Annotated in this window: 106 protein-coding genes, 3 tRNA genes, 2 pseudogenes and 2 riboswitches (1 of these 113 only partly in view); of the genes and pseudogenes, 80 read left to right on the top strand and 31 right to left on the bottom strand. The window is 62.0% G+C overall.

The genetic code is table 11. The features are described from left to right. The 36 genes from V6L75_RS12025 to V6L75_RS11850 form a co-directional block, all read left to right on the top strand. On the top strand, positions 1–99 hold a 99-nt coding region (locus V6L75_RS12025), incomplete at its 5' end, for an EF-Tu C-terminal domain-related protein (RefSeq protein ID WP_343224728.1). A 65-nt stretch (positions 100–164) separates the two neighbouring features. After that, positions 165–473, top strand: coding sequence for a 30S ribosomal protein S10 (gene rpsJ, locus V6L75_RS12020; RefSeq protein WP_013652482.1), 309 nt, complete (start codon positions 165–167; stop codon positions 471–473). A gap of 23 nt (positions 474–496) precedes the next feature. Then, the gene (rplC, locus tag V6L75_RS12015) at positions 497–1,204 is read left to right on the top strand and encodes a 50S ribosomal protein L3 (protein ID WP_019965871.1); all 708 of its coding nucleotides are present in this window, start codon (positions 497–499) and stop codon (positions 1,202–1,204) included. Next, positions 1,204–1,824, top strand: coding sequence for a 50S ribosomal protein L4 (rplD, locus tag V6L75_RS12010; RefSeq protein ID WP_019965870.1), 621 nt, complete (start codon positions 1,204–1,206; stop codon positions 1,822–1,824). The genes rplC and rplD overlap by 1 nt, the downstream gene beginning before the upstream one ends. Then, positions 1,821–2,114 carry a 50S ribosomal protein L23 gene (locus tag V6L75_RS12005; protein WP_019965869.1) on the top strand — a complete coding sequence of 98 codons (294 nt, stop codon included), beginning with the start codon at positions 1,821–1,823 and terminating at the stop codon, positions 2,112–2,114. Before rplD ends, V6L75_RS12005 begins: the two co-directional genes overlap by 4 nt. A gap of 16 nt (positions 2,115–2,130) precedes the next feature. Further along, a complete protein-coding gene (gene rplB / locus V6L75_RS12000; RefSeq protein WP_019965868.1) occupies positions 2,131–2,964 on the top strand; it encodes a 50S ribosomal protein L2 in 834 nt (277 codons plus the stop codon). A gap of 12 nt (positions 2,965–2,976) precedes the next feature. Then, positions 2,977–3,255 carry a 30S ribosomal protein S19 gene (gene rpsS, locus V6L75_RS11995; protein WP_019965867.1) on the top strand — a complete coding sequence of 93 codons (279 nt, stop codon included), beginning with the start codon at positions 2,977–2,979 and terminating at the stop codon, positions 3,253–3,255. Between the two features lie 2 nt (positions 3,256–3,257). Next, on the top strand, positions 3,258–3,638 hold the full coding sequence (gene rplV, locus V6L75_RS11990; RefSeq protein WP_019965866.1) for a 50S ribosomal protein L22: 381 nt from the start codon (positions 3,258–3,260) through the stop codon (positions 3,636–3,638). After that, on the top strand, positions 3,638–4,366 hold the full coding sequence (rpsC, locus tag V6L75_RS11985; protein ID WP_019965865.1) for a 30S ribosomal protein S3: 729 nt from the start codon (positions 3,638–3,640) through the stop codon (positions 4,364–4,366). The genes rplV and rpsC overlap by 1 nt, the downstream gene beginning before the upstream one ends. A 40-nt stretch (positions 4,367–4,406) precedes the next feature. Continuing rightward, positions 4,407–4,820, top strand: a complete 414-nt coding sequence (gene rplP / locus V6L75_RS11980; RefSeq protein WP_019965864.1) for a 50S ribosomal protein L16 — start codon at positions 4,407–4,409, stop codon at positions 4,818–4,820. Between the two features lie 22 nt (positions 4,821–4,842). After that, entirely contained in the window at positions 4,843–5,043 is a 201-nt protein-coding gene (gene rpmC / locus V6L75_RS11975) for a 50S ribosomal protein L29 (protein ID WP_019965863.1), read from the top strand. A gap of 10 nt (positions 5,044–5,053) precedes the next feature. Then, entirely contained in the window at positions 5,054–5,281 is a 228-nt protein-coding gene (rpsQ, locus tag V6L75_RS11970; protein ID WP_019965862.1) for a 30S ribosomal protein S17, read from the top strand. Positions 5,282–5,350: 69 nt separating this feature from the next. Continuing rightward, complete coding sequence (gene rplN / locus V6L75_RS11965) at positions 5,351–5,719, top strand: 50S ribosomal protein L14 (protein ID WP_013652493.1); 369 nt, start codon at positions 5,351–5,353, stop codon at positions 5,717–5,719. Next, the gene (gene rplX, locus V6L75_RS11960; protein ID WP_334251735.1) at positions 5,719–6,036 is read left to right on the top strand and encodes a 50S ribosomal protein L24; all 318 of its coding nucleotides are present in this window, start codon (positions 5,719–5,721) and stop codon (positions 6,034–6,036) included. Before rplN ends, rplX begins: the two co-directional genes overlap by 1 nt. Continuing rightward, positions 6,029–6,583, top strand: a complete 555-nt coding sequence (rplE, locus tag V6L75_RS11955; RefSeq protein WP_019965860.1) for a 50S ribosomal protein L5 — start codon at positions 6,029–6,031, stop codon at positions 6,581–6,583. Before rplX ends, rplE begins: the two co-directional genes overlap by 8 nt. A 33-nt stretch (positions 6,584–6,616) precedes the next feature. Next, complete coding sequence (rpsN, locus tag V6L75_RS11950) at positions 6,617–6,922, top strand: 30S ribosomal protein S14 (protein WP_055456856.1); 306 nt, start codon at positions 6,617–6,619, stop codon at positions 6,920–6,922. A 12-nt stretch (positions 6,923–6,934) separates the two neighbouring features. Further along, positions 6,935–7,333: a 30S ribosomal protein S8 gene (gene rpsH / locus V6L75_RS11945; RefSeq protein ID WP_334251734.1), complete on the top strand. Its 399-nt coding sequence runs from the start codon at positions 6,935–6,937 to the stop codon at positions 7,331–7,333. Positions 7,334–7,374: 41 nt separating this feature from the next. Continuing rightward, on the top strand, positions 7,375–7,908 hold the full coding sequence (rplF, locus tag V6L75_RS11940) for a 50S ribosomal protein L6 (protein ID WP_334251733.1): 534 nt from the start codon (positions 7,375–7,377) through the stop codon (positions 7,906–7,908). Positions 7,909–7,920: 12 nt separating this feature from the next. Then, positions 7,921–8,283, top strand: a complete 363-nt coding sequence (gene rplR, locus V6L75_RS11935; RefSeq protein ID WP_334251732.1) for a 50S ribosomal protein L18 — start codon at positions 7,921–7,923, stop codon at positions 8,281–8,283. Between the two features lie 38 nt (positions 8,284–8,321). After that, a complete protein-coding gene (rpsE, locus tag V6L75_RS11930; RefSeq protein WP_019965855.1) occupies positions 8,322–8,891 on the top strand; it encodes a 30S ribosomal protein S5 in 570 nt (189 codons plus the stop codon). 41 nt (positions 8,892–8,932) lie between these two features. Further along, positions 8,933–9,127 carry a 50S ribosomal protein L30 gene (rpmD, locus tag V6L75_RS11925; RefSeq protein WP_019965854.1) on the top strand — a complete coding sequence of 65 codons (195 nt, stop codon included), beginning with the start codon at positions 8,933–8,935 and terminating at the stop codon, positions 9,125–9,127. Positions 9,128–9,144: 17 nt separating this feature from the next. Continuing rightward, positions 9,145–9,615, top strand: a complete 471-nt coding sequence (rplO, locus tag V6L75_RS11920; protein WP_334251731.1) for a 50S ribosomal protein L15 — start codon at positions 9,145–9,147, stop codon at positions 9,613–9,615. Between the two features lie 47 nt (positions 9,616–9,662). Beyond that, complete coding sequence (gene secY, locus V6L75_RS11915) at positions 9,663–10,994, top strand: preprotein translocase subunit SecY (protein WP_334251730.1); 1,332 nt, start codon at positions 9,663–9,665, stop codon at positions 10,992–10,994. Beyond that, complete coding sequence (locus V6L75_RS11910; protein ID WP_334251729.1) at positions 10,991–11,596, top strand: adenylate kinase; 606 nt, start codon at positions 10,991–10,993, stop codon at positions 11,594–11,596. Before secY ends, V6L75_RS11910 begins: the two co-directional genes overlap by 4 nt. A 166-nt stretch (positions 11,597–11,762) precedes the next feature. After that, positions 11,763–12,131, top strand: coding sequence for a 30S ribosomal protein S13 (gene rpsM / locus V6L75_RS11905; RefSeq protein ID WP_026355986.1), 369 nt, complete (start codon positions 11,763–11,765; stop codon positions 12,129–12,131). A 67-nt stretch (positions 12,132–12,198) separates the two neighbouring features. Next, entirely contained in the window at positions 12,199–12,588 is a 390-nt protein-coding gene (gene rpsK / locus V6L75_RS11900) for a 30S ribosomal protein S11 (RefSeq protein WP_019965849.1), read from the top strand. Positions 12,589–12,632: 44 nt separating this feature from the next. Further along, complete coding sequence (locus V6L75_RS11895) at positions 12,633–13,697, top strand: DNA-directed RNA polymerase subunit alpha (RefSeq protein WP_019965848.1); 1,065 nt, start codon at positions 12,633–12,635, stop codon at positions 13,695–13,697. A gap of 79 nt (positions 13,698–13,776) precedes the next feature. Beyond that, positions 13,777–14,202: a 50S ribosomal protein L17 gene (gene rplQ / locus V6L75_RS11890; RefSeq protein ID WP_026355984.1), complete on the top strand. Its 426-nt coding sequence runs from the start codon at positions 13,777–13,779 to the stop codon at positions 14,200–14,202. A 288-nt stretch (positions 14,203–14,490) separates the two neighbouring features. Then, positions 14,491–16,557, top strand: coding sequence for a methyl-accepting chemotaxis protein (locus tag V6L75_RS11885; protein ID WP_334251727.1), 2,067 nt, complete (start codon positions 14,491–14,493; stop codon positions 16,555–16,557). 117 nt (positions 16,558–16,674) lie between these two features. Continuing rightward, complete coding sequence (locus V6L75_RS11880; RefSeq protein ID WP_334251726.1) at positions 16,675–18,165, top strand: DegQ family serine endoprotease; 1,491 nt, start codon at positions 16,675–16,677, stop codon at positions 18,163–18,165. Between the two features lie 18 nt (positions 18,166–18,183). Next, entirely contained in the window at positions 18,184–19,506 is a 1,323-nt protein-coding gene (locus V6L75_RS11875; RefSeq protein WP_334251725.1) for a replication-associated recombination protein A, read from the top strand. Between the two features lie 95 nt (positions 19,507–19,601). After that, entirely contained in the window at positions 19,602–21,995 is a 2,394-nt protein-coding gene (locus V6L75_RS11870) for a patatin-like protein (protein WP_334251724.1), read from the top strand. Between the two features lie 4 nt (positions 21,996–21,999). Continuing rightward, positions 22,000–22,383: a fluoride efflux transporter CrcB gene (crcB, locus tag V6L75_RS11865; protein WP_334251723.1), complete on the top strand. Its 384-nt coding sequence runs from the start codon at positions 22,000–22,002 to the stop codon at positions 22,381–22,383. 177 nt (positions 22,384–22,560) lie between these two features. Then, a complete protein-coding gene (locus tag V6L75_RS11860) occupies positions 22,561–23,562 on the top strand; it encodes an RluA family pseudouridine synthase (RefSeq protein WP_026355981.1) in 1,002 nt (333 codons plus the stop codon). 15 nt (positions 23,563–23,577) lie between these two features. Beyond that, positions 23,578–24,258, top strand: a complete 681-nt coding sequence (locus V6L75_RS11855; protein WP_334251722.1) for an HAD-IA family hydrolase — start codon at positions 23,578–23,580, stop codon at positions 24,256–24,258. Then, positions 24,258–25,034 (top strand): ATP12 family chaperone protein, encoded by a 777-nt coding sequence (locus tag V6L75_RS11850; RefSeq protein ID WP_334251721.1) that lies wholly within the window; start codon positions 24,258–24,260, stop codon positions 25,032–25,034. The genes V6L75_RS11855 and V6L75_RS11850 overlap by 1 nt, the downstream gene beginning before the upstream one ends. A gap of 325 nt (positions 25,035–25,359) precedes the next feature. On the opposite strand, the gene V6L75_RS11845 is transcribed toward V6L75_RS11850, so the two are convergent. From V6L75_RS11845 to V6L75_RS11830, 4 genes are read right to left on the bottom strand one after another with little or no spacing between them, the layout of a single operon-like run. Continuing rightward, positions 25,360–26,091, bottom strand: a complete 732-nt coding sequence (locus tag V6L75_RS11845; RefSeq protein ID WP_334251720.1) for a proteasome-type protease — start codon at positions 26,089–26,091, stop codon at positions 25,360–25,362. 41 nt (positions 26,092–26,132) lie between these two features. After that, the gene (locus V6L75_RS11840) at positions 26,133–26,948 is read right to left on the bottom strand and encodes a transglutaminase family protein (RefSeq protein WP_334251719.1); all 816 of its coding nucleotides are present in this window, start codon (positions 26,946–26,948) and stop codon (positions 26,133–26,135) included. 33 nt (positions 26,949–26,981) lie between these two features. Then, positions 26,982–27,926, bottom strand: a complete 945-nt coding sequence (locus tag V6L75_RS11835; RefSeq protein WP_334251718.1) for an alpha-E domain-containing protein — start codon at positions 27,924–27,926, stop codon at positions 26,982–26,984. 5 nt (positions 27,927–27,931) lie between these two features. Then, positions 27,932–29,356 carry a circularly permuted type 2 ATP-grasp protein gene (locus V6L75_RS11830; protein WP_334251717.1) on the bottom strand — a complete coding sequence of 475 codons (1,425 nt, stop codon included), beginning with the start codon at positions 29,354–29,356 and terminating at the stop codon, positions 27,932–27,934. Between the two features lie 205 nt (positions 29,357–29,561). Between V6L75_RS11830 and V6L75_RS11825 the strand changes: the two genes are divergently transcribed. After that, positions 29,562–31,094 carry an acyl-CoA carboxylase subunit beta gene (locus V6L75_RS11825; RefSeq protein WP_334251743.1) on the top strand — a complete coding sequence of 511 codons (1,533 nt, stop codon included), beginning with the start codon at positions 29,562–29,564 and terminating at the stop codon, positions 31,092–31,094. A 110-nt stretch (positions 31,095–31,204) separates the two neighbouring features. Here the strand turns inward: V6L75_RS11825 and V6L75_RS11820 are convergent, their stop codons facing one another. Genes V6L75_RS11820 through cobD form a run of 3 tightly spaced genes read right to left on the bottom strand, consistent with a single transcriptional unit; the run spans position 31,205 to position 33,837 of the window. Beyond that, the gene (locus V6L75_RS11820) at positions 31,205–31,813 is read right to left on the bottom strand and encodes a DUF938 domain-containing protein (protein ID WP_334251716.1); all 609 of its coding nucleotides are present in this window, start codon (positions 31,811–31,813) and stop codon (positions 31,205–31,207) included. A 36-nt stretch (positions 31,814–31,849) separates the two neighbouring features. Then, positions 31,850–32,824, bottom strand: a complete 975-nt coding sequence (gene cbiB / locus V6L75_RS11815) for an adenosylcobinamide-phosphate synthase CbiB (RefSeq protein WP_334251715.1) — start codon at positions 32,822–32,824, stop codon at positions 31,850–31,852. Further along, entirely contained in the window at positions 32,818–33,837 is a 1,020-nt protein-coding gene (gene cobD / locus V6L75_RS11810; protein WP_334251714.1) for a threonine-phosphate decarboxylase CobD, read from the bottom strand. The genes cbiB and cobD overlap by 7 nt, the downstream gene beginning before the upstream one ends. 372 nt (positions 33,838–34,209) lie before the next feature. Between cobD and V6L75_RS11805 the strand changes: the two genes are divergently transcribed. Continuing rightward, complete coding sequence (locus V6L75_RS11805) at positions 34,210–36,486, top strand: sensor domain-containing protein (RefSeq protein WP_334251713.1); 2,277 nt, start codon at positions 34,210–34,212, stop codon at positions 36,484–36,486. Positions 36,487–36,521: 35 nt separating this feature from the next. Here the strand turns inward: V6L75_RS11805 and V6L75_RS11800 are convergent. Further along, positions 36,522–36,595: transfer RNA gene (locus tag V6L75_RS11800), tRNA-Cys, on the bottom strand. A gap of 285 nt (positions 36,596–36,880) precedes the next feature. Here V6L75_RS11800 and V6L75_RS11795 point away from each other — a divergent pair. The 5 genes from V6L75_RS11795 to V6L75_RS11775 all read left to right on the top strand — a co-directional run bounded on the left by V6L75_RS11795 (position 36,881) and on the right by V6L75_RS11775 (position 43,770). Then, the gene (locus V6L75_RS11795) at positions 36,881–37,543 is read left to right on the top strand and encodes a protein-L-isoaspartate O-methyltransferase family protein (protein ID WP_334251712.1); all 663 of its coding nucleotides are present in this window, start codon (positions 36,881–36,883) and stop codon (positions 37,541–37,543) included. 224 nt (positions 37,544–37,767) lie between these two features. Next, positions 37,768–39,132, top strand: coding sequence for a TolC family outer membrane protein (locus V6L75_RS11790; protein ID WP_334251711.1), 1,365 nt, complete (start codon positions 37,768–37,770; stop codon positions 39,130–39,132). A 236-nt stretch (positions 39,133–39,368) separates the two neighbouring features. Further along, positions 39,369–40,109, top strand: coding sequence for a PopZ family protein (locus V6L75_RS11785; protein ID WP_334251710.1), 741 nt, complete (start codon positions 39,369–39,371; stop codon positions 40,107–40,109). A gap of 162 nt (positions 40,110–40,271) precedes the next feature. Continuing rightward, positions 40,272–43,103, top strand: coding sequence for a valine--tRNA ligase (locus V6L75_RS11780; RefSeq protein WP_334251709.1), 2,832 nt, complete (start codon positions 40,272–40,274; stop codon positions 43,101–43,103). 127 nt (positions 43,104–43,230) lie between these two features. Further along, complete coding sequence (locus V6L75_RS11775) at positions 43,231–43,770, top strand: DUF2155 domain-containing protein (protein ID WP_334251708.1); 540 nt, start codon at positions 43,231–43,233, stop codon at positions 43,768–43,770. A 70-nt stretch (positions 43,771–43,840) separates the two neighbouring features. Here V6L75_RS11775 and V6L75_RS11770 read toward each other — a convergent pair whose 3' ends face one another. Next, positions 43,841–44,434: a hypothetical protein gene (locus V6L75_RS11770; RefSeq protein ID WP_334251707.1), complete on the bottom strand. Its 594-nt coding sequence runs from the start codon at positions 44,432–44,434 to the stop codon at positions 43,841–43,843. 703 nt (positions 44,435–45,137) lie between these two features. Here V6L75_RS11770 and hemA point away from each other — a divergent pair. Together hemA and V6L75_RS11760 are read left to right on the top strand one after the other, a co-directional pair. Continuing rightward, positions 45,138–46,355, top strand: a complete 1,218-nt coding sequence (gene hemA, locus V6L75_RS11765; RefSeq protein ID WP_334251742.1) for a 5-aminolevulinate synthase — start codon at positions 45,138–45,140, stop codon at positions 46,353–46,355. Positions 46,356–46,531: 176 nt separating this feature from the next. After that, positions 46,532–47,545 carry an SDR family NAD(P)-dependent oxidoreductase gene (locus V6L75_RS11760; protein WP_334251706.1) on the top strand — a complete coding sequence of 338 codons (1,014 nt, stop codon included), beginning with the start codon at positions 46,532–46,534 and terminating at the stop codon, positions 47,543–47,545. A 30-nt stretch (positions 47,546–47,575) separates the two neighbouring features. Here the strand turns inward: V6L75_RS11760 and V6L75_RS11755 are convergent, their stop codons facing one another. Both V6L75_RS11755 and V6L75_RS11750 read right to left on the bottom strand, forming a co-directional pair. After that, on the bottom strand, positions 47,576–48,202 hold the full coding sequence (locus V6L75_RS11755; RefSeq protein ID WP_334251705.1) for a TetR/AcrR family transcriptional regulator: 627 nt from the start codon (positions 48,200–48,202) through the stop codon (positions 47,576–47,578). Positions 48,203–48,374: 172 nt separating this feature from the next. Beyond that, positions 48,375–48,869: a DMT family transporter gene (locus V6L75_RS11750; protein ID WP_334251704.1), complete on the bottom strand. Its 495-nt coding sequence runs from the start codon at positions 48,867–48,869 to the stop codon at positions 48,375–48,377. 81 nt (positions 48,870–48,950) lie between these two features. On the opposite strand from V6L75_RS11750, the gene V6L75_RS11745 reads away from it, so the two are divergent. The 6 genes from V6L75_RS11745 (at position 48,951) to fhuB (ending at position 57,180) form a co-directional block, all read left to right on the top strand. Continuing rightward, positions 48,951–49,895 (top strand): LysR substrate-binding domain-containing protein, encoded by a 945-nt coding sequence (locus V6L75_RS11745; RefSeq protein WP_334251703.1) that lies wholly within the window; start codon positions 48,951–48,953, stop codon positions 49,893–49,895. A gap of 232 nt (positions 49,896–50,127) precedes the next feature. Continuing rightward, positions 50,128–50,616, top strand: coding sequence for an RNA polymerase sigma factor (locus tag V6L75_RS11740; protein ID WP_334251702.1), 489 nt, complete (start codon positions 50,128–50,130; stop codon positions 50,614–50,616). Between the two features lie 117 nt (positions 50,617–50,733). Then, entirely contained in the window at positions 50,734–51,708 is a 975-nt protein-coding gene (locus V6L75_RS11735; RefSeq protein WP_334251701.1) for a FecR family protein, read from the top strand. Between the two features lie 143 nt (positions 51,709–51,851). Further along, positions 51,852–54,329 carry a TonB-dependent siderophore receptor gene (locus V6L75_RS11730; protein ID WP_334251700.1) on the top strand — a complete coding sequence of 826 codons (2,478 nt, stop codon included), beginning with the start codon at positions 51,852–51,854 and terminating at the stop codon, positions 54,327–54,329. Positions 54,330–54,442: 113 nt separating this feature from the next. Further along, positions 54,443–55,225, top strand: a complete 783-nt coding sequence (locus V6L75_RS11725; RefSeq protein ID WP_334251699.1) for an ABC transporter substrate-binding protein — start codon at positions 54,443–54,445, stop codon at positions 55,223–55,225. Next, a complete protein-coding gene (fhuB, locus tag V6L75_RS11720) occupies positions 55,222–57,180 on the top strand; it encodes a Fe(3+)-hydroxamate ABC transporter permease FhuB (RefSeq protein ID WP_334251698.1) in 1,959 nt (652 codons plus the stop codon). The genes V6L75_RS11725 and fhuB overlap by 4 nt, the downstream gene beginning before the upstream one ends. Positions 57,181–57,259: 79 nt before the next feature. Here fhuB and V6L75_RS11715 read toward each other — a convergent pair. After that, a tRNA-Asn gene (locus V6L75_RS11715) sits at positions 57,260–57,335 on the bottom strand. Between the two features lie 271 nt (positions 57,336–57,606). Then, a riboswitch (cobalamin riboswitch) is annotated at positions 57,607–57,830 on the top strand. A gap of 136 nt (positions 57,831–57,966) precedes the next feature. Here V6L75_RS11715 and cobU point away from each other — a divergent pair. The 5 genes from cobU (at position 57,967) to V6L75_RS11690 (ending at position 65,650) form a co-directional block, all read left to right on the top strand. Continuing rightward, the gene (gene cobU / locus V6L75_RS11710) at positions 57,967–58,539 is read left to right on the top strand and encodes a bifunctional adenosylcobinamide kinase/adenosylcobinamide-phosphate guanylyltransferase (RefSeq protein ID WP_334251697.1); all 573 of its coding nucleotides are present in this window, start codon (positions 57,967–57,969) and stop codon (positions 58,537–58,539) included. After that, on the top strand, positions 58,536–59,660 hold the full coding sequence (cobW, locus tag V6L75_RS11705; RefSeq protein ID WP_334251696.1) for a cobalamin biosynthesis protein CobW: 1,125 nt from the start codon (positions 58,536–58,538) through the stop codon (positions 59,658–59,660). Before cobU ends, cobW begins: the two co-directional genes overlap by 4 nt. Before the next feature lie 106 nt (positions 59,661–59,766). Next, complete coding sequence (gene cobN / locus V6L75_RS11700; protein WP_334251695.1) at positions 59,767–63,522, top strand: cobaltochelatase subunit CobN; 3,756 nt, start codon at positions 59,767–59,769, stop codon at positions 63,520–63,522. Positions 63,523–63,527: 5 nt separating this feature from the next. Next, complete coding sequence (gene cobO / locus V6L75_RS11695) at positions 63,528–64,163, top strand: cob(I)yrinic acid a,c-diamide adenosyltransferase (RefSeq protein WP_334251694.1); 636 nt, start codon at positions 63,528–63,530, stop codon at positions 64,161–64,163. Then, positions 64,163–65,650: a cobyric acid synthase gene (locus tag V6L75_RS11690; protein WP_334251693.1), complete on the top strand. Its 1,488-nt coding sequence runs from the start codon at positions 64,163–64,165 to the stop codon at positions 65,648–65,650. The genes cobO and V6L75_RS11690 overlap by 1 nt, the downstream gene beginning before the upstream one ends. 7 nt (positions 65,651–65,657) lie before the next feature. On the opposite strand, the gene V6L75_RS11685 is transcribed toward V6L75_RS11690, so the two are convergent. Beyond that, entirely contained in the window at positions 65,658–65,966 is a 309-nt protein-coding gene (locus tag V6L75_RS11685) for a hypothetical protein (RefSeq protein WP_334251692.1), read from the bottom strand. Between the two features lie 147 nt (positions 65,967–66,113). Then, complete coding sequence (gene folB, locus V6L75_RS11680; protein WP_019965807.1) at positions 66,114–66,479, bottom strand: dihydroneopterin aldolase; 366 nt, start codon at positions 66,477–66,479, stop codon at positions 66,114–66,116. 264 nt (positions 66,480–66,743) lie between these two features. On the opposite strand from folB, the gene V6L75_RS11675 reads away from it, so the two are divergent. The 4 genes from V6L75_RS11675 (at position 66,744) to V6L75_RS11660 (ending at position 71,765) form a co-directional block, all read left to right on the top strand. Continuing rightward, entirely contained in the window at positions 66,744–67,694 is a 951-nt protein-coding gene (locus V6L75_RS11675) for a sensor domain-containing diguanylate cyclase (protein ID WP_334251691.1), read from the top strand. 184 nt (positions 67,695–67,878) lie between these two features. Continuing rightward, complete coding sequence (locus V6L75_RS11670; RefSeq protein WP_334251690.1) at positions 67,879–69,891, top strand: acetyl/propionyl/methylcrotonyl-CoA carboxylase subunit alpha; 2,013 nt, start codon at positions 67,879–67,881, stop codon at positions 69,889–69,891. Continuing rightward, on the top strand, positions 69,888–70,553 hold the full coding sequence (locus tag V6L75_RS11665) for an HAD hydrolase-like protein (protein WP_334251689.1): 666 nt from the start codon (positions 69,888–69,890) through the stop codon (positions 70,551–70,553). Before V6L75_RS11670 ends, V6L75_RS11665 begins: the two co-directional genes overlap by 4 nt. 60 nt (positions 70,554–70,613) lie before the next feature. Continuing rightward, a riboswitch (FMN riboswitch) is annotated at positions 70,614–70,771 on the top strand. 91 nt (positions 70,772–70,862) lie between these two features. Continuing rightward, the gene (locus V6L75_RS11660; RefSeq protein ID WP_334251688.1) at positions 70,863–71,765 is read left to right on the top strand and encodes a DMT family transporter; all 903 of its coding nucleotides are present in this window, start codon (positions 70,863–70,865) and stop codon (positions 71,763–71,765) included. A 293-nt stretch (positions 71,766–72,058) separates the two neighbouring features. On the opposite strand, the gene V6L75_RS11655 is transcribed toward V6L75_RS11660, so the two are convergent. After that, the gene (locus tag V6L75_RS11655) at positions 72,059–72,496 is read right to left on the bottom strand and encodes a rhodanese-like domain-containing protein (RefSeq protein ID WP_334251687.1); all 438 of its coding nucleotides are present in this window, start codon (positions 72,494–72,496) and stop codon (positions 72,059–72,061) included. Positions 72,497–72,641: 145 nt separating this feature from the next. Here V6L75_RS11655 and V6L75_RS11650 point away from each other — a divergent pair, with 145 nt between their 5' ends. Further along, positions 72,642–73,682 (top strand): helix-turn-helix domain-containing protein, encoded by a 1,041-nt coding sequence (locus tag V6L75_RS11650; RefSeq protein ID WP_334251686.1) that lies wholly within the window; start codon positions 72,642–72,644, stop codon positions 73,680–73,682. On the opposite strand, the gene V6L75_RS11645 is transcribed toward V6L75_RS11650, so the two are convergent. Genes V6L75_RS11645 through V6L75_RS11630 form a run of 4 tightly spaced genes read right to left on the bottom strand, consistent with a single transcriptional unit; the run spans position 73,643 to position 77,166 of the window. Next, positions 73,643–74,371 (bottom strand): ABC transporter ATP-binding protein, encoded by a 729-nt coding sequence (locus tag V6L75_RS11645; protein WP_334251685.1) that lies wholly within the window; start codon positions 74,369–74,371, stop codon positions 73,643–73,645. The genes V6L75_RS11650 and V6L75_RS11645 overlap by 40 nt on opposite strands. Continuing rightward, complete coding sequence (locus V6L75_RS11640; protein ID WP_334251684.1) at positions 74,368–75,204, bottom strand: ABC transporter ATP-binding protein; 837 nt, start codon at positions 75,202–75,204, stop codon at positions 74,368–74,370. The genes V6L75_RS11645 and V6L75_RS11640 overlap by 4 nt, the downstream gene beginning before the upstream one ends. Before the next feature lie 10 nt (positions 75,205–75,214). Next, positions 75,215–76,117, bottom strand: a complete 903-nt coding sequence (locus V6L75_RS11635; protein ID WP_334251683.1) for an ABC transporter permease — start codon at positions 76,115–76,117, stop codon at positions 75,215–75,217. Then, on the bottom strand, positions 76,114–77,166 hold the full coding sequence (locus V6L75_RS11630; RefSeq protein ID WP_425498751.1) for an ABC transporter permease: 1,053 nt from the start codon (positions 77,164–77,166) through the stop codon (positions 76,114–76,116). Before V6L75_RS11630 ends, V6L75_RS11635 begins: the two co-directional genes overlap by 4 nt. 80 nt (positions 77,167–77,246) lie before the next feature. On the opposite strand from V6L75_RS11630, the gene V6L75_RS11625 reads away from it, so the two are divergent. From V6L75_RS11625 to V6L75_RS11615, 3 genes are all read left to right on the top strand, one after another. Continuing rightward, positions 77,247–77,867, top strand: a complete 621-nt coding sequence (locus V6L75_RS11625; protein ID WP_334251682.1) for a helix-turn-helix domain-containing protein — start codon at positions 77,247–77,249, stop codon at positions 77,865–77,867. Positions 77,868–77,916: 49 nt separating this feature from the next. Further along, positions 77,917–79,521 (top strand): ABC transporter substrate-binding protein, encoded by a 1,605-nt coding sequence (locus V6L75_RS11620; RefSeq protein WP_334251681.1) that lies wholly within the window; start codon positions 77,917–77,919, stop codon positions 79,519–79,521. Positions 79,522–79,766: 245 nt separating this feature from the next. Further along, positions 79,767–80,225, top strand: coding sequence for a GAF domain-containing protein (locus V6L75_RS11615; protein WP_334251680.1), 459 nt, complete (start codon positions 79,767–79,769; stop codon positions 80,223–80,225). Positions 80,226–80,302: 77 nt separating this feature from the next. Here V6L75_RS11615 and V6L75_RS11610 read toward each other — a convergent pair whose 3' ends face one another. From V6L75_RS11610 to lipB, 4 genes are all read right to left on the bottom strand, one after another. After that, on the bottom strand, positions 80,303–82,264 hold the full coding sequence (locus V6L75_RS11610) for a methyl-accepting chemotaxis protein (RefSeq protein ID WP_334251679.1): 1,962 nt from the start codon (positions 82,262–82,264) through the stop codon (positions 80,303–80,305). A 424-nt stretch (positions 82,265–82,688) separates the two neighbouring features. Continuing rightward, a complete protein-coding gene (locus V6L75_RS11605) occupies positions 82,689–83,333 on the bottom strand; it encodes a hypothetical protein (RefSeq protein WP_334251678.1) in 645 nt (214 codons plus the stop codon). A 313-nt stretch (positions 83,334–83,646) separates the two neighbouring features. Then, on the bottom strand, positions 83,647–85,662 hold the full coding sequence (locus V6L75_RS11600; protein WP_334251677.1) for a bifunctional metallophosphatase/5'-nucleotidase: 2,016 nt from the start codon (positions 85,660–85,662) through the stop codon (positions 83,647–83,649). A gap of 155 nt (positions 85,663–85,817) precedes the next feature. Further along, a complete protein-coding gene (lipB, locus tag V6L75_RS11595) occupies positions 85,818–86,546 on the bottom strand; it encodes a lipoyl(octanoyl) transferase LipB (protein WP_334251676.1) in 729 nt (242 codons plus the stop codon). Positions 86,547–86,702: 156 nt separating this feature from the next. On the opposite strand from lipB, the gene V6L75_RS11590 reads away from it, so the two are divergent. The 11 genes from V6L75_RS11590 (at position 86,703) to V6L75_RS11540 (ending at position 95,476) form a co-directional block, all read left to right on the top strand. Continuing rightward, positions 86,703–86,969 (top strand): FliM/FliN family flagellar motor switch protein, encoded by a 267-nt coding sequence (locus V6L75_RS11590; RefSeq protein ID WP_334251675.1) that lies wholly within the window; start codon positions 86,703–86,705, stop codon positions 86,967–86,969. Between the two features lie 212 nt (positions 86,970–87,181). Continuing rightward, positions 87,182–87,266: transfer RNA gene (locus V6L75_RS11585), tRNA-Leu, on the top strand. Between the two features lie 148 nt (positions 87,267–87,414). Next, on the top strand, positions 87,415–88,689 hold the full coding sequence (locus V6L75_RS11580; RefSeq protein WP_334251674.1) for a DUF2254 domain-containing protein: 1,275 nt from the start codon (positions 87,415–87,417) through the stop codon (positions 88,687–88,689). 8 nt (positions 88,690–88,697) lie between these two features. Beyond that, a complete protein-coding gene (locus V6L75_RS11575; protein WP_334251673.1) occupies positions 88,698–89,003 on the top strand; it encodes a YARHG domain-containing protein in 306 nt (101 codons plus the stop codon). A gap of 171 nt (positions 89,004–89,174) precedes the next feature. After that, complete coding sequence (gene mgtE / locus V6L75_RS11570; RefSeq protein ID WP_334251672.1) at positions 89,175–90,653, top strand: magnesium transporter; 1,479 nt, start codon at positions 89,175–89,177, stop codon at positions 90,651–90,653. Between the two features lie 92 nt (positions 90,654–90,745). After that, positions 90,746–91,144, top strand: coding sequence for a MerR family transcriptional regulator (locus tag V6L75_RS11565; RefSeq protein WP_334251670.1), 399 nt, complete (start codon positions 90,746–90,748; stop codon positions 91,142–91,144). Positions 91,145–91,169: 25 nt separating this feature from the next. Next, the gene (locus V6L75_RS11560; protein WP_334251669.1) at positions 91,170–91,616 is read left to right on the top strand and encodes a PaaI family thioesterase; all 447 of its coding nucleotides are present in this window, start codon (positions 91,170–91,172) and stop codon (positions 91,614–91,616) included. A 25-nt stretch (positions 91,617–91,641) separates the two neighbouring features. After that, positions 91,642–92,091: a GNAT family N-acetyltransferase gene (locus V6L75_RS11555; protein WP_334251668.1), complete on the top strand. Its 450-nt coding sequence runs from the start codon at positions 91,642–91,644 to the stop codon at positions 92,089–92,091. A 36-nt stretch (positions 92,092–92,127) separates the two neighbouring features. Beyond that, positions 92,128–93,300 carry an isovaleryl-CoA dehydrogenase gene (locus tag V6L75_RS11550; RefSeq protein ID WP_334251667.1) on the top strand — a complete coding sequence of 391 codons (1,173 nt, stop codon included), beginning with the start codon at positions 92,128–92,130 and terminating at the stop codon, positions 93,298–93,300. Between the two features lie 782 nt (positions 93,301–94,082). Further along, positions 94,083–94,712, top strand: a complete 630-nt coding sequence (locus V6L75_RS11545; RefSeq protein ID WP_334251666.1) for a GGDEF domain-containing protein — start codon at positions 94,083–94,085, stop codon at positions 94,710–94,712. A gap of 149 nt (positions 94,713–94,861) precedes the next feature. Then, positions 94,862–95,476: an ATP-dependent Clp protease proteolytic subunit gene (locus tag V6L75_RS11540; protein WP_334251665.1), complete on the top strand. Its 615-nt coding sequence runs from the start codon at positions 94,862–94,864 to the stop codon at positions 95,474–95,476. Between the two features lie 69 nt (positions 95,477–95,545). Here the strand turns inward: V6L75_RS11540 and V6L75_RS11535 are convergent, their stop codons facing one another. Then, on the bottom strand, positions 95,546–95,953 hold the full coding sequence (locus tag V6L75_RS11535) for a hypothetical protein (protein WP_334251664.1): 408 nt from the start codon (positions 95,951–95,953) through the stop codon (positions 95,546–95,548). 239 nt (positions 95,954–96,192) lie between these two features. On the opposite strand from V6L75_RS11535, the gene V6L75_RS11530 reads away from it, so the two are divergent. Together V6L75_RS11530 and V6L75_RS11525 are read left to right on the top strand one after the other, a co-directional pair. After that, positions 96,193–97,020: a YdcF family protein gene (locus V6L75_RS11530; protein WP_334251663.1), complete on the top strand. Its 828-nt coding sequence runs from the start codon at positions 96,193–96,195 to the stop codon at positions 97,018–97,020. A gap of 96 nt (positions 97,021–97,116) precedes the next feature. Then, entirely contained in the window at positions 97,117–98,364 is a 1,248-nt protein-coding gene (locus V6L75_RS11525; RefSeq protein WP_425498752.1) for an adenylate/guanylate cyclase domain-containing protein, read from the top strand. Between the two features lie 44 nt (positions 98,365–98,408). Here the strand turns inward: V6L75_RS11525 and V6L75_RS11520 are convergent. After that, positions 98,409–99,005, bottom strand: a pseudogene (locus tag V6L75_RS11520) (DUF599 domain-containing protein); the annotation flags it as partial. 263 nt (positions 99,006–99,268) lie between these two features. Between V6L75_RS11520 and V6L75_RS11515 the strand changes: the two are divergent. Continuing rightward, complete coding sequence (locus tag V6L75_RS11515; protein WP_256387621.1) at positions 99,269–99,403, top strand: hypothetical protein; 135 nt, start codon at positions 99,269–99,271, stop codon at positions 99,401–99,403. A 96-nt stretch (positions 99,404–99,499) separates the two neighbouring features. Here V6L75_RS11515 and V6L75_RS11510 read toward each other — a convergent pair whose 3' ends face one another. Beyond that, a complete protein-coding gene (locus V6L75_RS11510) occupies positions 99,500–100,417 on the bottom strand; it encodes an NAD-dependent epimerase/dehydratase family protein (RefSeq protein WP_334251661.1) in 918 nt (305 codons plus the stop codon). 154 nt (positions 100,418–100,571) lie between these two features. On the opposite strand from V6L75_RS11510, the gene V6L75_RS11505 reads away from it, so the two are divergent. Beyond that, a complete protein-coding gene (locus tag V6L75_RS11505; RefSeq protein WP_334251660.1) occupies positions 100,572–101,006 on the top strand; it encodes a DUF1489 family protein in 435 nt (144 codons plus the stop codon). Positions 101,007–101,060: 54 nt separating this feature from the next. Here the strand turns inward: V6L75_RS11505 and V6L75_RS11500 are convergent, their stop codons facing one another. The 4 genes and pseudogenes from V6L75_RS11500 to V6L75_RS11485 all read right to left on the bottom strand — a co-directional run bounded on the left by V6L75_RS11500 (position 101,061) and on the right by V6L75_RS11485 (position 105,612). Then, the gene (locus V6L75_RS11500) at positions 101,061–102,389 is read right to left on the bottom strand and encodes an aspartate aminotransferase family protein (RefSeq protein WP_334251659.1); all 1,329 of its coding nucleotides are present in this window, start codon (positions 102,387–102,389) and stop codon (positions 101,061–101,063) included. An 87-nt stretch (positions 102,390–102,476) separates the two neighbouring features. Beyond that, the gene (locus V6L75_RS11495) at positions 102,477–103,505 is read right to left on the bottom strand and encodes a phosphotransferase (protein WP_334251658.1); all 1,029 of its coding nucleotides are present in this window, start codon (positions 103,503–103,505) and stop codon (positions 102,477–102,479) included. Between the two features lie 489 nt (positions 103,506–103,994). Beyond that, positions 103,995–104,618 (bottom strand): annotated as a pseudogene (locus V6L75_RS11490) (transposase). A 115-nt stretch (positions 104,619–104,733) separates the two neighbouring features. Next, positions 104,734–105,612: a GntR family transcriptional regulator gene (locus V6L75_RS11485; RefSeq protein ID WP_334251657.1), complete on the bottom strand. Its 879-nt coding sequence runs from the start codon at positions 105,610–105,612 to the stop codon at positions 104,734–104,736. Positions 105,613–105,913: 301 nt separating this feature from the next. On the opposite strand from V6L75_RS11485, the gene V6L75_RS11480 reads away from it, so the two are divergent. Continuing rightward, positions 105,914–106,597, top strand: a complete 684-nt coding sequence (locus V6L75_RS11480; RefSeq protein WP_334251656.1) for a DnaJ domain-containing protein — start codon at positions 105,914–105,916, stop codon at positions 106,595–106,597. Between the two features lie 15 nt (positions 106,598–106,612). Here the strand turns inward: V6L75_RS11480 and V6L75_RS11475 are convergent, their stop codons facing one another. Continuing rightward, positions 106,613–107,972, bottom strand: partial view of a D-alanyl-D-alanine carboxypeptidase gene (locus V6L75_RS11475; RefSeq protein ID WP_334251655.1) — the 3' portion only. The gene runs 272 nt beyond the window's last position; 1,360 of the gene's 1,632 nt are visible here — the last part of the coding sequence; the start codon falls outside the window, past its right edge; its stop codon occupies positions 106,613–106,615.

The raw sequence follows: 107,972 nt of genomic DNA, 5'->3' as shown, positions 1-107,972 counted from the left end.
CTGATCGTTCCGATCGCCATGGAAGACGGCCTGCGCTTCGCTATCCGCGAAGGTGGCCGTACCGTCGGCGCCGGCGTTGTCGCTTCCATCATTGAGTAATCGGCGGGTGCCCCCGCCGCCGCTTCAGGCGGACGGCGGGGCCCAGTCTTATCGGGAAATCTGAAATGAACGGTCAGAATATCCGGATCCGCCTCAAGGCATTCGATCACCGTATTCTCGATGCTTCCACCCGGGAGATCGTGAACACGGCGAAGCGGACCGGTGCGCAGGTACGGGGTCCCGTGCCGCTGCCGACGCGGATTGAGAAGTACACCGTGCTTCGTGGTCCGCACATCGACAAGAAAAGCCGCGATCAGTTCGAGATGCGCACTCACAAGCGCCTCCTCGACATCGTCGATCCGACGCCGCAGACCGTCGACGCTCTTATGAAGCTCGACCTGGCAGCTGGCGTGGACGTCGAGATCAAGCTCTGAGTCGGATCGAAAGGTTTACGCCAATGCGTTCTGGAGTGATCGCTCAGAAGGTGGGCATGACCCGCATTTACAACGAGGCCGGCGAGCATGTGCCGGTCACTGTACTGCGGCTCGAAAACTGCCAGGTTGTTGCTCACCGCACTGAAGAAAAGAACGGCTACACCGCACTGCAGCTTGGCTCAGGTGTTGCCAAAGTCAAGAACACGCCCAAGGCGATGCGCGGACATTTCGCGGTTGCCAAGGTTGAACCGAAGCGCACGCTGGCTGAGTTCCGCGTGAGCCCGGACAACCTGATCGAAGTCGGGTCCGAGATCACTGCCGACCACTATGTGGAAGGACAGTTTGTCGACGTCACCGGCACCTCGATCGGTAAGGGCTTTGCCGGTTCCATGAAGCGCCACAACTTTGGTGGTGGCCGCGCTTCTCACGGTAACTCGGTGTCCCACCGCGCGCACGGTTCGACCGGCCAGCGTCAGGACCCGGGCAAGGTGTTCAAGGGCAAGAAGATGGCCGGCCACATGGGTGATGCCCGTGTGACCACGCAGAACCTCAAGGTTGTCCGCACGGACGTCGAGCGCGGCCTGATCATGGTCGAAGGCTCTGTTCCCGGTGCCAAGGGCGGCTGGATCCTGGTTCGCGATGCCGTCAAGAAGGCGCTGCCGGAAGGCGTGCCGGTCCCGGGTGCTTTCCGGGCCGTTGCCGAGGCAGCCACGGGCAAGGAGAGTGAGTGATGGAACTTGAGGTCAAAACCCTCGAAGGTTCGGCCGCCGGTTCGATCACGGTGTCGGACGAGATCTTCGGTCTCGAGCCGCGCACGGATCTGATCCACCGCGTTGTGCGCTGGCAGCTTGCCAAGCGCCAGGCTGGTACCCACAAGGCCAAGGGCCGTGCCGAAGTCTCCGGCACGACCAAGAAGTTCGTCCGTCAGAAGGGCTCCGGTGGCGCCCGTCACGGCAACCGCAAGGCTCCGCAGTTCCGCGGCGGCGGCAAGGCTTTTGGTCCGGTTGTCCGTGACCATGGCCACGACCTGCCGAAGAAGGTTCGCGCCCTGGGCCTCGCCCATGCGCTGTCTTCCAAGGTGAAGGCCGGTTCGCTGATCGTTGTCGAGGACGCCAAGGCCGCTGAAGCCAAGACCAAGCTGCTGAAGGAAAAGTTCAGCAAGCTGGGCCTCGCCAACGTGCTGGTCATCGATGGTGCAGAGGTGGATGCGAACTTCGCACTCGCCGCCCGCAACATTCCGGCTGTTGACGTGCTCCCGGTTCAGGGCATCAACGTCTACGACATCCTGCGCCGCAACACCCTGGTTCTGACCAAGGCTGCTGTGTCGGCTATCGAGGAGCGGTTCAAATGAGCAAGATCGCTCACTACGACAAGATCGTCAGCCCGGTGATCACCGAGAAGGCGACTATGGCCTCGGAAGAGAACAAGGTGGTCTTCAAGGTTGCCAACTCGGCAACCAAGCCGGAAATCAAGGCAGCGATTGAAGCCCTGTTCGGCGTCAAGGTCACTGCGGTGAACACTCTGGTCCGCAAGGGCAAGGTGAAGCGTTTCCGCGGCCGCATCGGACAGCAGTCCGACTACAAGAAGGCCATTGTGACGCTCGCCGAGGGTCACTCGATCGACGTGACGACCGGACTCTAAGGCTGGGACGACAATTATGGCACTCAAGACCTTCAACCCCACGTCCCCCGGCCGGCGCCAGCTGGTTCAGGTGGACCGTGCCGATCTCTGGAAGGGCAAGCCGGTCAAGACCTTGACCGAAGGCCTGAGCAAGACCGGCGGCCGCAACAACCGCGGCCGTCTGACGGCACCGAACCGCGGTGGTGGCCACAAGCGCTCCTACCGTCTGGTGGACTTCAAGCGTCGCAAGTTCGACGTTCCGGCGACTGTTGAGCGCCTGGAATACGATCCGAACCGCACCGCTTTCATCGCGCTGATCCGTTACGAGGATGGCGAGCTGGCCTACATCCTGGCCCCGCAGCGTCTTGCTGCCGGCGACATGGTTGTGGCTGGTGAGTCCGTAGACGTGAAGCCGGGCAACGCAATGCCGCTGGCTTCCATTCCGGTCGGCACCATTGTCCACAACGTTGAGCTGAAGCCGGGCAAGGGCGGTCAGATCGCCCGTTCCGCCGGTGCTTTCGTTCAGATCGTCGGCCGCGACCAGGGTTACACGATCCTGCGTCTCATGTCCGGTGAACAGCGCCGCGTTCTGGGCACCTGCATGGCGTCCATTGGCGCCGTGTCCAACCCGGACCATGGCAACATCAACCTGGGCAAGGCCGGACGTTCGCGCTGGCTCGGCATCCGCCCGCACACCCGCGGTGTGGCCATGAACCCGATCGACCATCCGCACGGCGGTGGTGAAGGCCGCACGTCTGGTGGCCGTCATCCGGTGACCCCCTGGGGCAAGCCGACGAAGGGCAAGCGCACGCGCAGCAACAAGGCAACGGACAAGTTCATTGTTCGCAGCCGTCATGCTCGCAAGAAGTAAGAGGTACGGATCGTGACACGTTCGATCTGGAAAGGTCCGTTTGTCGACGGGTATCTGCTGAAGAAGGCGGACAAGGTTCGCGAAACCGGCCGGAACGAGGTCATCAAGACCTGGAGCCGCCGCTCGACGATCCTGCCGCAGTTCGTTGGCCTGACCTTCGGCGTCTACAACGGACAGAAGCACGTTCCGGTGCTGGTGTCTGAAGAAATGATTGGTCACAAGCTCGGCGAGTTCTCGCCGACCCGGACCTACTATGGGCACGGCGCCGACAAGAAGGCGAAGAGGAAGTAACGATGGGCAAGCCGAAGCGTGAGCGGACGCTCGCCGACAACGAGGCCAAGGCGGTCACGCGCATGCTGCGCGTTTCCCCGCAGAAGCTGAACCTCGTGGCGGCTGCAATCCGCGGCAAGAAGGTAAGTTCCGCTCTGGCGGATCTGACGTTCTCCCGCAAGCGCATCGCTGGTGACGTCAAGAAGACCCTGATGTCCGCGATTGCGAATGCCGAGAACAACCACGACCTGGACGTGGACAGCCTGGTGGTTGCCGAAGCCCATGTGGGCAAGGCCTTTGTCATCAAGCGGTTCCATGCCCGTGCACGTGGCCGCGCTGGCCGGATCGAGAAGCCGTTCTCGAACCTGACCATCGTTGTTCGTCAAGTCGAGGAGACTGCCTGATGGGACATAAAGTCAACCCGATCGGCATGCGCCTCGGGATCAACCGCACCTGGGACTCCCGCTGGTTCGCCAACAAGGGCGAATACGGCAAGCTGCTTCATGAAGATTTCCGCATCCGCGAATATCTGATGAACGAGCTGAAGCAGGCTGCGGTTTCCAAGATCGTGATCGAACGCCCGCACAAGAAGTGCCGCGTGACCATCCACTCCGGCCGTCCGGGCGTGGTCATCGGCAAGAAGGGTGCGGACATCGACAAGCTGCGCAAGAAGCTTGCTGCGATCACCGACGCAGAAGTGCACATCAACATCGTTGAAGTGCGCAAGCCGGAAATCGACGCGACCCTGGTTGCCGCTTCGATCGCCCAGCAGCTGGAACGCCGTGTTGCATTCCGCCGCGCCATGAAGCGTGCCGTTCAGTCGGCCATGCGTCTGGGCGCCCTTGGCATCCGCATCAATTGCGGCGGCCGTCTGGGTGGTGCGGAAATCGCACGCGTCGAGTGGTATCGTGAAGGCCGTGTGCCGCTGCACACCTTGCGCGCCGACATCGATTATGGCACAGCGACCGCTCACACCGCCTATGGCGCCTGCGGCGTCAAGGTCTGGATCTTCAAGGGCGAGATCCTCGAGCACGATCCGATGGCGTCTGAACGCCGCGCGACCGAAAGCTCGGATGCGAATCAGGGTGATCGCGGCCAGCGCCGGGATCGTGGTCGCGAGCGCGCTGCCTGAAAAGGCAGCGCCCGTGTAACGCAAGAACGAGAGAAGAACGATGCTGCAACCGAAGCGAACTAAGTTCCGCAAGCAGCACAAGGGCCGCATCCACGGCATGGCGAAGGGCGGTACTGACCTGAACTTCGGCGAATTCGGTCTGAAGGCCGTGGAGCCGGAGCGTGTCACCGCCCGCCAGATCGAGGCAGCCCGTCGTGCAATGACCCGTCACATGAAGCGTGCGGGCCGTGTTTGGATCCGGATTTTCCCGGATGTGCCGGTGTCTTCCAAGCCTGCGGAAGTCCGCATGGGTAAGGGTAAAGGTGCTCCGGACTACTGGGCCTGCCGTGTCAAGCCGGGCCGTATCATGTTCGAGATTGACGGCGTGCCGGAAGACGTTGCCCGCGAAGCAATGCGCCTGGCTGCTGCCAAGCTGCCGATCAAGTGCCGGTTCGTACAGCGGATCGCCGAGTAAGGCAGTCGAGGAGAGTTGAGCCATGAAGGCAAATGATGTAAGGGCAAAGACCCTCGACGAGCTCCGTACGGAACTCGAGGCACTGAAGAAGGAGCAGTTCAACCTGCGCTTTCAGAAGGCCACCGGTCAGCTCGAAAACACTGGTCGTTTCCGGCAGATCCGCCGGGATATCGCCCGGATCCAGACGATCATGCGCGATAAGCGCATGACCGCAACCGCGTAAGGAGGCCTCAATGCCGAAACGCATTTTGCAGGGCACCGTGGTCAGCAACGCGAATGACAAGACGGTGACGGTGAAGGTGGAGCGTCGCTTCACTCACCCGCTGCTCAAGAAGACCGTGCGCCGGTCCAAGAAGTACCGGGCGCATGACGAAGCGAACAAGTACCAGGTCGGCGACACGGTTCAGATCGAAGAGTGTGCGCCGATCTCCAAGACCAAACGTTGGACCGTGGTCTCCTGAGACCACGGCTCTGTTGAGCATCCGGCGCCCGTGGCAGGTGCGCCGTAGAGAGAACAAGGCGGCCAAGTCATGATTCAGATGCAAACAAACCTCGACGTGGCGGATAATTCCGGCGCCCGTCGTGTCATGTGCATCAAGGTGCTCGGCGGCTCGAAGCGGAAGTATGCCCGCGTTGGCGACATCATCGTCGTCAGCATCAAGGAAGCTATCCCGCGCGGCCGCGTCAAGAAGGGCGACGTGATGAAGGCGGTCGTCGTGCGTACGGCGAAGGACATTCGCCGTCCCGACGGCAGCGTGATCCGGTTCGACCGCAATGCGGCGGTCCTGGTCAACAACAACAAGGAGCCGATCGGCACCCGTATCTTTGGGCCGGTGCCGCGCGAGCTCCGTGCAAAGAACCACATGAAGATCATTTCGCTCGCGCCGGAGGTGCTCTGATGGCTGCGAAAATTAAAAAAGGCGACACGGTTGTCGTGCTCGCCGGTCGTGACAAGGGCAAGACCGGCGAAGTGCTGCAGATGCTGCCGACGGACAACAAGGCTCTCGTGCGCGGCATCAACATTGTTCGCCGCCACCAGCGCCAGACGCAGACCCAGGAAGCAGGCATCGTGGCAAAGGAAGCCCCGATTCACGTTTCCAACCTGGCTGTAGCCGATCCCAAGGATGGCAAGCCGACCCGCGTCGGGTTCAAGGTGCAGGAAGACGGCCGCAAGGTCCGTGTGGCCAAGCGTTCGGGAGACCTGATCGATGGCTGAGACCTACGTGCCGCGGCTCAAGACGCACTACGATGAAGTGGTGCGCAAGCAGCTGCAGGAAAAGTTCAACTACACCAACCCGATGCAGATCCCCAAGCTTGAGAAGGTCGTTCTCAACATGGGCGTCGGTGAGGCAGTTGCAGACAGCAAGAAGGTGCGCATCGCTGCGGACGACCTGGCGCTCATCGCCGGTCAAAAGCCGGTGATCACCAAAGCTGCTAACTCCATCGCCACCTTCAAGGTGCGTGAGGGCATGCCCCTCGGCGCCAAGGTGACGCTGCGCCGCGAACAGATGTTCGAGTTCCTCGACCGTCTGATCACCATCGCGCTTCCGCGCGTTCGTGACTTCCGCGGCTTGAACCCGAAGAGCTTCGATGGCCGTGGCAACTACGCCATGGGCATTAAGGAACACATCGTTTTCCCCGAAATCGAGTACGACAAGGTCGACCAGATTTGGGGTATGGACGTGGTCGTGTGCACCACGGCCAACACCGATGAAGAGGCGCGCGAACTGCTGCGCGCGTTCAACTTCCCGTTCCGCAAGTAACGCGGATATACGGGAAAGGAACGAGGAAAAACGATGGCGAAGAAGAGCGCGATCGAGAAGAACAAGCGGCGCGAGCGCCTTGTGCAGAAGTACGCTGCAAAGCGTGCTGCTCTCAAGGCCGCAGCCAAGGATGAAACGCTGTCTCTGGAAGAGCGTTTCGCCGCCCGTCTGAAGCTCGCGGCACTGCCGCGTAATTCGGCACCGAACCGCGTGCGCAACCGGTGTGAAGTCACCGGCCGTCCGCGCGGCTTCTACCGCAAGCTGAAGATGTCGCGCGTTGCGCTGCGTGAGCTGGGCTCTCTGGGTAAGATCCCGGGCCTGGTCAAGTCGAGCTGGTAAGGAGAGGCTGCGATGGCAATTTCCGATCCGTTGGGTGATATGCTCACCCGCATCCGGAACGCGCAGCTGCGCCGCAAGAACAAGGTGTCCTCACCTCATTCGAAGCTGCGTGCGCATGTGCTTGATGTTTTGGCCAAGGAAGGTTACATCCGTGGCTACACGACGGTCGAATTCGAGGACGGAAAGTCCGAGCTTGAGATCGAACTGAAGTATTTCGATGGTGAACCGGTGATTCGTGAGATCGAGCGTATCTCCAAGCCCGGCCGCCGCGTGTACTCGTCGGTAAAGAACATTCCGCATGTCGCGAATGGCCTCGGTGTGTCGATCCTGTCGACCCCCCGTGGCGTCATGAGCGACCATCAGGCGCGGGATGAGAATGTTGGTGGTGAAGTGCTCTGCCGCGTCTTCTGACGCGGCAGTGACCTTCCTATTTATGTGACAAGGTTGATCAGATGTCTCGTATTGGCAAAAAGCCAGTCCCCGTGCCGAGCGGGGTAACGGCAACGATCAACGGCCGCACCATCGAGGTCAAGGGACCGAAGGGCCAGCTGTCCTTCGTGCTCAATGACCTGGTGCTCGCCGAAATGACGGATGCCGGGATCCAGGTTGATCCCCGTAATGACAGCAAGCCGGCACGCTCCATGTGGGGCATGACCCGGACCATGATCCAGAACCTGATCACCGGCGTGAGCCAGGGCTTCGAACGCAAGCTCGAGATCACCGGTGTGGGTTACCGTGCTCAGATGCAGGGCCGCAATGTCCAGCTCGCCCTTGGCTTCTCCCACGACGTCGTTTACGAGGTCCCTGAAGGAGTTGAAGTCAAGTGCCCGAAGCCGACCGAGATTCTGATCTCCGGCATCGACAAGCAGGTCGTCGGTCAGGTCGCGGCTAACATCCGCGAATACCGTGGCCCCGAGCCGTACAAGGGCAAGGGCATTCGCTATGCGGGCGAGTTCATCGTTCGCAAAGAAGGCAAGAAGAAGTAACGGACCCGGATCATGGCGAACAGCAAAACTGCTTTCGAGCGTCGTCGCGACCGCGTGCGCCGTTCGATCAAGAAGGTGGCGAACGGTCGTCCGCGCCTTTCCGTATTCCGCTCGTCGAAGCAGATCTATGCCCAGATCATCGACGACGCCAAGGGGCACACCGTTGCCTCTGCCTCCACGCTTGAAAAGGACGTGCGGGGCTCATTGAAGACGGGCGCCGATGTGGCTGCGGCTGCAGCTGTCGGCAAGCTTGTCGCCGAGCGCGCTCTGGCCGCTGGCGTCAAGCAGGTCGTGTTCGACCGTGGCGGGTACATGTATCACGGGCGCATCAAGGCGCTTGCAGATGCAGCCCGCGAGGGCGGACTTGAATTCTGACCAGCGCTTGGCGCTCTGAAGAACGGAAGACGAATAATATGGCGAGACAGGACACACGGGAGCGCGATCGCGAAGAGCGCGACAGCGAGTTCGTCGACAAGCTCGTACACATCAACCGCGTCGCGAAGGTGGTCAAGGGTGGCCGCCGCTTCGGCTTTGCCGCGCTCGTCGTCGTGGGTGACCAGAAGGGCCGCGTTGGCTTCGGCCACGGCAAGGCTCGCGAAGTGCCGGAAGCGATCCGCAAGGCAACGGAAGCTGCCAAGCGTGCAATGGTTCGCGTGCCGCTGCGCGAGGGCCGTACGCTTCATCACGATGTCGAGGGCCGTCACGGCGCCGGCAAGGTGATCCTGCGTGCAGCTCCGGCTGGTACCGGTATCATCGCGGGTGGCCCGATGCGCGCCGTGTTCGAGACGCTTGGCGTCCAGGACGTGGTTGCCAAGTCGCTTGGCTCCTCGAACCCGTACAACATGGTGCGCGCAACCTTTGCAGCCCTGACCAAGGAAGACAGCCCGCGTGCTGTCGCGGCCCGTCGTGGCCTCAAGGTCTCGGTGCTTCAGGGCCGCCGCCGCGACAACGACGAAACGGTTCCGGCAGGTGCCGAGGCTTGAGGCCCGGCACTCCGGTAACCAGTTGAACGAGGGGTAGTTCCATGGCGAACACCGAAAAGACCGTAACGGTCGAGCAGATCGGCAGCCCGCTGCGCCGTCCCAAGGAGCAGCAGGCAACCTTGATCGGCCTCGGCCTGAACAAGATGCACCGCCGCTCGACGCTCAAGGACACTCCGGAAGTGCGCGGCATGATCCGCAAGCTTCCGCACCTCGTCCGCATCGTTGACGAAGCGTGAGGGCAGGAGAGAAGACTATGAAGCTCAATGACCTGCGGGACAATCCTGGTTCCGTTAAGGAGCGTACCCGCGTTGGCCGCGGTATCGGCTCCGGCAAGGGCAAGACCGGTGGCCGCGGCGTGAAGGGTCAGAAGTCCCGTTCCGGCGTGGCGATCAAGGGCTTCGAAGGTGGTCAGATGCCGCTGCATCGCCGCCTGCCGAAGCGTGGTTTCACCAACATCTTTGCCAAGGACTTCAACATCGTGTCGCTCGGCCGCGTGCAGGTTGCTCTCGACGAGGGCAAGCTGGATGCCAAGGCTTCGATCACGGTTGAGGCTCTCAAGGCTGCCGGTATCGTCAAGCGCGTCAAGGACGGCGTCCGCCTCCTGGCCGATGGCGAGCTGAAGGCCGCAGTGACCTTTGAAGTTGCTGGTGCTTCCAAGACGGCTGTTGAGGCTGTCGAGAAGGCTGGCGGCAAGGTCGTGATCCTCGGAGCTCAGGCCGAATAGGCCTGGGCTTCGCCCTTTTTCTCGGACAGCAACCTCCGGAGAACGGCATGGCATCCGCTGCCGAACAGCTGGCATCAAATCTCAATTTCTCAGCTTTCGCGAAGGCTGAAGAACTCAAGAAGCGCATCTGGTTCACGCTGGGGGCGCTTTTGGTTTATCGGTTCGGCACTTACATCCCGCTGCCCGGGATCAATCCGGCCGCTTTTGCACAGGCCTTCAGCCAGGCTCAGTCTGGCGTGATCGGCATGTTCAACATGTTCGCCGGCGGCGCCGTCGAGCGTATGGCGATCTTCGCCCTGGGCATCATGCCCTACATCTCCGCTTCCATTATCATGCAGCTGATGACGACTGTCGTTCCGACACTCGAGGCGCTGAAGAAGGAAGGGGAGCAGGGCCGCAAGGTCATCAATCAGTACACCCGCTACGGCACGGTGCTTCTGGCGATTGCACAGTCCTATGGCATCGCGGTCGGGCTTGAGGGTTCGGCCAATGTGGTGACCGATCCGGGCTGGTTCTTCCGTCTTTCCGCTGTTCTCAGCTTGACGGGCGGCACCATGTTCCTGATGTGGCTGGGTGAGCAGATCACCTCGCGCGGCATTGGTAACGGCATTTCGCTGATCATCTTCGCCGGCATCGTGGCCGGTCTGCCGACTGCGCTCGTGTCGCTGTTCGAGCTGGGCCGTCAGGACGCCATTGCGGGCTGGCTCATTCCGGTGCTTCTCATTCTGGCGGTTGGCGTGATTGCGCTGATCGTATTCATGGAGCGGGCGCAGCGCCGGCTTCTGATCCAGTATCCGAAGCGTCAGGTTGGCAACAAGATGTTTGAGGGCAACACCTCGTTCCTGCCCCTCAAGCTCAACACCGCTGGCGTCATCCCGCCGATCTTCGCCTCGTCGCTTCTGCTCATTCCGGCAACCATTGCCGGGTTCTCCGCGGGCAGCGGTCCGGCCTGGCTGACGACGGTGACGACGCTGCTTGGTCATGGACAGCCGCTGTACATGATCTTCTATGCGGCAATGATCGTGTTCTTCTGCTTCTTCTACACGGCTATCGTGTTCAGCCCGTCGGAAACGGCGGACAATCTGAAGCGGCACGGCGGTTTCATTCCGGGAATTCGTCCGGGCGAGCGTACGGCTCAATTCATTGACCATGTGCTGACCCGCATTACGGTACTGGGCGCCATCTACATCACGGCGGTCTGCCTATTACCCGAATTCCTCATTTCCGCGACGGGCGTTCCGTTCTATTTCGGGGGAACCTCGCTGCTGATCGTTGTGAGCGTCACGATGGACACCGTTTCCCAGATCCAGGGCCATCTGCTTGCGCACCAGTACGAGGGGCTGGTGAAGAAAGCAAAGCTCAGGGGGAAGCGTAGATGAGGTTGATTCTGGTCGGACCTCCCGGTGCAGGGAAGGGTACTCAGGCGGCCCGGCTTGTTGCCAAACATGGCATTCCGCAACTGTCGACCGGCGACATGCTTCGTGCCGCCGTCGCAGCCGGAACCGAGGTCGGCCTCAAGGCCAAGGCAGTGATGGACGCCGGCGGGCTCGTCTCTGACGAGATCGTTGTCGGCATCATCCGGGACCGGATTGGCGAAGTGGATGCACAGAAGGGGTTCATCCTCGATGGCTTCCCGCGCACGCTGGCCCAGGCCGAGGCTTTGGATCAGATGCTCGCAGAAAACCGCATCGGTCTCGATGCGGTGATCGAGCTGCGGGTGGACCAGTCCAAGCTCGTGTCGCGAATCATCAACCGTGCGGAAGAGGCGAAGGCTGCCGGCCAGCCGGTCCGTAAGGATGATGATCCGGAAGTCTTCAAGCAGCGTCTTGAAGCCTATAACCGCGATACGGCCGTGGTCATTCCCTACTACGAGAAGAACGGCCTTCTCACGGTCATCGATGGCATGCAGCCGATTGATGATGTGACGGCTGCCATTGCCGCCGTTCTTTCGAAGCTTGACGAACGGGTTGAGAGCCGGTAAACACCGCGCTCTAATCCTCAAGATTATGTGCCGATCCCGGAGATACCGGGGCCGGCACATTCTGTGCTGGTCAAAGCCAGCCAATAAACTCCCGCAAGGGCCGGGCTCCACCGGACGCGGGGAAATGCAACCGCGGTGCTTAAAGCCGCAAGATATGGAGACGCACGTGGCACGTATTGCTGGCGTTAACATCCCGACGAACAAGCGCGTTGTCATCGCGCTTCAGTACATTCACGGCATTGGTGCCAAGTTCGCGCAGGAAATCATCGAAAAGGTGAACATTGCGCCGGAGCGCCGCGTGAATCAGCTGTCTGACGCCGAAGTGCTGGCGATTCGCGAGACCATCGACCGCGACTACCTCGTGGAAGGTGACCTGCGCCGCGAAACCGCGATGAACATCAAGCGCCTGATGGACCTTGGCTGCTACCGCGGCCTGCGTCACCGCCGCGGCCTGCCGGTCCGTGGCCAGCGCACCCATACGAATGCTCGCACCCGCAAGGGTCCGGCAAAGCCGATCGCAGGCAAGAAGAAGTAATCTGCCGCTACGGCTGGTGTAGCCGCCGGTATTACGGCGGTGCAGAGATCAAACCAAGGAATATAGAATGGCTAAGGACACGACACGCGTGCGCCGCCGCGAACGCAAGAACATCTCTTCTGGCGTGGCACACGTGAACTCCACGTTCAACAACACCATGATCACCATCACCGACGCGCAGGGAAATGCGATTTCCTGGTCGTCCGCTGGTGCTCTCGGCTTCAAGGGTTCGCGTAAGTCGACCCCTTATGCGGCTCAGGTTGCTGCAGAAGATGCAGCCCGCAAGGCTTCCGAGCACGGCATGCGCACGCTTGAGGTCGAAGTTCGTGGTCCCGGTTCGGGCCGTGAGTCGGCTCTGCGCGCCCTGCAGGCTGCCGGCTTCCTCATCACGTCGATCCGCGATGTGACGCCGATCCCGCACAACGGGTGCCGTCCGCGCAAGCGCCGCCGCGTCTGAGGTCATTTGACTTTCAGATACCTGGTTTCCTCCAATGGCGAAGAATGGCCGGCGAGCTCCGGCGGGACAGCCGACGAGGTAAGAACGTGACGATTCAGAAGAACTGGCAAGAGCTGATCAAGCCGAACAAACTGGAAGTGAAGCCGGGTGAAAATCCGCGCACGACCGGTACCGTGGTCGCCGAGCCGCTTGAGCGCGGCTATGGCCTCACGCTCGGCAATGCCCTGCGCCGCATCCTGCTTTCCTCGCTGCAGGGTGCTGCCGTAACGGCTGTGCAGATCGACGGCGTTCTGCACGAATTCTCGTCCATTCCGGGCGTGCGCGAAGATGTGACGGACATCATCCTGAACATCAAGGAAATCGCGATCCGCATGGAAGGCGAGGGCCCCAAGCGCATGGTTGTGCGCAAGCAGGGTCCCGGTGTCGTGACCGCTGGTGACATCCAGACGGTTGGTGACGTCGAAGTGCTGAACCCGGAACTCGTGCTCTGCACCCTCGATGAGGGCGCGGAAATCCGCATGGAGTTCACGGTCAACACCGGCAAGGGCTACGTGGCAGCCGAGCGGAACCGTCCTGAGGACGCTCCGATTGGTCTGATCCCGGTCGACAGCCTGTACTCCCCGGTCAAGAAAGTGTCCTACAAGGTTGAAAACACCCGTGAAGGCCAGGTTCTTGACTATGACAAGCTGACGCTGACGGTCGAAACCGATGGTTCGGTGAAGCCGGAAGATGCGGTGGCTTATGCGGCGCGCATTCTGCAGGACCAGCTTTCGATCTTCGTCAACTTCGAAGAGCCGAAGCGTGAGATCGCAGAAGACAGCGTTCCGGAACTGGCATTCAACCCGGCCCTTCTCAAGAAGGTCGACGAGCTCGAGCTGTCCGTTCGTTCGGCAAACTGCCTGAAGAACGACAACATCGTTTATATCGGCGATCTCATCCAGAAGACCGAGGCGGAAATGCTCCGCACGCCGAACTTCGGCCGCAAGTCGCTTAACGAGATCAAGGAAGTTCTCGCACAGATGGGTCTCCATCTGGGCATGGACGTGGCCAACTGGCCGCCGGAGAACATCGAGGACCTCGCCAAGCGCTACGAGGACCATCAGTACTAAGGGGCGGTTTCGCCCCTGGCAGAACAACAGGGCGGCAGTCCCGCAGAGGATGCCCGCTTAACGTCTAAAGGAGAAGGCCATGCGCCACGGTAAATCCGGCCGCAAGCTCGGCCGCACCACGAGCCACCGTACTGCGATGTTCGCCAACATGGCGGCCTCGCTGATTGAACACGAAGCCATCGTCACGACGCTGCCGAAGGCCAAGGAAATGAAGCCGATCATGGACAAGCTTGTCACCCTCGGCAAGCGCGGCGATCTGCATGCCCGCCGTCAGGCGATCTCGCAGGTTCGTGACGTTGCCATGGTCCGCAAGCTGTTTGACGTGCTCGCCAGCCGTTACAAGGAGCGCAACGGTGGTTACACCCGCGTGGTCAAGGCTGGCTTCCGTTATGGCGACAGCGCGCCGATGGCTGTGATCGAGCTGGTTGACCGTGACATGTCTGCACGCGGCGCTGCCGACCGTGCCCGTCACGAAGCGGAACAGGCTGCTGAGAACGCAGCGTAAGGTTTCGGAAGTATAGACGACTGTGAAAGGCGGGCCCTGTGCCCGCCTTTTGCTTTTTCTCGATATTTTCTGCTGAATTTGTGTGTCAGCTCAGTTCACTTGTCAAAATTATCTTGTTCTTAAGATCATTAAGGAGATGCTGCCCCCACTTTTCCTTTCCATGGAGCTGGGTGCGCTATGAGCGGAAGTCAGAATGCCGGCGTGAAGAGCCGGAGCTTTTTACGTCTTTCCACGATTATACCTGCTGTCACTGTAGGCCTTGCATTGGTTTCCTGTGCAGTGGTTGGGGTGATTGGTTATACAACCGGCCGCGACGGCCTTGAAAAGGCGGGCGTCTCCGAGCTGGGCTTGATGGTGCAGTCGCGCCACGCCCTGCTTTCCGCCAAGTTCGATGGTATTCAGTCTGATCTGTCGAACCTTGCCTCGGGCGCAGCCGCGACGCTGCTCATGAAGGACCTGGCGAGCACCCGGGCGAACCTCGGCACCGACATGGAGTCGATCCGCAGCTACTATCAGGCTGCAGGCAGTAGTGCTGCCGACCGCGCCGAGCTGACGGGCAAGACCAACAAGACCATGTATTCCTGGCGTCATGGTGAGCTGCATGGCTCATTCCTGTCGGCCTGGAAGGCTGGCGGCTACGGCGATATCTACGGCATCACCAACGACGGCCTCGTTCTTTATTCCGTGACCAAGGGCGACGACTTCCTTCAGTCGGTCACCGACGGTTCTCTGGCCGCGACAGGTCTTGGCGAAGCGTTCAAGCTGGCTGCGGGCCAGCCGGCCGGCACACAGGTAGCAACGGGCTTCAGTGAATATGGAGCGGATGCAACTCCGTCGATGTTCCTGGCCCAACCCGTCTATGTGAACGAGTTCGGTGAAAGCAAGTATCTCGGCGTCATCGCTATGCGCGTAACGTCCCCGATGCTGGACAAGGTTCTCGCAGACCGCGAAGGGCTTGGCGAAACTGGACAGACCTACCTGGTTTCTCAGGGTGGTATGGTGCTGACCACGATGCCGGCGCTGGATTTCCCGACAGCACTGAAGTTCCAGGCGGAGGGCAAGCCTATCGATGACGCCCTGCGTGGCGTCGAGTCGTCGGGGCAGGTGACCGGCAAGGATGGCCTTGACCGTATGGTTCTGGCTGAGCCTATCAACTTCATGGGGCAGACCTATGCGGTTGTCGCCGACAAGACCATGGAAGAGACCCTGAGTGCCGTCACCGCCATGCGTGACCGGATGATCATGCTGACGCTGATCACGCTCGCTGTCGTTGCTGTGGTTGCTCTGCTGTTCTCACGCACCATCACCAAGCCGCTTCAGGTGCTGGTTCAGGCGCTGACGTCCATTGCCAATGGCAACCTCTCGCAGGACATTTCTGCGGCCCGCCGCGGGGATGAAATCGGTGAGATTGGCCGTGCGGTTCTGCAGATCCGCGAGAACGCGGCTGCCGAGCAGGAACGCCGTGCTGAGGAAGAGGCAATTGCTGCCCGCTCCCAGGCTGAACAGCGCCAGCAAATGCTCTCCGGTCTGGCCGCCGAGTTCGAGGCGTCCGTTGGCCGCGTGGTTGAAACCGTTTCCCGCTCGGCGCAGAGCCTGCAGTCTGCAGCTCGCGAGGTGCAGGAAATGACGCAGTCGGCTGGTGACAGCGCGTCGCGTGCGGCTGACATGTCCAATCAGGCCATGGAAGAAGTGCAGTCGATCGCTTCGGCATCGGACCAGCTTTCGAGCTCGATCCGCCAGATCTCCGAGCTGATCGCCCGTTCGTCCAGCGTGGCCCAGACGGCAACAATCCGTGCCCAGGCCACCAACACCACCGTGCGTTCGCTGGCAGAAGCTGCCAACCGTATCGGTGAGGTGGTGACACTGATCTCGGACATTGCCGACCAGACCAACCTGCTTGCCCTCAATGCCACCATCGAGGCGGCGCGTGCAGGCGAGGCCGGCCGGGGCTTTGCCGTCGTGGCATCGGAAGTCAAGGAACTGGCCTCGCAGACCGGCAAGGCAACCGGCGAAATCCAGCAGCAGATCGACGCGATCCGCAGCGCCACGGATGATGCCGTTGCTGCTATCGCCGAGATCCAGGAGACCATCAGCGAAATCACCATGTCGGTGACCGAGGTGTCTTCCGCCGTCGAGGAGCAGAGCGCCGCAACGCAGGGCATCGCTGACAACACGCAGCGTGCAGCACGCGGCACCGAAGAGGTGACGAGCAACATCCGCCGGGTGAACGATGTGACCGAGCGCACGGGCACCGCTGCTGACGGCTTCGTTGCATCTGCCAGCGAGCTGAGCAGTCAGGCACGCCACCTCGACGAGGAGGTCCGCTCCTTCCTGTCGCAGGTCCGCTCCGCCTGAACCCATCAAGCTGCAATGCCGGGCCGCAAGGCTTGGCATTGCAGGACGGGCTTCCTATCTGGCATGTATCGAATCCGGCCTTCGTGCCGGATTCTGCGTTTAAAGGGAGCTTTCACGATGGCCTTGGTCCACCGCCGTAAACTGTCTGCTAGCCTTGCCTTGCGGACTTGTTTCCACGCTCTGCTGGCCGTTTCCCTGTCAGCCGGCTCGACGCTTCTGGGGGCCATTGCCGTGCCCGGCACTGCCGGCACCGCCATTGCCCAGGAACGGCAGGTTCCAAAGAGCGAAGCGGAAATCACGCTCTCGTTCGCTCCAATCGTCAAGAAGGTGGCGCCTGCGGTCGTCAATGTCTATGCGACGCGGATGGTGGAGCAGCGGCAGCAGGTCTCGCCCTTTCTGGATGACCCCTTCTTCCGGCGCTTCTTCGGCGTGCCTGATAATGTGCCCGGCGGACAGCGCAAGCGGGTGCAGTCATCGCTGGGGTCCGGCGTGATCATTTCGCCGGAAGGCATCATCATCACCAACAATCACGTCATCGAGAATGCCGACGAGGTGCGTGTCGCACTCAGCGACCGGCGTGAGTTCGATGCCGACATCATCCTCAAGGACGAGCGGACGGATCTGGCCGTGCTGAAGATCCGCGAAGGCGGCAAATTCCCGACTGTTGAATTTGCTGATTCGGACGGGCTGGAAGTCGGTGACATGGTGCTGGCCATCGGCAATCCCTTCGGTGTTGGACAGACGGTGACACAGGGTATCGTCTCGGCTCTGGCGCGCACGCAGGTTGGCGTGACCGACTATCAGTTCTTCATCCAGACCGATGCCGCCATCAACCCGGGCAACTCGGGCGGCGCGCTGGTCGACATGCACGGACGGCTGGTCGGCATCAACACCGCGATTTTCTCCCGTTCCGGCGGCTCCATAGGCATCGGCTTTGCGATCCCTGCCAATATGGTGCGTTTTGTCGCCACTTCGGCGCAGACGTCCGGCAAGGTGCAGCGGCCCTGGCTCGGGGCGACGGTTCAGGTTGTGGGCGCCGAGATTGCCGAAGCTCTCGGCCTCGACCGGCCGCGCGGCGTGCTGGTCACCAAGGTTTTCCCGGGCTCCCCGGCCGACAAAGCGGGGCTGAAGGTCGGTGACCTCGTGACGGCAGTGGACGGGGCGGAGGTGCTCGATCCAGACTCCTTCGGCTACCGTTTCGCCACGAAACAGCTGGGCGGAGCAGCAGAATTCACCTTCCTGCGCAACGGATCGGAACTGCAAGCGGATGTGCCGCTGAAGGCTGCGCCCGAAACCCCGGCGCGCGATGCCCGCAAGATCGAGGCCTACTCGCCTTTTGCTGGCGCAACGGTGATGAACCTTTCTCCGGCTGTTTCGGACGAGCTGCGCCTCGACACGATGGATGAGGGCGTGGTGATCAGCGAGATTGCGCAGGGCTCTCCGGCCAACCGTGTGGGCCTGCGGCCAGGCGATATTATCGTAGGTGTGAACGAACAGAAGGTCGCCAGCACGGCAGAGCTTGACCGTATGCTCAAACGGCCTGCAAGGTTCTGGCTTCTTGATATCAAGCGGGGCGGGGAGACGACACGTCTTGCCCTGCGCGGCTGATGATGCAGTTGATCCGTCATGAGTGACCTCTTTTCCGCTTCCGGGCAGATGCTTGCCTCCCAACCCGCCGGGCCGCGCCCGCTGGCAGACAGGCTGCGGCCGAAGCGGCTGGAGGATGTTGCGGGGCAGGACCATCTGCTGGGCCCCGATGGCACGCTGTCGCGCATGCTGCGCAACCGCAGCCTTGGCTCACTGATCTTCTGGGGGCCGCCAGGCACCGGCAAGACGACGGTGGCCCGGCTGCTGGCCGCGGAAACAGATCTGGGCTTTGAACAGATCTCGGCGATCTTTTCCGGCGTTGCCGATCTCAAGAAGGTGTTTGAAGCCGCCCGTGCCCGGCGCATGGGCGGACGGGGCACGCTGCTGTTCGTGGACGAAATCCACCGCTTCAACCGCGCCCAGCAGGACAGCTTCCTGCCGGTGATGGAAGACGGCACCATTACTCTGGTTGGCGCGACGACCGAGAACCCGTCCTTTGAGCTGAACGCGGCGCTTCTGTCGCGCTCTCACGTGATGACCTTCCGCTCGCTGGACCGTGAGGCCGTGGAGCGGCTGCTGGCGCGGGCAGAAGTGGAAGAGGGCAAGCCTCTGCCGCTCGATGAAGAGGCGCGCGGCGTGCTGGTGCGCATGGCAGATGGGGATGGACGCTCGGCTTTGACACTGGCGGAGGATGTCTGGCGAGCGGCTGGGGAGGGGGAAGTCTTCACCGCAGCGCGGCTGCAGGAGATCGTCCAGCGCCGGGCGCCGATCTATGACAAGAGCCAGGACGGCCACTACAATCTGATTTCCGCCCTGCACAAGTCCGTGCGCGGTTCGGACCCTGATGCGGCGCTCTACTGGTTCGCGCGCATGCTCGATGGCGGCGAGGACCCGCTTTATCTCGCCCGCCGCCTGATCCGCATGGCGGTGGAGGACATCGGCCTTGCCGACCCCCAGGCGCTGACACAGGCGAATGCTGCGCGCGATGCCTATCAGATGCTGGGCTCGCCGGAAGGGGAACTGGCGCTGGCGCAATGCGTGGTCTATCTGGCGACTGCGCCAAAGTCGAATGCGGTCTACACGGCCTACAAGGCGGCGGTGCGCGCGGCCAAGAGCCATGGTTCGCTGCTGCCGCCAAAGCACATTCTGAATGCCCCGACCAAGCTGATGAAGTCCGAAGGCTACGGTGACGGTTATGCCTATGACCATGACCAGCCGGACGCCTTCTCCGGTCAGGACTATTTCCCCGAAAGCATGGGACGGCAGGTCTTCTATGATCCCGTGGAGCGCGGCTTTGAGCGCGAGTTGCGCAAGCGCCTCGAATACTGGTCGAGACTGCGGCGCGAGCGCGGCGGCGGGTGACAGGGTAAGATACAGCTGACCATTCCCCGAACTTCGCCTTGCCGTCCGAGGGCGGCTGCGCGATGCTGGCGGCCTGTCGGTCCGGGGATTCGCCCATGAAGCAGATCGAGATCCGCCTCGCGCTCGTGTTCTACGGCGGTGTTTCCCTTGCCATCTACATGCATGGCGTCAGCCGCGAAGTCCTCAATCTCGTCAAGGCCTCCAGCCTCAACGCCTCGCGCGATCCGCAGGAGGCTGCGGAGGAGACGGCAGCCGGAACGCTGTCGCCGTCCACACTTGCCTATCTGGAGCTGCTGCGCGCCTATGAGCCGGATGTGAATGTCCGAGTGGTGGTGGATGCCATTGCCGGGGCATCGGCAGGCGGTGTTAACGGGGTGATGCTCGCCCGTGCCATCGCCCATGATCTGCCTCTGGATGCCCACCGCGACCTCTGGCTTGAGAATGCGGATGTGACGCGGCTTGCCAAGCCGCAGGACGGCATCACCCGTTACCTCAAGAGCGGCATGTCTCCGGTAATCGACCGGCTGATCACCTCGGGCCTCAAGGCGCAGATCGACAGCCCGGAGACCCGCGACAAGCTGCGTCTGCTCACTCAGTCGCGCTGGTTCACCCCGCCGTTTTCCGGTTCGCGCTATTGCGGCTGGATGCTGGATGCCTGCCACGCCATGGACGCCAGCTGGCGCGAGGGCGCAACCCTGGTGCCGCGCGGACAGAAGCTGGAGCTGTTCGTCACCCTGACCGATTATTACGGCCGCCGCCAGCGCATCCGCATTGATGAACCGGCTTTCATCGAGGAGCGGGAACACCGGCGCATTCTGCGCTTTTCCTGCGAGCACCGCATGCCGGGCGTTCTGGACAGCAGTTTCACCCCGCGCCACATTCCCGGTCTTGTCTTTGCCGCCCGTGCGACTTCCTCTTTCCCCGGTGCATTTCCACCCGCAACAGTGGGGGAAATGGACAAGCTGCTGGCAGAGAGGGGCGAGGTCTGGGAGACACGCGAGAGCTTCCTGCGTGACACGCTTGGCGGGCCGGTGGATGATGTGGAGCGGCGCTGCTTTGTCGATGGCAGCGTTGTGATGAACAAGCCCTTTGGCCCCGTCATCGAGGCCATAGACGAGCGGCCAGCCACCCGCGAGGTCGCCCGGCGGCTGGTCTATGTCGACCCGGTGCCCTTCAACGGCAAGGGCGTAGGTCCAAATGGCAATGGCGATACGGTGCCGGGCTTTTTCCGGGTGATCCTGTCTTCGCTCGCCCATATTCCGCGCAACGAACCCGTGGGGGATGATCTCAAGGCCATTGAGGCACGCAACCGGCGGGCGCGGCGCCTTGCCGAGGTGATTGCCGCCACCGATCCGCTGGTGGATGCGGAGGTGGGGCGGATCCTGCCGGCCGCCTCCAGCCAGCCACTGACCATCGAGGAGCTGACCCGTTGCCGGGTGAAGGCGAACGAGGCAGCCCACGTGCAGGCGGGCTATGCCTATCTCAGCTACCAGACGCTGAAGGTGGAGGCGCTGGCCGAGCGGCTGGCGGGTCTCGTCTGCGAGCTGGGCGCAAGGGCAGGGGCAGAGCTGGATCTGGATGATGTTCTTGCCCGCCTCAAGGCTGGGCTGCCGGATGCCATGGACGCGGGCAACTTCGGGTCATCGCAGGCTCTCATCAGTATGCTGAAGGGGCTGGATGTGGACTACCGCATCCGCCGCCTGAGGTTCGTGGTGCGCAAGCTCAACAGCTTTTATCAGTCCCGCAGCCATGATGTGGCCGTCCAGAAGCCGGATGATCTCGATGCGCTGAAGCGTGAACTTTACGAGCAGATCGACATGCTGCTGCGCTGCTGGAACGCTGCGGCCTATCCGCAGGCTATGTGCGAGCTTGCGGCCGGACTTGCCACAGATGATGGTCCGGAGGCTGTGGAGGCGGTGCTTGCCGCGATCCGCGCCCACATGCGTCTTGGAGATCTGGACCGGCTGCAGGATGACATTTTCGCGGTGATGACCTTCACCTATCTGGTGCCGGGCCTCCGCCAGGAGCTGACACGCGCCTATGTGGGCTTTGCCTTCTATGATCTGGTAACGCTGCCCGTATTCCAGCGCACGGACTTTTCGGAAGTGAACGAAACGCTGATCGACCGGATCAGCCCGCGTGATGCCAGTTCCCTGCTGGACGAAGGCTTTGTGCTGAAAGGATCGGCGCTGAACACTTTTGGTGCGTTCTTCAACCGGTCCTGGCGCGAACATGACTATCTCTGGGGCCGGCTGACGGCGGCTGACCGGCTGATGCGCATCGTCCAATCGTCCATCGGCAGCCGGGTGCTTGCCCCGGCCGAAGAACAGAGGCTGAAGCGCAATCTGTTTCTGGCGATCGTTGACGAGGAGGCACCGCATCTGAAGGCGGACCCAGCTTTGATCCTAGCAGTGCGGCGCCTGATTGAAGAACGGGTTGGCCTGGACAGCAAAATGGAAGCGGAGGAGCCGCTTCCGCAGGAAGGTTGAGGGAATGGGTAGTTTTCTGATCGTCGCGCTTGGCGGCGGCATCGGTGCGGCGCTGCGCCATGGGGTCAATCTGTTGACCTTGCGCTGGTTCGGGCCGAATTTTCCCTATGGCACGCTGACAGTGAATGTGGCCGGATCGCTGATCATGGGCCTCTTCATCGGCTTGCTGCTGCGTTACAATCCCGGCACGTCGGCGGGTCTGCGGCTTTTCGTGGCGACCGGCATCCTCGGCGGCTTCACCACTTTTTCCGCCTTCTCGCTGGACATGGCGCTGCTGTGGGAGAGGGGGGCTGTGCATATGGCGCTGCTTTATGTGGTCCTGTCGGTTCTCCTGTCCATCCTCGCGGTCTTTGCCGGTCTTGCCATTGCGCGCAGTGTTGGAGCGTGAAACTCCGGCCTTTCGGACCTTGTGACACTCTTGAGCTGCGAAATCTCTTCCCTTGCGGGCCAAGGACGCTTAAGAGGAGCACAACAACAGCTGCGCCCTGCCGGGCCGGTTTGACGTGCCGCGTTGGCCGTCCCGGATACCCGCTCCAAGCCGGGCAAGCGCCAGAACGAGACCCATATGTCCGCTATTGAACTCAAGACCGTGTCCGCCGATGAGGCTGGCATGCGCCTCGACCGTTGGTTCAAGGTCCATTTTCCGGGCCTTGGCTTCGGCCACCTGCAGAAGCTGCTGCGCACCGGCCAGGTGCGCGTCGACGGCAAGCGCGCCGAAAGCGCCACGCGCCTTGCTGCCGGGCAGAGCGTGCGCATCCCGCCGCTCGGCATCGAGATCGAGGCGGACGACCGCAAGAACGCCCGGCCGAAGTCCACAAAGCTCATCGATGACGATCGCAAGGCCATCGAGGACATGATGCTGTTCGAGGACAGCATGGTGATGGTGCTGAACAAGCCCGCAGGTCTTGCTGTACAGGGCGGTTCGGGCCTGCGCCGCCATCTCGACGGCATGCTGGATGCCTTCACCGACAGCAAGGGCAACAAGCCGCGCCTTGTGCACCGGCTGGACCGGGAGACCTCTGGCATCATCCTCGTCGCCAAGACCCGTCTTGCTGCGCAGGAGCTGACCAAGTCCTTCCGCCACCGTAACACCCGCAAGATCTACTGGGCGATGCTGGCCGGGGTGCCGAAGCCCAAGCAGGGCCGTATCTCCACCTATCTCGCCCGTGACGAGAGCGAGGAGCGCATGCGCATTGCCCGTCATGGTGAGGATGAGGCCCAGCACGCCGTGTCGCTCTACAATGTGGTTGAGCAATCAGCGCAGAAACTGTCCTGGGTGACCATGAAGCCGGTGACCGGCCGCACCCATCAGCTGCGCGCCCATGCGGCCCACATTCATCACCCGATCATCGGGGACGACAAGTATTTCAACGTGGAAAACTGGGAGCTGCCCGGCGGCATCCAGAACCGCCTGCACCTGCTGGCCCGGCGTATCATCATTCCGCACCCCTCGGGTCACGGCAAGATCGACGTCTCCGCGCCGCTGCCCCCGCACATGCAGCAGACCTGGAACCTGCTCGGCTTTGATGTTGCCGATTATGTTCCGGAGCTGGACGAGGAAGACTGAGGAACTGGCCTGCCCATGTATCTTGTGATCTTTGACTGCGACGGCACGCTGATCGACAGCCAGGAAACCATCCTGCACGGGCTTGAGGTTGGCTTTGCCGCCGCTGGGCTGCCGATGCCCGGCCGCAAGGAAGCGCTGTCCATCGTCGGCCTGTCGCTGGAACAGGCATTCGCCCGTCTGGTGGGCCCGGAACACCGCAGCAAGGTGGGCATGATGTCCGAGGCCTATCGGGCTTCCAAGCGCAGCCGCCGCGAGGCAGGCCTTGATCACGATCCGCTCTATCCGGGCGCCCGCGAAGCCATCTTGCGCCTTGGCGCGCGCGACGATGTGCTGCTGGGCATCGCCACTGGCAAGGCCCGCCGCGGCGTGGATCACATGTTGAAGCTGCATGATCTGGAAGGGCGATTTGTTACCATCCAGACCGCTGACACCAGCCCCTCCAAGCCGCATCCCGATATGGTACTGCGGGCCATGGGCGAAACGGGCGCCGAACCCCTGCGCACGGTGATGATCGGCGACACCAGCTTTGACATGGAAATGGCACGGGCCGCCGGCGCTCTCGCCGTCGGCGTGTCCTGGGGCTATCACACGGCTGACCTTCTGCATGGGGCAGGGGCCCATGCGGTGATAGACCAATTTGATGCGATCGACGGCGCGATTGCCCGCTGCCTCGGCTGGACACTGGAGACCCTTTGATGCGCGATATCTTTGAAGAGATCCACGCGAACCTTGCCAAATATGATCCGGTCGAGCGGGCCAAGGAACTCTCGCGCCGCGAATTGCCGAAGCGCTTCTATGATACTGCTTCGTCCGCTCCCGCTGAGGGGGGGCACGCAGTGCTGCTGGATGGCCGCGCGGTGAAGACGCCGGGCCGCAAGCCGTTGCTTCTGCCTGATGCCCGCCTCGCTGCCGCCGTTGCTGCCGAATGGCATGCGCAGGAAAAGGTGATCAACCCCGGCATCATGCCGCTGACCCGCATCGCCAATGCGGCCATTGATGCGGTCGGCGACCGCTTTGCGGAAGTCGCCGATGAGATCGCCCGTTATGCCGGGAATGATGCCCTGTGCTACCGCGCCAGCGAGCCGGAGCGCCTGACCGAACGCCAGCGCCAGATCTGGGATCCGCTGCTGGCCGCTGCAGAAGCCGAACTCGCCGGACGTTTCCGCCTGTCCGGCGGCATCATGCATGTGGCGCAGGACGAAAGCCTTGTTGCCGCCTTCCGCAAGGCGCTGGATGGTTTTTCGGCGCTGGAACTGGCCGCCCTGCACACGGTGACGACCGTCACGGGCTCGGCCGTTATCGCGCTGCTTCTCGCCCGCCGCAATCATGCCGCCGCAGACCTCTGGGCCGCTGCCCATGTGGACGAGGACTGGAACGCGGAACTCTGGGGTGAAGACGCCGAAGCCCGCCGCATCCGCGCCTACAAGAAGACCGAATTCGATGCCGCAGCGCTGATCCTGGGGCACGGATAAGGCGAAAGCAATTTTATTTCAGATAGTTGAGGCAACTCTCTGAATCAAACTTGCAGCAGCTTGAATCAACTTTCGAGCCTGTTGAATCTGATTACCGCGCAGTTGAATCAGTTTCTCATCCGCTTGAATCTGAGTGTGAGCACAGCCTTTCCCACCACTCCGCGCCGCCCCGGCCTTGTGCCGGGGCCTGTAAGGCTGTCACTGCCCGAAACGAATGTCCCGTCTGGGCGCTCTGCGTCTCTGACAGGTCCCGGCACGGAGGCCGGGACGGAGCGGGGGCTGACGTAATACCTGACGCACAGCCGGAACGGTGCCCTCCGGCGCCTCAGATCTCGAATTCCGGGATCTCCGTGAAGGCCTTGCGCAGGGCGTTGGACCATTCTGAAGAGAGCGTCTGGAAATACGGATCTTCCCGGTCGATACGCTTCTGGCGGTGGGCTGTGAAGCTGTCCGTGTTGTAGAGCATCAGGTCGATCGGCATGCCGACCGACAGGTTCGAGCGCAGGGTGGAGTCGAAAGACAGCAGCGCCATCTTGGCCGCAGCGCCAAGGCGCATGTCGCGGCGGGTCACCCGGTCGAGGATCGGCTTGCCGTATTTGTGCTCGCCAATCTGGAAGAACATGGTGTCATCGGTGGCTTCGATGAAGTTGCCGGCCGAATAGATCTGGAACAGGCGCGGCTCTTCGCCCTTGATCTGGCCGCCGAAGATGAAGGTGACGAAGAAGCTTTCCGCGCTCGCCGCCAGAGCGTCGCCATCCAGTGCCCGCACGTCCCGCACAGCTTGCCCGACAAGGCGGGCCGCCTGGAACATGGTGTCCACGCTCATCAGATTGGTCTTGTTGAGGGTGGGAGAGGCAATCTGTTCGGACAGGATCGAAACCACTGACTGGGTGATGGCGAGATTGCCTGCCGTCAGCAGGGTGAAGACACGCTCGCCGGGCTTCTCCCAGACATGCAGTTTCTTGAAGGTGGCGATATTGTCGACACCCGCATTGGTGCGGGTGTCGGCAGCAAAGACGAGACCACGGTCAAGTTTCAGGCCAACGCAGTAAGTCACGGCAAAGGGGTCCGCTTCATTCTCAGGCCGCTTCGGACCCTTTATTGTTGCTGCTGGCTTCCGGCGCGGCTTACATCAACCTCGACATTGAGGTTTTCTTCCATGCCGCCAAACCGGATGCCGCGTATCGGAGCAGCGGAACGCGAGTCCAGCCCAGCCGTCAAGCGGATATAGTGATCGGTCGGGCAAATCGCATTGGAAACGTCAAAGCCGACCCAGCCCAAGCCCTCGATATAGGCCTCGGCCCAGGCATGGTGAGCTTCCGACTCCTGAGACTCATCCAGCAGAAGATAGCCCGAAACATAACGGGCAGGCACTCCGGCCGCGCGGGCGGCTGCGATGAAGATGTGGGCGTGGTCCTGACACACGCCTTCACCGGCAGCAAGCACCTGAATGGCCGTGGCGTGGGTTTCGGTCACGCCAACCCTATAGCTGACCTTGTCGCGGATCGCATGCATCAGGGCGTGGCAGCCGCCGATCTGATCCTCCGGTGTCACCAGGCTGGACAGCTTGCGGATGGCGTGGTTGGCTTCGGTCAGCGGCGTGACGCGGGTATAGATCCGTACCGGTGCTTCGGCTGTTTCTTCGCCCAGAACGCCGTTGAGGTCGGTGGTTTCCACTGTTCCCGAGGCAGTGATGGTCACGGCCTCCAGCTGTTCGCGGCTGGAGATCATGTGCACCAGATTGCCGAAGGCGTCGTGGTAAGTGGTTGCCCGGTCCATGCCCGGCGCCTCGATACGCCAGTCCAGGATGGTTTGTCCCGCGCAGGCAGGCGGTGTCAGCCGCAGCTGCTGCATGGCATTGGCAAGCGGGGTGTCATAGCGGTAATGCGTTGTGTGGCGGACTGTCAGGCGCATCGGATGCTGGCTCCTGCCTTCGGCCTTTTTCGATCAGGCGAAATTGTAATCACGGGCGACCCGGTCGGCGAATGCGTTGTTCCGGAGGGTGAAGTCCACCAGAAACTCGTGCAGGCCCTTGCTGTAGATGTCGCGCATGTGAGCGGCTCGCAGCTGCTCCTGCATCGCACCGGCCAGGGGCGCACTTGGCATCTGCTCGCCGTAGAAGGCGGTCAGATCATTCATCGTGCTGTTGAGCCAGTCATAACTGTGAGCCAGCGAGCGCGGCATTTCCCGGCGCAGGATGAGGAACTCGGCAATGTTCGCCGCCTTCAGTTCCGCGTTGGGAAAGGCGAAGCGGTAGCTTCTGAGGCCGGACATGACGCGCAGGATCGAGGACCACTGGTGATGGTGCCCCTTGCCGGCCATGTCGGTCACGGGCAGCAGGATCCAGTATTTGGCGTCCAGCACCCGTGCCGTGTGGTCCGCCCGCTCGACGAAATGGCCAAGCTGCGAGAAGGAATAACCGTCGTCGCGCAGGAGCGTACCCAGCAGCGCGCCGCGGAACAGCATGGCGCGCTGGCCGATCCAGGCGAGGAATTCCGGCAGCTTGTCCTGCGTCAGCGTCTGCGGCTTCACGTCGCTGAATTCGATCCACGTGGTGTTGATCGCCTCCCAGAGTTCGGACGTGATGCCCGTGCGCACGGCTCGGGCATTGTTGCGGGCCATCTCCAGGCTGTTGCGCACGGAGGAGGGGTTCTCCTTGTCGAACAGCATGAAATTTGTCACGGCGCGCGCGTTCACTTCGCCGGACTTCTCCATGAAGGCGGCCTCGCAGCCGGAGCCGGTCAGCGCCGAACGCCAGTCTTCGGCTTCGTCCATGCCCGGCTGCGGGATCATGGCGGTGCGCCATGCCGCTTCCAGCAGGCGTGCGGTGTTGTGGGAGCGCTCCTTGTAGCGCGACATCCAGAAAAGGGAGGCGGCTGTGCGGCCGAGCATGATGATCAGTCCTCCAGAACCCAGGTATCCTTGGTGCCGCCGCCCTGGCTCGAATTCACGACCAGGGAGCCCTTCTTCAGCGCCACTCGTGTCAGCCCGCCGGGGGTGATCCGCACCTGATCACCGATCAGGACATAGGGGCGCAGGTCCACATGGCGGGGGGCAACCCCGGAGGCCACATGGGTGGGGCAGGCAGACAGCGACAGGGTCGGCTGGGCGATATAGTTCTTCGGATTGGCCTTCAGGACTTCCCGGAAGGCGGCAATTTCGCGCTTGGATGCGGTGGGGCCGATCAGCATGCCGTAGCCGCCCGAGCCGTGCACTTCCTTGACGACGATATCGGCAAGGTTGTCGAGCACATAGGCAAAGTCATCCGGCCGCGAGCAGTTCCACGTCGGCACGTTGTTCAGGATCGGCTTCTGGCCGGTGTAGAACTCGATGATATCCGGCACATAGGCATAGATGGCCTTGTCATCGGCAATACCGGTGCCTGGTGCATTGCAGATCGTGACCGTGCCTGCCCGGTAGGCATCGAAGAGGCCGGGAACGCCCAGCATTGAGTCCGGGCGGAAGGTGAGGGGATCGAGGAAGGCATCGTCGATGCGCCGGTAGATCACATCCACCTGTTTGGGCTGGCGTGTGGTTCGCATCCAGACCTTGCCATTGTCGACAAAGAGATCGCGCCCTTCCACCAGCTCCACGCCCATCTGGTCGGCCAGGAAGGCGTGCTCGAAATAGGCCGAGTTGTAGATGCCCGGCGTCAGGATGCAGATCGTCGGCTCCTTGCGCGTCGTGTCCGGCGCCACGCTTTCCAGCGTCTGGCGCAGAAGATCGGGATACTGCTCGATTGCCGCCACCCGGTGCATCTGGAACAGATCAGGGAACATGCGCATCATGGTTTCCCGGTTCTCCAGCATGTAGGAGACGCCGGAGGGCGTGCGCGTGTTGTCTTCCAGCACGTAGAAGTCATTCTCGCCAACGCGCACCAGATCGGTGCCGATGATGTGCGAATAGACGCGCCGCGCCGGAGTGAAGCCCACCATTTCCGGCAGGAAGGCATCGTTCTGCAGGATCAGTTCAGCCGGAAGCCGTCCCGCGCGGATGATTTCCTGCCGGTGGTAGATGTCATGCAGAAAGGCGTTGAGGGCGCGCACGCGCTGCTCGATGCCGGCCGAAAGGCGGCGCCACTCGGCGGCGGAGATGATGCGGGGGATAGGATCGAAGGGGATGAGGCGTTCCGTCGCCTCCTGAGCGCCATAGACGGCAAAGGTGATGCCAAGACGCCTGAAGATTGTTTCGGCTTCCCGGCTTTTGCGCGTCAGGAAGTTTTTCGGCTGGCTGTCGAGCCATTCGGCCAGTCTTGCGTAGGCCGGCCTTGGCCGCCCGTCTGCCCCCAGCATCTCATTGAAGACCTCCCGCTCTGGCGCCATTCCGTACCCCGCCGTTATTGCTGTTCATTTAGGCAAGCATGGCAAATCCGCGCAGGCTGCAAAAGAACAATCTTCACGCTCATGTGCCTAGAAGTTGTGCAATGTCCCGAGTTAACGGCAAAGGTCCTTCTTTGTGCTGACTTCTCGCCTTTGGCCCCGGCATGCTAGACCCTGCGGCAGATGTTTTTTTCTGAAGAGGCGGATGATGAAGGATATCCTGGCCGAACTGGAGCACCGGCGCGAGACAGCGCGGCTGGGAGGCGGGCAGCGCCGTATTGACGCCCAGCACGGGCGCGGCAAGCTGACGGCGCGTGAGCGGATCGACATCCTGCTGGACGAAGGGTCCTTCGAGGAATTCGACATGTTCAAGCAGCACCGCTGCACGGACTTCGGCATGGACGAAGCGCATATCCCCGGCGATGGCGTCGTCACCGGGTGGGGCACCGTAAATGGCCGCGTCGTCTATGTTTTTTCCAAGGACTTTACGGTCTTCGGCGGTTCCCTGTCCGAGACCCATGCTCAAAAAATCATCAAGATCCAGGACATGGCACTGAAGAACCGAGCGCCCATCATCGGCCTGTTCGATGCCGGCGGCGCGCGCATTCAGGAAGGTGTCGCGGCACTGGCCGGTTACGGCGAGGTGTTCCAGCGCAATGTCACGGCCTCTGGCGTCATTCCGCAGATCTCGCTGATCATGGGTCCTTGCGCGGGCGGTGACGTTTATTCTCCTGCGATGACCGACTTCATCTTCATGGTGCGCGACACGTCCTACATGTTCGTCACCGGGCCGGATGTGGTGAAGACCGTGACCAACGAGACGGTGACCTCCGAGGAACTGGGCGGCGCCAGCATCCACACCACGAAGTCCTCCATCGCGGACGGTGCCTTCGAGAATGATGTGGAGGCGCTGCTTGAGATGCGCCGCCTCATCGATTTTCTGCCGGTGAACAATCTTGCCGATGTGCCGGAGGTGGATTGCCACGACGATCCCTCCCGCATCGACATGAGCCTCGACACGCTGGTGCCAGACAATCCGAACAAGCCCTATGACATGAAGGAGCTTGTGCTGAAGACGCTGGACGAAGGGGATTTCTTCGAGATCCAGGCGGGCTTTGCGAAGAATATCATCACCGGTTTCGGCCGCCTTGAGGGGCGCACCGTGGGCATCATCGCCAACCAGCCGATGGTGCTGGCCGGGGTTCTGGACAGCGACGCCAGCCGCAAGGCTGCCCGTTTCGTGCGCTTCTGCGACTGTTTCAATATTCCGATCGTCACCTTCGTCGATGTGCCGGGCTTCCTGCCGGGAACGGCGCAAGAATATGGCGGGCTGATCAAGCACGGCGCCAAGCTGCTGTTTGCCTATGCCGAGGCAACGGTGCCGAAAATTACCGTCATCACCCGCAAGGCCTATGGCGGGGCCTATGACGTGATGAGCTCAAAGCACATTGGCGGCGACATAAACTACGCCTGGCCGAGCGCCGAAATCGCGGTGATGGGGGCCAAGGGCGCTGTCGAAATCCTCTACCGCTCCGAGCTTTCCGACAAGGACAAGATCGCCAAGCGTACCAAGGATTACGAGGACCGCTTCGCCAATCCCTTCGTCGCGGCCGAGCGCGGCTACATTGATGAAGTGATCATGCCGCATTCCACCCGCAAGCGTGTCTCCCGCGCCCTTGCGCTCCTGCGCTCCAAGCAGGAAGAGCTGCCCTGGAAAAAGCATGACAACATTCCGCTCTGAGCAACAGACGCGAGCCCCAATGGGGCTCGCGCCTTTTTACTGCTTCAGGCGGTTGATCCAGTCGCCACGCCGTCCCGGCCTTGTGCCGGGACCTGTCGGGAAAGCAAGGCTCAGCCCCGCCGGTAGATCAGCAGCTGGTTGTTGGCCGGCATCGCATGGTCTGCAAGCAGCGTCAGGCCAATGGCGCGGGCGAGAGCATCGACTTTCTCAAAGTCGCGCAGCCCGCTTTTCGGGTCCTTCTTGCGCAGGCTCTGGTCGAAGGCCTCGTTGCTGGGGGTGGTGAAGGCCCCGCCATATTTGAAGGCACCATAGATGGCGAGCGTGCCGCCTTCTGCCAGCGTTTCGCCAACCCCTTCAAAGAACGCTTCCACGCCCTCCCAGCTGACGATGTGCAGACTGTTGGAGGTGTAGATCGCGTCGAAGGCGTCGTCTGCCTCCCGGTCCGGCGTCGGCCAGGGCAGGTCGAGCACGTCTAGCTCCAGCGGTTCCTCGATGTTGTCGAGGTCGGTTTCGACGATCCGCTGTTCAAGGCCCGAAAGGTGCTCTGGCAGATCGCTGGGCTGCCAGACGAGATGTGGCAGGTTCCTGGCGAAATGCACCGCGTGCTGGCCCGTGCCGCTGGCGATTTCCAGCACGCGGCTTGACCCGGCAAAGGCGTCTTTCAGGATTTCGAGGATGGGGGATTTGTTATTCTCGGCAGCTGCGGAAAACGGGATCATCTCACGGTCCGGCCAGTGTTTTCATGGATCATGGCATCAGGATAATACCAGAGCCATGATGAGAACCAGCAAAGCCTCGATTGCGCAAGCCCCTGCAAGCACATGCAGGGCACGGCGGATGTCCGCTTCGCCGGCATCCTTGCGTCCCTCAGGGTTCATGAAGGGATCTTCCACCCGGTAGGTGGCATAGGCGCGCGGGCCAGCCAGTGCGACGCCGAGCGCTCCGGCCATCGCCGCTTCCGGCCAGCCTGCATTCGGGGAACGGTGCAGTCCGGCATCACGGAGAACTGTGGACAGGGCCCGGACAGGCGAGCCTCCCGTCAGAGGCGCGGCAAGCGCGATGAACAGCGCCGAAAGCCGCGACGCGGGCAGATTGATCAGGTCATCGAAGCGTGCCGAAGCCCAGCCGAAGTCCTGATGCCGCGCCGTCTTGTGCCCGATCATGGAATCGGCCGTGTTGACGGCCTTATAGGCAATGAGCCCCGGCAGGCCGAGCACGGCGAACCAGAAGACAGGGGCTGCGACTCCGTCGGAGAAATTCTCGGCGCAGGATTCGATGGCGGCGCGGGAGACGCCGCTTTCGTCCAGTTGCTCCGGATCGCGCCCCACGATCATGGATACGGCCCTGCGTCCGCCCGCTAGGCCGCCCTCACGCAGGCCATCGGCGACGGCCTTCACATGCACATAGAGGCTGTTCTGGGCAAGGAATACGGCGGCGATGACAATGATTCCAGCCTCGCCATAGGGCAAGGCGGAAAGGCCCGTCTGCAGAAGAAAGCCGGTACCGGCACCTCCTGCCACCAGCAGGACAAGCGTCAGTATGCCAGCCAAACGGCGCAAGGCGGCGGACCAGCTTGCGCGGTTGAGCTTGCCGTCCAGAAGACTGATCAGCTTGCCGATCCAGACGACCGGATGCGGCAGGCGCCGCCACAGCCAGTCCGGATCCCCGATAACGGCATCCAGCATTATGGCTCCGAGCAGCAGCCAGAGCGCCAGCGGATCACTCAGCACGGTGTTGCCTCGTCGTGTGATGCCATGGCTTCGGCTAGCGCCTGCTGCAGACGGGCAAGGCCTTCCGGCGAGCCGGGCAGGCCAAAGCGCAGCCAGCTGGGGGCATAGTCGAAGGCACGCACCCAGATGCGGCGCTGCGCCAGCGCCTGATGCAGGCGGGCGGCATCTGGATGCCCCGCCAGCACGTAGAGCGATGTGCCGCCGCGGATCGCAAGGCCGGCAGCCCGCAGCCCGTCCTCAAGTACTGCCATCTCCTGCGTCAAGGTCTTGCGCATGGCAGCTTGCCAGTCCAGATCCTGCAAGGCGAGCGTGCCAACTTCCAGCGCCGGGCCGCTGACCGACCAGCTTTCAAGGCGCTGGGCGAGTGCATCCGTCATGAGCCGGGGACCCGCCAGAAATCCAAGCCGCACCCCCGCCAGGCCAAAAAACTTGCCGAAGGAGCGCAGCACCAGCACCGGCTCGTCTGTCAGATGCGGCAGCAGACTGCGGGACGGCTCCACGTCGGCAAAGGCCTCGTCCACCACCAGAAAGCCGCCGCGCTGCTGCATGTCTCCGGCAAGCTTCAGAAGCGCCTGCGGTTCATGCCAGCGGCCATCCGGATTGTTGGGGGTGACGATGAGGGCAATCCGGCCTTCTGGCCCCTCGCGAAAAATGTCTGAAGTTTCAATCACCTGCCGCCCTGCCGCCCGCCAGGCATCGCCGTGGCTGGAGTAGGTGGGGCCGGCGATAGTGACGCTGCCTTCCGGCAGCAGGGCAGGCAGATGCGGAAGGATGACCTGCGTGCCCGGCGCTGCGGCAAGCCCGAGATGCGCGGGCACCTGATAGGCAGCACGAGCTGCTTTCAGAAGGCCTTTAAGCGCAGTCTGCGAGGGCAGGCGGGTCCATGCGGCAGGCGGCAGGCCAGCCGGAACAGCATAGGCATGCGGATTGATGCCGGTGGACAAGTCCAGCCAGTCTTCCTCCGCTCCGCCATAGGTTTCCATGGCTTGAAACAGATCACCGCCGTGTTTCATCGCGCTCTCTATGCTTGCCTGTGCCGCCGCCGGCCGGAACGGCACAGGCTGGAGGTAACCTGATATCAGCATACGGCAAAAGGTTTTTTTGCCGCTGTCCGGTCATGAAGCTGCTTGCTCGCGGCGTGGAGCCGTCTTCGCTGCCGGACTTCAGTTCAATTTTAGGCAAGTTGAGGCCGGCAAGTTGATCCTTTGCGGTTTATTCAAGCTTATGATTCTAAATTATGAGATGTCTTGAAATACGCAGCGGGTTGCCTCAGGGGAAAAGACATGAACTCCAAATGGAAGCCTGTAATTTCTACTTACGGTAAAATAAATAGCGCGGCCGCTGGTGATTCAGATGGCGCGCCGGGCCGGAAACTGAGCCGCGAGTTGGGCAGCGAATTGGGCGTTCTGATGGAAGACCTGCAGAAAGGCGGACACGTCACGGGTGAGAGCAGCTTGCGCCTGCAGGAACAGTTCCTGCAGGAACGTGTCTGGCTGCGCACCATGTTTGATCAGGTGGCTGATTACCTCTTCATCAAGGATACCCGCTGCCGGTTTGTGCTCGCCAATCGTGCCGTTGCAGCCGATCTTGGGCTGGAGTCGGCGGACAGTCTGGTCGGCAAGACGGATCTCGAGCTGCATCCCTTTTCTGTCGCCATGGGCTTTTTCAGGGAAGAGAGAAAGGTTCTGCGCACCGGAATCCCCATGATCGACAAGGAGGAGGGCATCATTCAGCCCAATGGTGCCCGCCGCTGGTTTGCATCCTCGAAATATCCGCTCCGGGACGATCAGGGGAACATCGTCGGCCTTTTCGGCGTTTGCCGGGACATTACCGAGCGGCGTAAGGCTGATGGCTTGCGTGATGCTCAGGCGCATGTGCTGGAGATGATTGCCTCCAGTGCGCCTCTCGGTGATGTACTGGAGTGTATGGTTCGCCTGATCGAGGGGCAGCTGGATGGTGCGGTCTGCTCCGTTCTGCTTCTGGATGAAGACGGGCGGCATTTGCGCCACGGGGCTGCGCCCAGCCTGCCAAAGGCCTATTGCGACGCAATCGATGGCGTTGAAATTGGTCCCAGCGTCGGATCCTGCGGCACGGCTGCCTTCATGCGAAGGCCTGTGACGGTTGCCGAAATTCAGACCGATCCGCTCTGGGCAAATTATCATCCGCTCGCCACGCAGTTCGGGCTGCGCTGCTGCTGGTCTACTCCCATCATGTCGCTTGACGACCGGGTGCTGGGCACCTTCGCGATTTACAAGAGTACACCAGGGCTGCCTGGACCGGTGGAAGACAGGCTGATTGCTGATACGGCCCGTATTGCTGCCATTGCCATTGAACGCAAGCGCGCCGAAGAGCAGATCCGCTTTCTTGCCCACCACGATCCTCTCACCAGTCTGCCAAACCGCAGCCAGCTCGAAAACTCCATTGATGCGGCTCTGGAGCGAGTGAGCCGGCCGGAAGAGCGCGTGGCCGTGGTCTTCGTCGATCTCGACAACTTCAAGACCGTCAATGACAGCCTGGGGCATACCGCCGGTGACCGCCTTCTGCTCGCGATGGCGTCCAGATTGAGCGAGGAGGTTCGAGGGCGCGGGAAGGTCTTGCGGCTTGGGGGAGACGAGTTTGTCCTGATTCTGGAAGGAGCGGTTGCGTCCGCCGGTGAAATGCCTGCCTTCTTGCGTGAACTGAAGGAGAAGCTCTCTTTGCCGGTGCAACTGGCTGGGCAGTCCTTTCATGTGACCTGCAGCATGGGGGCTGCCTGCTACCCGGATGATGCAACGGATGCCGCCGCGCTTGTCCAGTGCGCCGATACTGCGATGTACACAGCCAAACGCGCTGGCCGGAATACCTTTCATCTCTATTCACCGGAGGAGGGACAGACTTCTTCCTGCAAGCTGCAGATGCTGGAAGGGATCCGCCGTGCCCTCCGGAACGGAGAATTCGCCCTGCATTATCAGCCGCAGATTGATCTTGCCGAGAACCGGATTACCGGCTTCGAAGGGCTTGTGCGCTGGGAAAATCCTTTCGAAGGCCTGATCATGCCACGCTATTTCGTGCCGCTGATGGAAGAGGCGGGGCTGATTTGTGAACTCGGCCACGTGGTCCTCCAGCAAGCCGTGGAGCAGGCGCGCCTCTGGCAGGAGAAAGGACTGTCCGGCTTCAAGGTCAGCATCAATATTGCGCCGCAACAGTTCAGCGATCCGGACTGGACCCGGACCGTCATGGATGCCCTCCGGCAGGCAGGCCTCGGGCCTGGGCTGCTGGAGCTTGAAATCACTGAAGGCGTTCTGATGCAGAACGTGGAGAGGGCGGTGGCGGTCATGGCCGAGTTGCATGCGCTGGGTGTGGGCCTGGCCATCGATGATTTTGGCAAGGGGCATTCAAGTCTTGCCTCGCTCAGGCGGTTCCCTGTCTCCCGGCTGAAGATCGATGAAGGCCTGGTGCGCCACATTGACCGGGACGAAAGTGACAGGGGGATTGCGGAGGCTGTGGTGACGCTCGGGCAAAAGCTCAAGCTGCGGGTTATCGCCGAGGGCGTCGAGCGCGAGGAGCAGGTCCATGCACTGCGCGCAATCGGCTGCCCGGAGGCGCAAGGCTACTTCCTTGGCCTGCCGATGACCGCGGATCAAGCTACGGACCTGCTCGAAGCGCAAGGCAGGGCACTGTAACCGTGCTGCCGTTTTATAGAATGTAGAGGGGGAAATGGAGGCCTCGCCCGGAATCGAACCGGGGTGGACGGATTTGCAATCCGCTGCGTAACCACTCCGCCACGAGGCCTTGGCGCGTCTTTTCGACTACCGCCCCTTATCTGTCAAGCGGCCTCTTTGTGTTTTCCCTCCCTTCATCAGCAGCATTTCGTGTTGTCACGGAGAGACCGCAATCGGCGGAGAACGCAAGGTGAGGCGTAGTATGGCTCCGCAGCCATTCATGAGGGCAGGCTCTGAAAGTCTGGAGAAGGCATGGGCTGCGCCGATCTGCCCCTTGTCACGCCTGCCTGCGCCCGGTAAGGGATCAGGCAAGAAAGTTGGAGAGGCTTTCGCCAGAAATCGAAAGAGGCACGCGATGGGTGACTACGCGCAATCCCGCACGCGAATGGTGGATAACCAGCTCAGAACCAATGATGTAACCGATCTGCGGATCCTCGACGCGATGGAATCCGTCCCGCGCGAGCTGTTCGTGGCGGGTTCGAAGAAGCCGGTTGCCTATATCGATGAAGACACGCTCGTGTCCGACACCGGCGCTCCGCGCTATCTGCTGAAGCCGCATGTGCTCGGAAAGCTGATCCAGCTTGCAGAGATCAAGGATCATGATGTGGTCCTGGTTGTCGGCGGAGCGTCCGGCTACAGCACCGCTGTTCTCGCTGGCATCGCCGGCACGGTGGTGCAGGTGGAAGAGGATGCCGAGCTTGCCGCCCGCGCCAGCCAGACCCTCGTCAGCCTCGGGATCGAGAATGCCGCCGTTGTGGAGGGCAAGCTCCCTGAAGGCTGCGCTTCCGAAGGGCCGTATGATGTGATCCTTCTGGATGGTGCCGTGGACTTCATTCCGGAGCAGCTGGCTGGCCAGCTGAAGGACGGCGGACGGCTCGTGGCCATCGAAGGACGTGGCGGAGCAGGCGTTGCCCGTGTCTATCAGAACTCCGGTGCAGCGATTGGTGCCCGTTTTGGCTTCAACGCCAGCGCGCACACATTGCCCGGCTTCGGGAAGGCGGCCGAATTCGTCTTCTGAAAACACACATATCTGAACATCGTTCAAGTCTCGCGCCCGGAAGCTGTTGAAAAGCAGCAGCTTTCGGGCGCTTTACGTATGGCGTTACCTGTTGCAATGCTGCCTCAGCCGGACAGAAACGGATTCTTAATTTTCGGTGAGGGGTAGGCACGGCGTTGCAGCTGGTTATACTCCGCGGCAAATGACAGCACGGGTGGGGGCCCGTACATCAAGGGGCGTTTTCAGTGCGTTTTCGACTAACCCTTTCTGCTGCCTTGCTTGGCATCGGTGCCTTCGCGCTTTCTTCCACGGCTCAGGCTGAAAGCATTTCTGAAGCGCTGGCGCTTGCATACGCCAACAATCCGACCCTGAATGCGGCACGCGCTGCATTGCGTGCCACCGATGAACGTGTGCCGCAGGCACTTTCGGGCTGGCGGCCCACCATCACGGCCAATGCATCGGTTGGATCGGTCCGGACCTCCACCAGCGTCGGGCCGGACAACATCCGCAACAATGCGTCCATGTCCCTGTCCATTCAGCAGGCCCTGTTTCGCGGCTTCCGGACGGTGAACTCGACCAAGCAGGCCGAAGCTCTGGTACGTGCACAGCGCGAAAGCCTGAGCGCTACCGAGCAGGATGTGCTGCTCTCCGCCGCCCAGTCCTATGTGAATGTGATCCGCGACACCGCGCTCGTTGCCCTGCAGCGCAGCTCGGTTGACTTCCTGCGCGAGCAGGTGCGCGCATCCAAGGACCAGTTCGAGGTCGGTGAGGGGACCCGCACGGACGTGTCCCAGGCGGAAGCGCGCTACGCTGAAGCTCAGGCCAGCCTCAACTCGGCCATCGCCAATCTCAATGCAAGCCGCGCGGTCTATGAGCAGATCGTTGGCACTGAAGCGCGCAACCTGTCGGCCTCGACGCCGGTTGGCAAGATGATCCCGCGTTCGGTCGAAGAAGCGATCCGTCTGGGCGAAGAGTATCAGCCGCTCCTGCGGCAGGCACAGCATCAGGTTGATGCTGCGGCGTTTAACGTGAAGACGATCGAAGGCGAGCAGCTGCCGACTGTCACGCTGGAAGGCTCCATCGGCCGTGACTGGAAGCCGTCCCAGTCAGTCAGCACCGTCAACTCCGCTTCTGTCGTCGGTCGCGTTTCGGTGCCGCTTTACCAGGGTGGGGCCCTGTCTTCCCGTGTGCGTCAGGCCAAGGAAGAACTCGGGCAGGCTGAAATCCAGCTGGACGTTCTGCGCAATCAGATCCGTGCAAACGTGATCACTGCCTGGGGTGACTATCAGGCGGCAGAGGCTTCGATCACCGCAGCCCAGGCTGCCGTAGAGGCCCAGCAGCTGGCTCTGCAGGGCGTTATCGAGGAACAGCGTGTTGGTCAGCGCACGACGCTCGACGTCCTGGACGCTCAGCGTGAACTGATCACACAGCGCTCGAATCTGGTTACCGCACAGCGCAACCGCATCGTCAGCGCCTACCAGCTGCTGTCGGCTGTTGGCCGTCTCGATGCCGAGTATCTCGGTCTGCAGGTGGCCCGTTATGAGCCCACCGAGCATTACAGCAAGGTGCGCGACAAGTGGTTTGGCATGCGCACGCCGGATGGCCGCTGATGATTCGGCGGCGGTCCGCAAAGTCCCGGTGAACTTAGAGAACGCGCCCTCCTGGGCGCGTTTTTCATTGGTTATGCAGGGCAGCCCGGCAAGTTTTTCCTATTAGAAGGGGATAAGGTGTCTGTGCTGGCCTGTCCGCCTATGATGTTGACAGGCGACTCAGCATAATTCCCTTAACCGAATCGTAACCTTCGAATTCGGTGCCGGTGCGTATGTAATCAGTTCTGGGGGAACTCATGTCGAAGGCCAGTCAGGCGCAGGAACCCTCAATGGAGGAGATTCTCGCCTCCATTCGCCGGATTATTTCCGACGAGGAATCTCCTGCCGCCACCAAGACGGCACAAGCAGCCCCGGAGCCCGTAGCCGAAATGCCGCAACTCAACGAAGTGCCCGAAGAAGAAGCCGGCATGTCGCAGGACGACCTGGACAAGCTGTTCGACATGGCGGGCGACGATGATGATGACGCCGATGCCGCCATCGACGACGACATTGCTGCCTTTGAGGCTGACGAAGACGTTGCCGATGACGATGTTCTTGAATTGACGGAAGAACTGGCCGTCGAGGAAGACGAGGAAGAAGACTCCTTCGCCATGGTGGAGGGCCTGCCCGACACGATGGACGATGACGCGGGCGATATTGGCTTCATGGAAGACGAGGAGGAGCCAGCTCCGGCTCCCAAGGCTGCCCCGCAGCCGGTGCGGTCTTCCGCATCGGAAGGCCTTGCTCCCGTTTCCATGGACAATCTGGATCCGCTGGATGAGGAAACGCCGCTTGTCTCCGACATGGCCGGTGCTGCCGTCAGTGCGGCTTTCGAGAACCTGTCGAGCACCATCCTGTCTGCCAATGCGCGTACGCTTGAGGATCTGGTCAAGGAGATGCTCCGCCCGATGCTGAAGAGCTGGCTGGATCAGAATCTGCCGGTGATGGTTGAGCGTCTCGTCCGCCAGGAAATCGAACGCGTGGTACGCAAGCGCTGATCTGCGGCGGCTTGTTATGTGCCATGCATGACCAGAACGCCGCCTGCGGGCGGCGTTGCCATTTCTGCCTCTCTGCCGGCGCCATTCTGCTCAGGATGTTGACTCGCTGCCCGCCATCCGATTTACACAGGCCCAGATAACGGAAAGTCCCGAGAAGCCCTCATGCTTGACAAGACCTATGACGCAGCGGCCGTCGAGCCGCGGATCACCGAAATGTGGGAAAAGGCCGGAGCCTCGCGCGCCGGAGCGGGCGCTGGTGATGGCGCCCCGTCCTATACGATCGTGATCCCGCCGCCGAACGTGACAGGCTCCCTGCACATGGGCCATGCGCTCAACAACACGCTGCAGGACATTCTGATCCGCTTCGAGCGCATGCGCGGCAAGGACGTTCTGTGGCAGCCGGGCATGGATCACGCAGGCATTGCCACCCAGATGGTTGTCGAGCGCCAGCTCGCCGAGCGCAAGGAGCCGTCGCGCCGCGACATGGGCCGTGACGCCTTCATCGAGCGTGTCTGGAACTGGAAGGGCGAATCCGGCGGGATGATCTTCAACCAGCTGAAGCGCCTTGGCGCGTCCTGTGATTGGGACCGCGAGCGCTTCACCATGGATGAGGGCTTGTCAGCCGCCGTTCTGGAAGTCTTCGTGTCGCTCTTCCGCGATGGCCTGATCTACAAGGACAAGCGCCTCGTCAACTGGGATCCGAAGCTGCTGACCGCGATTTCCGACCTGGAAGTCGTGCAGCAGGAGATCAAGGGCAACCTCTGGCACTTCCGCTATCCGCTGGAAGGCGGTGCCACCTATCAGTATCCGGTTGCCTTCGACGAGGAAGGCAATGCGACGGAGCATGAGACCCGCGATTACATCGTCGTGGCCACCACCCGTCCGGAAACCATGCTGGGCGACACCGCCGTCGCCGTGAATCCGGAAGATCCGCGCTACAAGGATCTGATCGGCAAGCACATCATCCTGCCGCTGGTTGGCCGCCGCGTGCCGATCGTGGGCGATGATTATGCCGATCCCACCGCCGGTTCCGGCGCGGTGAAGATCACCCCGGCGCATGACTTCAATGACTTCGAGGTCGGCAAGCGCCACGATCTGCCGATGATTTCGGTTCTGGACCGTGAAGCGCGGGTCATTCTGGCTGAGAATGCCGAATTCCTCGCCGGCGTTCCGGCCTCTGAGATGCTGGAAGCCACCGTCGCCTCCTTCCACGGGCAGGACCGCTTCGCCGTGCGCAAGGCGCTGGTGGCGCAGATGGAAGAGCAGGGGCTTCTGGACCGCATTGAGGATCATACGCACATGGTGCCGCATGGCGACCGTGGCGGCGTGCCGATCGAGCCGATGCTGACCGACCAGTGGTATGTGGATGCCGCCACACTGGCCAAGCCCGCGATTGCCTCCGTCCGCGAGGGCCGCACCAAGTTCGTTCCGTCCAACTGGGACAAGACCTATTACGAGTGGATGGAGAACATCCAGCCCTGGTGCATCTCGCGCCAGCTGTGGTGGGGCCACCAGATCCCGGCCTGGTACGGGCCGGATGGCAAGATCTTCGTCGAGAAGACAGAAGCTGAAGCACTGAAGGCGGCTGCGGCCCATTATGGCAAGCCGGTTGAAATGGCGGCCATGGAACAGGCGCTGGCAGCCTGGGAAGCCGGGGCAGGGGAGAGCGTTCTCCTCTACCGCGACGAGGACGTGCTCGACACCTGGTTCTCCTCCGCCCTGTGGCCGTTCTCGACGCTCGGCTGGCCGGACAAGACGCCGGAGCTGGCGCGCTATTTCCCGACGTCGGTGCTGATCACCGGCTTCGACATCATCTTCTTCTGGGTCGCCCGCATGATGATGATGTCGCTGCACTTCATGAAGACCGAGCCTTTCGAGACCGTCTACATTCATGCCCTCGTCCGTGACGAGAAGGGGCAGAAGATGTCGAAGTCCAAGGGCAACGTCATCGACCCGCTGAAACTGATCGACGAGTTCGGTGCCGACGCGCTGCGCTTCACGCTGGCGGCCATGGCTGCACAGGGCCGTGACATCAAGCTTGCCACCAGCCGCGTCGGCGGGTACCGCAACTTTGCCACCAAGCTGTGGAATGCGGCCCGCTTTGCGGAAATGAACGGCTGCAAGCGCGTCGCCGGCTTCGATCCGGCCCGTGCCACCCATACACTCAACCGCTGGATCGCCACGGAAGTCGGCCGCTGCGCCGAGGAAGTGCGCGAGGCTCTGGAGGCCTACCGCTTCAATGATGCGGCCAATGGCGTCTACCGTTTCGTCTGGAACACCTATTGCGACTGGTTCCTGGAACTGGCCAAGCCCGTGTTCAACGGCACGGATGAAGCCGCCAAGGCTGAGATCCGGGCGACCGCTGCCTGGACCCTGGATGAAATCCTGAAGATCCTCCACCCCTTCATGCCCTTCCTGACGGAAGAGCTGTGGGCGCGCCTGGGTGAGGAAACAGGGGCTCCGGACCAGATCCTGATGCTCACCCGCTGGCCTGCCCCTGCGCTGGTCGATGCGGCAGCGGCTGAAGAGATCAACTGGCTGGTTGGCCTCATTTCCGAAATCCGGTCCGTCCGTTCGGAAATGAACGTGCCTGCCGGTGCGCAAATCCCGGTGGTGCTGGTCGGGGCAGGTGATGTGACGGCTGCGAGGGTGAAGACTCACGAGGCCGCCATCCTGCGCCTTGCCCGCGCCGAAAGCCTGACGCTGGCGGATGAGCTGCCGAAGGGCGCAGCGCAGATCATTGTTGGCGATGCCACGGTCTGTCTGCCGCTGGCCGGTGTCATCGATCTGGGCGCCGAAAAGGCGCGTCTCGCCAAGGACCTCGCGAAGCTGGAAGACGAGATCGGCCGTATCGAGAAGAAGCTCTCCAATCCGGCCTTTGTCGAGAAGGCAAAGGAAGAGGTTGTCGAAGGAGAGCGCGAGAAGCTGGCCGAGCTTTCCGCCCGCAAGACGCAGGTGCAGACGGCCGTCAGCCGCCTGGCTTCGCTGGGCTGATAAACATCCTTGCGCGGCAGCGGAACCCGTTGCCGCGCAAGGGGTTGCCTTCCGGCAGCCGCAATCGGGTGTTACGCCCGCCAGAACAAGAGAGTTGCCAGGGACAATCATGCGGCAAATCAACAGGATGAAGAGCACGCCGGTCTTCGGCTCAGCCCTTGCTGGCGCCCTTTGCTGCGCCCTTGCCGCAGTGCCCGCCCGTGCTGATGTCATCGAGAACCCGGTGGCCGTCTTCTCCGGTCTCGACAAGATCACCGGGCGTATCACGTCGTTTGATGTCTATATCGGCGAGACAGTTCAGTTTGGCGCGCTGCAGGTGACGCCGCGCGTCTGCCACACCCGGCCGCAGACCGAAAATCCGCTGACCACGGCTTTCGTGCAGGTGGATGAGGTCACGCTCAACAATCAGATCCAGCGCATTTTTTCTGGCTGGATGTTCGCCGCAAGCCCCGGCCTGCATGGTGTCGAGCATGCCGTTTATGACGTGTGGCTGACCGACTGCCGCCAGACCTCCACCGTGCCGCCTCCCGCCGGCTATTCCGGCCCCCCTGTAACGGTGGTGGAAGAGGGGGCAGACACACTTGGTGGCGGCGCAGGAGCGGGCGAACAAACTGAGGGCGCAATGGGTGCTGTGCCCGCACCGCGGCCCAAACCGCCTCTGTTCTGATCACTGCCATGCCTGCCGGAGAGGATCCGGCGGGCACATCGCCTTGGCCTGCCCTCCAGTGGCAATAAGTTCAGGCAGCCACCGTATCCACGATCCAGTTCCACGCCACACGGACCGAATCGGCAGCCCCCTGGAAGAAGGCAACGATGCCGTGCCAGACGGTTTCGCCCGCCTTTGCCAGCTGCACCAGGAGGGAAGGCTGCTGCGGCGGCGCCTGGACCAGCTCGACAGCGGTCTTGCCTTCCTCATCATCCACCACGCGGCGCGTGATCATCTGACCGGCTTCTGGCGGGACACGCGATTCGTCCTTGGCTGCGACGAGCGTGCCCTCCGGGGCAGTAAGCGGGCTCACGACGATGGCGCGGCCATCGGGAAGGAGATGGGTTTCATTCTGCGCGACTTCTGAGGCGTAGATGACTTCGCCCTCTGAGTCGATCAGTTCGACCCAGATCACCTTGCGGCCCTGGATGTCGACCGGTCCAACCCAGATGGACGTATCCTCACCGGCCGCTGGCCCAGCGCCAAGGCTGGCGAGCGTGACGGAGAGATTGTCCTCAGGCAGCACATGCCGTTCCGATTTGGGAGCGGCAAGCGCGAGCGGTGCGGCAGAAAGCATGATGGCAACTGCCGGAATGATGGCTTTCTTTACGAGACGATGCGTCATTGTTGCCTCCCTCGGCATGACAGTCACGTCTGAACACAGATCACGGCACCGTTTTTTTAAGGCTTGAAGTGCACCTCGTCTTTTTGACAGGTGACTTGATACTCCGGTTGCTGTGATGCAGCCATTATTACGCCATTTCCCTTAAGATAGATGTTGTGCGAATCACAAAATGACGTGGTTTCTGATCTTTCCTGATCGGCTGCTGCCGGGGCTTTATGTCTCCGGCCTGGCTCAGTTCCTTGATTTCGCTCCTGTTTTCAGGGGTACTACGGTTTCTGGCCGGAAAAAGCCGTCCGCTTCAACTTGCCGTGATGCCCGGCTTGTCCCAGATCAAAGTGTTAACGCATGCGGGAGGCTAAGGTTCCGAAGTGAACGCCGGAAGAGAGGGCGGCGGGGCAGGTGTCTCAGAGTTGACCGGCCGGGCTCATCTTCTAAAAAGAATTCTGTAACCCGGAATTAGAATAATGACAGCCTGCGGCATTTTAAACTATGTGTTGGAGCGCTACCTTGCGCTACATGGTGCAAGGGCTCGAGGCTGTCAGGCTTCGGATCACAGGACGCGTGAGTGGGGTGGGGCAACTTCCCCTTATCAGATCCGCCTGGGAGGGCTGGCCAGATGATGACCGGCTCTGGACACAAGGGCTTGCAGGACGCCAACGGCGGGCGCGGGTTGCGTCTGCTTGAGAAGAAGAGGGAATACGCCATGGACTTCGAGAGCTTCTTTGCGCAGGCGCTGGACGGCTTGCGGGAGGACGGCAACTATCGCGTATTCGCTGATCTGAAGCGTCATTCGGGCGAGTTTCCCAAGGCGACCCGCTTCCGCGAAGATGGCTCCACTCATGAAGTGACCGTGTGGTGCTCCAACGACTACCTGGGCATGGGGCAGCATCCGGATGTTGTCACCGCCATGAAGGATGCGATCGACACCTGCGGCGCAGGCGCTGGCGGCACACGTAATATCTCGGGCACCAACCACTACCATGTCCAGCTTGAGCACGAGCTCGCGGATCTGCATGGCAAGGAGTCGGCGCTCATCTTCACCTCGGGCTACGTTTCCAACTGGGCAGCCCTTGGCACGCTGGCATCCAAAATCCCCGGCTGCATCGTCTATTCCGATGCGCTGAACCATGCCTCCATGATCGAAGGCATCCGCCACAGCCGCGCGGAAAAGCGCGTGTGGAAGCACAACAGCCCGGAAGACCTGGAGCGCAAGCTGGCCGCCGATGATCCGGCTGCTCCCAAGCTCGTTGCCTTCGAGAGCGTCTATTCGATGGATGGCGACATCGCTCCCATCAAGGAAATCTGCGACGTGGCCGAACGCTATGGCGCGATGACTTATCTTGATGAAGTGCATGCCGTCGGCCTCTACGGCCCGCGCGGCGGCGGCATCGCCGAGCGGGAAGGCCTGATGGACCGTCTGACGGTCATCGAAGGCACGCTTGGCAAGGCCTTTGGTGTCATGGGCGGCTACATCACCGGCTCGCGCCAGCTTTGCGACTTCGTGCGCTCCTTCGCCTCCGGCTTCATCTTCACCACGGCGCTGCCGCCGTCACTGGCAGCCGGTGCTACAGCGTCGATCCGCCACCTGAAGCAGAGCACGGCCGAGCGCGAAGCACATCAGGACCGGGTGGCCCGCCTGCGGAGCCTGCTGGACCGCCGCGGCATCCCGCATATGGACAACCCCAGCCACATCGTTCCGGTGATGGTGGGCAATGCGTCCAAGTGCAAGTGGATCTCGGACATCCTGCTCGACAACTACGGCATCTATGTCCAGCCGATCAATTACCCGACCGTACCGAAGGGCACCGAGCGGTTGCGCATCACGCCGACGCCGTTCCATTCGGATGCAGATATCGACCATCTGGTCGGCGCACTGAATGCCCTGTGGTCGCGCTGCGCCCTGGCCCGCGCCGTCGCCTGATCCGGCAAGGGATTGAACATCACGGAAAGCGCTGGCTGCAAGGCTGGCGCTTTCTGCTTTTCATAGGAGGGCGCCGAGATGCTCATCCTTGGCTCTGGGCGGTCCTGATGCTATGACGTCTCCTGCACTGCATATTTTGCAGCCGCTTCCAGCTTTTTATTCAAAGGGTTTCAATCATGCGTACTGCACTCGTGACGGGTTCGGCCGGCTTCATCGGTTATTTTCTCTGCACCCGGCTGCTGGAAGAGGGGTTCCGCGTAATCGGTCTTGATGCCATGACGGACTATTATGACGTGCGGCTCAAGGAGCGCCGTCATCAGATGCTGCTCCAGAACGAGCATTTCAGCGCTGTCACGGGCCGTGTCGAGGACGGGGAACTGGTGCGGTCGCTGTTCGAGGCCAACCGCCCTGACGTGGTCGTGCATCTGGCCGCACAGGCAGGGGTGCGTTACTCCATAGAGGCGCCGCGCTCCTATCTCGACAGCAACATCGCCGGCACATTCGAGATGCTCGAGGCCGCGAGAGCCTTCCCGCCGCAGCACCTGCTGATTGCCTCCACCTCTTCGGCCTATGGCGCCAACACGGATATGCCATTTCAGGAAACGGCGAAGGCTGACCACCAGATGTCCTTCTACGCGGCGACGAAGAAGGCCTGTGAGGTCATGGCCCATTCCTATTCCCACCTTTATGGTACCCCCATCACCATGTTCCGTTTCTTCACGGTCTATGGCCCCTGGGGGCGCCCGGACATGGCGCTTTTCAAATTCACCAAGTCGATCCTCGAAGGCCAGCCGATCGAAGTCTATAACTACGGCGACATGAGCCGGGACTTCACCTATGTGGAGGATCTGGTGGAAGGTATCCGCCTGCTGATCGAAGCGGCTCCGGTGAGACCCGAAGAGGGGGCAGGCGTGCCGGAAGGCGATAGCCTGTCACCTGTCGCTCCGTGGCGGGTTGTCAACATAGGCAATTCGGAAAGCGTGCAGCTGACCGAGTTCATCGCTGCCATCGAAGAGGCGACGGGCCGCGCGGCGGAACGCAAGCTGATGCCGATGCAGGCCGGTGACGTACCGGCGACCTGGGCCGATGCAAGCCTGTTACAGACGCTCACCGGTTACCGCCCCCGCACGGGCGTGCGCGAGGGCGTGGCGAAATTCGTGAAATGGTACCGCGAGTACTACAAGATCTGACCGAAGCGTGGCGGTCAGATCTGTGTGCGGTCAAGCGGCCTGTGTCCGAATGCGCTCCGCCTGAACACTCTCTGGGGCCAGGCCGCGCAGGGCCATATCGATAGATTGCTGAATCAGTGTATGCGGATCGCCAAGGTCTATTTCCGTAACACTGAGCAGCAGCACGACGGCGCCATGGACAGCTCCCCAAAGCAGATGGGTTGCCTGGGCAGGGTCCATGTGCCGGATCGAACCTTCCTCCATGGCTGATGCCATGCGGGCCTTCACCAGTTCGTACCCTTTGAGGTTTTCGGTCGTCCGGCACAGTTCCACCTGACGGCTGATTTCGATATCGAGAAAAATCAGCCGGAAGCGGTCCTGATCCTCCAATGCGAATTCGCCATAGGAGAGGAGCAGCTCGCGCAGGATGTCGATTGAGGGCAGGGGCTTCGCGTTGATGGTCTGGGAGCGCGCGTTCAGCCGGTCAATCGCGCCGGAGCAATAAGCGATCATCAGATGCTGCTTCGTCGGGAAGTAGCGGTAGAGCGCTCCTGCCGTGAGGTTGAGGCCCTCGGCCAGCTTGCGCATGGACAGCGCAGCATAGCCCTCGGCAGCAACGATGCGTGCGGTTTCCGCCAGAATGCGGGCCTGAACGGCTGCAAGTTCTTCATCGGTCATTGCTGGTCTTGGCATGATGTTACCTGATCGCGTTCAATGAATGAGTTCAATAAACGCGTTTATATCTGGTCTATATCCCGGTCAATTGAAAAACGCTGTTGATCGCTTTTATTTTGAACGCGTTTACACTAGGTCCGGAGCTGGTGTTCAGGCAAGTGGCAGCTGAACCGTATCAGTTCCCGCTGCCCGATGCTGACGAGGCCCGGAGGAAGGGCCCTGCCTGTATCAGAAGCACGCCAGCCACCACGAGAAGGATGCCGACGAGGCGTGAGGGCGAAATATCACGGGCGCTGAAACCCATGAGACCGTAGGCATCGACCAGAAGCGAAGCGGCAAGCTGCCCGGCAATCACGGCGGTCATGAAACCGGCCGCCCCGAGTTTCGGCGCAACCAGAATTGCGGCCGTGATGTAGATGACCCCTGCAAGGCCGCCAGCCCAGATCCATTTGGGCTGTCCGGCAAGGTTGCCGAGACTGGGGAAAGGGACCTTCATCGCGAGCATCACCGGAATGACGCAGAGCATGCTCACGCCAAGGGAAACCACTGTGGCCCAGAGCGGATGGCCGAGGGCGCGGCCCATGGCGGCATTTGCGCCAGCCTGAAAGGGGACGACTGCGCCCGCAAGGAGGGCTGTGCCAAGAAGGGCGAATGGGGCTTGAAACTGCATCGGACTGTCCTTTTTGATGAACTTCGATCCCGGTTTAGGTATAGTTTTTGCGAATGTGAAATTCGTATCAGGCAGATAAACATGCATCAGGTGCATAGTCTGAGGTCGGTTGACCTCAATCTTCTGGTGGTACTCGACGCGCTTCTGACGGAACGCCATGTTTCGCGCGCTGCCGCACGGCTGAACATGAGCCAGCCCGCTGTCAGCCACGCTCTTGCGCGGCTGCGGGAGCTGCTGGGGGATCCGCTGCTGGTGCGCCAGGGTGGCGGGCTTGTTCCGACCATCCGGGCGCTGGAAATCGCCCAGCCGCTGGCGGATGCGCTGGCCGGAGTGCGCAGTGTGCTGGGACCGCAGGGTTTCGACCCGCAAGGCACCCGCCACCGGTTCCGCCTGTCCATGTCGGATTATGGCGGGGCCATGCTGCTGCCGAATCTGGTGCGCGATCTGCGGCAGCATGCGCCGGGCATCGACCTTGCGATCAGCCAGTTCAGCCGTGAAGCCATGGCCGCCGGTGTCTGCGATGGTGATCTGGATCTCGGGCTCGGGGTGTTCCCCGTTCTGCCGCCGCAGGTCAGGTCGGAGCTGATCATCAACGATGACTATGCCTGCCTGCTGGACCGGCGGACGCTCGAGGGAAAGCCGCTGGATGCCGCCATGTATTTCTCGCGGCCTCATGCCATGGTCGCCATGCGCGATGATACCATCAACGAGGTTGACGAAACGCTGGCCCGTTCTGGACATACCCGGCGGCTTGCACTGGTGCTGCCGCACTGGGGCGTCGCGCCGGAGCTGATCGCGGGCACGGACCTTATTCTCACGGTTGCCAGAGGCAGCCTGCGGGACCTTATTCTGGACGATCATCTGATCATCCTGCCTGCGCCCATACCGCTGCCGCCTGTTCCCTACGTTCAGATCTGGCACAAGAGCCGCGACAGGGACCCGGCCCTGCGCTGGCTGCGCGCGCGGATCCTGCAGGCCGCAGGGCAGGGGGCGGAACTGCAGCGGAAGGATGGCCGAAGGGGCTGACAGGGGCCTTGCGGGCTTTTCCGGCAGGCCTGTTCAACAGTCCCCATGCAGACGCTTATAAAACTGGATTTTTAAAGTAGACTTTTGCTAAAGACGGAACACGGCAGCGGGAATAACGCCAAATGCTGCCGTGAGAGATTTCTGTCCGTTCGGGCCTGTGGGTGAGCGGCGAAGCTCCCGGCTGGTTCCCGCCCTGATTGGTTCCTGCATGGCTGAAGACAAGAAGAAGAGTATGCTTGACTGCTTCGTGTCCAGTTACACGGAGCTGTCGCGCCATCTCTCGCGCCGCTTCGGCCGTGACCTCGATGCGCAGGACGTGATGCAGGATACCTATCTGCGGCTTGATGCGATTCCTGCCGGGAGCGACATCCGTAATCCGCGGTCCTATCTCTTCCGCATGGCGAACAATGTTGCGGCGGACCGGCTGCGCGGCCAGCGTTCTGCCGTGAGCTGCGCGCCCAGTGAGGAACTGGCCGCTGCCGTGGATGACAGCGCCTCGCCGGAGCAGATCACCGACTACCGCCAGCGCCTCTCGCGCCTGCAGGAGGCAATCGGGGAGTTGCCGCCGCGCCAGAAGCAGGTGCTTCTGATGCACAAGTTCGATGGCCTGACGCACACGCAAATTGCGGCTGAACTGGGCATCACGAAAAGCGCCGTCGAGAAGCTGATCATGAAGGCGCTTGCGCATCTGCGCGACCGGATGGGTACACTCATTGACTGAATCCGGCAAAAAGATGCGCGACATGGGTGAGGTAAGGCGCTGCCTGATCCGTCTATGGGAAGGATATGCCCGCAAGGGCGTGCCGTGCGGCCGCGCACGGGGAAACTGCCGGTGGCCATGATGGGTTCGACGAAGACTGACAGACAGAAAGAAGCCCGCGATGCGGCTCTGAGCTGGTTCACTCGTCTCAACTCCGGTGATGCGGGAGATGAGGATCGCACCAGCCATGCGCGCTGGATGGCGGCCGATCCGATGCATCAGGCCGAATATGCGCGGCTTGCCCGGATCTGGCGGGATCTGGATCAGATTACGGATCCGCGCGAAGCGCTGGATATGTCCGCAGCCATGATTCCGCCCTCCGCCCTGACGGGTTTCGCCTCACGCCGGGCGTTCCTGACCGCAGGGGCTGCAGCGCTGGCTGCTGCCAGTGTGGCAGTTGTCGCCAGCCCCCCGGACTTCCTGACAAGCGATCATGTCACCGGCACGGGCGAGCAGCGCAGCTTGACGCTGGAAGATGGCAGCCGGGTGGACCTTGATGCAGATACGGCCATTGCCCTGGATTTCAGCGAAACCGAACGAAAGATCCGCCTGCTGCGCGGGCGCGCCTTCTTCGAAGTTGCCAAAGATCCCGGACGTTCCTTTACCGTGCTGGCGGCTGCCGGTTCCACAACCGCGCTCGGGACCCGTTTCGTTGTTCATGAATGGAATGGCTCAGTCACCGTCTCGGTCGAGGAAAGCGCCGTTTCGGTGGTGGGGCCGGACAAGTCAGATACTGTCGTGAAAGCGGGCGAACTTGTCACGTATGATGATGTGCATCTGGGCCAGATCCGCCCTGTGGACATGGAAGCGGAAATCGCCTGGCGGCGGGGCAAGCTGATCTTTGAAGACAGGCCGCTGCGGCAGGTGCTGGCGGATGTGAACCGCTACCGTTCCGGCACGATCCGGGTGACGGACAGCCGCCTGCTGAACATGCGTGTCAGCGGCATCTTCGACATCCGCAATCCGGACGGCGTTCTGGAGGCGATCCGCCAGACGCTGCCTGTGAGAAGCTTCCAGATCTCGCCCTGGCTGGTCGTGTTGCATCCGGCGTGAGCAGGCCGGATACGGCAGAAAAGAAACCTGAAAATTATTTTCCACTTTGGGGGTGAGGTGGCCTGCCTCTGAAACCGTCCTTGCATCAGACGGGTGCGTTCGCGCCCGCACAAGAATGCAAATGCAAGAGTTGGACAGGGGTCATGGCAAAGCAGTTTGGGCAAAGGGCATCGAGGGCGCGGGCAGCGCGGATGGGCGGTTTCGGTCTGGCGCTTCTGGCGTCAACGGCAGTTTTCGCCGTAAGTGTGGTCTGCACTGGTCCGGCAGCGGCGCAGCAGGCGGCCAGTGTCAGTTACTCCGTTCCGGCTGGCCCGCTGGGCACAGCGATCTCCCGCTTTGGCGACCGGTCCAACCTGCAGGTGCTCTATCCGGCGGCTCTGGTGCGGGGCAAGACGTCGCCCGGCGTTTCCGGCACGCTGACGCCGTCGGAGGCACTCAACCGGATTCTGGCTGGAACCGGCCTCTCATACCGTTTCACCGCCGCCAATACCGTGACCATCATCGATCCGGCCGCAGCTGCCGCAGGCGCCACGGCGGAGGGGGCGACGCAGCTGCAGACGGTGACCATTGAGGGCGAAAACGCCTGGGGCCCGGTCAATGGCATCGTAGCCACCCAGAGCGCGACAGGGACCAAGACCGGAACTTCGCTCAGGAACACGCCGCAAGCTGTCAACGTTGTCACCCGCGACGAGATGGCGGAGAAGGGCGCTTCGACCATCACGCAGGCGATGCGCTACACGCCCGGCGTTGTCACTCAATATGCCGATACGGATGTGCGCCACGACTGGCTGACGGTGCGGGGGTTCACGCCGGGGCGCTACAAGGACGGCCTGCGCCTGCCTTTCGGGGCACGCGGCTATTCTCAGCCCAGGATCGAGCCCTTCGGGCTGGAGCGCGCAGAGGTTCTGAAAGGACCGGCTTCGGTTCTCTACGGTCAGGGGCAGCCGGGCGGCATGCTGAACATGGTCAGCAAGCGGCCGCGCAATGAGGAGATCCGCGAAGTCGAGCTGCAATATGGCAGCCACAACCGATTCCAGACCGCTTTCGATTTTGGCGGAAAGCTGGATCAGGACGGCGCTATGCTCTACCGGATCGTTGGCGTGGGGCGCCTCAGCGGCACCCAGTATGATCATGTGGAAGAGAAGAAGGGCTACATCGCCCCGTCGTTCACCTTCAAGCTGTTCGATGCCACGACTCTGACGGTTCTGGGCGAGTACCAGAAGATCGACTCCCCGGGCGGCGGCGGCGCTCCGGCGCTGCCCGCCAATGGCACGCTGTACACCAGCACCTATTCCGCCCTTCCGCGCAGCGCCTTCGTCGGCGAACCGGGCTATGACAAGTTCGAGAACGAGCAGGCCTTCATCGGCTATGAGTTCAGCCATGAGTTCAACGATACATGGTCGTTCAGGCAGAACCTGCGCTACGGCTTCGTCGATACCGATACACAGCGCGTGCAGGCCTTCTGCCGGTCTGCGGCAAGTTGCGACCCGTCCTCGCTAGGGCGCTATGCATGGGCCTTCCCCGAAACTTCGAACCTCTTCACCGTCGACAACAACGCGATTGCGCGGTTCAACACCGGCGATGCGAAGCACACTATGCTGCTCGGCTTCGATTATTCCTTCGAGGACAGCTCTTTCGAAGAATCGGCTCTGTCCGGGATCTCCAAGCCTTTTAATGCTTACAATCCAGTCTTCGGCGCCACAAATATTACCCGTCCTGCGACGGCGTTCTGGATCGATCAGCAACGGTCGCAAGCAGGGCTCTACGCGCAGGACCAGATCGAGTGGAACAACTTCGTCCTGTCCCTTGGCGGACGGTATGACTGGGCAGACACCGATACCCGGAACCGGACGGCCTCTACCAATACCTCGGTGAAACAGCAGGACGGCAAGTTCACTTGGCGCGCGGGCCTCGTCTACAATTTCGACAATGGTCTGTCGCCCTACGCCAGCTATTCGACATCCTTCAATCCGGCAAGCGGCACGGATCGCGGCGGTTCGCCGTTTAATCCGACCACTGGCGAGCAGTTTGAGGCCGGTATCAAGTTCCAGCCCAATGGCATGAACAGCTTCATCACCCTGTCTGCCTATCAGCTGACCCAGCAGAATGTGCTCACGCCTGATCCGGTCAACACCAGCTTCAACGTGCAGACCGGCGAGGTGCGCATGCGCGGCATCGAGCTGGAAGGCAAGGCCGAACTCGCAGCAGGTCTCTCGCTCACAGGCGCCTATGCCTATACGGACAGCGAGATCACCCGCGACACCCGCAACGAAGGCAAGCGTCTGGCTTTCGTGCCCGAGCATCAGGCATCGCTGTGGCTGGATTATACAGTTCAGTCCGACAAGGCCTGGGGCGGGCTCAGCTTCGGCGGCGGTGCCCGCTACATGGGCCAGACATTCGGCGACAATGCCAACGCCTTCGATGTGCCGGACTACACGCTGTTTGATGCGGCGCTGCGCTATGACTTCGGCAAGGTGGACCCGAAGCTTGCCGGACTGAAGACCTCGCTGAATGTCAGCAATATCTTTGACGACAAGTATGTCGCCACTTGCCTTGGGCTGACAGGCTGCTACTGGGGCGAGGGCCGCACGGTCTATGCCACGCTGAAATACAGCTGGTAATGCCGGATCGGATAATCGCCGGACCCAATACTCTGACGCGGCGGCAATTTGCCGCCGCGTTGCTTGGGTTTGCCTTCCTGCCGTTTCAGGGCCGGACAGGCCGGGCAGGGGCGATGCTCCCGCGCATTGCGGTGCTGGACTGGGCCTGGGCAGAAACCCTGCTGGCGCTGGGCGTGCCGCCGGATGCGGTGGCAGAATCGCCGCTCTATGGCGCGCGTGTCGTCAGCCCGGCGCTGGCGGAGGGCACCATCGATCTGGGCCTGCGCTCCTGGCCCAACATGGAACTGCTGCGCGCCTTCCGGCCTGACCTGATCGTCACACAGACCGGCTATGGCGTGCCGGCGGCCATGCTGGAGCCTGTCGCGCCCGTGCTGTCCCTGCCGCTTTACACGCAAGAGCGCCAGCCGCTTAAATTGGCCGAGACAGGACTTGAGGCGATTGCGGCCCGCCTGCAGCGCCTTGACGAGGCCACCGCCTATCTGGAACAGGCGGAGCAGCAGTTTGCATCCTTCCGGGAGAAGCTACAGTCCTACGATGGCCGCCCTCTCCTGATCCTGAAATTCGCCAGTGACCGGCTGGCCGATATCTACGGCCCCGGCAGCCTCTTTCATGACGTGCTGGATCGTTTGGGCCTGCCGTCAGCATGGCCGCATAGCGGCAGCCACTGGGGCTTCTCGACAGCAGGCCTCGATGCGATCGCGGCAAATCCGGAAGCGCGCATCGTCATCATCGAGCCGGGTCCGCCAGAGGCGCTCGCCGCCAGTGGGCTGTGGCGGGCCATCCCGGCGGTGCGGGCAGCGCGCGTGATCAGTATTCCGCCGGTCTGGGTCTTCGGGGCTTTGCCGTCTGCCCTTCGTTTTGCCGGTATTCTCACCAAGGCCCTGCAAACCTCATGACGCTTCGTCTTCCCTTGCTTCTTGCGGCGCTGCTGGTGCCTGCCGCCGTATTGACCCTTGTGGCCTACAGCGCCCATGTGCCCCTGTCCGCGCTGGGCGTGGCGCTGCTCACACCGGACCCGGCTGTCTTCAGTGAGATCTATCTGCATTATGCGCTGGTGCCGCGCCTTGCCGTGGCGGCGCTGGCCGGGGCCGCGCTGGCGCTGGCGGGAGTGGTGTTTCAGCAGGTGCTGAAGAACCCGCTGGCGGAACCGGCAACCCTCGGCCTTCTCTCCGGTGCGCAGCTTGGCATCATGGCGGCAACGCTGCTCGTGCCCGCACTCGCCATGTGGCAGCGCGAGGCGGCGGGGTTGGCCGGCGGCTTTGCTGCGCTGGCGCTGGTGGGAATGCTTGCCTCCCGGCACGGTTTTTCGCCGGTGACCCTGCTCTTGTGCGGCATGATCGTCGGCTTCTTTGCCGGGTCGGCTTCCGTTGTGCTGGCCCTGTTCCAGCATGAATATCTGCGCTCGGTCTTCATCTGGGCCAGCGGATCGCTGGTGCAGAACGATTTTTCCGATGCTGCGGCCTTGGCTGTGCGTCTGGCAGTCTGCGTGCCGCTGCTGGCGCTGCTGTTCAGGCCACTGACGGTTGCCGGGCTCGATGATGCCAGCGCCCGCAGCCTGGGCCTATCCATCCGCACGATCCGGCTTGTTGCCCTGTCGCTGGCCTGCATTCTCTCCGCGCTGGTGGTGGTGCGGGTGGGGGTGATTGCCTTCGTTGGCCTTGCTGCGCCGCATCTGGCAACGCTGGCCGGTGTCCGGAGTTTTGCCGGGCGTTTTGTCTCTGCGCCCATCATTGGCGCGGCGCTGCTGCTGCTTGCCGACAGCATAGTGCTGGCGCTGTCGGGCGTGATTGCCGAAGTGCCCACGGGAACAGCCACGGCCATGGCCGGAGCCGTTCTGCTGCTGGTGCTGCTGCGCCGCATGCCTGCGAGCGCAAGGGCGGGTGGCTCCCAGACATTACCGCCAGCTGTGCCAGCTGCCAGCCGTCAGCGCCTCGTCCTGCTGCTGGCTCTGGCCTGTCTTGCCGCCCTCACGCTCTTCTCCCTCACCAGCCAGCTGCATCCGGGTGGCCTCGCCGCCGGAGAACTGATCGAAGGGCGCTGGCCGCGTGTGCTGGCATCTGCCGCTGCCGGTGCGATGCTGGCGCTGGCTGGCGGGCTCATTCAGGCGATGACCGGCAATCCGCTGGCCAGTCCTGAAGGGCTGGGCGTCAGTTCGGGGGCAGGGCTCGGCATCACCGTGGCGCTGTTTTTGACCGGTTCCTTCTCTCCTCTCCTGCTGCTGGGGGGCGGAGCGGGCGGGGCGGTGCTCGCCTTCCTCTTCGTGCTGGCCATCACCCGCAAGTCCGGCCACGCACCCGGGCCGGTGCTGCTGGCCGGTGTTGCCATAGGCACATTTGCGGCTGCGCTCATATCCTTCATTCTGGCCAGCGGTGATCCGCGTGCGGTCTTCGTGCTGGCCTGGTCCATGGGGCCGACCTACCGCGCCGCCGGACTGACGGCCCTTGCCTCGCTGGCCATCCTGCTCGTTGTGCTGCTGGTGCTGCCGCTGATGGGGCGCTGGCTGGAGATTCTGCCGCTGGGCGACACCACAGCCCGGGCGCTGGGCCTGTCGCCCCGCCGCTCGCGCACCTTGCTTCTGGCGCTCTCGGCCCTGCTGACGGCTGCCGCCACGCTGATAACCGGCCCCCTTAGCTTCATCGGCCTCATCGCGCCCCATATCGCGGCCTCCGTGGCGCCGGGGCGTGCGCTGCTGCGGATTGCCTGTGCTGCGGCTATTGGCGCTGCTCTGATGGTCAGCGCCGACTGGCTGGGCCGCACGCTCGATTTTCCCTACGAGATCCCCGCCGGCATCCTCGCGTCCTTCATCGGCGGGCCGTATTTTCTCTGGCTGCTCTACCGCAGACCCGCGTGAGGCGCAGTCTGCCGCACAAACGCAAAAAGCCCTGCCGTTGCGGGCAAGTTTTGAATTTTATCTAGGGAAGAGAGAAGGTTGGCTCCGCGAGCAGGACTCGAACCTGCGACCATTCGATTAACAGTCGAACGCTCTACCAACTGAGCTATCGCGGATCACCAGAAGGGCAGTGCCCTTTGCGGTGGCGGCTGTGTGCGCCGCCGTCGGTGAGAGGCGTATAACAAAGGCCTTGAGCATTTGCCAAGCCCTTTCTTCAAGAAAGTTTTCCACAGGGCTGGCTTTGGCGGAAATCTGCGGTCTTTCAACGGCTTGGGCCAGTGGATAACCCATCCGCGCCGGTTCTTGCACCCGTTGCCCGGAATGTGGAGGGGGCTTTTGCGCCGCAGGCTTGCCCTAAGGGCGTCCTTGCTGCGCTGCCGCCAAGCCGTTACAAGGAGAGGATCAGGTTCCCCGGAGGGCCAAGCCCAAGGGGATGAAACGGGAATGCGGTGCGGAGCGACTCAATCCGGGGCTCCAAAGCCGCAGCTGCCCCCGCAACTGTCAGCGGAGAATCTTGCCGCCTCATGCCACTGCAAGGCCAGTCCTTGCGGGAAGGCGCGGCAAGGTGAAGACCCGCGAGCCAGGAGACCGGCCTGATGTTGTGCAACCCCAAGGCCGCCGGGTGGGCGGACCGGAGGACCTGACATGATTTCTACTCCCCCAGACTGGGCGGATGGCAGGGCGGATCGCGCCCGCGCGTCCGCAAGAGAGCCTGACGCTGCCATGCTGCAAGCCTGCGGCTGACCCATGGCGCAGGCTGAAGGGCAGGGGGCGGCAACTTCCGTTCTGGTGACGGGCGGCGCACGCTCCGGCAAGAGCAGATATGCAGAGCAGCTGATCCTCGAAAGCGGGCTTGAGCCTGTCTATGTGGCGACTTCCGCCGCTTGGGACGGGGAGATGGAAGCCCGCATCGGCCTGCACCGCGCACGGCGCGGGGTAGAGTGGCGCACCATTGAGGACAAGGGCGGCATCGGCGCGGAACTGACGGACGTGCTCCGGCGCGAAGCCCTGCCCGGACGTGCGGTGCTGGTCGATTGCCTGACGCTCTGGCTGACCAATCTGATGATGGCCGAAGCAGACCTTGCCGCCGCTACTCAGGCGCTTTGCGCGCTCGTGCCCAATCTGCCTGCGCCTGTTGTTTTCGTTTCGAATGAAGTGGGTCTTGGCATCGTGCCGGACAACGCCATGGCGCGTCAGTTCCGCGATGCGCAGGGCCGTCTCAATCAGGAGCTTGCTGCCGTCTGCAGCCGCGTGGTCTTTGTGGCCGCCGGTCTGCCGCTCGTGCTCAAGCCCTCCTCACAACCGGATATCTCTCTATGACCGATTTTCAGACCCCTGCCGTGGCCAAGATCCCGGCCACCATCGTCACCGGCTTTCTGGGCGCGGGCAAGACGACGCTCATCCGCAATCTCCTGACCAACGCGGACGGGCGGCGCATTGCGCTGATCGTCAACGAGTTCGGCGATATGGGCTTTGACGGCTCGCTGCTGGATGGCTGCGCCGATCCGTCCTGCTCTGCCGATGATGTGGTGGAGCTGACCAACGGCTGCATCTGCTGCACCGTGGCCGATGATTTCCTCCCAGCCATGGAAATGCTGCTGGCCCGCGAGACGCCGCCGGACCACATCGTCATCGAGACGTCAGGCCTTGCTCTGCCCCAGCCGCTGGTGCGGGCCTTTACCTGGCCCAGCGTCAAGACGCGGGTGACGGTGGATGGTGTTGTCACCGTGCTGGATGCGGCAGCTCTCGCCGAAGGGCGCATCGTGCTGGACGAGGAAGCCCTTGCCGCGCAGCGCGCTGCCGATGAAACGCTGGATCATGACAATCCGGTGGAAGAGCTTTTCCACGATCAGCTCGCCTGCGCCGATCTGGTGGTGCTGAACAAGGCCGATCTGGTCGATGATCACGCGCTAGAGCATATCCGCGAGCATATCGCAGAAGATGTGCGCGCCGGTGTCGAGATCATTGCAGCTGAAAAGGGTTCGCTGCCCATCGACGTGCTGCTGGGCCGCTCCTCCGCTGCGGAGGATGATCTGGCTGCCCGCCGTGCGCACCATCATCACCACCATCATGACGATGATGACCACGATCACGATCACGATCACGATGATGACCATGACCATGATCATGATCATGATCACCACCATGACGATTTCGAAAGCCATGTGGTCATGGCGCCGGAGTTTGCCTCGCTGAAGGACATCGAGGCTGTGGTGCTGCGGGCGATGGCGCTGAAGGGCGTGCTGCGCATCAAGGGCGCGGTGGCGGTCTCCGGCAAGGCCGCGCCTGCGCTGGTACAGGCGGTTGGCCCGCGTGTCGAGGCCTGGTTCGCGGCAGGTGCCAAGGCGCCCGGCAAGCTGGTGGTGATTGGCCTCAAGGGGCTCGATCTTGCGGCTGTTTCTGCTGCGCTGGCCTCAGCTGCGGCTGGGCGTGCTGCCTGACCCTTCGCGGTGTGGACCCCCGCCGCCCCGCTCCTGACGCAAGTTGCGCAAGGGGCGGGGCGCGGGGACAGGCACACCCAGTCTGAGCCTATTGAAGGCGTGCCAGATGCATATCCTCGCAAGTCAAACCCGGCGGATTGATGACGGCGGTGATGCCGTGGACCTCGCGCAGGACCCGGCGGATCTGGTGTTCCTGTCGGCGGCCGATACGGAACTCTCGGCTTTCGCCGCGGCGCATGCCTCCCTTGGCGGCGATGTTTCGCTGCGGCTGGCCAGTATTCTGGCCCTCAGTCATCCCTATTCGGTCGATCTGTACGCGGAAAAGACGCTCGCCGGGTCGAAGATGGTGGTGCTGCGGCTTCTCGGTGGGGCGGGCTACTGGTCCTACGGGCTCGACCGTCTGCGGGAGGAAGTCAATCGCAGCGGGTTGCAGCTGGCTGTCTTTGCAGGCTGCGACAAGTGGGATGAGGATCTGGCCGCTCTCTCCACCGTACCGGTGGACGCCGTGCGGCGGCTGTGGCGCTATTGCATTGAAGGTGGTGCAGAAAATTACCGCAATGCCCTAAGGTTTTGCGCTCATCTCATTGGCAAGGATCAGGAGCCGCCCCTGCCTGCGCCCTTGCCGCGTGCGGGCATCTTCCTGCCCGGCCACACCGCACCGGGGCTCGATGATCTGACGGCCCGCTTCGCAGATCCGGCCCGGCCGGTTGCTGCGCTGGTCTTCTACCGGGCGCTGGTGCAGGCGGGCGAGACAGCGCCTGCCGAGGCGCTCTGCCGTCATCTGGAGGGGCAGGGGCTCAACGTGCTGCCCATCTTCGTTGCCTCGCTGAAGGATGCGGAATCGGCTGCCGTGCTGTCGGCCCTGTTCGAGGCGCTGCCTCCGGCAGTGGTGTTGAATGCGACGGCCTTTGCCGTTTCCAGTGGCGGACGCGTGCATCAGCCGTCACCGCTGGATGCGCCGGGCCGCCCGGTGCTGCAGGTGGTCTTCTCCTCCTCATCGCGGGCGGGCTGGGCGGAAAGCACGCAGGGGATCTCCGTGCGTGATCTGGCCATGCATGTGGTGCTGCCGGAGCTGGACGGGCGGCTGATGACGCGGGCGGTCTCGTTCAAGGAAGAAGGCATCCTTGATCCCGCCACCCAGTTCCGCCCCGTGCTCTTCAGGCCCGAAGAGAGCCGCATGGCCTATGTGGCAGCGCTGGCGGCAAACTGGGCGAAGCTGGGCGGAAAGCCTGCCGCTGCGCGCAAGGTGGCGCTGGTGCTCGCAAACTATCCTGACAGTGACGGGCGCATTGCCAATGGTGTGGGGCTGGACACGCCTGCCTCCTGCGCGGCCCTGATCGCGGACCTGCGGGACGCAGGGTATGATGTTCCTTCGGATGCGCCGGTCACCTCCGAAGCACTGATGGCGCATCTGCTGGCCGGGGTGACCAACAGTCCGCAAGGACGGGCAGGGCGCCGGGTGGATGTGCGCTTCGCGCTTGCTGACTACCGCAAGGCCTTTGCGTCCTTTCCGGAGGCGGTGCAGGCGCAGGTGACGGCCCGCTGGGGCGTGCCGGAGGAGGATCCGGCCATGCGCGATGGCGCTTTTCATCTTCCGCTGACCCGCTTTGGCAGCATCTATGCAGGCATTCAGCCTGCGCGTGGCTACAACATTGATCCGAAGGCGACCTATCACGATCCGGATCTGGTGCCGCCGCACAACTACTTTGCCTTCTACATCTGGCTGCGCGAGGTGGCGGGTGTCGATGCCATCGTCCATCTCGGCAAGCACGGCAATCTGGAATGGCTGCCGGGCAAGGCGCTGGCGCTGTCTGAAGAGTGCTATCCGGAAGCCGTGCTGGGCCCGGTGCCGAACATATATCCTTTCATTGTCAATGATCCGGGCGAGGGTATGCAGGCCAAACGGCGGGCCTCTGCCGTTATTGTTGATCACCTGACGCCGCCACTGACGCGGGCTGAAAATTATGGCGTTGCCAATGAAATGGAAAACCTGCTCGATGAGTACTATCTCGCCAGCGGTGTTGATCCGCGCCGGCAGAAGGTGCTGACGCGGGACATTCTGGAGCTTGCCTCCGTTCATGGGCTTGATGCGGATATCGGCCTGACGCCGGACATGTGCGAGACGACCCGTCTGGCGCGGCTGGATGCGCATCTGTGTGACCTCAAGGAATTGCAGATCCGGGACGGGTTGCATGTGCTGGGCGAGAGCCCGCAGGGGCGGCTGTTGCATGACCTGCTGGTGGCGCTGGTGCGCGTGCCGCGTGGAAGCAGGTCTCAGGATGAAAGCCTGATCCGGGCTCTGGCGCGTGATCTTCTTGGTGGGGCGGCTGAGTTTGATCCGCTGTCCTGCGATTTCTCCGCCCTCTGGACCGGGCCGAAGCCGGAGCTTTTGGCGGGCATGTCCGATGCCCTTTGGCGCTCTTGTGGTGATACGGTGGAGCGGCTTGAAAAACTGGCTGTTCTGCTTGTCTCCGGAGAAATGAAATGTCCGGAACTGACTGCAACAGCTTCTGTTCTTCAGGAGATTGAGGCCACTTTGCTGCCCGCTGTCGCGGCCTCCGGAGCTGCGGAAACGGCAGCGGTGCTGGCGGCGCTGGATGGCCGTTTCGTGCCGCCGGGGCCGTCCGGCGCGCCAACCAGAGGCCGGCCGGATGTGCTGCCTACGGGACGGAATTTCTATTCGGTCGATGTGCGCGCCGTGCCGACCGAGGTTGCCTGGCGGCTGGGGCAGGCTTCGGCGGCGGAAGTGGCGCTGCGCTATTTTCAGGATGAGGGCGAGTGGCCCAAGGCACTGGTGCTGACCTGCTGGGGCACGGCCAACATGCGTACCGGCGGCGATGACATTGCGCAGGCGCTGGCGCTGATCGGCGCAAGGCCGGTGTGGGAACCGGGCTCCGGGCGCGTCACCGGTTTCGAGATCATGCCGCTGTCGGAGCTGCGCCGTCCGCGCATCGACGTGACGCTGCGCATCTCCGGCTTCTTCCGCGATGCCTTCCCGCATCAGATGGACCTGTTCACCAGCGCCGTGCGGGCGGTGGCCGCGCTCGACGAGCCGGAAAGCGCCAACCCGATGGCGGCGCGGGTGCGGGCTGAGCGGGCGGAGCTGCAGGCGAGGGGGCTAGCCCGGGACGATGCCTTTGCCGAGGCTTCCATCCGTGTGTTCGGCTCCATGCCCGGTGCCTATGGGGCAGGTTTGCAGGCGCTGATGGATGAGGGGATCTGGCAGGAGCGGGAGGATTTCGCCGATGCCTTCCTCGCCTGGGGTTCCTATGCCTATGGCGGCGGGGCGAAAGGCGAGGCGGTGCGCGAGCGCTTCGAGACGCGCCTTCGCGGCGTCGATCTGGTCCTGCACAATCAGGACAACCGCGAGCATGACCTGCTCGACAGCGACGACTACTACCAGTTCGAGGGCGGCCTTGCGGCAACGGTCGAAGCGCTGACGGGGGAGGTGCCCGTCAGCTATCACACCGATCATTCACGGCCAGAACGGCCCGTGGTGCGGGCGCTGTCGGAGGAGATTTCCCGCGTGGTGCGGGGCCGGGCGGCGAACCCGAAGTGGATCGCCGGGGTCATGCGCCACGGCTACAAGGGTGCCTTCGAGATTGCCGCGACGCTGGACTATCTCTTTGCCTTCGCGGCGACGACAAGGGCGGTGCGCGAACATCATTTCGATCAGCTTTACACCGCCTATATCGAGGATGCCGCCGTGCGGGAGTTTCTGGCCCATGCCAACCCTGCCGCCTATGAGGATATTCTTCAGCGCTTTGACGAAGCCATCCGGCGCGGGCTCTGGACGCCGCGCCGCAACTCCGTCCATGCTGGCCTCTCCAGCCAGCTCACATCCCAAGCCATGAGGGCCTGACCGCCGTGACCGAGACCGACACCGAGATTCAGACCGAAGAAGACGTGAACGCCCGCCATGCCGAGAAGATGCGCAAGAAGAAGGCGGCGCGCGACAAGATCATGGCCACCAAGACCATCGAGAAGGGTCTGACCATCGTCCACACCGGCAAGGGCAAGGGCAAATCCACCGCAGGCTTCGGCATGGTGTTCCGCTCTCTTGGTCACGGTCACCGGGTCGGCGTGGTGCAGTTCGTCAAGGGCCGCCTCGACACGGGCGAAACCCATGCGCTGGAGCGCTTCGCCGATCTCGTTACCGTCAAGCGCATGGGTGAGGGCTTCACCTGGGAAACGCAGGACCGCCAGCGCGACATCGCTGCGGCGCAGGAAGCCTGGGATGCAGCCAAGGAGATGATCACCAGCGGCGACTACCGGATGGTGCTCTGCGACGAGCTGAACATCGTGCTGCGCTACGATTATCTCGATATCGCCGAGGTGGTCGCATTTCTGAAGGATGAGAAGCCGGAAGACGTGCATGTCGTCATCACCGGGCGCAACGCCAAGGATGAGCTGATCGAGGTGGCCGATCTCGTCACCGAGATGGAGCAGGTGAAACACCCCTTCCGCTCCGGTGTGAAGCCGCAGGCCGGGGTGGAATACTGATGGCGCAGGCGGGCATCCGCAAGCCCGCCCTGATGGTGCAGGGCACGGGATCGAATGTGGGCAAGAGCCTGATCGTCGCAGGCCTGTGCCGCCACTTTGCCAATCAGGGCCTGAAGGTAGCTCCCTTCAAGCCACAGAATATGTCGAACAATGCTGCTGTCACCACGGATGGCGGCGAGATTGGCCGGGCGCAGGCGTTACAGGCCATGGCCTGCCGCATGCCGGCTACCGTGCACATGAACCCGGTGCTGCTGAAACCGGAGACGGATACGGGTGCTCAGGTGATCGTGCAGGGCCGCCGCTTCGGCACCATGCGGGCGCGCGAATATGGCTCGCGCAAGGCTGAACTGCTGCCGAAGGTGCTGGAGAGTTTCGCCCTGCTGTCGCAGGAGGCGGATCTGGTGTTGGTTGAAGGGGCTGGCAGCCCGGCGGAAATCAATCTGCGCCAGGGCGACATTGCCAACATGGGCTTTGCGCAAGCCGCTGACCTGCCGGTGCTTCTGTGCGGGGATATCGACCGGGGCGGGGTGATTGCCTCGCTGGTCGGTACTCATGCGGTGCTGGAGCCGGAGGAGCAGGCTCGCATCCGCGCCTTTTTCATCAACCGCTTCCGGGGCGATCCGTCATTATTTGATGATGGCCTTGGCGAGATCGTCCGCCGCACGGGCTGGGCCTCTGCCGGGGTGGTGCCGTGGTTTGCGAAAGCCGGGCTGCTGCCGGCCGAAGATGCTCTCGGGCTTGAGGATGGGCTTGGCAACGGGCCGGTGAAGATCGCTGTGCCGGTTCTCGCCCGCATCGCCAATTTTGATGATCTCGACCCGCTGCGGCAAGAGCCGGAGGTGACGCTGGTGCTGGTACAGCCCGGCCAGCCGCTGCCGGGCGATGCGGATGTGGTGCTGCTGCCCGGCACCAAGTCCACCATGGGCGATCTGGCTTTCCTGCGGGCACAGGGCTGGGACATCGACCTTGCCGCTCATCACCGGCGCGGCGGACGGATCATCGGCCTTTGCGGCGGCTACCAGATGCTGGGCCGCACCATTGCTGATCCGGACGGCATCGAGGGCCGCGCGGGCACGGTCGAGGGGCTTGGCTTCCTCGATGTGCATACGGTGCTGACAGCGGACAAGAAGCTCCGTGAGGCGCAAGGCACCTTCCTGCCGGGTGGCGTGCCCATCTCCGGCTATGAGATCCACCTTGGCGAAACCTCGGGCCCGGATTGTGCAAGGCCGGTTCTGAGCCTGCAGGATGACCCCGGCAGCACGCGGCACGACGGAGCCCAGAGCGCCGATGGCCGGGTTCTGGGCACCTATCTGCACGGGCTTTTTACGGGAGACGCCTTCCGTGCCGCCTGGCTTTCGGGCCTCGGAGCGGCAGCGCAAGTCTCCTACACTGCGTCCATGGATGCGGTGCTCGATGAACTGGCCGGGCATCTGGCCCGGCACATGGACATGGACCTGATCCTGCGTATCGCGCAATCACGAAAGTGATTGCGGATCAGTCATCCCACCCGAAACGGTCAAACACCGGTTCCTGGCACTTGTAGGCGACCGGGCATTGCGGCGTATCCTTTGTCGCAGCCGTTACCGGAACTGCTTGTTCCCAGCGGTCGCAATAGCTGTGGTTGGCAACAAAGCGGTCATATGTGACGGGGCCGGTGGTGAAGACCACGGCTCCGTTGCGCAACACGGTCTGCTGAGCCTCGGCGCAAGTCATCTGCCGCAGGTCGGGTCTTGCTGCGGCAGCGCTCGTGCCTGCCGCGAGAACCGCGAGCGTGAGGGCGGCATGTCGCATGAATCCAGACATCATCATCTCCATCAAGAGGCCCCGATCCTTCCGCCCCGCCATGGAAGGCGGCAAGTGCGGGGAAACATCTGCCGGTTACTGCTACAACGGCAAAAGGAGAGCTAGGTTCCCGCAGACAGGCGGCAAGGGCAGGGCAGCCCGCACGCGTTAACGATTGCGTGTACGCTCAAGCTCGACGCTGGCGCGCCCTTGCGCAATTGGAAGGGGAGCGCCGGGCTTGTGAACCCGCACGCGCACTTTTTCGATCCGGCTGTCGGCGGCCAGAACCGCCTCAATGATCGCCCCGGCCAGCCGCTCGATCAGATTGAAGCGGTTGTTCAGCACCACGCCTTCGATGGTCTTCACCAGCATGCCGTAGCAGACCGTCAGGTCATACTCGTCTTCGCGGCTGGCAGGCCCGAGATCGAGCCAGCAGCTCATGTCGACGATGAACCGCTGGCCCAGGCGCATCTCCTCCTCGTAGAGCCCGTGATAGGCGTAGAAGGCAAGATCTTCGAGGTGAATGGCATCCATGGAGGGCTCACAGGCTGGTACCGCAGCAGATAAGGGCGGCAGGCCAGCGGGTGATAGGCGATTGGCGGGGGAAAATCCAGCGGTGTGCCGGATAAACGGGCTGACGTGCTGCGAAGGGCAGATTTGCTTCTTTTTGCCTGACGGTGCTTTCAATCGCGTCATTCAGTTTTATACTTGATATTATAGGAGTAATTTTAGGGATGTCCTACGTAAGAGCCCTTATTGCACTCAACTTGAGTTGCCTTTTTTGAACTGCAGGTAGCCATGTTCAAGGGAATGCCAGCTAGCGAGCTGCTGAAATTGTTTCTTTCGCTCCCGGTCTCTGCATGTTTGCTGGATAAGGAATTCCGCTATGTGGCGGCCAATCAAAAATATGCGGCAATGCTTGGGGTTTCTCTGGAGGAACTTAAAGAAAAGTGTATCGGGGAATTCTGTCCGCCTGAGATTGTGCAGAATGCACGGCGGGATTTTCAGTTCCTTTCGAACGGGATTGATGTTCCTGATCACGAGATCGAATTCCGCGGGGCGCATTACCTGGTCTCTGTCACCTTGCTTGCACTTGAAGCGGCAGAGGAGTTTCCGGCGGTTTTCGTGACCCTGTCGGACATTTCTGGCCGCAAGCGGATGGAAATGGAGCGGGCGGAAACGAACCGTCAGCTCTCCGAGGCCTACGAGAAGATCAAGCGGCTTGCTGCGACTGACCCCTTGACAGGTGTGCTAAACCGGAACGGCCTGCAGGATTTGCTTGATACCGGGCTTGGCCGCTTGCAGCAGGATAATCTGCCCGTCTCTCTCGGGTTGATCGACGTTGACTGGTTCAAGCGTTACAATGACACCTATGGCCATCCGGCGGGTGATGCTGTTCTGCAGCAGGTGGCCAGCCTCATCTCCGGGCAGATCCGAAGCGCTTGTGACGCGGTTGCTCGCTACGGGGGAGAGGAGTTTGTGGTTCTCATGCCAGGGGCCACCGCTCAGCAGGCCTTTGAAATTCTTCAGCGTATCAATTTCGCAGTTGCAATACAGGCCTTCGGGCATAAGTCCAGTCCACTTGGGCATGTGACCATCAGTGCCGGAGGGGCGTGCCTCCCGTCTGGCAGCTGGCCCAGCGGCAGAGAAGCTGTCTATGGCTTGCTGCTGAAGCAGGCCGATGAGGCGCTGTATGCTGCGAAGTCCGCGGGCCGCGACCGCGTGCATTTTTCCGGCTTGAACGGTTAGAACAACTTGCGGGCCGGGGAACTGCCTTGGCAAACGGCAGGATGAGGCTGCTCCAGCTCATCCTTTGGTGATATTGCGCCGCAGATACAGCCCGCCTAAAACCCAAGGAAGGCTTACAAATATCGCTGGCAAACCGTTCGTCACGTAACGGAATGGGCCAGTTGGACGCGGGAGCAGGCGAGGCATGTTTTCAAAGATCCTGATCGCAAACCGGGGCGAAATCGCCTGCCGGGTTATCAAGACCGCAAAGCGGATGGGCATCAGGACCGTAGCCGTTTATTCCGACGCGGACCGGGACGCCCTGCATGTGGAGATGGCGGACGAGGCGGTGCATATCGGCCCGGCTGCGGCCTCCGAGTCCTATCTGGTGATGGACAAGATCATCGCTGCCTGCAAGCAGACCGGCGCAGAGGCCGTGCACCCCGGCTATGGCTTCCTGTCCGAGCGTGCTGCTTTCCCGGCTGCACTGGCGGCGGAGGGCATTGTCTTCATCGGCCCCAACCCCAAGGCTATCGAGGCCATGGGGGACAAGATCGAATCCAAGAAATTCGCCAATGCCGCCAAGGTCAGCACAGTGCCGGGCTATCTGGGGGTGATCCAGTCACCGGAGGAAGCCGTGCAGATCGCAGAGGAGATCGGCTATCCGGTGATGATCAAGGCCTCGGCCGGTGGCGGCGGCAAGGGCATGCGCATTGCATGGAATGCGGGCGAAGTGCATGAGGGCTATGCCCGCTCCAAGTCGGAAGCAGCCTCTTCCTTTGGCGATGACCGTGTGTTCATCGAGAAGTTCATCCAGAACCCGCGCCATATCGAAATTCAGGTTCTGGGCGACAAGCATGGCAACGTGATCTATCTGGGCGAGCGTGAATGCTCGATCCAGCGCCGCAATCAGAAGGTCATCGAGGAGGCTCCATCTCCGCTGCTGGACGAGGCGACGCGCCGCGCCATGGGCGAGCAAGCCGTGGCGCTTGCCAAAGCCGTGAACTACGACAGCGCAGGCACGGTGGAATTTGTCGCCGGGCAGGACAAGAGCTTCTTTTTCCTGGAAATGAACACCCGCCTGCAGGTGGAGCATCCGGTGACTGAACTGATCACCGGCATCGACCTGGTGGAGCAGATGATCCGCGTTGCTGCCGGCGAAAAGCTCTCCATCAGCCAGTCCGATGTGAAGCTGAACGGCTGGGCCGTGGAAAGCCGCATCTATGCGGAAGATCCTTACCGCAATTTCCTGCCCTCCATCGGCCGGCTGGTGCGCTACAGGCCGCCGCAGGAAGAGGTGAGCGATGGCGTGACCGTGCGCAATGACACGGGCGTGGTCGAGGGCTCGGAAATCTCCATGTTCTACGACCCGATGATCGCCAAGCTGATCACCCATGCGCCGGACCGGGCGACGGCAATAGAAGCCATGTCGAATGCGCTCGACGCCTTCTATGTGGATGGCATTCAGCACAACGTTCCCTTCCTCACCTCGCTGATGAACCATCCGCGCTGGCGCGCCGGAACCCTCTCCACCGGCTTCATTGCCGAGGAATATCCGGATGGCTTTGCTCCGGCGGAGCCGGATGCGGCCGCGCTGGAAACCCTGGCTGCCGTTGCACTGACCATGGAAACCCTGCGGCGCGAGCGGCTGGACCATCTGCCGGGCCGCCTGCGTCCGCATTCGGGTGCTGTGCGCGAGGCCTGGACCGTCAAGATCGGCAAGGACTACATCCCCGTTCGCCTCACCGAAGGTTATCCCGGCACGCCCATCGAGATGGATATTGCCGTGGGCGAGGGTGCGCCTGTGACGGTCACTTCCAGCTGGGTGCCGGGGGATGTGCTGTGGAATGGGACCGTTGGCGGCAAGCGCGTGACCGCGCAGGTGCGCCCGGTGCGCAGCGGCTACCGGCTCGACTGGCAGGGCTTTTCCGTCATCGCCCGCGTCATGACCCCGCGCACGGCGGAGCTGGACGCCTTGATGCCGGAAAAGCTGCCGCCGGACACCTCCCGCCTGCTGCTGTGCCCGATGCCGGGCCTCGTTGTCTCCATCGCCGTCACCGAGGGGCAGGAGGTGAAGGCGGGCGAGCAGCTGGCCATCGTCGAAGCCATGAAGATGGAAAACGTGCTTCGCGCCGAGCGGGACTGTGTTATCTCCTCGATCAAGGCCAAGCCCGGCGACAGCCTGGCGGTGGATGCCGTGATCATGGAGTTTGAATGACGCAGTCCTCTGGCGGGATCGATACGGTCCTGTTCGATCTGGACGGGACCCTGACCGATCCTTTTGCCGGGATCACGCGGTCCATCCAGCATGCCCTTGCAGCCCTTGGCGCCGTTGTGCCGCCAGCCGAAGAGCTCGGCTGGTGCATCGGCCCGCCGCTGTGGGACAGTTTCGCCGTCCTTCTCAACAGCAGCGACAAGGAGCTGCTGGACCGGGCCGTGGCGCTCTACCGCGAGCGCTACACGGTCACCGGACTTTACGAGAACGAGCTGATTACGGGCATCGCGCCGCTGACCCGCAATTTGTCTGAAGCTGGTTTCTCGCTTTATGTCGCGACCTCCAAACCTCACGCCTATGCCGGCAAGATCGTCGAGCATTTCGGCCTGATGCCGGATTTCATCCGCGTCTATGGCTCGGAGCTGGACGGCACCCGTTCGGCCAAGGCGGAGCTGATTGCCTATCTTCTCGCCGAGGAAGGGCGTTCACCGGAGCAGTGCGTCATGATCGGTGACCGCAAGCATGACCTGATCGGCGCCAATGCCAACGGCTTGCGCAGCATTGGCGTGCTCTGGGGCTACGGCTCGCGCGAGGAGCTGGAGGCGGAGAAGCCTGCCCTGATCGCCGCCGAACCTGCCGGTATCGGGAGCTGGCTTTCAGTCTGACTGAAAAATACGGGCATGACCTCTTGCGCCATAGGGGCAAGCGGGTCTATGCCTTGGCACAGAAGTTCTCGGGGCGGGGTGCAATTCCCCACCGGCGGTATCAGGCAGGCTTGTTTCTGTCTGGAGCCCGCGAGCGCCTCTCCGGTTTGCCGGAGAGGGTCAGCAGATCCGGTGCGATGCCGGAGCCGACGGTATAGTCCGGATGAAAGAGAGCTTGTGCGCCAGCTGGCCCGCCCGCCGCAAACGGGTGCGGTTTGCCATGCGCATGATTGTCCCCGGGGACATGACGACAGCGTTGGAGCGCCGTGCATGTCCGCAAATACCTATTCACGCCAGCCGCTTGCGGCCGCCGCCTGTATGGTGGGGGCAGGGGCGTCCTTTGCCATCGTCAATCTGTGCCTGCAGGGCGCGACGATGCTGCACGGGCTGCCTGCCTCAAGCGCGGCTTTCTGGCAGTATTTTGTCGCCTTCGTTTTTGCCCTGCCGCTGGTGCTGCGCGGCGGGTTGAGGCGCTTCACCATGCGCCGTCCCGGCCTGCATGCCCTGCGGGTTGTGCTGGCCGTTGGTGGTGTGCAGGCCTGGGCCTTCGGTCTGGCCCATGTGCCCATCTGGCAGGCCATCGCGCTGGTGATGACCTCGCCCTTCTTCGTTATCGCCGGGGCGCGGCTGTTTCTGGGCGAAGCCGTCAGCCCGCTGCGCTGGCTGGCAACGCTCACCGGCTTTGCCGGCGGCATGATCCTGCTGGCGCCCTGGTCCGATGACTTCGTGCTGGCGAGCCTTCTGCCGGTTCTGGCGGCTGCTCTCTGGGGCGGGGCGTCGCTTGTTACCAAGCGCCTGACCGGCGAGGAAGAGCCTGAAACGGTGACCCTCTTCCTCCTGATGCTGCTGACGCCTGCCAATGCACTTATGGCGCTGGCCGATGGTGGCACGGTGCTGCCGCAGGGCTGGGGCATTGGTCTGGCGCTGGGCGCCGGGCTCTTCACCGTCAGCGCCAACTATCTGCTGACGCTGGCCTATGCCCGCGCAGACGCCGCCTTCGTGCAGCCCTTCGACCACCTGAAACTGCCGCTGAACATCCTCGCCGGCTGGCTCGCCTTCGGCTTCGCACCGGAAGGCTACCTCTGGCCCGGTGCAGCGCTCATCCTCGCCGGGTCGTTCCTCGTTCTGGCCGACGAAAAACGCTCAGGCCGCCTTACCGCACAGGCGGCGTGAAGGCGGCTCAAGTCTGCCTGTCCAGCCGGTTAAAGCGGTTGAAATGTACCGCAAAGGTCAAGTGAAAGTGCGCCCCTTACAGGTCCCGGCACAAGGCCGGGACGGCGCAGGGAGTGTCTATTCTATTGGAGCCAGTTCAACTCGCTTGCCCTAAGCCATGCGGCACTGCGTTGGGGGCATATTGCTCTGGCATCCTCACCGTACCGTCCCGGCCTTGTGCCGGGACCTGTAAGGGAGGTGCTGCCTGCAAGATATGTCCTGACTTGCTGTTGGCCTTGCGGGGCCGTTTGTCCTCAAACCACCGCCCCCTCCAGCTCCGCAACGCTGCCTGGCTCTATGCCCTTTGCCAGCGCAAAGCCTTCATCCAGCCAGCCGGTGACGCCGCCGATGAGTTCCTTCACCGGCAGGCCGAGCCGGGCGAGGCGGACGGCGGCCTTGTTGGCGCCGTTGCAATGCGGCCCGGCGCAATAGACGACGAAAAGCGAGCCTGCCGGAAACTCCGCCATCCGCCGCTCCGTCATCTTGCCATGCGGCAGGTTGAGCGCGCCGGGCAGATGGCCGCTTTCGTAAAGCGCTGGGCTGCGCACATCCAGAAGCACAAAGTCCTGCTGTCCCGTTGCAAGGGCGTGATGCACGTCCCAGCAATCGGTCTCAAAGCCAAGCCGTGCCTCGAAATGGGCAAGAGCCTCGGCGGAAGGGGCGGCGGGGAACTGGGTCACGGAACTGGGCATCGTCTCATCCTCGTGTTTCTCCGGCACCTGTGTCTGCGGCGGGCCGGGCTGCGATGGGCTGAAGATCGCTGGAAATCCGTTTCGTCACCATTGGCCTGAATGCCATTGTCCGGTAGGATCATGCCAAGTGATCAAAGAGGGCGTCATGGGTGTTCAGGAGCAAGGGGCAGAGCAGGCACCGCTGGCGGTGGCGCTGGTCTATGAGGGGCTAAGCCTCTTTGAATTTTCCATCTGCACGGAGGTTTTCGCATCCAAAAAGCCGGAGGTGGAGGGGCCGTGGTATCGCTTTGCCGCTGTCGCGGTGGAGATGGAGACCGTCTCCGCCAGCGGCGGCGTTTCAGTGCGGGCAGACGCGCCGCTGAGCCTCGTTGATGAGGCGGATATCATCCTCGTGCCCGGCTGGCCGGGGCGTGACCACCGGCTGCCGCACGGCCTGAAGCAAAGGCTTCAGACAGCGCATGCACGAGGTGCGCGGCTGGTGACTTTCTGCAGCGGTGCCTTTCTGCTGGCGGCGGCGGGATTGCTGGATGGACGCAGAGCGACGACGCACTGGCGCTACATCCCGGACCTGCGCCGGGTGGCGCCTGCCTCTGACATCGTCGAGGACGTGCTGTTCGTGGAAGACGGTAACGTGCTGACGGCGGCGGGGTCTGCTGCCGGGATCGACCTTTCCCTGTCGCTGGTCCGCCGGGATTTCGGCTGGCAGGCGGCCAATGCGCTGGCCCGCAGCCTTGTGGTTCCGGCGCAGCGGGAGGGTGGGCAGGCGCAGTTCGTGCCAAGGCCCGTTGCCCGTTTTCCTCAAGGCTCGCTCGCGCCGCTGCTGGAGCGGATCGAGCGGGAACTGGACCAGGAGTGGGATTTGCAGCGCATGGCGGATGCCGCCTGTTGCAGCCTGCGCACCCTCAGCCGCCGCTTCCGCGATGCCACCGGCCTAGCGCCGCTCGACTGGCTGATCCGCGCCCGCATCCGCCATGCCTGCAATCTGCTGGAGGCAAGCAGCGAGAGCATCGACGCCATCGCCGCCCGCTGCGGCTTCGGTGCGCCGGAAACCTTCCGCCTGCATTTCCGCCGGATCATGACCGTGCCGCCTTCACGTTACCGTGCGGAGTTTCAAGGCTCCATTAGTCCAGCGTCAGAGGAAGCTTCTCAGAACGCCTCGCTGCGCTCCATCAGTTCGCGGCCATAGGCACTGGTCAGCGCGCCCGCCTTAAGCGCCGAGACTGGCGCAATTTCCTCCAGCTGGCCATGGCGCAGCACACCCAGCCGGTCGCAGAGGAAGGAAACCACCGGCAGATCGTGCGTGACGAGCAGATAGGTGAGGCCGCGCTCCTCGCGCAAGGACTTCAGCAGGTTGAGGATTTCCGCCTGCACTGACACGTCGAGCGCCGAGGTCGGCTCGTCAAGCAGCAGCAGCTCCGGCTCAAGCATCAGGGCACGGGCGATGGCAACGCGCTGGCGCTGGCCGCCGGAGAGTTGATGCGGCAGGCGGAAGCGGAACTTGCGGGCAAGGCCGACGGCATCCAGCATGGACAGAACGCGCTGGTCCCGGTCACCAAGCCCATGGATCGCCAGCGGTTCACTCAAGGTATCATCCACCGTCTTGCGCGGATGGAGCGAGCCGTAGGGGTCCTGAAACACCATCTGCACGTGGCGCATCATCGCCTTGGTGCGTTTGTGGCCGAGCGGCAGGCCGCTGAGCGTCAGCGCGCCGGACCAGCTGTCCACCTGTCCGGCAAGTGCCTTCAGGATGGTGGACTTGCCGGAGCCCGATTCTCCTACGAGCGCAAAACTCTCGCCGGTGGCGACGGAGAAGCTGACATCCCGAACCACTGCCGTGTTGCCGTAGACAACCGTGAGGCCTTCAACGCCGATCATGCCAGTTTCTCCAGTGCGGCGCGGTCGAGCACGGGCAGGCGCTCGCGGGTCTCATTGAGGCGGGGCAGGGAAGCGATGAGCCCTTGCGTGTAGGGGTGCTTCGCCTCATGCAGCTTGCCAGCAGCACATTCCTCGACGATTTCGCCGTTGAACATGACAAGGATGCGGTCGCACCAGTGCGAGACCATGTTGAGGTCGTGGCTGATCAGCATCAGTCCCATGCCGCGGCGGCGGACGAGATCGTCCATGATTTCCAGCACCTGCGCGCGGACGGACACATCCAGCGCCGAGGTCGGCTCGTCGGCAATCATCAGGTCCGGCTCAAGGATCACCATCATGGCGATCATCACCCGCTGGCCCATGCCGCCGGAAACTTCATGCGGATAAAGCGCATAGACCCGCTCCGGATCGTTGATCCGCACCGCTTCCAGTGCTTCCAGAACCTTTGTCTTGCGGGCTTTCGCGCTTATCCGGGCATGGAAGGCGAGGGCTTCGCCGATCTGCTCACCGATGCGCATAACCGGGTTTAGCGAGAACTTCGGGTCCTGCATCACCATGGACATGCGCGCCCCGCGCAGGCGGCGGTATCCGGCCTCACCGGTCTTCGTAAGGTCAATGCCGTCAAACACCATCCGGTCTGCGGTGACGCGGCCCGGATGACCAATCAGACCCATGATGGACCGGCCTGTCATGGACTTGCCGGAGCCGGATTCACCCACGATGCCAAGCCGCTCGCGGCCCAGAGAGAAGCTGATGCCCTTAACCACCTCCACCTCGCCGCGTTCGGTGGGGAAACGGACCTTGAGGTTCTGAACGTCGAGAAGCGTGCTCATGACCCGTCCCTCATTTCGTGCGCTGGCGCGGATCAAGCACGTCACGCAGGCCATCGCCGAAGAGGCAGAAGCCGAGGCTGACGATGACGATGGCAAAGCCGGGCATGGTGGCCACCCACCACTGATCCAGAATGAAAGCCCGTCCGCGGGAGATCATCGCCCCCCATTCGGGCAGCGGCGGCTGCGCGCCCAGGCCGAGGAAGCCGAGGCCTGCGGCGGTCAGAATGATGCCCGCCATGTCCAGCGTGACGCGGACGATGGTGGAGGACATGCACAGCGGCAGGATGTGGCGCAGGATGATGCGGCCGTGGCCCGCCCCCTGCATCCGCACCGCGGCGATGAACTCCGCCTTGCGGATGGTCAGCGTTTCAGCGCGGGCAAGGCGGGCATAGACCGGCCAGGCGGTGATGGCGATGGCTATCACCGCATTCTCGATGCCGGGTCCGAGGGCGGCGACAAAGGCAAGGGCAAGGATCAGCCGGGGCATGGACAGGAAGATATCCGTGAGCCCCATCATGATCCGGTCCGCTACCCCGCCGAAATAGCCCGATATGGCCCCGATGATGAGGCCGAGCGGCGCGGAAATGATGGCCACCAGCAGCACGATGAACAGCGTGATCCGGGCACCGTGAATGACACGGCTGAAGATGTCACGGCCCAGCTCATCCGTGCCCATCCAGTGGGCGGCGGAGGGAGGCATAAGGCGGGCTGTCAGTTCTCCCTGCAGGGGATCATAAGGCGCAATCCACGGCGCGAAGGCGGCCGCCAGCAGCAGTGCAAGGATGATCACCAGCCCCACCACCGTCAGCGGGTTGCGCAGAAGCGCGCGCAAGGTGCGGTAGCCCTGGCCCAGCTGGGCCTGCAGGCGGGTGGCGGGAGTTTCGTCCAGCAGCCAGTCGCGGGTCGAGCTCATGCGCGGGCCCTCGGGTCGAGAAGGAGATAGAGCGCATCAGACAGCTTGTTGATGCAGATGAAGACGGCACCGATCACCAGCGTTGAACCCAGCACCGCATTCATGTCGGCGTTCAGCAGGGCGTTGGTGAGATAGTTGCCGATGCCCGGCCAGGAGAATACGGTCTCGATCATCACGGATCCTTCCAGCAATCCGGCGTAGGACAGGCCGATAACGGTGATCAGCTGCACGCGGATCGGGCGGAAGGCGTGGCGCCAGATCACCACCCGCTCCGGCGCGCCCTTCACACGGGCCGTCGTGATGAACTCCTGCCCCAGCTGCTCCAGCATGAAGGAGCGGGTCATGCGGGCGATATAGGCGAGGGCGAAAAAGCCGAGGATGGTGGCGGGCAGGATGATATGGGCGAAGGCGCTTTTGAAGCTGTCCATGTCGCCGTCGATCAGGCTATCCACCAGCAGCAGCCCGGTGTGCGGCGTCACCATGCCATCAAGGAAGATGTCGATCCGGCCCGGCCCGCCAACCCATTGCAGCTTGGCGTAAAACAGCACGAGACCGGCAAGCCCCAGCCAGAAGGCAGGGACAGCATAACCGGCAAGACCGATGACGCGGATGATCTGGTCGATGACGCTGCCCTGCCTTGCGGCAGCCCAGACGCCCAGCGGCACGCCAATAGCAACGCCGATGATGATGCCGAGCGTTGCCATCTCGAATGTGGCCGGAAACACTCGCGCCAGATCCTCGATCACGGGATTCGAGGTCGTCACCGCCTTGCCGAGATCGCCCTGCAGCACATCGCCCACGTAACGGGCGAACTGGACAAGCAGCGGATCATCAATACCCATCTGCTGGCGCACGGCATCATAGACTTCCTTCGGCGCCCGGTCACCGACGACTGCCAGCACCGGATCAATGGGCACAACGCGGCCGATGACAAAGGTGATTGCGAGCAGGCCGAGGAAGGTCAGTGCGATCGTCGCGGCAAACCACAGCAGGGAAGTGAGCCGGGCAGGAAGGGCGCCCCGGCGGCCGGTCAGGGTGGCGTTGCTCACGGCGTTTTCCTTGCCAGTTAAACTTCTTTTGACGTAGCAAAATTTTTTTACTAGCGTCAAAGAAATTTTGGAGATCCGGGATGAGCAACGCCCTCAAGGACGCTGAGGAGACGCAAGCCGCTGCAACAGTGGCGGCGACGCCGCATTTTGGCGGCCGCATCCGCGAGCTGCGCCGCAAGGGGGATCTGACCCTGCAGCAGCTGGCTGATCAGGCAGGCATTTCCGTCGGCTTCCTGTCGCAGGTGGAGCGCGGCAAGGCCACGCCCTCGCTAGGCACGCTGGCTGCCATCGCCGATGCGCTGGGTGTTGAGATCGACTGGTTCGTGGCGACGCCAAAGCCCGCCAACAGCATCACCCGCTCGGGCGAGCGTGAATTGTTCTCGCTGGGCGAGGGGGCCTTGTCCTACGAGCGGCTCAACACGGTGCTGCCGGGCGGCACGCTGTCGTCAGTGATCGTCCACATCCCGGTTGGCTATTCCTCGGAGCAGACTTCCCACACGGGTGAGGAGCTGATCGTCGTGCTGGAGGGCACATTGCGCCAGACGCTGGGCGAAGCAGTCTTCACGCTCAACGCCGGGGACAGCCTGCATTTCATGGGCGACACGCCCCATTCCTTCGCCAATGCCGGAGACCGGCCGGTCCGTATCCTGTGGACCGGCAACACGCCCCGGCTCATTGGCCGAACCCCCGACCAGCCGTAGCGGGGAATGCTGCGGCCAAGACAAACCTGCCTTCCTTCAGGAGAAGACAATGAAGCTTTTCAGAACCGCGTTTGCCGCCGGTCTGTTGTCGCTGACGGCCCTGACTGCGCCGGTCACGCTGCCGGCCCATGCTGCAACGCCGGGCTCGGCCCTCGTCGTTGCGCAGAACATCGATGATATCGTCACCATCGACCCGGCGACCGCCTACGAGTTCTCCTCCGGCGAATATGTCGTCAATGTCTACAACCAGCTTGTCCAGTATGACGCAGTGGACACCACCACGTTGGCGCCGGGCCTTGCCAGCGAATGGGCGATTGACGCGGACAACAAGACCATCGTCTTCACCCTGCGTGATGGTGTGAAGTTCCATTCCGGCAATCCGCTTCGCGGTGAAGATGTGCTGGGATCGTGGAAGCGCGTTCTGGTCCTCAATAAGGCCCCCGCCTTCATTCTCGCCAATCTTGGCTGGACCCCGGACAACATCGAAGAGATGGTGACCGTGGATGGCAACAAGGTCACCGTCCGCTATGCCGGCGATTTCTCGCCGCTCTTCGTGCTTAACGTTCTTGCTGCCCGTGTCGCCTCCGTGGTCGACATGGAAACGGTCATGTCGCATCAGGAAAATGATGATCTTGGCAATGCCTGGCTGAACAAGAACTCCGCCGGCACCGGTCCTTTCAAGCTGCGCGCCTACAAGCCCTCCGAAATGCTGGCGCTGGAAAGCAACCCGGACTACTGGGGCGGGGCACCGGCCATGAAGCAGGTCGTCATACGTCATGTGGCGGAAGCGGCCACCCAGCGCCTGCTGCTGGAATCCGGCGATGTGGATATGGCGAAGAACCTGACGCCCGATCAGGTGTCGGGCCTTGAAGGCAAGTCTGACATCAAGGTCGAGACCTATCCGCAGGCCGCCGTTCACTGGATTTCCTTCAACCAGAAGACCGAGGCTCTGACCAGCAAGGCCCTGTGGGAGGCTTCGCGCTATCTCGTCGATTATGACGGCATGGCCAGCACCTTCCTGAAGGGCCAGATGATGGTGCATCAGGCCTTCTGGCCGGAAGGCTTCCCCGGCGCGGTCAATGACACGCCGTTCAAGTATGATCTGGAAAAGGCGAAGAAGATCCTCGCCGATGGCGGGGTAAAGCTGCCGCTGACCATCCAGCTCGACGTGATCAACTCCAGCCCCTTCACCGACATGGCGCAGGCGCTGCAGTCGTCCTTCGCTCCGGCGGGTATCAACTTCGAGATCATCCCCGGCACCGGCGCACAGGTGATCACCAAGTACCGCGCCCGCACCCATCAGGGCATGCTGCTCTACTGGGGGCCGGACTTCATGGACCCGCATTCCAACGCCAAGGCCTTCGCCTATAACGCGGACAATTCGGACGACAAGTACGCCTCGACGACCACCTGGCGCAATGCCTGGATGCCGCCGAAGGAGATCAACGAAAAGACGATGGCCGCGCTGACCGAAAAGTCGCCGGAAAAGCGCCTCGAAATGTATGCAGAGCTGCAGAAGGCGATGCAGGCGGAAGCGCCCTTCGTCATCATGTTCCAGGCCGTGAAGCAGGTCGCCATGAACGGCAAGGTGCAAGGCTACGTCAACGGAGCGACGTCGGATTTCGTCTACTACCGTCTCGTGACCAAGAACTGAGGCAGCTTGCCTGAATGATATCCCGGAGGGCGGCAGGCTGCCCTTCGGGCATGCCGCTCAACCGCTGTCATCCCCGCGAAGGCGGGGATCCAGTACCCCAGGCATTCGCATCATGTGCGCCGGGCCTACTGGATCCCGGTGTTGCCGTTGCGCGTCAAACCGGGATGACACCGTTGAGATTCAAGGAAGATACACCACTACCTCCCGCCATTTCCTTTCTCATCCCAACGCCCCGGAAGTCCATCATGACCGCATCCCCCGATACCGTCTTTGCTGCCCTGCATGAGGCTGCCCGCACCGCCGTGGGCGCGCGCCTGTTCACGGTGACGGTTCTTGACCGCAAGGCAGGTCTCAGCCGCCGCGCTTATACCTCTCACCCCACTGACTATCCCACATCGGGCACCAAGCCGATGCGCTCGGATGGCTGGACCGATCTCGTGATCGGCGAGCAGAAGAGCTTTGTGGCCAACACGACGCCGGAATTCGCGGTCTATTTTTCCGATCACGCCCTCATCAACCAGCTCGGCTGTTACTCTGCAATGAACATACCCGTTTCAGACGGGGAGCAGGTCATGGGCACCGTCAACATTCTGGATGCCGAAGGGCATTTCACGCCTGAACGGGTGGCAAAGCTGGAGGCGCTGGTGGAAGAGCACCGTGCTGCTCTGCTGGAAGCCATGGCCCGCGTGCCAATGGAAGCCTGACGCCGGGTCCCGGCGGATCTGAAAACAAAAAGGGCAGCCGATGGGCCGCCCTTTTACGTTCGGGTCTGCCGCGTGTCTCAGGCGGCGCGGATCTCGGCGAAGAAGGCATCGATCCGCTGGCGCAGGTTGCCGGTCTGCTGGGTCAGCTGGGTGGCAACGTCGAGCAGCACCTGCGCGCTCTCGCCGGTTTCGCTGGCCCCGCGTGACACATGGCTCAGGGTTTCCGATACATTCTGCGTGCCGGTTGCCACTTCATGCACCGAACGGGAGATTTCGGTGGTGGCCCCGCTCTGCTGGGTCACGGCGGCGGAGATGTCGGTTGAGATATGCGTCATCTGACCGATGACATCTGCGATGCTGCCGATGGCCATGGCAGCCTGATTGGAGACGGCCTGCATCGCCTGAATCTGCGTGGCGATTTCTTCCGTCGCAGAAGCCGTCTGGTTGGCCAGAGACTTCACCTCCGTTGCCACGACGGCAAAGCCCTTTCCGGCATCACCAGCACGTGCCGCCTCAATGGTGGCATTGAGGGCCAGAAGGTTGGTCTGGGCGGCAATGTCATTGATAAGGCTGACGATCTGGCTGATCTTTTCCGTCGTCTGCACCAGGCTCTGGACGGTCTGGTTCGTTTGGGTGGCGGCATCCGACGCGCGGTTGGCGATCTCGTTGGAATGCTCGACGCGGCGGGCAATCTCGGCGATCGAGGAATTCAGCTCTTCAGAGGCAGCCGCAACAGAACGGACGTTTGCAGCAGCCTGCTCGGAAGCCGCAGCGGCCTGACTGGCGTTGTCCGAACTTGTTTCGGACGTCTGGGTCAGCTGGCGGGCGGTGGAGACAACGTTCTGCGTTGCCGATGTTACGGTCTGCAGGGCCGATCCCACCTCGGATGCGAAGGCGTTGATCATCCGGTCAACAGCCTCTGCACGCCGCTCCTTTGCTTTCTGTTCGGCGTGCTGGGCCGCTTCCAGGCGCTCGCGTTCCAGCGAATGCTCCTTGAACACCTGCACGGCCCCGGCGATCGCGCCGATCTCGTCATTGCGGCCAAGACCGGGAATGGCCACTGTGAGGTCACCTTCGGCGATCTGGCTCATCGCGCCGGTGATGCTGGACAGCGGACGGGCCAACCAGTTGCGGAACAGGGTGCCGATGATGCCCAGCATGATGGCAACGGCTGCGAGGGTCGCGATCAGCGTGGATTGGCGGAAGTCGGACAGTTCGGCAAAGGCCACGGCCTTGTCGATGGACATGGCAACATACCAGTCCACGCCCGGCAGGCCTGCAATCGGCTGGAAGCCAAGCAGCCGCGCGCCGTCATTGCTCTCCACATCCTGCATGGCACCGGTTGAAACCTGCGCGCCCGGATAGATGTCGGCGAGCGTCTTGCCGATCAGGTCCTGATTGGCATGGATCAGCACCTTGCCCGACTTGTCTGTGATGAATAGGTAGCCGAGATCCCCCAGATTGGCGTCCTTCAGCATCTGATCCAGCATCTGGATCGAGAAGTCGGAGCCGACGACGCCCACCAGCTGGCCACCCTGATAGCGCGGAGCGGCAGCAGTGATGTTCAGTTCACCCGAAGAGGCGGCGATATAGGGTTCGGTCAGTGTCAGCTTGCCGAAGGATGCAGCTGCCTTGTACCAGGGGCGCTTGCGCGGATCATAGCCTTCGGGAAGCGGTGAGGGCGGCCACTGGAAGAACTGGCCTTCCGAGTTGCCGTAGTAGGTCATCAGGAAGGTGGAAGTCAGCAGCGGGATGTCGAACTGTTCGGGCGCCATTTCGGAAGCTGGCTTTGCCCCCAGCGACTGCATGGCGAATTCGGTCAGCATGGTCCTGCCCGTCAGCCAGTTCGACACGCTCTTGGCGACGGAACTGCCCACCATCGACAGGTTGCTGTTCACGCGCTCTTCCGTCTGCTCGCGCATGACAATGTCGTTGTAGAGGGCGAAGATGGCGAAAATTCCAAGGATCGAGGCGGCAGTTGCCGCAAGGATCCTGGTCATGAGACTGCGGCGGCGGCCGGACGGGTCAATCTGCGTCATCGTCGTAGTTTCTCTCTGCCTGGTGGTCACTGTGATTCCGGTAGCTTCCTCCTTGGTACTATTTGACTGATGATGCTTAAAACTGCCTAAACGGTTGTGTCTTGTGTCCGTCACTTCCCTGCGCTTCGGAGTTTAATAGTAGTATTAAATAGTCAGCAGCGGGAATACGCGCCGAACTCAGCGGAATCAGGATTTTTCCTGACCTGGCTAACCTTGTGGTGGCGCAGAATGCAGTCTCATGCAGGTCGAGATAGCAGAGGCAAGGGAGCCTTGTGCAAACACGGCAATCGGCGCGCTGCCCTGGGCAGCGGCCGTGTAAATTCGTTCTGAGGCCTGTCATGAGCGGCAAGCGCCGCCAGTCCCAAAAGGAAAGCTTCAGCTCAGATGTGTCAGCTACGAAGAGAAGTGGCTTGCAGGCCGGACGTTATGCGTCCCCAAGGCTCTGCTCGCGGATTGCCCGGGCGCGTTTGGCAATGGCGGTCAGATTGTCTTCGTCCTCGTCCGGTTTTGCCTCCCGGCTGGCGCGGGACTGTTTGACCTCGATGAAGCCTGGCTCCTCCTGCTCCACCATGGAACGGGCAGAGCGCGGCAGCCCAAAGCGGTCGCGCAATTGCGTTATGATCTCTTCCGTGCCGCTGCCGGTTTCGAAGCTGCGGTAGGTGAGGGGGACGCGCTGCCCCGCGATGATCATCACCGGACGCTGCCAAACCTTGCGTGACATGAAATTGTGCAAGGGACCAGCTTTCTCGACAACGACATTTTCCAGGCTGGAAAGCTCATACCGTCCACTGCCGAGGAGGCGGCCGGAGGGCGTGCGGTGCTCCAGGAGCAGCTTGTTGCCATGCGTATCGAAAATGACACGGGTGCGGGCCGTCTGGAGGTGCAGCCGCAAAATGATGGAGCCGGAGATCAGGCTGGCGAGCACTGCCGGCCATATGCTGTTGGCCAGCAGGCTTCCCACGACACAGGCAGCCGCTCCGAACCCGATGATGACCATGGCGACGCGCGTCTGGGTCCGGTCATCATGAATGTATTCGGTACGCGTGGGGCTTGGTGACACCAGGTCCATGAGCGGCAAAGATCTCCGTAAAGAGGTCACAGGCAGCGTAGATTCGAGCCCGCACCAAAGGGTGCGGGACCGGATTCGGCAGGCCCTTGCTATATATGCTGATGAACCTTGCGGCAGGCTTGCGCCACAGCCCGGATTTCCGGTGTTTTGTACGAGCGCGTGCCTTGTCCGGTCCTGAACCGGCGACGCGCGCGATCATAGAAGGTCCCGAGAGAGATGAGGCGCAGTTGGGGCTGTCCGGGGGGCTCCCGGACAGCGGGTTGGGATGCATGTCTTGCGCCGCAAAGGCTTGCGCACTTCAAGGCGCGATGCGTCAGCCGATGACAAGCCGCCCGTCAAGGCGGGCGCCGGTTTCTGCTGAAATGACCTTCAGGTCACGAATATGAGCAATGATCTCGTTGCGGTACACGAGGCCGGTATGATCATAATCCAGCTTGCGAAGATCCATGCTGGGAATATCGCCGGGAACACCGCCAGAGACCGGCTTGCCGTTCCATGCTTCTCCAAAGGCTCCGAGTGACACATAGGTATTGAAGGCGACCTTGAAGGTCTTGTCGAGCACGCTGCCGATGGGTGTGCCGGCGATCGTGACGTCCACTGCCTTGGCCTGCGCGGCCGAGGCCCCGAGGTCAACCCTGTAGCGCAGGGCGCTTGAGAAATGCAGAAGACCGCGGGACACAAACTGGGTGAGATCCAGTGTGCCCGCCGCCAGTTCCTCTGGCCGGACGAAGCGCTTGGCATTGTTGTCCAGCATCTCGAGGATCTGCGCACCGGTCATGGTGGCTACATGCACATTGTCCGCATAGGGCATGACATCATACCAGGCCTTGAACGTTAGCGGCCCCTGGTTGATTCCGGTCTGCAGTCCGGTGGCATTGAAGAGAGCAATGTCGATCTGGCCTCCCGGGAACGTCGAGGAGCGCTGGACCAGGGCGTCATTCATGAAATTGGCGATGGCCACTTCACGGATATAGCGGTCTGCGAGTGTGCGCTCGGTCGAGACGAGCTCATCATCGCTGACCTGACCGATCTCCTCGGCAAGCTTGGATTCGAGAGCCTTCAACAGCGGCGCGATGGTTTCTGCCTCGAAGGCAGCGTCATAGTCCCCCTCATGCTCCAGGGAGGCATAGGAGGGCTCATCCGCCTTGACGCGATCGTCACGGTTCTTGACCGGATGCAGGCTCACGGACGAGAACCAGGCCTTGCGGCCGTTCTCGGCCGCGATGGACATGCTGATGTCGCCCAGGAACTTGCCGTTGGCTTCTGCCTGCGCAATGAGAACGCCCTCGACAACGTTGTCCGTGTCGATGCCGCTGTTGTTGAGCATGGTATGAGAGTGGCCGCCAAGCAGTACAATCGGCTTGCTGGTCAAAGGACCGGCCGCAGCTGCTATGTCCAGGTCGCCTTCGCCGATCATGCGTGCCGCACCGGCCTTGCCTGACCGGTGCGAGCCTGAACCAAAGCCGCAGTGAGACAGTATCACCACGACGTCACAAACCTCGGCGACAGCGGGCAGCACGTTGCGGATGGCCGCCACCGGGCTTGCGACGGCAAGGCTGGGGTCGGAGGGCTGGCCAACACGGGTGTCCACGGCAGTGGTCAGGCCGATGAAGCCGACGCGAAGACCCTTGGCCTCGGCAATCGCGGCACAGACATAGTCCTCATCGCGGTCGAGGAAGGCCGAGCCATGCACATTGGCCGAGAGCACGGGGAAGGTGGCATCGCGCTTCAGCCCCATGCGCAGCAGCTCTGCGCCACGGTCAAATTCGTGATTGCCAAGAACGGCGATGTCGAGCCCGGCGGCAGAATAGGCGCGGTATGCCGGATCGGTGACGAAGTCTTCCGGGGACCAGCCGACAAGTTCGTCAAACACCGAACCGGTGTGATCATCGCCGACGGATACAAAGAACACAGCTTCCGAGTCGCTGGCTGCGGCGCGCGTCTCGCGAACCATCTTGACCATCTGGGACAGGCGGTGCGTGTCGCCCTTCTTGCTGTGCTGGTCGGTCAGGTGGTTGTGCATGTCGTTGAAATGCATCAGGCGAAGCACACGGCGCTCGCCCGGAGCGAGCGATGGGGCAGGCACCGGATTGCCGGTTTCCGTGACGATGGTGCGGACTGGACCGGCCAGAGGATCGCCCTTGAGCAGGAAGAGGCGCTCGAATGCCCCCTTGGGATTCGGGACGGCCGGGCTCATCAGCAGTTCGCCAGGACCCGCAGCCGCATTGGCGCGGAAGACGATCATCGTGGACAATGCGGCGAGGCCGGCCGCTGCCGTAGTCGACTTGAGGAAGTCACGGCGGCTCATGTTTTGTTCAGTCGTAGACATGAGATCTACTCTCCTGGGTAGTACTCGCGAAATAGCGGGCCGCGAAGAGCTATGATCTGTGATTGAACTTAATGTGACAGGTTTGCCGAAGTTATGTATTTGAAATATATTTTTCCAGTTGAATAAATACAACCTCCATCTGTGGCTTTATTTAATTAGATGGCTTTCAATTCATCAGTTGTGCTGGTTGAGGTGCCAAACAGCTTTTCAAATTCCTGCCGCAGAACAATATCGACCTCGGGAAGCGTCACCGGCAGGCCCAGATCGACAAGGCTGGTCACTCCGTGCTGGGCCACGCCGCAGGGCACAATGCCGGAAAAATGCTCCAGATCCGGATCGACGTTCAGGCTGATGCCGTGGAAGGTGACCCACTTGCGCACACGGATGCCGATGGCCGCGATCTTGTCTTCCACGTCCGGCCCCTTGTCCGGGCGCCGAACCCATACGCCGACCCGGTCCTCCCGCCGCTCGCCGCGCACGTGATGCTGCCAGAGCGAGCCGATGACCCAGGCTTCCAGCGCCGCGACGAAGGCGCGGATATCCTGCCGTCGGCGCTTGAGGTCCAGCATCACATAGGCAATGCGCTGGCCCGGCCCGTGGTAGGTATATTGCCCGCCGCGCCCGGCGTCATAGACAGGGAACCGGTCCGGCATCAGCAGGTCCTCGCGCCTTGCACTGGTGCCAGCCGTGTAAAGGGGAGGGTGCTCCAGCAGCCAGACGCATTCATTTGCCTCGCCCGCCGCAATCGCTTCGACGCGCTTCTCCATGAAGGCCATGGCCTCCTCGTAGGGGACAGGCTCGTCAGATATGCGCCACTCCACTGCCGGGCTGCCGGGCAGTGGATGAAAATCGGGGACGAGTTCGGAACGGCCGGTGATCTGCATGGGGTCAGGCTGCATTGGCGGTGGCTTTGCGCCCTGTGGTCAGGCTAAACTGGTGTCGAGGCAAAGTGCCGGGAGCGGCGGCCCAGGCCCCGGAACAGGGGCAAGGCCGTCAAGACAGCAGACTTGTACAGGCGGAAGTCCGGACGGAAAAGCAAAATGGCCACATTCGATGACATTACCGTCGACATTTCCGTGGTGCTGGGCACAACACAGATGCCGGTTCATCAGTTGCTGCGCATGGGCCGCGGTGCGGTGATCGACCTGGATGTCGCCGAAGAGGACGATGTGAAGATCTACGCCAACAACACGCTGGTGGCCAAGGGCCAGGTGGTGCTTCTGGGCGAGAGGATCGGCATTTCCATTACAGAGGTGCTCATGCGCGCGCCGGAAGCCCGGCCTATGCGCACAGACGGGCCATTGTGAGGCAGGCAGACCGCCGGTGGATTCTCTTTGCCATGCCTCTGGTTTGTCCTCGAAATCCCTTGAGTTTCCGGGGGTTGGTAGAAAAGTTACCCACAGGCTCACGGCATTTTCGGGTAGATTGAAAATAATGCAGTGATGCCCCTTGCGCCCCAGAATCCGATTTGCTACATGGGGCGCCTCGACGCTGATTGCGGCGGGGAAATGAAGAAATCGCGGTCGTGGCGGAATTGGTAGACGCGCAGCGTTGAGGTCGCTGTGGGGCAACCCGTGGAAGTTCGAGTCTTCTCGACCGCACCATTTCTTCAAAAGGCTGACAGCCGCCGGTGGGAAACCTCGGCGGCTTTATGCTTTTCTGGCGCGGGTTTGTGTTCCCGCTTCCTTGCCTTAAGGTCGCAGTGCCGGAGCCGCATCAAGGCGCGGCTTCATCTTGCGAAAAGGCGGCTTCATGAGCAAATGGCGCTGGATATTGCAGCAATACGGCCAGCGGCTTTGGGTGCGCGTCTGGTTCTTCTGTCTGGCCGCCGTGGGTGTGGCTCTGTGCGGCGCGATGGTGGACAAGGCTGGCAGTCTGCCGCGCTTCATACAGGTAGAAGCGGAGGCTGTTTCGGGCATTCTGGACATTCTCGCCAGCAGCATGCTCGCCGTGACCACCTTCTCTCTGTCCATCATGGTGTCTGCCTATTCGGCGGCAGCCAGCTCCACCACGCCGCGTGCCAACAAGCTGATGCTGAGGGACAATACCTCACAGAATGCACTGTCCGTTTTCATCGGCGCCTTTCTGTTCAGCCTGGCGGGAATCATCGGGCTTTCCAGCGGACTTTATGGCGGCGGCGGGCGGCTGGTACTGTTTCTGGCGACGCTTGGTGTGGTCGTTCTGATCGTCGTGGTGCTGATCGGCTGGATCAACTACCTGTCGAGGCTGGGCCGTGTGGGGGAGACAATCGACCTTGTGGAGCGCGCTACCGCAGGCGCCATGCGCGCCCGCGGGCTTGCCCCCTGTCTTGGCGGGTGCCCGATGGACGCGGAAGCAGGCCTGCCCCATGGAAAGCCGCTGCTCTCACCCGCAATCGGGTACATTCAGTACATCGATATGGCTGGACTGTCGCGGATTGCCGAGGACCGCAAGCTGGACGTCCATCTCCAGGTTTTGCCGGGGCATTTCAACGACAGTGTCCAACCGCTGATGCATGTGACCGGCAATGCGGACGAGGAGGCCTGCGCAGCGCTTATTGCAGCCGTCACCATTGGTGATGAGCGCTCATTCGATCAGGACCCGCGCTTCGGGCTTGTAGTCCTGAGCGAAATTGCCTGCCGCGCCCTGTCTCCGGCCGTGAATGATCCCGGAACGGCAATCGACGTGATTGGAACGGGTCTCCGGCTGATGGGCCAATGGCTTGATATGGATCGCGCGCAGGACGGCAAGGTCGAGTTTCCGCGTGTCCATGTTCCTGCCTTGAGGCTTTGCGACATGTTCGAGGATCTCTTCTGGGGCATCGCCCGGGATGGCGCGTTGAATGTGGCGATTGGCGTCCGGTTGCAGAAAGCCTTTCTTGCCCTGGCACAGATGGAGGGCGGGAAGGCTGCTCAGGAGGCGGCGCTTCTCTCCAGGATTGCCTGCCAGTTTTCCGATGCTGCGCTCGTGATTGAGGCTGACCGGAAACGCGTTGGTGAAATTGCTGCGGAGGTGCAGGTGGCTGCGGAAGGCAAGGCGGTGGCATGAGACGGGTGATGACGGGAGTTCTTCTTCTGATGCTTGGCGGCATGCTGGCCGGTTTCGTGTCGGCTGCGCAGCGGCGCAACATGCAGAAGTCGCCAGAGGAGCTCTACAGTCTTGGCTGTGATCAGCTCTGGTACCTGCGCGAGAAGATCCGGGCAGAGGGCGGCGTCTGCCCAAGAGGCGACCGGGAACTGAGGGCCTTCTTCCGCAACAAGAGATGCCTGTCTCCGGACGAGGGGATTCTCGCCTCCGAGGTGCGGGATTATCTGGCCAGTGTCCGGCAGGTTGAAGCTGCCAAGGGCTGTCAGCCAGGGTGATCCGGCCAGTCTGTCTGCAGCAATGGTGCAGTGCCGCAACCGCCGTGTGAAAACTCCCGGTGGACGCTTGAAATTGTCCGGTTTTCAATAGCCAAAGCAGCACAAGACCGCTAGGTGTGAGGCGCGGGCCGCTGCCTCCGGTCCGATGGGTGCGCATGACAGGAGGGAGCCATGACTGACGCCGGCAAAAACGACGCAGGACCTGAGTTTGCCCCTGATTCCATGCCAAATCCCTCCAACTTGCCGGAGGGGAATGACGTCAGGCCGTTTCATGACGCAGAGATCCCAGTCCATGGTGAAGATGGCTGGCTGAACGAAGCCTTCATCAGGGCTGTCGCCGAAGCTGTTGCAGCGCAGGATAGCGAATCCGTGCGCGCGCTTGCCGGTGATCTGCATGAAGCTGATGTCGGCGAGCTGATTGACGCTCTGCCAGAGGCTGAACGCCCGGTCTTCGTGCGTCTCATGGGCGACCTGTTCGACTATGCCGCCCTGACGGAAATGGACGAGGCAGTGCGCGTCCGCCTGCTGGAGGAGCTGCCCGCAGCCGACATTGCCGAGGGGCTTGGCGAGCTTGATTCGGATGATGCGGTCTACATCCTCGAGGATCTGGATGCGGAAGATCAGGCCGCCATTCTGGATGAGCTGCCGCTGTCCGAGCGCGTTCAGCTGGAACGTGCGCTCGATTATCCCGAAGACAGCGCCGGCCGGCGCATGCAGTCCGATTTCATTGCCGTGCCGCCATTCTGGACGGTCGGGCAGACCATCGACTACATGCGCGAAGACAAGGATCTTCCCGATACCTTTTACGAGATCTACGTGGTCGATCCGGGCTTCCGGCTGGCCGGTGCCGTGGCGCTGGACAAGATCCTGCGGACGCAGCGCGCAGCCAAGGTGTCCGACATCATGCAGGACGACCTCAAGCGCGTCCGGGCAACTGACGATCAGGAGGAGGTCGCACGCCTCTTCGAACGCTACAACCTCGTGGCTACGGCTGTTGTTGATGACAGTGACCGTCTTGTCGGCGTGCTGACCGTCGATGACATCGTGGACGTGATCCAGGAAGAGGCTGAAGAGGACATGCGCGCCCTTGGCGGTGTGGGTGACGAAGAGATTTCGGACACCGTGATCACCATCGCCCGCTCGCGCATCGTCTGGCTGATCGTCAACCTCGGCACTGCTCTTCTGGCGGCCAGCGTGATTTCTGTTTTTGAAGATACGATCCAGGCCATGGTGGCGCTGGCGGTGCTGATGCCCATTGTCGCGTCCATGGGAGGAAATGCGGCCACCCAGACCATGACGGTCGCCGTGCGCGCGCTGGCGACGCAGGAGCTGGACACCCGCAACATCTGGCGCGTGTTGCGCCGTGAGGTGATGGTGAGCTTTATCAACGGCACAGCGCTTGCGGTGCTGGTGGGCGTGACGGCGGCTGTCTGGTTCGAGATGCCGGGCCTTGGCATTGTCATTGCGTCAGCCATCATGGTCAATCTTGTCTGCGCCGGGCTGGGCGGATTGCTGATCCCCGTGACGCTGGACCGGCTGAAGGCGGATCCGGCCATAGCGTCCAGCGTGTTCGTGACCATGGTCACGGACGTGATTGGCTTCTTTGCCTTCCTCGGCATTGCTGCGCTCTGGTTCAAATTGCCTCTTTGATTTTTTTGTAATTCATTGAAATTAAAACATATAAATAATCTGATTGACTTTGACGTAAACGTCCATGAAGCTGATTGCAAGATGGAGGCTTCATGGAACCGCGGCTCTACACGATCACCCAGCTGACGCAGGAGTTCGGGATCACGACCCGCACCTTGCGCTTCTATGAGGCGCAAGGTCTGATCACGCCGCAGCGGCGCGGCCGCCAGCGGCTTTACAAGCCTGCAGACCGGACGCGGCTGAAGCTCATCCTGCGCGGCAAGCGCCTCGGTTTCTCGCTGACCGAAATCAGCGAAATCATCGGCATGTACGGCAAGGCCCCGGGGGAGGCCGGGCAGCTGCAGCTGCTCATGCGCAAGATTGCCGAACGGCGGGCAGAGCTGGAAGAAAAGCGCAATGACATCGAGCTGACGCTTGCTGAACTGACCGAAGTCGAGCGCGGCTGTCTGGCGCGTTTGGATGAACTGGGCGTTCAGCCGGATACGAATTGAGGATCGTCAACCGGGAGGAGGAACCATGACAGCATTCGAGCCGCGTGATCCGCTCTGGGAGGAGAGGGTCCGCAGGAGCTTCGCCCGTCAGCCCTTCATGGGCCATCTGGGCGCAAGCCTCAGCCATCTTGCGCCCGGCGAAGTGGATATCGAGATGCCGCACCGGAGCGAGTTGACCCAGCAGCACGGCTTCTTTCATGCTGGCTCCACGACGTCGATTGCCGACAGCGCCGCCGGCTATGCCGCCCTGTCACTCTATCCCGCGGGCACCGGCGTGCTCAGCACAGAATTCAAGATCAACCTGCTCAATCCCGGCAAGGGCGAGAAGCTGGTGGCGCGGGGGCGCGTCATCAAGCCGGGCCGCACGCTGACCATCTGCCGCTCGGATGTCTATGGCGTGACCGGAGACAGGGAAATCCACGTGGCCACCGGGTTGTTCTCGATGATCTGCCTTGAGGGCGTCGAGGACTAGGCATCAGCCAGGCAAGTGAGGAACGATGACGCAAGCAGCAATCACCATCCGCCCGCTTCAACCTGAGGACCGTGCTGAATGGGCGGAGCTCTGGAAAGCCTATCTCGCGTTCTACGAAACCGAAAAGCCGCAGTCGCAATATGACCTCACCTGGTCGCGGCTGATGATGCCCAACGAGGACCCGCATGGGCTCTGTGCCGTGGATGAGGCTGGCCGGCTGGTTGGCATCGTCCACTACATCTTTCACCGGTCCTGCTGGACCGAAGGCCCTTACTGCTACCTGCAGGATCTTTACGCCGACCCGTCCGTGCGCGGGCAGGGCGTGGGCCGGGCGCTGATCGAGGCGGTCTATGCCGCAGCCGATGCCAAGGGGACGTCCTACGTCTACTGGCTGACCCAGGAATTCAACACTACGGCCCGCCTGCTCTACGACCGGGTCGGCAATGCCACCCCTTTCATCAAATACACCCGCTGAACGGCCGGGAGGGCCGGGCGACTGGAGGAAAAGCCCATGATCCGCAACGACTTTCCGTCATTCAATTTCAACCTCGGCGAGACCGCCGACATGCTGCGTGACAGCGTGCGCTCCTATGCGCAGGACCGCATCGCGCCGCTCGCGGCCCGGATCGACCGGGACGACTGGTTTCCGCGTGAGCTGTGGCCCGAGATGGGAGACCTCGGCCTGCATGGCATCACCGTGGAAGAGGAGTGGGGCGGGGCAGGGCTTGGCTATCTGGAGCACTGCATCGCCATGGAAGAGGTGAGCCGTGCTTCGGGCTCCATTGGCCTGTCCTACGGCGCCCATTCCAACCTCTGCGTCAACCAGCTGCGCCGCTGGGGCAATGAGGATCAGAAGAAGCGGTATCTCGGCAAGCTGATCACCGGTGAGCATGTGGGCGCGCTTGCCATGTCCGAGCCGGGTGCCGGCTCGGATGTGGTGTCCATGAAGCTGAGGGCTGACAAGAAGGGTGACCGCTATGTGCTCAATGGCACCAAGATGTGGATCACCAACGGGCCCTGCGCCGATACGCTGATCGTCTATGCCAAAACAGATCCGGCCGCTGGTTCGCGTGGCATCACGGCTTTCCTCATCGAGAAGGGCTTCAAGGGTTTCTCGGTGGCGCAGAAGCTGGACAAGCTGGGTATGCGCGGCTCCGAGACCGGAGAGCTCGTTTTTGAGAACTGCGAAGTGCCGGAGGAAAATGTGCTGGCCGAGGTGGGCAAGGGCGTCAACGTGCTCATGTCCGGCCTTGATTATGAGCGTGCGGTCCTTGCGGCGGGCTGCATCGGGCTGATGCAGGCGGCGATGGATGTGGTCATCCCCTACGTTCACGAGCGCCAGCAGTTCGGCGCCCCCATCGGCACTTTCCAGCTGGTGCAGGGCAAGGTGGCGGACATGTATGTGACCATGAACGCGACCAAGGCCTATGTCTATGCCGTGGCGCAAGCCTGTGACAGGGGCGAGACCACGCGCGAGGATGCGGCTGGCGCCATCCTTTATGCTGCCGAAAACGCGACGAAAGTGGCGCTGGATGCAATTCAGCTGCTGGGCGGCAACGGTTACATCAATGACTATCCGACGGGCCGCCTGCTGCGTGATGCCAAGCTCTACGAGATTGGAGCGGGGACAAGCGAAATCCGCCGCATGCTGATCGGCCGGGAGATTTTCAACAAGACCGCGTGAAAGGTCGAGGCTGGGAGCAGCTAACTGCGGCCGCAAGGGGCAGTGTTGCCCCAGCCTTGATTCAGTGGATGATGAAAAAAATATAACAGGCTGAACTGATTTAACTTATTGCTAAAAATTACGAGCCTAACTTGCCCCTGAATAAGGTCCAGGGGTTTGGTTTGACCATTGATACTCCGTCAATGCTGGTTGTGTTCGCCTGCCTGTTTTTAGCTGGCGGTCTTCAGCTCTTCCGTCAGTGGCGCATTGAACGTGAGCATACGGGTGTTCTGTTATGGTCTGTCAGTCTGTTTGTGCGGGCGCCGGGCTTTGGTTTGCTGGCGTCACGTGAGAGCCTGACAGGGCTTTGGGTGCTTCACCTGGGGCATTCTCTGCTGTGTCTGGGGGCAGGCCTTGGCTACGCGGCAACCCGTCATTTCTCGGGCCGTCAAACATCGCTGCTTGCCATCCTAAGCCCTATCATCTTGTGGAATGCCCTCTGCATCATTCCCGGGTTTCTCGAGAACGTGACGCTGCGCCTGACGTCGCTTTCTTTCATCCTCATGTTCGTTTCTGCCCTCACGGCGTTCGAGTTTCAGCGTGCATTACTGCTGACAAGGCATGCGCGCGTTGTCTTCGTAGTTCTCTTTAGTGCTGCGGCGGTTATGCATGGGGCACGCATGGCCCTCATGGTTTCCGCCCCCGAGACGGCACAGTATTTTTCCGCCTTAGGTGCGCATGGGAGTATCTTTCAGTTCCTCGTGGCAATCCTTCTTTCGTCGGCTGCTATTCTGGCAGGAGCAATGCTGTTTCATCATGGACATCTGCAGGATCTCCGGCGTCAGGCTGAGGAGGATGTTCTCACTGGCCTCTTGAACCGGGGCGCTTTCCGCAGCGCAGCTTCGTCAGCACTTGAAGCAGCCCGCCGGGAAGGCATGCCTGTTTGCATGATCCTGTGCGACATTGATCACTTCAAGACCGTCAACGACCGTTTCGGCCATGCTGGTGGCGATACTGTGCTGCAGGCCTTCAGCCAGTTGATGCGGGACCGGCTGGGGCCGCATGGATTGACTGGCCGCATTGGCGGTGAGGAATTTGCCTGTCTTCTGACGGGCGAGGCCGCACACGCAGCATATGGGCTGGCCGAAGGGCTTCGTGTGCATACCCGCGTTCTGTCCATGCTGGGCGGCGCCCCCGATTTCAGGATCACCGTGTCCACCGGTATCGGCATCATGCCGGTGGAGGCCGCCGATGTGGATGGTCTCCTGCAGCGCGCAGACTGGGCGCTTTATGCTGCAAAACGCAGGGGCCGCGATTGTGTCGAGGTTGACGGCCAGCACGGCAGGAATTCCGCAGGCGGCCAGGATGCCGGGTTATCGTCATCCATTGTCCGCGCTGAAACCTGTGACTATTTGCCGGGCGCGCAGTCCTGAAGATAGCCGCCGTTGTTGCCCAGTTGATAACCCTTGTGTGTCTAAATGCGTGTCTTCATTGCGGGGCGGCAACGCTTCGCTTAAGTATGGGCCTATGAGAACCCGTGCCGGCCCTGCCGGCGCACCGTGACAATGGAGCTTTCCTGCGCATGAGCAATTATATGAATCCGGTGCCGGCCCGTCTCGATGATGACGAGGACGAGAAGACCAAGACGCCGCAGTCGGTTCAGGTCGACAAGCATCTGTTCGATGCGCGTACCGTCCTCATCACCGGGCCGATTACCCAGGAACTGGCCCGTGACGTCTGCGCCCGCCTGCTGGCTCTGGCTCAGGTTTCCGGCGACCCGATCACGGTGATCGTGTCCTCTCCGGGTGGCCACGTCGAATCTGGCGACATGATCCACGACACCATCCGATTCATCCGCCCGGAAGTCCGTATCCTTGGCATGGGCTGGGTGGCGAGTGCTGGCGCGCTGATCTATGTGTCGGTGCCGAAAGAGCGCCGCTATTGCACCAAGAACACCCGTTTCCTGCTTCATCAACCGTCCGGCGGTGCCGGCGGCATGGCGACTGACATCGAGATCCAGGCCCGCGAAATCATCAAGATGCGCGACCGCCTGAACCAGATCTTTGCCGATGCCACCGGCCAGCCGATCGAGCGTATCGAGAAGGACACCGACCGTGACTACTGGATGAGCCCGGAAGAGGGCATCGCCTATGGCCTCGTCGGCAAGGTCGTCAGCAGCGCTGATGAAGTGAAGTAATCAGGGCTCTCGCCCTGACAAGCGAAAGCCGCCGGTTCTGCCGGCGGCTTTTTGCATTCGGGAGGGTGATCAGAAGGATCGCGCCTGTAACTGGGGCCGTTCCTGCATCTGTGCGGGATGCGGCTGACGAACCGCATGATGACGGATCTGCTCCAGCGCAGCATGCACCTGCGGCCGCAGCCCGGCCGTTTGCGGACGTAGCGTCAATTCCTCTATGAACATGTCCCGCACCTCGTCAAAGGCCGAATGGGAGTTGCAGATATACGAGAAGGCGTGGTGAATGGCTGGCCCTTCGTAGAACGGTGCGCCGCCAAACAGGAAGATCAGGAACTCCGTCAGATCCTCGCGAAGCAACTCGGCCTGATGCGGCAGCATGACGTCTGATGGCCGCGAGGTGTTCTGCAGACGCACATTCAGAACCTGCCGCACCGCACGCTCGATGACGGAACGTCCGCCCAGTTCGATATAAAGTGTCATGATCTCTGCCCTTGCTGAAATGCCCAGTGTTCAGCCGGGGAAGAGAGTGCGTCAGGTGGCTTTGCAGGCCTGTGATTTGGGTCACGGCTTGCAGCAATCCTTTAAAATTGTCAGAAATGACAGACTTAGGCGCATCGGGCAGGGGATCTCCCTTCTTCTTGAGGTTTTTGCCATGCGGCAGTCAGTGCGATGCGCTACAAGCGGCGCGGGGCGGTCACAGGAGCGAGGCGGACGCGGACATGGAACTGGCTGAGAACGTATTTTTCTATCTTTCCAAGATTGCCTTCTTTTTCATGCGTCCGTCGAATTTCATCCTGCTCGTTTTCTGTGCGGGTTTTGTCTGCCTGCTTGTCTCCCGTCTGCGCAAGACCGGGGTTTTTCTCAGCGGAGCCGGCATCTTTCTCTATCTTCTGGTTGGCCTTTCGCCCTTTGGCAACATCATCACCATTCCGCTGGAGGACAGATTTCCCGCCCCGGAAACGCTTCCGGACGAGGTAAGCGCCATCATCGTGCTGGGCGGCGCGCTCGACACGACGATTTCAAGCTCAAGGCCCTATCCCGGGATCACCATGGCGGCCGAACGCCTCACGGTGGTGCCTGAGCTGGCACGGCGCTATCCGCAGGCGAAGGTTGTCCATTCGGGCGGGGAGGGCCTGCTCTTTGCCAGCGCCACGACCGAGGCCGTAGCGGCGGAGCGCGTGTTTGAAGGCTTCGGCATCGATACGAAGCAGATCGTGATGGAAGACCGCTCACGCAACACCTGGCAGAACGCGGTGGAAACACGTGCTCTGCTGTCGCCGCAGCCGGGCGAAAAGTTCCTGCTGGTGACGTCTGCCTATCACATGCCGCGCGCCATGGGCGTGTTCCGGCAGGCGGGCTGGGAAGGCGTCATCGCTTATCCGGTCGACTGGCGTACCCGTGGCCCGCAAGATTTCTGGCGCCCGTTCGGCTCGTCATCCGAGGGCTTTCTGCGAGTTGATATCGCCGTCAAGGAATGGGTCGGCCTCGCCGTATACTGGCTGAGCGGACGCAGTTCGTCCCTTTTCCCCTCGCCTGAAGATCTGTAAAGCTGGTGTGAACGCACTGGTGAAGCGCTAGCCATCTTCCCAACGCGGCCCCGGGCTCCTATCTTGATGACTTGATAGCCGGATACGGAGACTCCCATGTCTTTCGAGGCGCCGCTTGCTGCGGCTGACATTATTCAGTGGCTTTATGGCGAAGCGGTCGAGGTGCAGGACAGCCAGGAGCTGGTCCGCCACCTGGGGCAGCGTCTGCGGGAAGCACGCATCCCGGTCGACAGGATCAGCACTGGCATTGCCTTGCTGCATCCCAATGTGCGGGCCGAAAGCGCCTTGTGGACCAGTGACGGCCACACGGAACTGCGCCGCTACATGGAAGCGCCTGATCTTCAGGCGTCCTATGACCGCAGCCCGCTCAAGGTCGTCTACATGGAGGGCCGGTCTGTCCGCATTAAGGTGACGCCCGAGCCGGAGGAGGGGGAATACGGCATTCTGCCCGAACTGAGGGAGGGGGGCTTCAAGGACTACATTGCCATGCCGATGCCCTTCTCGGACGGCACCACAAAAGCCCTGACGCTGGCAACCCGGTCTGAAGCCGGTTTTACGCCCGCCCATCTTGCCGTATTCGAGTCCATCGCCCGGCCGTTGGGACTGATCTGCGAGCTGAACACCCTGCGGCGGACGGCGTCAACGCTTCTCGACACCTATGTGGGGCCACGTGCCGGGTCCCGCGTGCTGCAGGGCAGCATCAAGCGCGGCGGCGGGGAATTGATCTCGGCAGTGATCAGCTTCGCTGACCTGCGCGGCTTTACGAGCCTGTCCAACCGGCTGCCAGGTGAAAAGCTGATCGAGCTGCTCAACACCTATTTTGGCGCGATGGCCTCAGCCGTCGAGGCGCAGGGCGGTGAGGTGCTGAAGTTCATCGGTGATGAGGTGATGGCAATCTTCCCCTATGAAACAGCGGATGAGGCACGGGAAGCCTCGCGGCGGGCCGTCTTTGCGGCAAAGGACGCCGTGATGCGCATCGCCGAAGTGAACCAGAACTGCTGTGCAGAAAACCCCGAAATCAGGGTGGGTATCGCGCTGCATGCCGGTGATGTGTTCTTCGGCAATGTGGGCAGCGAAACGCGGCTGGATTTCACCGTCGTCGGCCCCGCTGTCAATCTCGCCTCGCGCATTGCCGGTCTTGCCAAGGCCCTCGACCGGGAAATCCTCGCCTCGGAAACCGTTGCCGGAATGCTGGGGTGCCAGAACGGAAAGGTCGGCACCTATTATGTGAAGGGGTTCGACGAGCCGGTTTCGGTCTTCTCTCCGCCACTTGACCGTTCTCCCTGCGCGGCAAGTCCCTGCAGCGATGCCATGACAGCCGTCCGGGCGTTTGACGCGAACTGACGGCGCAGCAGCACGGCGACAACGGAGACAGTGGTGATGATCAGTCCCCACGGGCCCGCCAGCCAGCCAAGAAAGCCGATGGAGAAAAACAGAGCGCGCTGTCCCCGGTTGAAATGCCGTCCTGCCAGCGCGTTCAGGCGCGCTGCCTTGTAGGAGGTGTTCAGGATCACGTCCTTGTCGCCCGTGACTGCATCCGGCACTGACCCCATGACGATGCTGGAGTAGTTGAAAAGCCTGTAGGCCCAGCCGAACTTGAAGAAGGCATAGGCAAAGATCAGCATCAGGCCGATCACCTTGATTTCCCAGACAACGCGGTTGCTTTCCACTGGAACGGACAGGTCACCGGCGATCTGGACGATCCGCTCCGTGCCGTCGAGCAGCGTGAATGCGCCGCCAATGGCGAGCAGGGCCGTTGAGGCAAAGAAACTGGTGCCCTGCTGCAATCCGGTCAGGATCGCAGTGTCCATGATCCGCACCTGGCGCAGTGCCATGGTCTGCATCCAGGCGAAACGGTACTCCTCCATCATCTTGGACAGGGTGCGATCGCGTAAGGGCGACAGTTCGACAAGCACATTGAACCCCAGCCAGGCAGCCAGAAAAATGCCAAGGGCGATGAGATCCAGTGTGGATAGCGCAGCCATGAAATTTTCCTAAAAGTTTCCAGAACCTTGCCAAAACATTACCGGAATCAGGCTGCGGTCCGGATTATCCAGAACTATCAGATGCATGAGTGGATGGCGCAAGTCCATGCCCCGCCACGAAAATTCTCAGAAATGCATAGCCGGCACAGCAGCTATGGCGATTTTGCGCTTGCGAAGGTGTTAGTCCTTCATTAAATATCATGCCGCAAAGACGCCATATTTGAGGCAAGTGCCTTATGGCGTTCCCACAGACAAGGGTTTTCATGGACGAAAACGTACAGAAGTCCTGCTGGGGCGTCACCGCGTGGACGGTGATCGTTCTCGGGGGCATGCTGGCTTTGGTCATGCTGTTCGCTGATGCAGAAACTGCCAAGACGGCGGTCGCAATCGCGGGATAACAGCTCCAGATGTCCAGGAAGAAGGCGCGGCTCAACACCGCGCCTTTTTTCATTTCCGCTATCCGGGCATGGAGGTGAAGGTAAGGGCGCAGCAGGTCAGGCGCTGTCTGCTCCGGAGTTTTCCCGCTTTGGCAGCGGGGAGGGCAGAGGACCGGCCGCAATGCCGACGAGGCTCTCAAGGCATGTTCGCTTTGGCGCCCAGCCCAGCATTTTGATAGCTCTTGCGGGCGAGACGGTCTGTGAACGGCCGTAGCCTGCCTGCCAGTCGAGCCGCGGGTCCTCCGGGGTCCCGGTCAGCGCCTCGAGCGTCACCGGCGCACCGCAAGCCTCACCGACCAGCCCGGCAATTTCCCCGACCCGCGCGGAGCCGATACCCGCGCCGAAGAGGCTGAGGCGGAACTGGGTTGAATCAAGCGCCAGCAGGTAGAGGTCTGCCAGGTCATCCGCATCCACCAGCGGCCACAGTGTGTCTTCCCGCGCAGTCGTGCGGAAGGGCTCTCCGCTGCAGGCCGCAGCGGCCATTTCCGCCAGAGGCCCGGCATCCGGACCGCAAACAAGGGCAGGATGAATGACGGCGACGCCCATGCGCTGCACGTTCTGGAGAGAACGGATGATCTCAGCCGAATGACCGAAAGCGGGCAGGGGCTCAAAAGCAGTGCTCTCGCTCAGCACCGCTTCGCCCGAGGACGGGAAGAGCCAGATCCCACCGGTATAGACCAGCCGCGGCGGCGCTTCAGCCTTCAGACAGGCCTGACGCATGACGGCAGCAAAATGCCGCTCCGCCGCAGCAGGACCGCCAGCGGCGTGAATGATCCCCTTGCAGGACAAGGCGCTGTGGATCCACGTCTCCGGTTCTTCAAGATCACCCGGCACGGGAATGGCGCCGAGACTGTCGATTTCTTCCGCGCTGGCACTGGAGCGCGCAAGCGCGGCAACACGTCTCCCGTCCTGGCGGAGACGCCGCAGGATCGCGCTGCCGATGAGGCCGGTCGCACCGGTAAGGAACACATCCATGCAAGCCAGTGAAGCTGCTTCGCAGGGGTAAGGCAAGCCTGTTAATCCTGCCTGTGCAAAAGCACCCCGGCCTGGCCCGGTTGCTGCCAGGCTTCTGTCATTGCCGAGCCATTGCCTCTTTACCGGAGGCCGGAGGCTCTGCTAGGCACAGCGCATGGCACTTCATCTGGTAAAGCTCTGTGTTGGCGCGGACAGCGTCGAGGACCTTCAGGCGTGGATCGATTTCCGCATGGATCAGCTGCGCGCAGCCGGGCTGCCGGCCGAGCAGACCCATACGACGCGAATGATTCCTACGCGCAAGGATGAGCTGCTGGACGGCGGTTCGCTCTACTGGGTGATCAAGGGCTTCATCCAGGTGCGTCAGATTCTGACGGATATCCGCTCCTTCACGGACGATGCCGGTGTCAAAAGGTGCGATCTTGTGCTGGAGCCAAGGCTGATTCTCACCCAGATGCAGCCCCGCCGCCCGTTCCAGGGCTGGCGTTATCTCAAGGACAGCGAGATTCCCGCTGACATCAGGGGCACCCGTTCCGGCGGCGACATGCCCGAGGAAATGCGACGGGAACTGGCCGAACTCGGGCTCCTCTAGGTCATGAGCGTGGCTTGGTCCAAGGCGGCAGAGTGCAGTGCTGGACGAGCTCCGTCAGGTTGAAACACGCTCCAGTGCCCGCTTGAAGGCTTCCAGAAACAAGTCCACGTGTTTTGCTTCGCAGATCAGCGGCGGGCGAACCTTGAGCGTGTCCTCGTTCGCGCCTGTCGTGCTGATGAGAACACGCTCGTCACGCATCACATTCACTACGTCCAACGCCATTTTGCGGCGGGCTGCAGCGCTTAAGTGTTCCCGCCCGATGTCGATCCCGAAAAACAGGCCCGCATTCCGAACGCCCCGGACGTCCGGATACGCGGCGGCCATCTCCGATATACCCAACCGCAGACGCTCGCTTACCTGCAGGACATTTTCGAGAATGCGGTCACGGTGAAGAACCGTCAGAACTGCGTCTGCAGCGGCAATTCCGACCGTATTCCCAGCGAAGGTATTGGAATAGCGGGCAGTGGCGCCAAACTTGTCCATGGGCGCCCGGCGCCCCACCACAGCTCCGATCGGGAATCCATTACCCATCGGTTTGCCCAGGGTCACCAGATCCGGGACCACTCCGTGCCGCTCGAACCCCCACATGTGCTGCCCTGTCCGCCCGAACCCGGGCTGAACTTCATCTGCAATGTAAAGTGCGCCGGCGCTACGGGCGGCTTCGACGCCACGGTCGATAAAGCCCGGAGGATCCACCCAAACTCCGTCGCTGGAGAAGATGCTGTCCATCAATAGGGCGGCGACGCCAGTTCCCCGCCGCTGAAGGTCATGGACGGCAGCTTTCACCTGCGCCTCAAAGAAATCGGCGGCCTGGCCTTGGGGGATACCTTCCGGCCCAGGAAGAGAGATCATCCGGACGTTGGGGCTGAGTTTGACGGCATCGCCCAGATTGGGCGAAACCGCCGCAACGGACGCAGTTGTCCCGTGATACGCATAAGTCGTGACGATCACGCCTTCGTTTCCGCTTGCCAGCCGTGCAATCCGCAACGCCAGGTCGTTCGATTCACTGCCGGTGCAGGTAAAGACGGTGCGGTCCAGTTCCAGCGGGAAAGTCGAGACCAGCCGCTCTGCATAACCGACAAGCCGTGGTTCGAGATAACGAGTGTTGGCACTCAGTATGCCCGCTTGTTCCGCGATCGCCTGATTGACCTCGGAATGACAATGACCGAGCGAAGGAACGTTGTTGTAGAAGTCGAGGTATTCGCGGCCGTCCGGATCGTAAAGCCACATCCCCTGGCCGCGAACGAAATGTACGGGCCGGCGGTACTGAAGCCGGTAGGACGCACCAAGAACTGCATCGCGGCGTGCGATCAGTTCTCTTTCCCGCGCAGGCAGTTCGACTTCACCTGGGACGTAGCGATTGGGCATGAGATCTGTGGTCATATGTTCAATCCGGTTCAGGAGATTGGGAATTGCAACGGATGGGCTGCAGCGGTTCCTGGACGTTAGCGTTGTTTGCGTGATGCAGGCCTACATAGAGACCGCTCTTGCGACTGCCGCGGTTTCATCTGAGACGGAAAGCCTCCGGAGAAGACTGAGTCCTCTTTCAGCGCGTCCGACATTCTTTTTGATGTAGGCAGCATCCGAGGGGAAAAGATGCGCACGCCAATAGTTGACAAGAATAAGAGCGCTCTGGCGGGCACGCATCAGTCCCACGAGAAGGCGTGCCTCAAGCGGCGAAAGCGGATACTGTGAAGCGTAGCCTGAAATCAGATATTCAGCGCCGCCAAGAGGAAGCGCTGGATCTGCCACCATATGGCTCGCGGCAATCGCGAGGTCCTGAATCCTCGGATTCCAGCATCCGTCTCCGAAGTCGATGAACGCTATCCCGCCGTCCGCCGACAGCATGTTGAAGGGGCTGGGATCGTTGTGGGTCACCTGCCATGCCAGACCGTCCAGTTGGGGCGCAATGCTGACCTGATAGGCTTCCATTGCCTGGTAAACACAATCCGCCACCTCTCCATGAGGAAGGTAGTGATGGAGGTTCATCAGACGGGGCCAGCACCCGATGTGCCAGAGGATGGGCCGGTCGGCTGCAGGCAGGTCAAGACCCCCAAGCGCCTTGTCAAGTGCTCCCAGTGAAGCACCCGCACGGCGAAGGAGGTCAGAGCTCATGCTGATCGCGTGGAGCGGTTGCCCCTCTATCCGGGTCTGCAGGTATCCGCAAACCCCATCCTGCTGGAAGACCAGGTCACCGGAAGATGCAGGTACAATCTCCGGAACGGCAAAGCCGCTCGTACCATGGAGCCGCTCGAGAGCCGCAGCCTGAAAGCGAAAGCTGTCTACCGCTTCATGCCGCGTCGATGTCTTTAGAATGAGCTGCCGTCCATCAGCAGCGAGGATGCCGTCTGTGCATTCCAGCTCTGACGAAAGGTTGGAGACCTTGGCGCTCATGCCATAAGTGCGCTCCAGTATCTGCGCCGACAGGGCCGGTTCCAGTGTTGACGGACGTTCGCCTAGCAACTTGCTGGCTGTCTCAAAATAGGCTTCGCCCGACATGCGCCCGGCTGCCGGATGGACTGCGGGATGCCGATCCTGGGGCGTCGATCCCTCCACACTGACATGCACGTGCTTATCTCCTCAAGACGGGCGGTAGCTGCTGATACCCAGCCAGGCGGCCATTGGTCAGAGTGACTGGCGCCTTCACAACTGTGATCACATATATCAATAGTCTGCGTTGTCAGATCCTGTTTTTGACGGCGGTGATGGCATAAATGATCAAAATACGCTGGAAATGGCAGGGTCTATGCTGCGGGAGTTGCAGGTGCCAGGTTCTGTGATGTGAAATCACAGTTCATATTGTCTAAGATATAGCGTGCGCATTCTGCAGGCTCGGCCGGCAAGGGAGCAGGCAAGCAGGTGGCTGCAGCACCCTTTCGGGGGCTTGGCAAAGCGAGGGGAACAAAAATGACAGACAGTTTTGTCTCCCGCCGGGCGCTTCTTTCAGCGGCAGGGGACTGACAGCCACATCGATGGCGCCGCGGGCATTCACGTGGCTGGTGCCTGCATTGAAGAGCCAGGATTGCTCCGAACTCGTAACCGGTATGCGATGACAGCCGCGGTGTAGATGGCGGCAGGAAACCGGTGGCGAGCCGGTCGCAGCGGGTGGCGCTGCGCCGGAAGCCCTTGAGGCGCCAGAGCAGGCGCTTGAGGGCGTTCATGTCTCGATACAGGCGGAGAGAAAAGCAGTTCTTGCAGACCCGGTTCACCTTGGGCTGGATGTCCTGTTTCGTGCCCATCTGGCCTCGGGGGAGTGACGGATGCGCCTTTGCCAGCGTGCAGGGCCCGGCACGAGGGCAGGCGTTCGAGCAGCGTCGAAGCCGCTGTGCAATCAGTCACTTGACCACCCGTCAACAAGAACGCGATGGGCCTGCAGAAGCTATCAGTCAGGGCGTGGATCTTGGCCGTCCGCCTGCACCGCGGACATTGCGATTGTAGAGGGCCTTGCGAGGCCCGTAGTCCGGCGGTGCATTGACCCAGCGCCGCCCGATTTCAGCGCGTGGACGAGCCCACTGATCACGCACCGGCCGTCACTTTCGGCGTGTCGCGCGGCAGATGTGGCGAAATCCGTTCGAACTGCTCGTCTGACGGCCCCAAATGGCCGCGTTTCATACCGGTCTCCTCTCAAAGACCGTGAAGCAAATCTGCGGCGGATCATGAAGCCCATTCATGCGTCTGGTTCCTAAGAGGAGCCCGGTCCTCAGAAAGCCCATTATTGAGCCGCCAATTACTCCGGCATGCAGGAGATGATAAAGTTCATGCCCTCGCCAATATCATGTTCGATTGCTGCCCTTAAAGCGGCGGGCGCACGGGCGACAATGGCAGATAACGCTGCCTCGTGATGCGCCGTAAGTGCAGCAATTTCGGCCGCGGTGCGCTGCGCTGCACGGGGCCCGCTTGTCAACAGATTGAAGCTCGGCCCGATGCGCAGCCAAAGATTCTCGATGACGTTGACCGCAATGCCCATTCCTGAACACCGGTAAATCGTGAAATGGAAATCCTGATTTTTCATCAGGTACCGCTTGGAGTCTCCAACCGCCAGCGCTGCCCGCATCTCCCCCTGCAATTCATAGAGAACGGAAAGATCCTCCTTGCTGATCGAAAGCGCTGCAGCCTCGGCGATTGCACCCTCCAGAATTGTGCGAAGCTTCAGGAGTTCTGCCAGAATTTCGCGGGTCATCTCTGGAACAGCGTAGGTACGGTTTGGTCTCAGAACGAGGGCGCCTTCTGCAATAAGGTGCTGCACCGCCTCCCGTACGGGCATTGGACTTGTACCCAGTTCACTTGCCAGATTTCGAAGACTTACGGTGTCGCCGGGCATGAAACGCCCTTTCATGAGCGCGTCACGTAATGTCTGATAACTCTGCTGCTGGAGGCTTTCGCGATCTACTTGCTTCAGTCTTTGGGACTGCACATCCTCAGTAGGAAATACGTCCTTTGTTCCTGAAGTGCGAGTGGACTTGTTCACGGCAAGGAAGCCTTCGACATGCTGGCGGAAGAAAAAATGAACAATAAACCTTCCTACACATTCGAGATAAAAACAATTATCTGCTAATTGATGTGTTGAGGTTCCCACAAGAAACCGAAACGACTGATCGCAACGCATAAGGCAATGTGGATGGATTGCCGCACGGGGCTCTCCGGAGGGCCTGACTTGAACTCAGTCTGGTTTTGTGGAGTGCCAGCTGCCTTAAAGGTAAGCATGGTCAAGGGGATGGCGGAAGACAAGGAGCGGTTTCGCTGACATCATGCGAGCCACCGCCGCTTCATTCTGGTCAGATTATCCAAATTGCTGGGCCCTTTGCGGCAGCTGGGCTCGCGGGCCCAGGACTTGCGAAGGCTGCCGCGGGTCTTGCAGGATAAGGCAGGGCAGGATAGTCCGGCAGTGATGCACCCGGGAACCCTTTATGCCGTATCTGCTGCTTGGCCTTCTGCTGCTTGCTGTTTTCCTGCTGGCCGGAAAATCCTTCACATCGGCCTCGCCGAAGCTTCTGGCGCGCAGAACCCGCGCACTGAGCGGTATCGCCTTGCTGGCAGTTGCGGCAATCCTGGCGTTGACAGGGAGAGTCGGCCTGGCGGCGCTTGCGGCCAGTCTCGGGGCACCGCTGCTCGGCTGGGCCTTGCCCTGGCAGAGGCGGCGTCTGCGCATCGGACGGCAGGAAACGCCTTGGCTCGTCATGGAGCAGGACGGGCAGAGCGGAGAGGTGCGGGGAGCGGTGAAGGCCGGGCGTTTCGCGGGCCGCCCCCTGAACTCGCTTCAGCCGGGCGAGCTCAGGGACCTTTGGGCAGAGCTGGCGGCAGATCCCGCCAGCCGCAGATTATTTGAAGCTTACCTCGACGGCCGGCTGCCCGGCTGGCGTGTACACTTCGAGGCGGATGCCGCAAACCGGCATCGCAGCACGGCGGGCGCGGGCGCCATGACAGATGAGGAGGCCTACCAGATCCTGGGGCTTGCGCCCGGCGCCAGCGAAGCGGAAATCCGAGCTGCGCACCGCCGGCTTATGAAGCGGCTCCATCCCGACCACGGCGGGACGAGCTTCCTGGCTGCGAAACTCAACGAGGCTAAAGACAAGCTTCTCAGAGGACATTGATCCCACCCTACGCCGTTACTGATAGATGGTGTAGCAATTGAACTTCGCACGCTTGAGCGACTGGCAGGCAGCCTGTGCCTGGTTCTTGTCGTTGAAGCCCACAAAGCGTGCGCGGTACATGGTTTGGCCTTTCGCTGTCACTTCCTCGGTGTAAGGATCCCGGTTGCGCAGGGCAGAACCCGTCGCCGCCTGAGCCTTTTTCAGCAGGCCGATCGCTGCGGTCTCGGACACGGCTGCGCCGATCTGAACCTGCCAGCCGGGAGCGGCATCAGCGGTGTTGTTGGTGGCCACTGTCACCGTGGTGCTTTCGCTGACTGCAGCGCGTGCGGGTTTGTGCGACACGGTTTCAGGTGCCGGAACCGTCTCCACCGGAGCGGCTTCGATCACTGCGAAGGCAGCGGCCACACGCGGAGCCGGCTTCGGGTTCTGGCCCGGGCGGATGGTTGACGTTTCAACCACGATGGCCGGAGCAGGTGAGGGCAGCGCAACATTGCCATCAGCTGAAGCAATCTGGATCTCCTGCTGCGGCTCGACAACTGCGCGGGCTGAGGCAACTTCCGGAGCCGGCGTGGGGACAGGAACGGAGACGGGAGCTGTCACCGCAGCTGGAGCCTGGGCTGCCTGAGACGGTGCCTGAGGTGCAGGGGCCGGAACCGGAGCCGGAACGTCAGCCGCAGAGGCGACGGCGAACGGAAGCTCTGCCGGCTCTGTGCCGGGTTTGCTGTTCGGCACCGGTGCGCGCAGAGGTACCTTGACCCGGATCGGCGCCGTAGGCTTCGCGTCGGCAACAATCGCTGAAGACGTGTTGTGGACCAGCAGCGGTGCACTGCGCGGGCCACGGCTCGCCTTCGGCATATATTCGTTGATCAGCTTCACCATCTGCGCATCGCGCGAACGGCCCGTGGTCCCGCCCATGACGACAGCCACGATCTGACGGCCATCGCGCTCGACGGAGGTGACCAGATTGAAGCCGGAGGCGTTGGTATAGCCGGTCTTGATGCCGTTCACGCCGGGAACGGCGCCGAGAAGACGGTTATGATTGCCGTGGGTGCGGCCCTTGTATGTGAACGAGCGGGTCTTGAAGAGTTCGAAATGCTTCGGGAAACGGTCCTGAATGGCACGGCCAAGTGTCGCCATGTCGCGCGCGGTGGTGCGCTGACCGGCATTCGGCAGGCCATGCGGATTCTTGAAGGTGGTCTTCTTCATGCCGATCTGGCGGGCAGTGCGGGTCATGCGGTCCGCAAAACGCGCCTCGGAGCCGCCGATATTCTCTGCGATAACGGCTGCGACGTCATTGGCCGACTTGGTCACCAGCGCCAGGATCGCGTCCTTGACCTGTATTGTCGAACCTGGCCGCAGACCAAGCTTTGAAGGC

The sequence above is a fragment of the Pannonibacter anstelovis genome (genome assembly GCF_036881715.1).
GTDB lineage: Bacteria > Pseudomonadota > Alphaproteobacteria > Rhizobiales > Stappiaceae > Pannonibacter > Pannonibacter anstelovis.
The sequence above is the reverse complement of the archived record's forward strand: the minus strand, read 5'-3'. Positions and strand labels throughout refer to the sequence as shown.

Coding starts and splice junctions, on each gene's coding strand:
- rpsJ (WP_013652482.1), top strand. CDS start 165: ATGAACGGTCAGAATATCCGGATCCGCCTCAAGGCATTCGATCACCGT.
- rplC (WP_019965871.1), top strand. CDS start 497: ATGCGTTCTGGAGTGATCGCTCAGAAGGTGGGCATGACCCGCATTTAC.
- rplD (WP_019965870.1), top strand. CDS start 1,204: ATGGAACTTGAGGTCAAAACCCTCGAAGGTTCGGCCGCCGGTTCGATC.
- V6L75_RS12005 (WP_019965869.1), top strand. CDS start 1,821: ATGAGCAAGATCGCTCACTACGACAAGATCGTCAGCCCGGTGATCACC.
- rplB (WP_019965868.1), top strand. CDS start 2,131: ATGGCACTCAAGACCTTCAACCCCACGTCCCCCGGCCGGCGCCAGCTG.
- rplV (WP_019965866.1), top strand. CDS start 3,258: ATGGGCAAGCCGAAGCGTGAGCGGACGCTCGCCGACAACGAGGCCAAG.
- rpsC (WP_019965865.1), top strand. CDS start 3,638: ATGGGACATAAAGTCAACCCGATCGGCATGCGCCTCGGGATCAACCGC.
- rplP (WP_019965864.1), top strand. CDS start 4,407: ATGCTGCAACCGAAGCGAACTAAGTTCCGCAAGCAGCACAAGGGCCGC.
- rpmC (WP_019965863.1), top strand. CDS start 4,843: ATGAAGGCAAATGATGTAAGGGCAAAGACCCTCGACGAGCTCCGTACG.
- rpsQ (WP_019965862.1), top strand. CDS start 5,054: ATGCCGAAACGCATTTTGCAGGGCACCGTGGTCAGCAACGCGAATGAC.
- rplN (WP_013652493.1), top strand. CDS start 5,351: ATGATTCAGATGCAAACAAACCTCGACGTGGCGGATAATTCCGGCGCC.
- rplX (WP_334251735.1), top strand. CDS start 5,719: ATGGCTGCGAAAATTAAAAAAGGCGACACGGTTGTCGTGCTCGCCGGT.
- rplE (WP_019965860.1), top strand. CDS start 6,029: ATGGCTGAGACCTACGTGCCGCGGCTCAAGACGCACTACGATGAAGTG.
- rpsN (WP_055456856.1), top strand. CDS start 6,617: ATGGCGAAGAAGAGCGCGATCGAGAAGAACAAGCGGCGCGAGCGCCTT.
- rpsH (WP_334251734.1), top strand. CDS start 6,935: ATGGCAATTTCCGATCCGTTGGGTGATATGCTCACCCGCATCCGGAAC.
- rplF (WP_334251733.1), top strand. CDS start 7,375: ATGTCTCGTATTGGCAAAAAGCCAGTCCCCGTGCCGAGCGGGGTAACG.
- rplR (WP_334251732.1), top strand. CDS start 7,921: ATGGCGAACAGCAAAACTGCTTTCGAGCGTCGTCGCGACCGCGTGCGC.
- rpsE (WP_019965855.1), top strand. CDS start 8,322: ATGGCGAGACAGGACACACGGGAGCGCGATCGCGAAGAGCGCGACAGC.
- rpmD (WP_019965854.1), top strand. CDS start 8,933: ATGGCGAACACCGAAAAGACCGTAACGGTCGAGCAGATCGGCAGCCCG.
- rplO (WP_334251731.1), top strand. CDS start 9,145: ATGAAGCTCAATGACCTGCGGGACAATCCTGGTTCCGTTAAGGAGCGT.
- secY (WP_334251730.1), top strand. CDS start 9,663: ATGGCATCCGCTGCCGAACAGCTGGCATCAAATCTCAATTTCTCAGCT.
- V6L75_RS11910 (WP_334251729.1), top strand. CDS start 10,991: ATGAGGTTGATTCTGGTCGGACCTCCCGGTGCAGGGAAGGGTACTCAG.
- rpsK (WP_019965849.1), top strand. CDS start 12,199: ATGGCTAAGGACACGACACGCGTGCGCCGCCGCGAACGCAAGAACATC.
- V6L75_RS11895 (WP_019965848.1), top strand. CDS start 12,633: ATGGCCGGCGAGCTCCGGCGGGACAGCCGACGAGGTAAGAACGTGACG.
- rplQ (WP_026355984.1), top strand. CDS start 13,777: ATGCGCCACGGTAAATCCGGCCGCAAGCTCGGCCGCACCACGAGCCAC.
- V6L75_RS11880 (WP_334251726.1), top strand. CDS start 16,675: ATGGCCTTGGTCCACCGCCGTAAACTGTCTGCTAGCCTTGCCTTGCGG.
- V6L75_RS11875 (WP_334251725.1), top strand. CDS start 18,184: ATGAGTGACCTCTTTTCCGCTTCCGGGCAGATGCTTGCCTCCCAACCC.
- V6L75_RS11870 (WP_334251724.1), top strand. CDS start 19,602: ATGAAGCAGATCGAGATCCGCCTCGCGCTCGTGTTCTACGGCGGTGTT.
- crcB (WP_334251723.1), top strand. CDS start 22,000: ATGGGTAGTTTTCTGATCGTCGCGCTTGGCGGCGGCATCGGTGCGGCG.
- V6L75_RS11860 (WP_026355981.1), top strand. CDS start 22,561: ATGTCCGCTATTGAACTCAAGACCGTGTCCGCCGATGAGGCTGGCATG.
- V6L75_RS11855 (WP_334251722.1), top strand. CDS start 23,578: ATGTATCTTGTGATCTTTGACTGCGACGGCACGCTGATCGACAGCCAG.
- V6L75_RS11850 (WP_334251721.1), top strand. CDS start 24,258: ATGCGCGATATCTTTGAAGAGATCCACGCGAACCTTGCCAAATATGAT.
- V6L75_RS11840 (WP_334251719.1), bottom strand. CDS start 26,948: ATGCGCCTGACAGTCCGCCACACAACGCATTACCGCTATGACACCCCG.
- V6L75_RS11835 (WP_334251718.1), bottom strand. CDS start 27,926: ATGCTCGGCCGCACAGCCGCCTCCCTTTTCTGGATGTCGCGCTACAAG.
- V6L75_RS11830 (WP_334251717.1), bottom strand. CDS start 29,356: ATGGCGCCAGAGCGGGAGGTCTTCAATGAGATGCTGGGGGCAGACGGG.
- V6L75_RS11825 (WP_334251743.1), top strand. CDS start 29,562: ATGAAGGATATCCTGGCCGAACTGGAGCACCGGCGCGAGACAGCGCGG.
- V6L75_RS11820 (WP_334251716.1), bottom strand. CDS start 31,813: ATGATCCCGTTTTCCGCAGCTGCCGAGAATAACAAATCCCCCATCCTC.
- cobD (WP_334251714.1), bottom strand. CDS start 33,837: ATGAAACACGGCGGTGATCTGTTTCAAGCCATGGAAACCTATGGCGGA.
- V6L75_RS11795 (WP_334251712.1), top strand. CDS start 36,881: ATGGGTGACTACGCGCAATCCCGCACGCGAATGGTGGATAACCAGCTC.
- V6L75_RS11785 (WP_334251710.1), top strand. CDS start 39,369: ATGTCGAAGGCCAGTCAGGCGCAGGAACCCTCAATGGAGGAGATTCTC.
- V6L75_RS11780 (WP_334251709.1), top strand. CDS start 40,272: ATGCTTGACAAGACCTATGACGCAGCGGCCGTCGAGCCGCGGATCACC.
- V6L75_RS11775 (WP_334251708.1), top strand. CDS start 43,231: ATGAAGAGCACGCCGGTCTTCGGCTCAGCCCTTGCTGGCGCCCTTTGC.
- V6L75_RS11770 (WP_334251707.1), bottom strand. CDS start 44,434: ATGACGCATCGTCTCGTAAAGAAAGCCATCATTCCGGCAGTTGCCATC.
- hemA (WP_334251742.1), top strand. CDS start 45,138: ATGGACTTCGAGAGCTTCTTTGCGCAGGCGCTGGACGGCTTGCGGGAG.
- V6L75_RS11760 (WP_334251706.1), top strand. CDS start 46,532: ATGCGTACTGCACTCGTGACGGGTTCGGCCGGCTTCATCGGTTATTTT.
- V6L75_RS11755 (WP_334251705.1), bottom strand. CDS start 48,202: ATGACCGATGAAGAACTTGCAGCCGTTCAGGCCCGCATTCTGGCGGAA.
- V6L75_RS11750 (WP_334251704.1), bottom strand. CDS start 48,869: ATGCAGTTTCAAGCCCCATTCGCCCTTCTTGGCACAGCCCTCCTTGCG.
- V6L75_RS11745 (WP_334251703.1), top strand. CDS start 48,951: ATGCATCAGGTGCATAGTCTGAGGTCGGTTGACCTCAATCTTCTGGTG.
- V6L75_RS11740 (WP_334251702.1), top strand. CDS start 50,128: ATGCTTGACTGCTTCGTGTCCAGTTACACGGAGCTGTCGCGCCATCTC.
- V6L75_RS11735 (WP_334251701.1), top strand. CDS start 50,734: ATGATGGGTTCGACGAAGACTGACAGACAGAAAGAAGCCCGCGATGCG.
- V6L75_RS11730 (WP_334251700.1), top strand. CDS start 51,852: ATGGCAAAGCAGTTTGGGCAAAGGGCATCGAGGGCGCGGGCAGCGCGG.
- V6L75_RS11725 (WP_334251699.1), top strand. CDS start 54,443: ATGCTCCCGCGCATTGCGGTGCTGGACTGGGCCTGGGCAGAAACCCTG.
- fhuB (WP_334251698.1), top strand. CDS start 55,222: ATGACGCTTCGTCTTCCCTTGCTTCTTGCGGCGCTGCTGGTGCCTGCC.
- cobU (WP_334251697.1), top strand. CDS start 57,967: ATGGCGCAGGCTGAAGGGCAGGGGGCGGCAACTTCCGTTCTGGTGACG.
- cobW (WP_334251696.1), top strand. CDS start 58,536: ATGACCGATTTTCAGACCCCTGCCGTGGCCAAGATCCCGGCCACCATC.
- cobN (WP_334251695.1), top strand. CDS start 59,767: ATGCATATCCTCGCAAGTCAAACCCGGCGGATTGATGACGGCGGTGAT.
- V6L75_RS11690 (WP_334251693.1), top strand. CDS start 64,163: ATGGCGCAGGCGGGCATCCGCAAGCCCGCCCTGATGGTGCAGGGCACG.
- V6L75_RS11685 (WP_334251692.1), bottom strand. CDS start 65,966: ATGTCTGGATTCATGCGACATGCCGCCCTCACGCTCGCGGTTCTCGCG.
- folB (WP_019965807.1), bottom strand. CDS start 66,479: ATGGATGCCATTCACCTCGAAGATCTTGCCTTCTACGCCTATCACGGG.
- V6L75_RS11675 (WP_334251691.1), top strand. CDS start 66,744: ATGTTCAAGGGAATGCCAGCTAGCGAGCTGCTGAAATTGTTTCTTTCG.
- V6L75_RS11670 (WP_334251690.1), top strand. CDS start 67,879: ATGTTTTCAAAGATCCTGATCGCAAACCGGGGCGAAATCGCCTGCCGG.
- V6L75_RS11665 (WP_334251689.1), top strand. CDS start 69,888: ATGACGCAGTCCTCTGGCGGGATCGATACGGTCCTGTTCGATCTGGAC.
- V6L75_RS11660 (WP_334251688.1), top strand. CDS start 70,863: ATGTCCGCAAATACCTATTCACGCCAGCCGCTTGCGGCCGCCGCCTGT.
- V6L75_RS11655 (WP_334251687.1), bottom strand. CDS start 72,496: ATGCCCAGTTCCGTGACCCAGTTCCCCGCCGCCCCTTCCGCCGAGGCT.
- V6L75_RS11650 (WP_334251686.1), top strand. CDS start 72,642: ATGGGTGTTCAGGAGCAAGGGGCAGAGCAGGCACCGCTGGCGGTGGCG.
- V6L75_RS11645 (WP_334251685.1), bottom strand. CDS start 74,371: ATGATCGGCGTTGAAGGCCTCACGGTTGTCTACGGCAACACGGCAGTG.
- V6L75_RS11640 (WP_334251684.1), bottom strand. CDS start 75,204: ATGAGCACGCTTCTCGACGTTCAGAACCTCAAGGTCCGTTTCCCCACC.
- V6L75_RS11635 (WP_334251683.1), bottom strand. CDS start 76,117: ATGAGCTCGACCCGCGACTGGCTGCTGGACGAAACTCCCGCCACCCGC.
- V6L75_RS11625 (WP_334251682.1), top strand. CDS start 77,247: ATGAGCAACGCCCTCAAGGACGCTGAGGAGACGCAAGCCGCTGCAACA.
- V6L75_RS11620 (WP_334251681.1), top strand. CDS start 77,917: ATGAAGCTTTTCAGAACCGCGTTTGCCGCCGGTCTGTTGTCGCTGACG.
- V6L75_RS11615 (WP_334251680.1), top strand. CDS start 79,767: ATGACCGCATCCCCCGATACCGTCTTTGCTGCCCTGCATGAGGCTGCC.
- V6L75_RS11610 (WP_334251679.1), bottom strand. CDS start 82,264: ATGACGCAGATTGACCCGTCCGGCCGCCGCCGCAGTCTCATGACCAGG.
- V6L75_RS11605 (WP_334251678.1), bottom strand. CDS start 83,333: ATGGACCTGGTGTCACCAAGCCCCACGCGTACCGAATACATTCATGAT.
- V6L75_RS11600 (WP_334251677.1), bottom strand. CDS start 85,662: ATGTCTACGACTGAACAAAACATGAGCCGCCGTGACTTCCTCAAGTCG.
- lipB (WP_334251676.1), bottom strand. CDS start 86,546: ATGCAGATCACCGGCCGTTCCGAACTCGTCCCCGATTTTCATCCACTG.
- V6L75_RS11590 (WP_334251675.1), top strand. CDS start 86,703: ATGGCCACATTCGATGACATTACCGTCGACATTTCCGTGGTGCTGGGC.
- V6L75_RS11580 (WP_334251674.1), top strand. CDS start 87,415: ATGAGCAAATGGCGCTGGATATTGCAGCAATACGGCCAGCGGCTTTGG.
- V6L75_RS11575 (WP_334251673.1), top strand. CDS start 88,698: ATGACGGGAGTTCTTCTTCTGATGCTTGGCGGCATGCTGGCCGGTTTC.
- mgtE (WP_334251672.1), top strand. CDS start 89,175: ATGACTGACGCCGGCAAAAACGACGCAGGACCTGAGTTTGCCCCTGAT.
- V6L75_RS11565 (WP_334251670.1), top strand. CDS start 90,746: ATGGAACCGCGGCTCTACACGATCACCCAGCTGACGCAGGAGTTCGGG.
- V6L75_RS11560 (WP_334251669.1), top strand. CDS start 91,170: ATGACAGCATTCGAGCCGCGTGATCCGCTCTGGGAGGAGAGGGTCCGC.
- V6L75_RS11555 (WP_334251668.1), top strand. CDS start 91,642: ATGACGCAAGCAGCAATCACCATCCGCCCGCTTCAACCTGAGGACCGT.
- V6L75_RS11550 (WP_334251667.1), top strand. CDS start 92,128: ATGATCCGCAACGACTTTCCGTCATTCAATTTCAACCTCGGCGAGACC.
- V6L75_RS11545 (WP_334251666.1), top strand. CDS start 94,083: ATGCTGTTTCATCATGGACATCTGCAGGATCTCCGGCGTCAGGCTGAG.
- V6L75_RS11540 (WP_334251665.1), top strand. CDS start 94,862: ATGAGCAATTATATGAATCCGGTGCCGGCCCGTCTCGATGATGACGAG.
- V6L75_RS11535 (WP_334251664.1), bottom strand. CDS start 95,953: ATGACACTTTATATCGAACTGGGCGGACGTTCCGTCATCGAGCGTGCG.
- V6L75_RS11530 (WP_334251663.1), top strand. CDS start 96,193: ATGGAACTGGCTGAGAACGTATTTTTCTATCTTTCCAAGATTGCCTTC.
- V6L75_RS11525 (WP_425498752.1), top strand. CDS start 97,117: ATGTCTTTCGAGGCGCCGCTTGCTGCGGCTGACATTATTCAGTGGCTT.
- V6L75_RS11515 (WP_256387621.1), top strand. CDS start 99,269: ATGGACGAAAACGTACAGAAGTCCTGCTGGGGCGTCACCGCGTGGACG.
- V6L75_RS11510 (WP_334251661.1), bottom strand. CDS start 100,417: ATGGATGTGTTCCTTACCGGTGCGACCGGCCTCATCGGCAGCGCGATC.
- V6L75_RS11505 (WP_334251660.1), top strand. CDS start 100,572: ATGGCACTTCATCTGGTAAAGCTCTGTGTTGGCGCGGACAGCGTCGAG.
- V6L75_RS11500 (WP_334251659.1), bottom strand. CDS start 102,389: ATGACCACAGATCTCATGCCCAATCGCTACGTCCCAGGTGAAGTCGAA.
- V6L75_RS11495 (WP_334251658.1), bottom strand. CDS start 103,505: ATGTCGGGCGAAGCCTATTTTGAGACAGCCAGCAAGTTGCTAGGCGAA.
- V6L75_RS11485 (WP_334251657.1), bottom strand. CDS start 105,612: ATGCGTTGCGATCAGTCGTTTCGGTTTCTTGTGGGAACCTCAACACAT.
- V6L75_RS11480 (WP_334251656.1), top strand. CDS start 105,914: ATGCCGTATCTGCTGCTTGGCCTTCTGCTGCTTGCTGTTTTCCTGCTG.